Consider the following 85,235-nt stretch of genomic DNA (forward strand, 5'->3'; position numbering starts at 1 on the left):
ACCAGACAAAAGCAACGTTGCCCATCAAGGAAAGCAGATAAGCTGCCGGCAGCAGCACCACTACCTGGCGGATCATGGAGACCCAAAGACTCAGGCCACCTCTTCCAAAGGCTTGGAACACAGAACCGGAAACGATGTTATAGCCTGCAGCAACATAGCAAAGGCTGATGATCCGCAAAGCCGGAATCCCGATTTCCAGCATTTCATCGGATGCGTTGAACAAGTGCAGAAGTGTGCCGGGCATCAGCAAGAAAACGGCAGCACCGATGAACATGATCGCCATCGCATACCATTTCGACAAGGTAATGGTTTGCTCGATCCGCTCTTTTTGATCGGCACCGTAGTTGTAGGCGATGATTGGAACCATCCCGTTATTCAGGCCGAAAACCGGCATGAATATAAAGCTCTGAAGCTTAAAGTAGACACCGAAAACAGCGGTCGCAGTCGGTGTGAAACGGATCAGAATATTATTCAGGCTCAAATTCAGGAAGGAACCTACAGCCTGCATCAAAATCGACGGACCGCCGATTGAATAGATTTTTTTGATTGTTTGCATATTCGGACGGAACCCTTTAAACGATAAAGTGATTTCTTTATTGAACCTAACGTTGAAAAAGAACGCCAGTGAAGCCGCGGTTATCTGTCCGATCACGGTTGCGATCGCAGCGCCTCTTGTCCCCATCGCTGGAACGCCGAACCAGCCGAAGATGAAAATCGGATCCAAGATGATGTTCAGGACCGCGCCTGTCGCTTGGGTCGTCATCGTAAACAGGGTTCTGCCTGTGGATTGCAACAAGCGTTCCATGCTGACCTGCATAAATATTCCGATCGAGAAGACACAGATGACTTGCAGGTAATCGATTCCGTAAGCGATGATTTCTGCATCCTTCGTCTGGAAGGAGAAATAAAGCGGGATGAAGAACAGGCCCAACGCCAAAAACAGCAAAAAATGCATGGCATTCAGAAAAATGCCGTTATCGGCTGTGCTGTTTGCAGCCGCGTAATCCTTTTCTCCGAGTCGTCTGGAAACCAACGCATTGATTCCGACCCCGGTCCCGACCGCCAGAGCGATCATCAAGTTCTGAACCGGAAAGGCCAAGGATACCGCCGTCAGGGCTTTTTCGCTGATTTGAGCCACAAAGATGCTGTCAACGACATTATATAAAGCCTGCACCACCATGGAAATCATCATCGGAACGGACATGGAGATCAGTAATTTGTTGACGGGCATGACACCCATCTTGTTTTCCGCCATTTCTGGCTGTTTGTTTTGTTGCATATTTTTTTCCTTTCAAAAAAGTGGAGCCGTCTATTCGACGGCTCGCTTTTTTTAGCTATAATATTTTTCAATTCTTATGTTTCATCTGCCTCTTGGATAGGCAATTCAATTTTGGTCAAGTATTCCTGCGGCGTGAAGCCTTCGCCGTTGTAGTAAGTTTCATAGGAGATGCCATTCGTTTCGAAATCATGGAATGCCAACCACTGATCCATTTCCTGATAAATTTTGGGAATTTCATTATAAGGGCCGATGTTCAGACAGGATACACGTTTGCCTGCGGGAATGATCGACATGCGGATATCATCTTGCGGCGGCAACATTTTTACGATCGGATAGCCGACTTCAATTTCGACATTTTGCTTTGTGAATGAGTAATAGATCGTGAAACAGGGACCTGCAGGCAGTTCTTCCAACAAATTCAGATAGGCCAGGATTTTTTCGCGGCAGTCCTCTATCTTCGTCTGCATATTTTTCAGCGTCGTTTCCGTTTTGATGGAAATGATGCGTTGCTCCGGTTGATTGGTCAATGTGATGTCTGAAATTCTTCCCATTTTACAGTACCCCCTCTATCAAGGCTTGCGATGCACCGACTTTAAAAACTTCAATATAAGGATAGCACACTTTTCAGAAAAAAACCGTTTTGATGCATCAAGTGTCGAAAAGTCGCCTCTTTTCCAATTGCTTCAGTTCTTCCTGAACAGTTTTGGCCAGGCCCAGATCTGTCAAAACATGCAACACATCCCCCGTCTGCATAATTGTTTTTCCGGTTGCCACAACATTCTGTCGGCCTCTTCGGATCGAGGTCACCAACACATCCTCTGGCCACCTGACATCACGGATTTCTTTGCCGGAAAAATGACTTTCGGCTCTGATCGGTAGATCAAACAGATATTTTTTCCCGTTGCGCTTACTGTCGTGCGAAGCAATGAGCCTTTCCAAAAGGCTTTCATAGATGGGATCCACACCCAACAGATCAGCGGTGACAAAGGCGCTGAATGAACAAATGGCAAGCGGCATCAACTGATTCATCCCACCGACCATCTCCGTAACCAAAATGATGGCAGTCAAAGGTGCTTTTCCGATGGCTGTGAAATAACCCGCCATCGCAAAAATAATGAAATGCGGCAAATATTGCGGATCGAACGAAAGTAGAGCCAAAGCCGCTTTTCCGTAGATGGCGCCCAAGATTGCCCCCAACGACAAGATCGGCAGAAAAATGCCTCCGGGAACATTCGCGCCGTAAGAGATCATCGAAAATACGAAGCGCAAAACCCATAGGCCAATCAACACGCCCAAGGAGAGTTGCCAATTGCTCAAATGCAGGATCAATTCGCTGCCGCCTCCGATGACCTGAGGAAGAAAATAGCCGATCGGGATGACCAGAATGAATGGCAAGATTGCGTTGTACCGAACCGGGATGAATGGCAGCTTGCTGTAGAGGTTCGGCAAAGACAAGACCACTTTGGTGTAGAGCCAGCCGTTTAATCCCAGAAAGACTCCCAAGCCTATAACCAAACCGTAGTAGGCGATTGGGATCGTGTTCATCATGCCGATGTCCAACGCAGGAGTCAACCCGAAGATGTTCAAGGACACGAAATTTGCCACAAGTGCGGAGGAGAAGGTCGTGATGGCAAGCAAAGGGGAAAAATTATGATGGACTTCCTCGAGAACAAACATCAAGCCGGCCAAAGGAGCATTGAAAGCAGCCGCCAAACCGGCGCCGGCACCGCTCGAAAGCAAAATCTTCTCTTCGACATCATCCCCTTTTGTGAGATTGCTGATGCCTTGTCCCACTGCGGATCCCAATTGGATGGAAGGACCCTCTCTTCCTAAGAAGAGACCCGATCCGATCGCCAGCAGGCCTCCGATGAATTTTTTCCAGAGCACGGGCCACCAGGCAAGGCTGATGATTCCTTGGACTTGCCCCTCCACTTGCGGAATGCCGCTGCCCTTGATGTTGGGTTCACTTTTGACAAGTTTTCCGACGATGACCGCGGCTACCACTGAAAAAATCACCCAAGGGATAAGCCAGATTGGCTGTTCTTGCATATAATGATAGCTTTCAACTACTGTTCCCAATATAAATTCAATGCCTAATCTGAAAAGGCTGACAATAAAGCCAGCTGATAAACCTACAAGTATCCCTTTCGCTAGGTACACGATGCGCTCATCAACCATGAGCTTCCTGTAAATATGCAAAGGTTAGCCCTTCTTTCTGTTGTTTTTGTTCAGTGAAAATCAAAAAACCTAAAACTATATGCATAATTTTAGGCGGTTTTGGTTTTTATCGTATCCTACGCAAACGCGTTCTGAAAAGCAGATACCGCTCCCGTTTCGCAAATAACGTAGTGAACAAAAGAGGTTCACTTCGTTATTTGCTCCAACGTCCGGGTATCTACCCGCGAATCATCTCATCCCTTTTAGTCGAACTCTGAATTGCAGGGGATTCCGCCTAAGCTGACATTACGTCACGGCCAAAAAACGGCCGTTCTCGTAATGTCCTCTTAGTGCTCACCCCCTACCGCAATTCATCGTATCCTACATTTTTTCTGGGGATTGGACTCCTAGGAGTCTTAGGCCTTCTTGCAGGACTGTGGCTACGGACTGGACAAGTGCCAGACGGGCGTTGCGTTTGTCGTCTTCTACCAGCACTTTTGTGTTGCCGTAGTATTTATTGAACGCTTGGGACAAGTGGATCGTGTATTTCGCGATCACGGATGGCTCAAATTTTTCGTAGGCTTGCTGAATGATTTCAGGGAAACTGTTCAACAGTTTTACGACTTCCCATGCGTAAGCATCATCCAGGCCAAGGTCGGCTGCTTCGGTAGTGTCCAGTTCGACTGCTGCTTTGCGCAGGATGCTCAATCCGCGTGCGTTTGTGTATTGGACATAAGGGCCTGTTTCGCCTTCGAATTGCACGACTTCCTCCAAATCGAAGTCGAAATTGTTCAGACGATCATTTTTCAGATCATGGAAAACGACGGCGCCGACGCCGACTGCTTTGGCGACTGCTTCTTTGTCTTCCAATGTCGGATTCTTCTCATTGATCTGTTTCAAGGAAAGCTCGGTCGCTTCGTTCAGGACTTCCTCAAGCAGGATGACTTTCCCTTGACGCGTCGACAGTTTCTTGCCGCCTTGTGTGATCAGACCGAATGGGATATGGTGCATGTTTTCTGCCCAGTCGTAGCCAAGCTCTTTCAGAACGGCTTTCAGTTGTTTGAAGTGGTTGCTTTGTTCATTGCCGACTGCATACAGGGACATCGCAAAATCATAGTTGCGTTTGCGGTAGATTGCCGCCGCCAAGTCGCGGGTGATGTACAACGTTGCGCCGTCCGATTTCTTGATCAAGGCCGGATTCAGATTGTATTTTTCCAGATCAACGATGGTTGCGCCGCGGTCCTGGGTCAGGATACCAGCTTTGTCCAGCAGTTCAACGACTTCATCCATCTTATCGTTGTAGAAAGCTTCGCCGTTGAATGAATCGAAAGTGATCCCCAACATATCGTAGATTTTCATGAATTCCTGCAGTGATTCGGAACGGAACCACTCCCAAAGATGCAAAGCCTCTTCATCGCCATCTTCCAATTTCTTGAACCAAGCGCGGGCTTCGTCGTTCATGGTATCGTCTGATTCTGCTTCCGTGTGGAAACGGACATATAAAGTCAACAATTCATTGATCGGTTCAGCTTTGACTTTTTCTTCGTCGCCCCACAATTTGTAGGCCACGATCAGCTTGCCGAATTGCGTGCCCCAGTCGCCCAAGTGGTTGATTTTGATCGGGTTGAAGCCAACTTTCTTCATGATGTTGGCCAAAGAATTTCCGATTACCGTTGAACGCAAGTGTCCCATTGAGATCGGTTTCGCGATGTTCGGTGAGGACATATCGATCGGCACATTGCCGCCTTTTCCGATATTTGCTGTACCGAATGCTTGCTTCTCGGCCGCAATTTCATGCAGGACTGCATTCGTTACCGCTGCTTTTTCAAGGAACAGATTGACGTAAGGACCTACTGCTTCCACTTTTTCGATGTAAGGATGGTTCAGTTGTGCCGCCAAATCTCCGGCGATGGCTTGCGGTGCCTTGCGCAGTGCTTTCGCTAGTGCGAATGCCGGAAATGCGACGTCCCCGTGCTCTGTATATTTAGGCACTTCCAGCAATTGGTACACTTGGTCATAGGTTAAATGCTCCGGCACCAACTTTTGAATCTCTTCAGCAACAATCTTTTTATAATCCATATTTTTCTGCTCCTTTATTATATGCCTCTGCCTATCCACATAATGAATGGATCACTTGTCTTCTCATAGGTGTCGCACATGCGCGATAACGATAAAAAAAGCCCCTATTCTGCCCTGGCAAAATAGAGACGAACATCCGTGGTACCACTCTAATTCGATAAAGCAATACAGATGGGCTCTGATTATTCTATCCTTTTGAACCGGTAACGGGGCTAAACCGAATGGCGCTACTCACAATCGTTCTTTCCGATCTGTCCGACGAACAGGGGGACCGCGCTTGTTTTCAAGTCATTTTCTCTGAAGTGCGTTTCCTTCTTCACTCTGTTGCGGGCTTCCACCTTCCCCGCTCGCTGTAAACATTGCTCGAAGTACTTTCTTCATCAATGAATGTGATTACTATCTGTAATACTATATCAAAGCCAGCCCTGTTTGTCTAATGGATTTTCATTTCCCATCATTCCGATGGATTTGGCAATTGCTTCGGGCGGCTCATCCAAATGCTTTCCGAATAGTCCATGAAAATTTTTCCAATCCATGATTTTGTCCGATGCACTTCGCGGAAGCCGATCCGTTCGTAAACACTTTGAGCCCGTCCGTTGCTGTCAACGACATCCAAGGCGAAAGTTCGGTAAGGTTCCGTTTCGATCAACTTGAGCAGCATCTGACCGGCAATACCTTGGCGCCGATCTGCTTCATTGGTTGCGACGCACTCAAAATAAAGCGTCTCATCATCGATTGGCAAGGGCTCTCCATATTCTTTATGGAAGCTGAAATAACCGATATGCCCCCAGATGAATCCGAAGTTAGCCAAGAAATCCTCTTTGTTCACTTCCATAGCACGGCGATGGTTGGTCGAACAGCCCACCATCGCTACCGGGCGATCCCCGTCCATTGCAACCCGAATCAGGTCTTCCTGCAGCAATCTGCGGAATCCGCCCAGCAAGCGCTCGGTATCCCGGTGTAACGTTTTCATGTCCTTGTAATAGCTGGTGACGAAAATTTTTCTGACTTCCTCTTTTTGGGCTTCCGTTAATTGGCTCATTTTCGCCATCGTTATTTCTGTCATATTTTCTTCCCTTCATGCAAATCTTGCTTATTATTTGATCCGTCGCATTATTGCTGGCGGTTGTTTTCGATAAATGATGTGATTACTTCAACCGTCAGCTGTTGCTGCTGATTGGCAGAGATGGTTGCAGTCCCATCCCCCGCTTGCATTCCGTAATCACCGAACTGGCCATGATTACCGCCATCCAGCACGATTTCCGTATAGTCATCCGGCAGCTTTTCTTGCGCTTTCTCGTAGCTTTCACGGCTCAGAACTTTATCTTCCGAACCATAGATGGAAATTACAGGAAACGGCGCGTCGGTCAAATCTGCTGATGGATAGGATGCCAGGAAAATCAACCCTGCTACATCATCAGATTGGTCGGCAGCAAAACTGGAAGCCATTACCCCGCCCAGGGAATGCCCGGCGAGATACCAATCCTGGACACTTTCTTCCTGTGCCATAATCGCTTCCGCCGCGTCCGCATCAAAGACGGCCAAATGGAAAGGCATCTTGGCGACGACCACCAACAAATCCGCTTCAGCCAAGCTGCGCAGCAAAGGGGCATAGGCTTCGCTCTCCACTTTTCCACCTGGATAAAAGATGACGCCTTCCTCTGGAACTTCCCCATTCGGTGCAAAGGTGATCGCGTCATCCGTTTCGGTGATCGTGACCGATCCATCCGACTGCAGCGCCTCGACAGCATCCGCCGTAGCTTGGTAGTAGTCATTCGCGTACCAAAAGAACGCACCTGCAGCCATCACAATAACTATAGCCAATCCGATGAGTACTATACGGATCCAGCTGGATTTTCTATTTTTTTCCATGGTATCCTCCTTCGAATCATGATTGCACTTTTACAAAAACTGTTCTAAAGTGATTACGACGAGTGACTTATAAGTCGCACCCACCTATGAAAGGCAGGTTAACACCATGTGGTATGATGGCATTTTTGAATCTTTGCTGGCGTTGCGCGATGAAGAACGCGCTCCCCAGATGTCGGCCTATATGCGTAATCAATTCCCGTTCCTGGGAATCGCGACGGGTCCGCGGAAAGCGGCCTATAAAAAATTTCTTGCAACTGCAAAAAAAGAAAAGAGAGTCGACTTCGATTTCGTCGATCAGTGCTTCGAACGGGATGAACGGGAATTCCAGTATGCGGGCGTCGACTATCTTCTGGCGATCCAAAATTGCCTAGGTCCGGAAGACTTACCGAAGTTGAAGCAGTATATCCAGACAAAATCTTGGTGGGATACCGTCGACGGCCTGGATGGAGTTGTCGGATCAATCGTCCAACGTTATCCGGAATGCAAATCTGTCATCTTGAAATGGAGCGTGGCAGATGACATCTGGCTGCGCCGCGTGGCCATCGATCATCAACTCGGTTTCAAAGGCAAGACGGACACCGCACTGCTGGCGGAAATCATCCAGAATAATCTTAATCAAAAGGAATTCTTCATCAATAAAGCCATTGGTTGGAGCCTGCGCGATTTTAGCAAAACCGCTCCCGATTGGGTGCGCGCATTCATTTCCGCGCATAAGGATAACCTGTCCAACCTGAGCATCCGCGAAGGCAGCAAGTATGTCTGAAACGAGTAGACTTTATTTTTGGATAGGCTCGTAGGTGAGTTGCACCAAGCCGGAATCGAACGTGGTTGCTTCAACCAATTTCAAAGGCAGCTCCTGATTGCTTTCTTTGAACAACGGAATGCCTTCGCCGAGCAGAATCGGTATGATGGATACGGTATAACTGTCGATCAGCCCTTTTTCACGGAACATGTCGATCGCTTCGGAGCCGCCATCGATAAAGATGTCTTTGCCGGGCCTGCTCCGGATCTGATCCAACAGATCGTCGGGAAATCCGCTGTAAAAACGGATTTGACCCTCAGAAGGGCGCTCGGTCCGGGAAAGGACATAACAGTCCCGGCCTGCATGCGGGAAATCCCCGCCGAAAGTCAGTACCTTTTCATAGGTCTTACGCCCCATGATGACCGTGTCTATTGTTTCGATAAAGGCGGCATACCCGTAATCTTCTTCAGCTCTGGCGACAATTTCGAGCCAATCGATGTTTCCGTCCGAATGCGCAATATAGCCATCCAAACTGATTGCGATATACACTTTTACTTTTCGTTCTTCCATTTGATCACCTCATTGACTTGTCTACCTCGTACAATCAACTATACGCTTGGTTGACAATCAAGGAAAGAAATTTTCATTCGGAAATTGACAAAACCGCAAAAAAAGACGATTCTGTGCGAATCGTCTTTTTTGCGTGCAGCCTTGTTTTTAGGTTGACAACCGTGTATTGCCAAGTTTGTTGATTTGAATCAACTTCGGAGTGGGTAGGCCAGGATCAAACGAATGGAGGAGTTGACCGCAGCAATTTCCTTGAACAAACCCACCAAGGAGTACCCGTAGTCGCCGAGTTGATTTTTAACGGTTTGCGGATCATTCAAGATAATCATTTTTTCGGAAAAATCGGTCGTCAGACAATCCCACAAAGCATCAAGATTATTGCCGTAATATTCAGGGAAATGCAATTTTCTTTTCAGATAGGCATGTGTCGTTTTCCGGTCAGTCATCTTGCCGCCGTCCAAACGGATGATTTCCATCTTCAATCACTCCCCCTCCCCGTACAGCTGTTCGAATGATTCGTAATGGTCATCCGTGAAAAAAATCAGTCCGTCATTCGAGTACACGATGCGCTCTGCCCCGCGGTAACCGCCGTTGTAATTGATGTCTGCCTCGTAATAGGTCCTGCCCGATTTCTTCGGAAGCAGGCCCTCGCGATTGCCGTAGAAATCACCGCCGATCGACATCCCATCCGTCACTTCCCACAAGTTGCCTTGAGCGTTGTCCCAGCCCAATGCTTCGGCTTCATCCTTCGTCAGATAGTTAGGTGGCAGTGCGTTGAACTGGCGGATATAGGCCGCCACTTCGTCTTTCGTCGAATAGAACTGCCCTTCCGTGACCCCGCTGCTGGTTATTATTTCGGCTGATTCCTGCGTTTCACTCTCAACGATACCGTCATCAATTGCTTGCGAGCTGCTGGCGGCGATGCTGATCGAAGAATCGGGTGTTTGATCCTCAAAAAGTGAATCGACGCCATTGACCCAAACGGCCAAAATGATCGCCAAAAGCGCGAACAAGCCCTTCATTACGCTATTAAAATTTTTCATCCATTAAACCCCTTTTTGCTAATTGCGTTCCCTGATACGATACAAAAGGAACACCGAATTGTCCAGTACTTACTCGGTATCCTGTTGATCCGTTGCGATCCGTACCATGATTTCGTTATGCCGGAACATCGGCGGCACGAATGGGGCGTTGAAAGACGCCAGCATATAGTTTGAACTGGGCTGGTATTTTTTCTCCTGAAGCCACTGAGTTAACTTTTCCAGCATGTCGCGCTCTTTCCGATCATTCGAAATACCGCCGTACTGGATGACCGCAAAAAGACCGTTGTCAAACTTTTTGACGGTCAAAGCAGGGCTGTTGGGCTGCGGGATATCCTCCCATTCCGCCTTTGGGACAACAAACGCCATCTTCGTGCGATTGTCCGACAGTTCCTGGATCACCGGTACGGTCATGCTGATTTTTCGGTTGGCCTGATTGTCTTTTGATATGTAGCGGAACAAGGTGCCGAATCCGCTGTCCACATCAGGATCAGCGGCGTTGTCGTATTCCACAATGTAGAAATCGCGGTATTCCCGCAATTCGAATGGTTCTTCAGACAGTAGTACGGTGTATTCCGGGCGTTCGTATTTGGCCATGATTTTCCTTCCCCCATTCTGTTCTCTATAGCTGAATTTTACCATGATTTTCTTTTTTCCCGAAAAGATAGGCTGATTGACTGGTTTGGGGCTTGTGCTATCCCTTAACAACTGTTATAAATATATTAAAGACAAATGAGAGCGTTATCACTTTTGATGATGGGAGGCGGAAGCCATGCTGAAGAGTTTTTCTCTAGAGGAAAAAAGTTGGATCATGTACGATTGGGCGAATTCCGCCTACTCCATCATTGTCTCTTCGGTCGTCCTACCGCTTTTTTATAAATCGATCACAACCGGGGAAGGCATCGCCCCGAACTTGGCGGATTCCTATTGGGGCTACGCGACCTCGGCGGCGACATTGGTGATTGCGATCAGCGCCCCGCTCCTCGGGACGATCGGTGATTATCCGAAATGGAAAATGAGGCTTTTCAAAAGCTTCTTCCTGCTCGGCGTTTTCGCAACTGCCGCGCTCAGCTTCACGGACGATTGGCGTCTGCTGCTGACCTTCTACATGCTCACGACAATCGGCTTTTCGGGCGCGAACATCTTCTATGATGCCTTTCTGGTGGATGTCGCGACGGAGGAACGGATGGATCGGGTATCCACATACGGATTTGCGATGGGTTACATTGGGGGCAGCACCATCCCGTTTGTGCTTTCGATCCTGCTGATCATGTTCGGGGAGAAGATTGGCATTCCCAGGACGACTGCCATCAAAGCATCCTTTCTGTTCACGGCTTTTTGGTGGATCACCTTTACAATTCCGATGCTGCGCAATGTGAAACAGCGCTATTATGTTCCGGCTAGCGAACACATCATCCATGACAGTTTCGCCCGGCTTAACCAAACGTTGCATCAGATCCGCAGCCACAAGAAGATGTTTCTGTTCCTGATTGCCTATTTCTTTTACATCGACGGGCTGAACACAATCATCCACATGGCAGCAGTCTTCGGCGACAGTATCGGGGTCGTGTCGGATGTGCTGATGATCGCCGTGCTGGTGATTCCGATTCTGTCGTTTCCTTTCACGATCCTCTACGGAATACTGGCCAAGCGCTTCGGCAGCAAAAAGATGATTTTGGTGGGCATCGTCATTTATCTGTTTGCTTGTCTGCTGGCATTCCGGATGACTACCGCTGTCGAATTTTGGATCCTGGCTACACTGGTTGCAACTTCGCAAGGCGGTATCCAGGCACTATCGCGTTCCTATTTCGCCAAGCTTGTGCCCAAGGAGAACGCCAATGAATATTTCGGTTTCTACAATATCCTCGGCAAATTTGCGGCCATCATGGGTCCGTCACTCTATGCGCTCACAAGCCAATTGACCGGCGACTCGCGCAATGGGCTCGCCAGCATTTCCCTCCTCTTCATAATCGGAGGCGTACTGATGCTGCGCACGGAGGACAATTGATTCCGCATTGCATCTGATCCATACCCGAGAAGGCTGACTCCATGCGGAATCAGCCTTTTTGCTTTGCCGTTTAATTATTTCAAAATGATTTTTTCTGGGAAAGGCTGTAGCCTTGAAATATGCCACATCTTATCGATGTAGGCTGTGGTATACGCCTGTTCGACATCGTGATAGAGATAAGCGGCCTTGTCGGTCAGCTCGTAGACACGTCCTGTTTTCTTAAGATAGCCTAACTTGGTCGCCAAGAACAGTTCCAGTCCGAACATCCTGTTCAATGGGGTGCCGATGAGTTCCTCGAATCTGTCGGCGTCGATTCGCATTGCATAGGCACTCCAGAACAGGTAATAGACCGCCCGCTGCCTTTTGGTGAAGTGGAGCGTCAAGGATGTCGGCAAAGCGTCGCCCTCGATCCGCTTGATGTATTCGGGAATCGAAAACGTGTTGATTTTGAAGGTCTCCTTCAGCAGCGTGGTTGCGGAAACACCGAATCCGAGAAAGGCATCCCGCGTGACGGAAGAATATTTTTCGGTTTGCTGCTGCGCGAATGTCCAGACCGATGTCCGCTCGATGTTATTTGTGTGGCAATAATCCGTCAAATGCTCCAACATCTCGCGTTTCACTTCTTCGCTCATAGGCTTGTAGGCATTGTCGGCGAAAGTGAAATCGATGAAAGGATAAGTCGAAACTTGCGTCGCCCCGCTGGCGAAGGCCGTATGGATGTCATTCGCTAGAATCTCGTCGGTCTGACCCGGGATGGCAAATATCAGGTCCACGTCAACTACATCGAAGCCGTAACTTTTCACCAGTCGGATCTTTTCGACAAATGAGTCGCTTCTTCTCCCGATTTTCCGGAGGCACTCGTCCTGGAAAGATTGGATGCCGATGCTCAACATCGTCACCCCCGCCTCCCTCAGCTTCTGAAGATTCCTTTCGTTAATGTCGCTGGGGTGAAGTTCCACACCGATTCCACCGGTAATGATGAAATATTCTTTCAGCTTCGCGATGATGTCCTTCAGATCGTCCAACATCATCGCCGGTGTCCCACCACCGAAATAAAGACTGGTCGCCTGCTTTTTCCCGGACATCCCCTTGCAGACCAGATCGATTTCCTTCAGCAGCGCAATCTTATAGGCATCCGCCTGCGGTTTGTTATGGACCACCTTGCAATAAGGGCAGAAACTACATAACGAACGGCAGAACGGGATGTGCACATACAAACCTAAATCATTCAGTTTTTCAAAATCTAATGTATTCTCATGGGTCCCTTCAAAGACGAAGGGTTTGAATGAGCGGGTAAGATATACCCGCAACAACGATGTCCAACTCATAACTTCACCTCCTAGATGTATTTCAGATAAGTCCTAAGCAGATCCCACATCACCTTCACATTTCCTTTGAAGAAAAGCGAGAATTCGGCGGCGAAAAAGAAGCCGCATTCTGCGCAAAGCCCTTCGATGTCGACGCAGCGTCCACACACCCATTTCTCCCCGTTCTCCACAACAATGCATTGGTAACAAGGCGTCGGAAACGTATTATTCACTATATAAGGCAAGGCGCTCTTCAAATTCAGGATCGGATAGCCCGCATTGATCAGCTGCACAATTTGGTCGGCGCAAGCCTGCTTTTCAGTTTGGCTTAGTTTGAGCCGCTCCGTCCCGGGATAAGGCGTGTGGAAGTTGAAGGAAACAGCCTTGACGTTTTTCGTACGCAAAGCCGTTTCACAGACTTCCCCGATTTCGCCCTTGTTGATTTGATTGATTGCCATATAAAGGCAGACATTCCCCCGGGAAGCATTCTCGATATTGGCGATGATACGGTCATAGCTATCGCCTCTGATTTCGTTGTGTTTTTCTTTGCCGCCGTCAAGGCTCACCATGACCAGATCCGCTTCAGGCAAATCTACCTGCAGCGTTCCGTTGGTGACCACGTTCACGAGCAGAAAACCGATCTGCTTCGCTTCGATGACCAGATCCCGCAGCGTGTGGCCCTGATTGCGCCAAAGGAAAGGTTCCCCTCCGTAAAAAAAGAGGATCCTGACGCCTTCTGCGTACAACCACTGCATCTCAGCTCTTATCTGCGGATAAGGATAAATAATCGAAGTGATGTTGCTGACGGCGCAGTGTTTGCAGGCCAAATTGCATTTGTCGGTCAGAATGATGGAACCCACCAGCGGCCGTTTTCTTTTGAATAAAATCGTCGTGGCGCCAAAGGACGCCAACTGCAGCAACGAGCGCAGTTCCATGTTGCACCCCTTTCAGGCAAAAACTGTACCTTATTGCCTCATTCCAATAAATCGCTTTTTTTCTGTTTGAACTCCTCTGCATTGATTTCGCCGCGCGCATATCTTTCGCGAAGGATCGTCAGCGCCGAGTCGTCCTTTATTTTGGCTGGAATGTCCTTATCGGCGAAATATTTCTTGAAGAGCTTGACCGCAAAAATGATGACGACAGCCCAGAAGACTAGGTACATGGCCATCGACAGCAAACCAATCCACCAATACCCTTCCGCAAAAAACTCGCTTACAGCTCCGTAAAATGGATGCATAGCACTTCCCCCCTTTCAACTTGCTGTTCTTTTGATTCCTCAGCGGCCGGACTATTTCTTTTTGACGAATCCGGACAACGGGCGTTTGACGAGTTCCGTAACGATAAGATAAGCGAAGGCAATCCCCAAAATGATCCCCAAATGCGCCATTGTCGGCGTTTGGAATTCGAAGAAGGCGGCAGTAGCGGGGATCATTGGCAAGGCTACAGCGAGTACTATGGCAATCACCGAAAGAATCACAATCGACGGGGCCGGACAGCCTGCCTTGGTGATCGGCGACAAAGAGCGGATGGAAAGCATCAACAAAATCTCCGTAAGAACGCTGGCGATGAACCAGTTGGTCTGCAGCACTGCCGGGGAAATCCGATAGAACAACCCGAAACAAATGAAGTCGAAGACGGTGCTGACGAGCCCCATCGTAACGAAAATGATGTAGAGCGAATGCAGATCATACCGTTGCGGCCGTTCGACTTCCTGAGCCGATACTCGGTCAAAGGCGATGGCCATCATCGGAAAATCGGACAATAGATTCAAAAGCAGCAGCTGTTTCGGCAGCATCGGCAAAAAGCTGATGAAAAGCGATCCGATTGCGACCGCATAGAAATTTCCAAAGTTCGAGATCAAAGTGGCGCGGATGTATTTCATCGTATTGGCGTGCGTTTCCCGCCCGAAGCGAATGCCATCGACGATCACCTGCAAATCGTTCTGCAACAATACGATATCGGCGGTCTCGCGGGCGACATCCGCCGCCGACTGAACGACCATCGAGACATGCGCCGCCTTCAGGGCCGGTGCGTCATTTATCCCTTCACCCAAGTAACCAACCGTGAATTGTTCCTTCAACATTTGGATAAGTTCCAGTTTCTGATCCGGCGTTGTTCGGGCAAAGACACGGATCGAGGACACGTGTTTCTTCCTTTCGGCCAGCGGCAATGCCAAAAATGCAGCTGCTTCCGTCACTTCAGCGCTCTCCGTCACCAGACCGGCTTCCCTTCCGACTGCCTCTGCCACTTTCAGGGCATCTCCGGTGATGACTGTTATGGCGACATTCATCTGTTTTGCGGCAGCTACGGTCGCAATAGTGGAATCCTTGATGCGGTCCACAAAAGAGACGAATCCACCGAAATGCGCACCGGTGCCATCATCATAGCTCACACCGAGTACCCGATGGCCTTTTTCTTCCTCCGCCTGCAGCCAATCCGCGACAGCATCAAGGGAAATCAGGCCTTCGCCGAAGAAATATTCCGGGCTCCCGCGGCGGATATGCAGTGCTGTTCCGTCTGCCTGTTTCACGACCGCACCGTTGCTGCGCAATGCCGGATCAAAAGCTTCCTCCTGCACGAGAATGTAGCGGTCCACAATCTGCCGTTGCGCAGGTGTGAGTGCCTCATCGCTTGCATGGTCGAAAGGTTCCGGTATCCGGTCATGCAGGTTGATGGCGGCCAAGCGCGCCAAGACCAGCGGATCGTAAGGCGATCCCGCCATCGGGTAGACATTGCTGAAAACAAGATGGTTTTCCGTTATTGTGCCGGTTTTGTCGGTGCACAACAGATTGACTGATCCCAAATCCTGGACCGCAGAAAGCCGTTTGACGATGACATCGCGTTTGGCGAATTCCAAGGCTCCCCGTGAAAGCGAGAACGTCAACACCAAAGGCAAAGCTTCCGGTATGGCCGATACGGCCAGCGCAATCGCAAAAATCACCAGACCCGTGACATCCGCCTGCCGACCTTCGATCAGGATGTTCGCCACCACGACGAATCCGAGCGTCAACAACGTCACTTTCATGGTAAAGTTGCTTATTTTATCCACACTCTTGACCAGTTCGCTCTCCGCCTGGACGGTTGATGCCGTCGAAGCGATATGCGCCAATTGCGTCCCTTGGCCGATTGCCGTGATTTCAGCCAAGGCATTTCCCCTAACGATCACAATCCCTTGCAGCAGGCGATCTTCATCAGCGGCGGTTGTGCTTGAAGCAGACGCATGTTTCGTAACCGGGATAGACTCTCCTGTAAAAGTCGTCTCGTCGACCAGAAGATCACGGGCAACGCGGACAATAGCATCAGCCGGCACGATATCGCCCGACTCGAGCTTCAGGATGTCCCCAGGCACCAAGGTCTCGGTCGGCACTTCCTGTTCAATCCCGTCCCTCATCACCGTGATTGTGCTAAGCAGATAGGCTTTCAATTTATCAGCGGCCTGATTCGATTTGTGCTCCTGATAGACGTTGAGTGCTGTCCCAAGGAACACAAACAACAGGATAAAGGCGCCGTCGATCGGCTCTCCCAGCGAAAAGGTCACACCCGCCGCAAACAGCAGTATCAGATTGAAGATGCCCCGAAATTGCCTCAGAATCAGGCCCAGGAGGCGGTGCTTCGGTACCGGCAATGCGTTCGCTCCGTATCGGACTCTACGTTCAGCAGCTTCCGCCTCCGTCAATCCTTTCCATTCTTTCCATTCATTATTGTTTGTCATAACTCATCATCGCAGCTTTCGCATCAAAGTATGTGAAATCCCCTTCGTCATAGTGCCAGACAGCCTTCAGATCCGTCGGCTGGCGGATGCCGTTGATTTCCTTATAACCGCCACACAGGGCTGACCATCTGACTTTCTCGCTTTTTCCATCCATCGTCGTGGCTTCCCGGTCATCGGTCGTGAAGGCAATCATCTCATCATCTTCATTGAACGTGAAGATCCCTTCCGCAGTGGTGCCGTATGCCGTGATCACCGCTTTGGCGTGGTGTGCATCAATGGCCTCCCAGCTGATATAGTCCTGAAGCGCAGCGTTCGGAACGAAGAGGCACTCGGAGAGAAACGTCACCAAACTGGCCTTATCCATCGCTGCCCCATCGATGTCGAACAGGGTTATTTTTTTTGCGATGGTCCCTTTCATCGAGCCCTTGCCGTCGACATAGGCATCCACCCCTTCAAAAGGTATGCCGTAGAGCGAACTGTCGATGTAGGCAATGCGGTCGGGCCCAGCCACAAAATTATATTGCGTATAGGCAATCTTGATCCTCTTTTTTCCCTTTCCGAGCGAAAAGGCGACTTCCGGAAAAACTATCTTCATGTAGGCCATTTTCGGTTTCCCGAGATGACCGCAACGGCGCAGATGGCGTCGGACAGGGCCAGGCAGCGTCACAATATCAGCTTCCGTGAAGCGTCCCTTTACCGGCTCCGTTTCCTTCAATAAATCTTCCGCCAAATCGGTAAATTCCCTAGCGGCCTTCGAGGGAGTTGTGCGCAGGTAAGCATGAACAACCCCGGCAGTCCCGAGCAGGACCCCACCAACCGCAATGATTTTTTTTATCGCCATCATTTTCTCTTCCATCCTTTCAAAATTCCTCAAAATCGTTTTATTATTTTCTCTGCAGAATCACTTCTTCACAGCACTCATAAAGAGATAGCGCTTTCATCAAAGCGTACTTGCAGTCGCATCAAAAATGAACTTTTAGTGTACTTTCCCCGAAACAGATTGACGACAGCAAGCAATATGGATATAATCACCCTGACATTATTTTCAGATTTGAAATCAAAGGAGAACGGACTACTAATGAAAAATGCATCAAACACACAGAACAACACGATCGTCAGCTTAAAAGAATTCACTGCTAATCCAGCACCGCTTGGCTTATTGGGCTTCGGCATGACAACAGTCCTGTTGAACATCCACAATGCAGGTTACTTCCCGATGAACACGATGATTTTGGCAATGGGTATTTTCTTCGGTGGCATGGCGCAAGTCATTGCCGGCATCATGGAATTCAAGAAAAACAACACTTTCGGCGCAACTGCCTTCACTTCTTACGGCTTCTTCTGGCTTTCCCTTGTCGGAACGATCGTTATGCCCGGTCTTGGCATGGGTGAAGCGGCATCAGCTCAAGCGATGGCTGCTTACCTGTTCATGTGGGGACTGTTCACTTTGGGCATGTTCGTCGGAACATTGCGCATCAGCAAAAACCTGCAGATCGTCTTCGGTTCTTTGACATTGCTTTTCTTCCTGCTTGCTTTGGGAGACTTCACGGGCAATGAAATGATTTCAAGAATCGCTGGTTACGAAGGTATTTTCTGCGGATTCTCAGCAATCTACGGTGCTTTGGCACAAGTTTTGAACGAAGTCTACGGCGAAGAAGTCCTGCCGTTGGGCAATGTGACGGCTGTCAAAAAAACAGCAAAAGTCGAAGTAGCTACAAGCAAATAAAAAAATATGAAAAACGGGCGCTATGCAACATGATTGCATAGCGCCCGTTTTTTGCCTTTTCGGTGGCGTTCCTCAATTTCCATTCGAGGAGTGTCATTCGAAGTCAGCAGCAATCTGTTTTACGGGGCTGGCTTGTGCAACCTGACCTGAGAATGAACCTACTGCTCGGTGATGAATAATGACTGGTTTGATTGATTGCTGGCTGGCTGCCTCTTGGGAGTTTATCTATTGACGATCCGGCAGCAATGGATCCTGGCAGCTTTCTTTTTGCCCTCTTCGATTTCCTGATCGAAGGCTGCCCGCTCTTCCGGCGTCAAGTCGTTGATGGAAAGGAAACTCAGGTTGGAGAGTCTGTATGTTTCCTTCACATCGCTGTCGTTTCCGAAGGCCGTCGCTTCGATGTTGTTCAGCACCTTTTCCGGATTGCCGGCACCCATCGCCTCGAGCTTTTCCTTATCCTGTTCGGAGAAACGCATCGCCAAATCGAGCGTCGTCGTCTTATAGACGATGCTGCCCATGAAGGTTACGCGCGTCAGATATTCATTCGTGATTTCATTGTAAAGGATGTATTCTTTTGCTTTTGTCTGTTCCATAACTAATTGGTTCCCTCCAAAAATACCGGTCCGCCGCTCAGCGGAATCCCGTTTTGTATGCATTCCCATTATAGAACATCCGCCCCGCTTTTCACATACCCGCAGAACTAGGTTGCCGGTTCAGACCGGCTTTTTGCTATTTTTGTAGGCATCATGGAACCCTTCGAAGGAGTCTAGCAGGAAGATGAACAGGAAGACGGCTTTGATCGTATTGAACATAGTCGAAAGCGCCACCTTCCCGTCCGTTGCTTTTGCGATGTTGGAAACAAGCTCAGGATCCAGGATCGCGGAATCTTGAAGGATGATCCACAGCAGTGCGAAGGATAGGGCGTTCAAAATCAGGTTCGCGGTCGCGACCGGATAGGTCCATCGGGTGAACAGGAGTTTGCTGGCGGTAAAGAGCAACTGTAGCGCCAACATGCCGTTAATGTAAGGCAAATAGCCCCGGAATACTTCCCCGTTCAATATCGGCATGAATTGCCTGCCACCCCCGTCCAAGGTAAAGTAGAAACCCAGCAGGTGGCTGTATTGGTTGACCAGCACGATGAGCAGCACCGTGAAAAAAATACCGAAACCAACGCCTATTCTGCTGAACGGTTTCTGCGGGACTTCCTGCTCGGGCAGATCAGCCAGACTCCAGTCTTCCTGGATTTCCGTCAGGATTTTCTGCTTTGCCGTCCTTTCCATGATTGCGAACACGAGCGTCACCCACCCGAAGGCCCCAATTGCCACACCAATTGCTGCTGCGAAACTTTGGGCGAAATAATGCAGCAGGGTTTCGCCGTTGATGATGAAATCGACGGTATTCCCGATCAGCGTGCCTATGACCGCCACAGTCATGACTATTTTAACAATCAACATATAGGTGCCGTACAATTCCGGTCCGATCAGATGAGGCGGTTCCTTCAGTTGCTTTTCAGCCAGAATCCTGGGACTCCCCAATCCTCTCAACACTTCGCGTTCCGTCTCTTCGGAAGAATCGCCGCGTTCCTGCAGCCGCTCCGCGATGATGCGGCGCATGGCTTTTTCCACTTCATCTTTTTCGGTCGGCGGGATATGTTTCAGGCCGGCCGCGATGTACCTTTCCTGCAGTTCCATTTTTGTCCCTCTTTTCTTTTCAGCCTTTTATTACAGCTACGGTCTTGAGGCGGCGGACCGGTTCGACGAGATCCAGTTCCTGTGAGAGCACAAAGTCGATTGCCTTATAAGCAAAACGCGATTCCGTACCGACATCTGTCCGTTTGGCTTTCGCGAGAAAAACGCCTAATGCCCTCAAATCCAAGATGGTGTCCTGGACACTGAACTGTTCCCTGGCATCCAAACGGCTCATGCGCCTGCCCGCCCCATGCGAACAGGAAAGGAAGCTTTCCGGATTGCCTTTGCCTTTCACCAGATAGGAATACGTTCCCATCGCTCCCGGGATGATGCCCATTTCGCCAGTACCGGCGCGGATAGCTCCTTTGCGGTGGACCCAGACTTCTTTGCCATAGTGTTCTTCCAGTGCGGCATAATTGTGGTGGCAGTGGACGGCATCCGACAAATTGACGTGGTTGATGCCGGCATATTTTTTCACCCAGAGTCGGACGATATCGAGCACCTTCTCCATCATCTGGTTACGGTTTTCTTCGGCGAAATCCATCGCCAATTTCATCCAGCGGAGATACAGTTTCCCGAGATCACTTTCGGTGGAAAAATAAGCCAGATCCCACTCGGGAGGGACCGGAGACTGGTCCAGTCTGTTCACTTCCTTGGCCAAATCGTTGAAATAATGGCAGATTTTGAAGCCCAGATTGCGCGACCCAGAATGCAACATGATGCCAAGCTTTCCCTGATCGTCCGTCTGCAGTTCAATAAAATGGTTGCCGCTGCCGAGCGTGCCGACTTGATAGGCAGCGTCATCAAGTTCCTTCATCAATTCCTGCGGCATCGTTTCCTTTTCCTCGGGCGTCATGCCCTCAAGGAAGCGGGCGACCGATTCGCATTGCTGTTTTTTCTTGTGGTGCTCGAAGCCGGTCGGAATATTCCGCAGGATGTCGCCCGCGATTGCCTGGGCCAGTTTCCCGTTCGGTGTCTCGATCTCGATCAGCCGTTCTACGGGGATGTTCGTCTGGACAAAGCTCATCCCACAGCCAATATCCACCCCGACCGCATTCGGAATGATGACCTTTTCGGCAGCGATGACGCCCCCGATTGGCATGCCATATCCGGAATGCGTATCCGGCATCAGCACGACCCATTGATACAGAAACGCCAGATTCGCCAAATTCTTCGCTTGCTGCAGACAATCCTCGCCTATCTGTTCCTCATTCTCCAGCCACACCTTAATTGGCCACTTCTGTTCCTTGGGATTGAAGATGGTTATCATCTCTTGATGCCCCTTTCCGGATAACTTACGCGGCTTACTATTTTATTTTTTTGTCCATCCGCGTTGCCAAATCGCTGAACTGCTGCAGCAAATCTGTGATCTGCCTTTCGCGGTGCGGATTCTTCCAGTTGATGACGCCGCTACCGATGACGTCGGCGCCGTGTTCTGCGCAAAGTGCCGTCATCTGCTTCAAAGCATTTTTGCCGCCCATCCATGGGAAAGGGAAAAACTCAGTCACAAACAGGAGCGTCGGCTTGTTCTCAAATTGGCTAATCCGCGAAAAATAATGCTTCAGGACAGGGGAAGCCGATGCTCCTCTAACTGGTCCGGCAATGATCAGGAGATCGTGCGCTTGCGGATCCGGATAGGACTTCAGTGTGATGTTTCCGCTGTTCGTCTCGTTCGTGTTTTCCTCCCCGGTAGTCTTGAGCTGTTCAATTTCTACGTCATGCCCGTCAGCTATCAGCCTTTCCTGCAGCCGCTCCGCTACCGACAATGTATTACCTGTCAAAGAGTGGATGATGATCCCGATTTCCATAGCCTTTCCCACTTTCTGTTATTTAAATTTTCGCCATTAATGGATGTGTTTCGTCTGTCCGAATGGGAACCTTGCTGCGACCTCGACTTTGATCCGATCGGGGTCTTCGAAAAAGACGGCGTAGTGTTCTTTTCCGCCTGCGAAGGGATGCTTTTCGGGATACAGCAATGGCATGCCGCGACGTTGCAGTTCCGAATAAAATTCGTCCACTTGATGTTTTGTGTCGACCGCGAAAGCGATATGGTTCAATCCCGTCCGGCTGCGGTGATAGGATTCATCCAGAAAGCGGTCGGCTGTCTGCACGAAGACGATGTAAGAATCATCTTCCTTATAGCTGAAGCCTTGATCCCATTCTTGGTATTTGCTGAATCCCAGCTTTTCCAGCAGCCAAGACCAAAATACCTTACTTGCAGCCAGGTCGCTGACATTGATTTCGATATGATGGATGATGCTCACATTCCCACTCCTTTTCTGTTAAGTCAGTCTCTTAAACTTGGCGTAGAGGATCGGCCCAATGAAGACCCCCAGCAACAAGAGGTAGAAGCCATATGATCCGAAAATCGGACCGACATTGTCGTTCCCTACAGCGCTGATCGTGTACAACCCCAATACCACAACCGTCCAGATGATGCTCTTGCGGTAGGCGCTGACGATGGTCGGAACTTTCGTCACCATCGCCGCCATGTAGGTCAGGATTGCGGCCGGAATTGCCGTCAACAGGAATTCCCGATTCAGATAGACGGCAAGATCTCCACTCTCATTGCCAGGCTCCCCGAACGGCAACGTAACCGCAAATTCCAACACCATAATCAGTACAAAAATAAGCAAGCCGGACAGTACATCTTTTATGATTGCTTTCATTTCCGCCCCTTCTTCCGCTATTTTTGCTTACATTTTAAAAGCTGATTCTTTGTCCCAAACGATTGGGTTTGTTATAGTCATCTTATCAGCATTTCGCACAAAGCCTGCACAAATTTATTCAGAATGAAAAATCGGAGGAAATTATGAAACTCAGCATCTTGGACCAAGTCCACATCACAGCAGGAGGTACTGCCGAACAATCCCTGCAGAACGCCAAAGAACTCGCCCGTTTAGGCGACACTCATGGGTACGAACGCATTTGGTTCGCCGAGCATCACGGCAGCAATTTGATGGCAAGCGCCGCACCCGAAATCATCGCCGCCTTCATCGCCGCTGCGACGGAACGGATCCGTGTCGGGACCGGCGGCGTCATGATGATGCATTACTCCCCTTTGAAAATCGCGGAAGTCTTCAAAACATTGGCCGGCTTTGCGCCCGGTCGGATCGATCTGGGCGTGGGTCGTGCCCCTGGAGGCGACCGTCAGTCCATGCACGCATTGGCGCAGGGCAATCCGCCTCAATTGGATAATCACTACGAAAAACTGCAGACGATTTTAGATCTGTTGGAAGACCGGAAACCGCATGACCCGCTTTACCGGGATACTCCCGCAGCTCCGGTCGCTGTGACGATACCACAGACTTGGTTGTTGGGGTCAAGCGGCAATAGTGCCGTACAAGCCGGCAGAATGGGCGTCGGATATTCTTTCGCACAGTTCTTCACCGGGACGCTTGATAAAAGCATTTTCGATCTCTACAAGCAATATTTTGTTCCGTCCGTAGCCATGCCCGAAAAACAGATCAACGTCGCCTTCCATGCCATCGTCGCGGATACGCGCGAAGAAGCGCTCTACGAAGAGTTGCCGTATGCGATCTTCAAGATGCAGCTCTTCCGCGGAATGATGCGCAACCATCTGATGACTCCGGAACAAGCCGCCGCTTACCCGTTAACGGAAATCGAGAAGCAACTCATCAACGACATCCGCAAAACGCACATTCTCGGGACTGCAACAGAGGCAGCCGAAACATTGCTGAATCTGCAGGACCAGTACGGGTTCGACGAAGCGATGATCATCAGCATGCCGCATTCCCAACAGGCGCGGCTCAAAACCTATTCCCTATTGGCGCAGGAGTTGCTGTAGACTGTCTACCGCATCAAGCTCGGCCATCCTCTTCAGGGGGATGGTTTTTTATTATTTTTGCCCGTTCCAATGTTTCGGCGATCCTTTTTTTGCGGGTATCGGGACGTTTTGCTTGGGCAATCCAGAAAAGGTAGTGAGCCTTTTCGCCGGTCGGCCAGCTTTCGAAATGCTCGCGGGCAACCGGATCATCTCTGAAGGCCTGCTCCAATTCCTCGGGCAGATCCGGTACTTCCTTCGAGGAATAGGCCGCTTGCCATTTCCCATTGACCTTCGCCGCCTGGATTGCCGCCAAACCGGCTTCAGTCATCCTCCCAGCCTCAATCAAAGCCTCAGCGCGCCTTCGATTGACCAACGACCACACGCTTCCGGATCTGCGGGGCGTGACGCGGATGATGAAGCTTTCTTCACCCAAACTGTACATCTTGCCGTCGATCCAGCCGAAACAGAGCGCCTCTTCGACCGCTTCCGCCAGCAGGATGCCCTCGCCTGCAGCGTGGGCTTTTTTGATTTTCAACCAGATCTGATCCTCTTGATCATGGTTTTGCACTAACCAGTCATGCCATTCCTGCGGGTTCCTGCAGTTGAGCCAGGCTTCGGGTATTTTCGGTTCGGACATCGACAAACCTCCTTACACGTTGATCTGTTGCATATGCTTTTTCAGAAAAGCCGTAGCCTTTTTGGCTACTTGCTTCCGGGAATTGTGCGTTTGCGCAGAGGCAAAAGCCAAGATTCCGTTTTTGTCATGGGCCAACTCGAAGTATTTGTCGAAACAATCGATTGCGTGCCCACAAAGGATGTTTCTGCATTCCGGGGACGGTTCCCCTTTGTAAAGATAGGTGTTTTGCGGAATCCGCAACATGCGCTTCGTAATATCCTGTTCGTATTCCGGCTTACTGAGGATGATTTTCCAAGCGTTTCCGATAACGTTCGCCGCCGTCACCATTGCGTCCGCCTCTATCAAACTGAAATACTTTTCATAGACTGATGCAAATTTATTTTCTGTATCAACAGCCGCCAGATTCGACAGCGTGGTGATCGCTCCCCATTTGATGAAACTGTTCGGGCTCTCGATCAGCTCCGCCACTTCTACGAAATACGGATAGATGCATTCAGGCTTCCGCTCACTCACAATGCGGATGGCCTTTTCGCAATAAAATTTTGCGCTGCCCGGATCGGCCTTGATGATCGCAAACAACTCGGTTATATATTCCGGTTGCCGCAGCACCTCGCTGACGAATGCTTCCAGATCGGGTTTCCCTTGGATTTTTTCGAGTAGCTGGTTCTTTTCTTTTTGCTCCATCCTAATCATCCCCGATTTCCGTTTGCTGTTTCGTCTTGATGATAGAATGCCAACACCCGCAGGCATCTGAGCGTATTCCAGCGGCTCGCTTTTCCGGCTTGTTCCATCTGGAAATGCACCTCGCCAGGATGATGGGCCTGCGTTTTCCAGCGTCCGTCAGGTAAGCGTTTCGCCTTCAGAACATCCAAAGCATCCTGCAGCCTTTCGTCATACGGATAACCGACACTTTGGAAATAATCGAGCGCGCGCAAAATATCATAGCGCCAACGCGGCGGGTAGACCAATTTCAAAAAGCTTGGATGAATGATTGCGCCGGTATGGTCGGATTTGTAGAGTCTGTGCCGCAGAAGGAATTCCTGTCCTTCGCTTTCCACTTGCTTCAATTCATCCGCCCGGTAGGCATAATCGGCTGTGACGTACTCATGGATGCCCTCCAGGACGCTGAGCGTGGAATGCACCGAACTGTGCCGAGCACCGGAACGGTTCAGCCGACAATTGAAGCCACCATCGGCCAGCTGCTGGCTAAGGATGAAATCGACCACCGACCTCAGCTTTTCCTCTTCCATCCCGAAGTAGCAAGCATAGTTCATAAACATCCCGTTGATGCAGACATCACTCTGCTCGATGTCCTTTGATGGATTGATGCCACCGTCAGGCCCGATCGAAATGGCGAGGATGAGCGCCAACGCCTTCTTGATTTCCGATGTTGCCGGGATGCAGAGGTTGCGCAGATCCACCAAGGTGTAATGGCTGCTCGTCCATTTCGGTTGATAGAACGCACGTCCCCAATGGCCATCCGGCTGTTGCCGTTCCAGAAAAGCACGTCCCCAGCCTTCCTCGGCAATTTTATCCCTCAAGTCGGACAAGCCCGCCGGATCTTCATGCAACAGATCGCGTTTTGTCTGATATTGGATGGCTGCATCGCCCTCCAAGAGCCAAGCGATGATTTCTGTCCGTTCCATTTCCATCGGTCCTTCCTTTTTCGGCTCAATCGTAGTAAATGCTGCCGCCGATGAATTCCCTCAGAATGGAATTGAACGGCACTTTCGAGACGTCCAGCGGTTCGAAGAAACTCAGCAGATTCAGGAGCCGCTCGCGCGTATCGTAATAAGGGCTGTCGGCGGGAATCTTCTGCAGCGCCGTTTCCGCGAATGGGCGCAGCGCATTCATTTCGTAAATCATGCTGGAATTGAACATCACGTCAGCCTCTTCCTGGAACTTGAAGATATTCTGGTACTCGCCGCGGCGAACGCTTTCCCACTGATGGATCGTATTTTCCGGTGTGACACCCCTGTATTTATCATCCCTCACCAAACGGCGGAGCAGACGAATTTCCGAAGTTGGAACCCGGCTCATCAGGTCGATGTTGAGGCCGCCGAGCGCGCTGATGTAGATTTTGTAGATGAGGTTGCGGTTGATGCTGGTGACCAGTTCCGGATTCAGGGCATGGATGCCTTCAATGATCAGTATCTCTGATGGACCGACCTGCATCGGCTTGTATTCGGCCAGACGCTGGCCGGTGATGAAGTCGAATTGAGGAACGGATACGCGCTCTCCGGCGATCAGCTGCGCGATTTGTTGTTTCAGCAATGGCAAATCCAACGCCTCCATGCTATCGAAGTCGTACTTTCCGTCGGCATCCCGAGGCGTATGCTCCCTGTCCACGAAATAATGGTCCAAAGACAGCGCAATCGGCTTCAGCCCGTTCACTTCCAGCTGCGTCGACAATCTTTGGGTGAAGGACGTTTTCCCTGAAGAGGAAGGCCCCGAAACCAACAGCAGGCGCAAGGCGCGCCGATGCTGCAGGATAGCGTCCGCAATGATGGAAATTTCCTTTTCATGTAAAGCTTCGGCGATGCTGACCAATTTCATCGTGCGCCCGGATCGGATATAGTCATTCACGTCTTGGACCTGTTCAATGTTGATATTATCCATCCAGCGTTGATTCTTTTCGAACGCAGCTGATAGCTGCACCGGCGGAATCAGTGGTCTGTCGCTGCCTTTGTCGATGTCCCCGAAATCTACGATGAACCCATAGGAAAACGGCAGAATGGTAAAAGGTTCCACGAGGAAGGTATCCGTAAAAGCCGGATAGACGGCCTTCACGATGATGTCTCCCACTTGGTAATGGTAATAGCCGCCTTCTTTCCGGAGCAACACGATGCTGCTGTCCTTTTCGACCCACTCCCGCAGTTTCCGTTCGATCTGCTTCACTTCCCTTGTCGACAGAATCGATCCGTAAAGGTTGCAGAAGACCCCTTCCAAAATGGAATAGGATGTCTTCAGTGTCTCCTCCGGAAAGAGGTCGTGCACAACCTTGATCAAACCCAATTTGACTGTCTGGCGTCCTTTGTGCAGATGCGTCTCACTCATGATGTTTCCCCCCTTGCGCTCGCTTTGCGGCTGCTTATATCTTTGAAGAAGGCTGCCGTCCGCGCGTTTCCGAGAACCGGTACGCTTCCAGCAGCCAGACATCGAGGACACCCGTCAGATCCGCTTCCTCCGCTATGATGACATGGTGCGTCCATCGGCCGGAATACGGTTCGACGGCTTCGACAATCTGATCATGCACAATCTGGCGCCCGCAGCCGAAGCTCAGTACAAGGCTGTGCAACGGCCTCTTTCTGTCCGTCGGCTGCGGCATCCAAACCCAGGCAAATTGTGTCCGCGTGGCAAAAGAAATCTGGGTCTTTGTCACCGTGATTATGGCGGGTCCGATTGCCCGGATTTTCCTTTCCACAGCCATGAACAAAGCTTTGGTTTCCGGTTTTCCGGCAAAAAATGCTTCCACTTCTTTGTTGATCATTACGTCCGTCATAGGTATCGCCTCATTTTTTGAAATAGGGATCGGCTGATTCTCACTCCACCAAGAATACGATTTTCGTCAACAGTTCGCTTTCAGGCACTTCCTCTGGCGAATTGTAATAGTGTTCATAAACCGGACCAAGCGGCTTGTAACCATTATCCTTGATCCATTTCTGGATTTCCTCATAAGCGGGCGGCATCTCCATATACGGACCTTTGTACATGCAACTGACCTGCTTGCCTGCCGGAATGCTCCCGGCGATGATATCGCCTTTGCCCGGTAGCGCTTTGGATACCGGAAAACCGATTTCCAATTCGAGCCTTTCCATATCCATATTGAAATAGCCGACGAAAGCCGGCCCAACCGGTTGTTCACCCAATCCAATGATGTACGTGACGATGTCCATGAAGGCCTTCCCTAATATTTTCGGAAGCTCGCTTACCGGAGTAATCGTTTTCAAAACCAAAGTCGGTTGTTCCTGCGTTTCTACCATTTCAATCACAAAGCTCATTTTCTCCACGTCTCCTTTTCTGAAGCCCATTGTCTCATGCTTATTTTATCACTTCCGCATCCCCACGACCATCAATACGATGGCAGCTTAAAAGGCGTGACACCGCGAAAAAACAGGTTCCTGCACCGATTCAGTTGAATCGGTGCAGGAACCTCTGTTTCTAATCACTCAAACTACCCCATTGTCGAAATTATAATCATTTCAGGACAGATGGAGCTTGTTTCTTCGCGAAGAGCACGTAACCGATCGCCACGCCCATCAGCACGATGCAGGCGATGACGGTCGTGATGATGCCCTTGTATTGTCCGGCAAATCCGTCCTGCGACATGTGTTTGATCAGGATTCCCGCATAAGCCCAGATGATCACAAGCCCGTAGGCGATATCATGGTTGCGGATCATCGTGACGGCTCCGATTGCCAATCCGATAATGATGATCAGGATTGTCCAAATCGACTCGGAGATTCCGAAACCATTCCAGCCGATGTCGACCAGCAGCGTCGTGATGTTTGCGATCGTCGCCACCGTAATCCAGCCGAAATAGACGCTGAACGGAAGACGGATGAACAGTTTCTCCTTCTGATCGAGTTTTCCCTTCAGGATCAACTGGTTGATGTAGATCAGGCTCAGCAGAATCACCAGCATCAGGATCACCGACAGGCCGATCATGCGGTAATGCCAACTGAAAATCCAAGCGGCGTTGACTACTGAACTGGCCGAAAAGACGATACCGACTTTCCGCAACAATTCCGTCTTCACCTTGCTCTTATCCCCTTGAAAAATACCGAATTGGTAAAGCGTATAACCCAACAACAACAAATAGATGACGCCCCAAATCGAAAACGTCAATCCAGCAGGCGCAAACAAGTTCGGATAAGAATCTGATACCGCACCGGTGTCGATGCCATTGATCGGCAGGATATTCGCCATGGCATTGACGGCTATCATGATCAGATAAGTCACAGCCACCGTGATTTTGATGGGTGTTCCCAGTTGTTTCGTTTCCATCCTATTTCCTCCTCTTCCGTTGTTCCTTATAAGAAAAATAATGGCCGTTGTTTCCTTAAAAAAATGTGGTTTTGCATGCAAAATAGAAATGTTCTTATAAGTCAATAGTACTCAAAACGGAGCATCTATGCAAATATTGAGATAGCTTTTGGGGTGGAAAATTTTGCTGCTGACAAGTCCCCATTTTTTGACATTTTTTCTGGTGAGGCGTACCTTTAAGGTGACAAGGCCTTTGTTTAAGTTTGCCATTCATCATCTGAAAATGTTTGGCCCCTTCCCAAATCCCAATCACTCCTATCGCTTAAACTGAAAGGACGAAAAAAATGAACAGTAAGAAGAAACTCTACGGATCGGCCACATTGTTGAGTCTGTTGTTATTGGCCGGTTGTACCGCAAACGATGATACAGAAACAAATGATTCTTCAGCAGTAGGCTCATCGGAAATGGTCGAAAGCAGGTCAGAAGCAGCCAGCAGTTCCGAACAAGATGAATCCATGATGGAAGACAGCGAAGAAGGCGACAAGGAAGAAGACGATTCTAATGAAGCACCTTATATATACGGTGCAGTCGGAGCCTTGGCGGACAACGATCTGACGATGGAAGAAATGTTCACATATGCCATCCAGGATGAGCAATTGGCCAATGGAGAATATACCTACGTACTGGAAACTTTCGGAGATCAAGCTCCATTCAACAACATCGTATCAGCTGAAGCACAGCATATCTCTGAAATGACCGTTCTGTTCGAAAAATACAACTTGGCGATTCCGGCTGACGAATCGGCAGACCACCTAAAACAGGCAGCGGATATCAAGGAAGGTTTGGAGAACTGCGCCACAGGAGAAGTGGATAATATCGCGATGTACAACAAATTCCTCGAACAGGACATCCCGGATGACGTTCGTGCAACTTTTACGGCTTTGCGCAATGCTTCGGAAGGACATCTGGATGCGTTCAATAAGAGCCTCGAAAAATATTAAGAAGTCACACACATAAAAAGCCTTTCTCCAAAATTGGGAAAGGCTTTTTTGCATCGATCACTGTTGATGGGTAGCTGATGCTATTTGATGAATTCTGTTAGTCTCGAAATGAAATGGCCAAATAAGCTCCATAAGTTCTTTTCTTCACAAGGTGTCTTGACACCTGTAAAGTTACGTGATATAGTCGTTTTCATTAAACTATCATAAAAAAGGGGTCGCAACCATGGATGAACTTACGGAAAGAATATTGCAGCTGAAAGCAGAAAAAGATGCCGTCATTCTCGCACACTACTACGTTCCTGGAGCCGTTCAAGATATCGCAGATTTTATCGGGGATTCGTACTATTTGAGCAAAATTGCAGCACAAGTCACGGAAAAAGTGATCGTTTTCTGCGGCGTCGCCTTCATGGGCGAAAGCGCGAAGATGCTGAATCCGGAGAAAATCGTCCTGATGCCTGACCTGCAAGCGGATTGTCCGATGGCCCATATGGTCAAAATCCGCGACATCCAGAAAATCCGCGAAACTTACGAAGATGTGGCCGTCGTCTGCTACATCAATTCCACCGCTGAAATCAAAGGCTATGCCGATGTCATCGTCACGTCATCGAACGCGAAAAATGTCATCGCCGCACTTCCCAACCGCTACATTTACTTCATTCCCGACGAGCACTTGGGCAGATACATTTCCCGTCAGCTTCCCGAGAAAACCTTCCTCTTCAATGACGGCTATTGCCCGGTCCATACCAGCATCCGCGTTGTCGATGTCCTGAAGATGAAACGCGACCTTCAGCAAGCCGAAATTCTGGCCCACCCTGAATGCAAAGAGGCAATCCTTGATCTGGCTGATTTTGTCGGTAGTACATCGGACCTCGTCGCCTATACCGAAAAGAGCCCATCCCAGGATTTCATCATCTGCACGGAGATCGGCGTCATCCATGAAATGGAAAAACGGTCGCCGGGCAAAAGGTTCCATGCCCCTTCCGTCGGTCAGGTCTGTCCCGACATGAAACTTAATACCGTGGAGAAGATCATCTATGCTCTGGATACTTTCGAACCTGTTGTGGAAATGGATGAAGCATTGCGCATAAAAGGACTGCAACCGTTGGAACGGATGCTGGAATTGGCCGAGGTGAAGACTCATGCGCAACTATGATGTCCTCATCATCGGAACTGGAGTAGCCGGTCTTTTCGCAGCCCTCAACCTCGGCTGCGACAAAAAAATCCTGATCGTCACCAAGGGGACTTTGGAAGAGAATGATTCCTTCCTTGCCCAAGGCGGCATCTGCGTCCAGCGCGACGAAACGGATTTCGAGTCCTTCCTAGAGGATACGCTGCGTGCTGGCCACTACGAAAATAACGAAGCGGCAGTTGCAATCATGATCAATCATTCACAAGAAATCATCGATGATCTAATCGATTTGGGCGTCGCTTTCGACAAAAAGGGCGCCTTCTTTTCCTATACAAAAGAAGGCGCCCACTCCAGAGCCCGAATTTTGCATTGCAAAGATATGACAGGCAAAGAAATCAACAGCAAACTGATTGCCGGGGTCAAAGAACTGAAGAATGTGACTATCCTGGAGAACAGCACGCTTGTCGATCTGTTGGTTGCCGACGATCGTTGCCACGGTGCAGTGCTCCGCGACAAATTTGGTAAGCTTTACAATGTCTATGCCCAAAACACGCTGCTTGCCACCGGCGGAATCGGCGGCCTATTCAGCAAATCGACCAACTTCGCGCATCTGACAGGCGACGCCATCGCCGTTGCGCTGAAGCACGGCATCCGCGTCAAAGATATGGATTACGTCCAGATTCACCCGACTTCGCTGTATACCGGCAGACCAGGCAGAGCATTCCTGATGTCGGAATCGCTGCGCGGGGAAGGCGCCATCCTTGTCGGAAAAGATGGCCAACGCTTCGCTGATGAACTTCTGCCGCGCGACCTGCTGACAAAAGAAATCTACGCTCAGATGGAGAAAGATCGCTTGCCCTATGTCCGGATGCTCTTGAAAGGACATATCGACGGACCGATTTCCGAAAGGTTCCCGGGCATCCACGCCCATTGCCTGCAGGAAGGTTATGATCTGACCGAGGACTACATCCCGGTCGTGCCCGCCCAGCATTACTTCATGGGCGGCATCGAAGTCGATCTGCAGAGCAAAACTTCATTGGCGAACCTATACGCAGCCGGAGAGACGAGCTGCAACGGCGTCCACGGGAAGAACCGCCTGGCGAGCAACTCGCTGTTGGAAAGCTTAGTATTCAGTAAAAGTGCTGCCCAAGCCATCGATGCGGAATCCCAGCGCGCGCTTCCTTATCCGTTTCCCGAACCGGATGCCCGTTCCATCGCGGACGGTTTGAATGAAGCTACAAGAAATCTATTAGAATTAATCGGAATCGAGGAGGAAGCCCATGCAAAATAATATGGATCGCCTGATTTTGGCGGCGCTCGACGAGGATATCCCAACCGAGGATCTCTCGACCAATGCCATCATCACAGGTTATGTAAAAGGCAAAGCGCAACTGTTGTGCAAACAGGACGGCATCATTGCGGGGCTGTCCGTCTTTGCCAGGGCTTTCACCCTCCAAGACGACACGATCGAAGTGATTTTCCATTGCCAGGAGGGAGATGCTGTCCAATCGGGAGAACTTTTGGCTGAAGTGATCGGCGACATCCGGATCATCCTGACCGGCGAACGCACAGCCCTGAATTATCTCCAGCACATGAGCGGTATCGCCACGCATACCCGCAAAATCGTCGACTTGCTTGAAGGCAGTGGCATCACGCTGCTCGACACCCGCAAGACGACACCAAACAACCGGATTTTCGAAAAATATGCTGTGAAGGTCGGCGGCGGTCACAATCACCGCTTCAGCCTATCCGACGGCATTATGCTGAAGGACAACCATATCGCTGCGGCAGGTGGCATCAAGCAGGCTGTCGCTGCTGCGCGGGAATATGCTTCCTTTGTGCATAAAATCGAGGTTGAAGTGGAAAACTTGGAGATGGTAAACGAAGCGCTCGAGGCGAAAACCGACATCATCATGTTGGATAACATGACTCCGGCCGAGATGAAGGAAGCCGTCCGTTTGATTGACGGGCGCGCCTTGGTGGAGTGCTCCGGCAACCTCACCGCTGAAAACATCGCCGCCTTGCGCGACACCGGTGTGGATTACCTTTCATCAGGCGCTCTGACCCACTCTTCGGCAATCCTCGATCTGTCGCTGAAGAATCTGGAACGGATCTGACGGAAATCTATTGCTGTTAAACGTGAATAAGCTGTGGATAAACCATTTGAATGGTCTGTCCACAGCTTATTCTTTTTCGTTATCCACAAACGAATCCACATGTTTCTCTAAAAAATACCTCAGAAACTGATGATCGGTTTCTTGAACATGCCATCAATCACAGCCTGGAGCAGAGTCAGCGGCAGATAGACGATGATGCTCAACATCATCGTTAATTCATACAGCAGACTACTTTTTTTGACTGGTTTGCCTTTTAAGCGGCTAGCGAAGGCACTGAACGCGATGCCATGGGCGTTGCCGACCATGATGGCGCGAACGGCACCCAAAATCCCTTTCGCCTTGTCTTCCCCATAGAGCGAAACGATCCGGTCCCAGGATTCTTCGGTCGGATAGCCTCTCCTGTCGGCATAATGTTGGGCGAAAAGGTACGCCGGCATTTCGTCGACAGGTATTTCTTCAGCGGATCCGGACAACAATTGCTTGATTTCTTCCGCAGCCATTCCTTGTTCGAGAGCCATTTTCGTGTGGGCATAGGAGCAAACTTCACAGCCATTGACTTCCGTCACTCCCAGCATGATCCTTTCGATAAATTCCGGACTCAATTCTTTTTTCTTTTTGGCCTTGATCATGTATTTCATTGTGCGGATTCCCTCGTACAATATCGTATAAAATTCCCTTACTGAGTATATTTTCTTATAGAATTCCTGCGCCATTATTGTCTCCTTCACCCTGTAAGTCTTCGACAGATTTGTTAAAAATCATTATACCCCTGCAGGTATAATTAGTAAAGAGGACGGTTTGGCTGCCTATCCATTTTTCCAGTTCCACCACTTCAGCTTTTCAGGATCCGGACATGGTTCGGTCGCATAATAGACGGCGCAGCGAAAAGTATACAGTACACATGGATCTTGCCGAAAACCGGATATCCGGTTCAAACGCTCATAAAGTTCCTGCGGATCCTTATCGCGCAGGTCCTCGATGGTATTTATCCCCAATGAAACCAGGGTAGCCGCCATCTTCGGCCCGATGCCTGGGATTTGCTGCAGTTCTTTCATCTTGACTTCCCCCTCAATTCTATTTCCTTATTACCAATAAAACAGTTTAAGGACCGCAAAGCCTATGCCACCACAGACAACCCCGCCGATTGCAGAATAGACACATCCAATCAAAAAGCCCCGGAAATGAAAGTAGTAATCCTTATAGGCTGGATGTCCCTCACTGCCCGGCAGAATCATAAATTTAGGCTGAATCGTACAAAAAATCAACCAATCCATGACAAGGAGATCAACACTGTTCCAAACGATGCACATGACAAAAATATGCAGCATCGGCACCCAGAACGCAACTTCAGCTGCGCCGTATGTTGTGATGACGCTGAAAAACAGATAACCGACCAAAATGATGAGTGCCGGAACGATGATCCATTTGTATATCTTCTTGTTTACGGGAGGCAGTACCACAACTGCTTGGATTTCCTTGGGGTAGTCATGCACTAGCTGCTGAGGCATCTTCCAAAGTGTCAAAGCAATGACAGCCGCCCAAAGCAACGACCAAATAAATCCATCCCTGAAGGCTTGAGACATATCCATTGTTCTTCCCCTTCCTTTCGGACATTTTTTAGATGCCAACTGCATTCTGTTCTTTAAAACCATTGTAGACCTTGTCCCCCGCGAATGCCAATAATGGCATTCCGGGTAAAAACCGAAAAAATCGGCCAGGTTGGGCATCCATCAGAAGCTTTCTGGTGGACGCCCAACCTGGCCGGCTGAAGCATGATCATTCGAGTGCAAGCAACACAGAAAATAGTCGCCTTTCCTCTACACATTCAATATACACTTCTTTTGTAAACTGTATTGAAAAATACTGTCATTTTTTTGTAAAGTCTATCGCCTATAGATAAGCTTCATCACGGCTGCATCGCTCCGAAAAGCACAAGCCAAGCCAGGATCGATTTCGCAACCAGACTGAGCACGATATAGACCCGCTCCCCGTAGAGGTAGTCCGCCCATTTTCCGACTTTCTTGTACTGCAGAATCATGTTGATCGGGAAAGTGTTGAAAGCAACGAAATAAGTGCCGACGATTGCCCAGACAAACCAAGGCACCTCACCGAAATTGCCGGTCCCGAACATGTAGAGCAAGATGGCGATCCATGGTGCAATTCCGGCAATCGAGCCCCAAATGAACGGCCCCCATTGGATGTTATCTTTTGAATGGCCCGCATTCAGCTGCTCCATCACGAGCCCGAAGAGATTCATGGTAGCGTTGACAATGAAGATCAGAATGAGCGAAGCGATATCGTAGATACCGAACAAAGTGGAGATCAAAACAATCATGATTGACGAACTGAGTGCATACTCGAACCAGCGGAATTTGTTGATACCCTTTGCCAAATCAGCATTATAGATCGCATTCAGATTTTTGGGAATTGAAATCAAGGCATGCGCAATGGCGGAAATAAACAAGAACGAAGCGACGAGGATACCGAACGGCAATTCGAAAAGGACACGCGAAGCCGTTTCCAGCGAACGCGTTTCGGGATTGAAGGCCAAATAGAATTGGCTGATTTCAGGACTGAACTCACCGATTTTCTGGATGACGTTCGTTGCCAAAAACAGCATCGCAATCCCTTGGACCAGATGGAGTCCACCCATGGTCAGATTGAAGCGACGTAATTTTTCTGTGGTTATCTCTTTCATGATGATGTTCCTTCTTTCTGTAATGACTGTAAAATAATGACAATTAACCGTTCCATTTACTGCATAAAACTATTCATCAACCAGAATTCCATTTACCACCTCATTTCTTTTCCATTTGTTTATCATGAAAAGGTCCAAACACAAACACCGCCAGAGTCGCACCGATCAATGCCCATATCATATCCCAAAGGCTGTCAAAGGCGTCACCCTGAGTCCCCATCACAGTATCGGCGGGCACATCCATGATTTTGACGATTGCGAATTCGCTCAGCTCATAGGCTGCACTGAAACCGAGGCAGGACAGAATGACGATGAGAGTCAGCATTTTGCCCTTCTTGACGTAACCGCCCCGCAGCAGAAACTCCTTGGCCAAAAAAGCTGGCACGAATCCTTGGGCGAAATGCCCCACCCGGTCAAAGTAATTGCGCTCCCAACCGAACTGTTCTTTCCATTGATTGAACAAAGGATTCTGGGAATAGGTAAAGTGCGCGCCGTACACCAACAACAAAGCATGCAAAAAAGCCATCACATAGACGAAGGTGCTGAAACGGAACTTCCGGTAAGTCACAATCAGCAAGAAAACGAGCAGGAGGGCAGGCGTCATCTGACCCATCCAAGCCAGCCGATCCAATGGACGGATGGCCGAAAAAATATACGCTATGATGAAAAGTACCAAAAGGATTATGTGCAAGGGTTCAGCCTTTTTACCATTGCCGGCCATCCATTCCGCCTCCTTCTATTTCCGTGACCGTTCCGCAACCTGATCCATATACAGCTGCATGTCGAACTTGCGCTTCAGACCTTTATCGTTCATGAAACGGACATTCCCGAAGATGGCCCGTTCCCCCCATGGCCGGTCGTGTTTGCCGAAGCACCAGCTCACCCCGGCGAAACCGTTCGGATCGCGGCCGTCCAACAGATACTTGTTGTTCAGATAAATGGCTTTGTGATAGGCTTCCTCCGGCGTGCTGCTCCACTCCAGAATTTTTTTGGCCCAATACATCCGCATGTACCCGTGCATTTTTCCGGTCAGATTCATCTCCAGCTGCGCGGCGTTCCAATAGTCGTCGTGGGTCTTGGCCTCTTCCAATTCCTCTAAAGAATACAAATATTCGCGCTCATCCGCCAAGTGCTTGGCCAACGTCTTTTTGGCCCAATCCGGAACAGCTGCGAAGGAATCGTACTGTTCATTGTAGTAAACAAAATTGACGGCCAATTCCCTTCTGACGACAAGCTCCTCGAGGAAACTTTGCTGGCTTTCGCTATCCATTCCCATCAGCCTGCGGTAAACATAGAGTGGCGAAATCTGGCCGAAATGGAGATAAGGACTCAGATTGGAGGTGAAGGACTCGCCAGGGCGGTTCTTCCGTTCGCTGTATCCGGCCAATTTATTTTCGATGAAATCCTCCAGCCAGCGTTTGGCTTCGCTAGTTCCGCCTATATAGTCGGAAACGCGCGGGACACTGCGGTCGATAGCCAACCCAGCCAAGGCCATTTCGGTATCCGAAACCTCATACGCCTCGAACAGAAGTTCCGCTGCGACGGATGGATGGTTGCAGACTGTCTCTTCCAGTGGTGCCAAACACTGTGGTAGGATTTTTTTCAGTTTGGAGCGCAAGGTCGCGGCGGAATACTCTTCTTTTGGGGAAGCCAGTTCGACCGGAACGACGACGTTGCTTTCGACCTGGACGACGGCACATTCCGCCCCCTCGGCTAAAGAAGCCCGCCATTGCCGCTCGATCCGGAGATAACCGCGGTCAACCACCAACAAGGCAGCCAGTTCAGAAAGCTCCAACGCCCCTTTTTCCGGCGATATTTTCCGGATCAGCAGTTGAATGCCGCGCTGCTCCAGTGCGGCTTTCGTTTCCTTCAGTCCTTCGAGCATGAACGCATAGTGGCGTTCATTGGCTTCCGGAAAGCCGTCCGTGATCCCGAAATAGACGACAAGCTGCTTCTCAAGCCGATTAGCCCGACGGATCGCATATTCCAGGGCATGGTTGTACTCCGCCCGCTGTGAACTCTGCATCCAGTAGACGACGTATGGTCGCTCCACCACTATGTTCTTATCGTTCAATTGCTTGATTCTTTCTTCCAGTATCATCCGTTTCCCCCACATTTCTTCGCGTTTATTGTCATACTTATTATAGAACATCGCATCCAATCCACCTATTTTGAAGATTCGGGTGTGAAAAGAAGAAGCACCTTGTTTAGTACCCCTCACTAAATAGATGCGCAAAAAAGCCGATTCCGTTTTTCGGAATCAGCTTTTTTTATTTAGGAATCATCACGCTCTCTTACATGTTTGTGCGGATTTGTTCAGCCAATGCTTCGTACGCATCGTCCGTCAGGGTAACGCGGCCTGGGTTCATGTCGAAAGTCGAACCCCATTCGAATGCGTCATCTTTGTATTTTGGCACCAAATGGAAGTGCAGGTGTTTGCCGGTATCGCCGTAAGCACCGTAGTTGACCTTTTCAGGGCTGAAGGCTTTGTGCAGCGCATTCGCAACTTTGGCGATGTCCGCGAAGTAGCCGTTGCGCTCTTCATCCGTGATGTTCACCAATTCGCTCACGTGGTCTTTGTAGGCAACGATCACACGGCCTTTATGGCTTTGTTCTTTAAAAACGTAGACTTTGCTGTAAGGCAATTCACAGCAAGGGTAACCGAATGCCAATACCATTTCGCCTTCCATGCAATAGGCGCAATTTTCATCTTTCATAAACACAGACCTCCTAGAAATATACTTCCGATCCATTATATCATGATTAAGCGCCTACATTTTGTCCATAATCCAACAGTCTTGCGGACAAAATGTGAACACACTGAATCCGTACTCAATTCAAGCGGTACTCATTGTCATGCTATTCCGCTTCCGGGGAGGCAATCAAATAGAACGTATTGCTGCCTGACATGACCATTTTATCGGAATACCGCCTCTTCAAAAGTATCTTCTCGTTTTCTTCTGATAATCTGTATATTCTTTTCCAAATGCTTTGGATAGGAACTTCTCCTCTTCCAATATTTGAAGATGAAGGAGGAATAACAGCATGCAGGAAAAGATGATATTGAACAGATTGGAAAACAACAACGCCATTCCGATAAAGAACAAATCAAATCCGACAAAGCCTGGATTTCTGCTGTACTTATATACACCCGTCATTATCAATCCAGTCTTCTGATTGTAATCAATGCCGCCTCTCCAACTGTCGCCCAACGTTGCCATGGCTACAATCAATGTTATGATCCCCGCAACGGAAAGAGCAACCCCAAAGTATCTGACAGAATCATGCTGTATGATGACAGGCAGTTTTTCGTTGAATAAAATAGTCAGGAATTGGGCCAATGCTGTCAGCACTAGCGTGATTACCAGGCCAACTTCAATGAAAATTGTTTTTTGAGGTTTATCGCCACTTCCGATTTGGATAGTCTTTATGCCGTGTCTGCTTTGCACAAACATTTTGATGTAGAAGCTAATATAAAAGGAAAAATACAGTATCAACCCAATAATTTTCACAGTCAGCACCTCAATATTTTCCGAGTTGCATCTAGAATACGATCAGTCTTGAATGAAAAGACTGTGTGTCAGCAAAAATAAGATGACCACAACGCCAAAGATCAATGCACAGTAAACCAAGATTGTTCGTTCCTTTCGGAGTGCCTTTATGCTGAGGACTATAGCAGCCAACTCCAGGAGAATGGTAACTAATAATATGAAACCCATCGTTTCGAAAAGAAAAAATATCACCAGCGACACAATACTAGCCGACGTCAATCCTACCGCCCATTTCCCCGCGCTACTTTCTGGAACTACCTTCATCATAATTCTCCTCCCAACTTATGGTAACTTTTGGCATAGTTCTCTGCTTTTCTCATTCCTCTTTCTTTGCCGTAATCCCAGTGAAGAACGCTCTTAGATTATCCGGCAGCATATACTCCTTTTTGGATTTTGGAGATTCTGAATGCCCTCCATAGACTTCTTTCAGAATTGCATTCACGATCATTGCTTTTGGTGGTTCGGGATGTTCCACACCTTCATAAACCCAGGACCTGCAATCTACAGAATCCCCGCAAATATCCCCGCAATCCTTACATAAGGTTTCCGTAACATCCAAAGCAATATCGTTACCGTTGATCCTTATTGTTGGCGAGCTGAGAAATTCATATTCGATTGCCACCTCGGGCGATGAAATATTTACTTTATTTACACTCACATCATGGCCAGCGGATTTCAAAACCGCCGAAACTTCATTTATTGCCTGCTCCAAATTACTTTCAGCCCCCTGACACCTTTTGCATGTATTTAAATCCAGATACAAGAAATCGATGTCAATTTTCTTTTTTGCTTGCTTTTGTGGGCAGCACTCACCACTGCAAGAACAGCCATCTTTGTTATTACTCATAATTCCCTTCACCTTTCTTGAGGACAGCGCGTTGAGTTTATTTTTCCTATACTCAGAAATGACCCGAATCGTGAAGACGGTCTTCATTCATCTGCATAGCCAAAATACGCCAGAATTTTCTCCAGCACTTGGTATTCGGGGACATAGCCATAACCGGCTGATTGATCTTCGCTGATGCTGAACGGCGCCGATCCGATCATTGTTTCCTCATGGATAATGGTGCCGGCTGCCCTGTCCAGGATGGTAATTTGGACATAGCGCGTGTAGGCAATCCCTTCATTTGAGTAGGTTCCCGTCTCCATATAATAGCTTCGCAACTTCACCAGCACGTTCATCTCGGCATCCGAGTTGGCCTGCAGTTCCTCCGGCAAATCGAGATAGTGCGGAGAATACACGTATTTTTCTCCTGTGCCTTCCTCAACGGATTCATCGTTTTCGATGATGAACACTTTGGCTGAAGTAGGCACCAGCCCTTCCGCAAAAATGCCTTGGATAGCCGCATAGGCATCCACATTCCCGATCAGATCGCTGCTTTCCAGTTCGCTGATTTGGCTCTCCCTGATCGCTTCCGGATCAGAAGATGAGGCTGCTTCGTCGCTCGATGAACCGCAACCCGAAAAGATAAACAGCAACAGGGTCACGATGAAGAAAAACGTGCATCGGCGTTGGGTATTTTTGATCATCTGAAGTCCCTCCTCGGACTGAAAAAACTTATGACAAAGGAAGACAATCGACTATATAGCGCATTTGTAACCGCTCTTTTTCGCCCTCATTATAACATATCACCAGCCCCGGAATCGCGTGCGGCTCTACTTGATACAACGCAAAAAAGACCATACAGATCACTCGCCCGACTAAAGCGTGATCCGTATGGTCTTCTATAATTTAACTATTTTGTAAATAATTGAGCATTAATTCATCATTTGAATAGCTTTATCGTTCCAGTATCATTTAGATGCTTCAGCAAGGATAATGTAATAGGGAATCCGAACAATCCAATAACGCCTATTAAGTTAACTCCTACAAACATACTCATTAGTGTCACAACAGGGTGCAGCCCCAATTGTCCGCCAACAATTTTCGGTTCCAGAACATTCCTTACAATCGTCACTATTATATAAACAACCATTATTCCGATTGACACTTGATAATTTCCTTGGATAAAAGTGATGAGTGTCCATGGAATCATTATGCCACCCGTACCCAATACGGGCAATATATCGAATATCGCAATTATGAAGGCAATCAATATTGCATTTGGGATCCCAATGACAGAAAATCCTATGGAAAGTTCGATAAAAGTAATACCCATAATTAACAGGTATGAACGGACCACCACAAAAAGCGTGTGGAATAGGTATTGTTTAATCTTATGAATAACTTCATTATTTCTGTTTGAGAACTGCCTTGATATGAATTTTTCTAAAGCGTCGTAATCCATTGCAATGAAGAAAGTCGAAATAATCATCAACACTATTTTCAGCAAAAATTCTGGTAATGATGACGCTATGCTTGATAAAGAACCCACAAGTGACAAAGAGATATTTTTGACATCCTCGCCTAGTGAATTGACAAATTGGTCAAATCCTTCGTTCAGAACATCTACAAGGGCCGGGTCCAAGCGATAAATAGCTTGTTCTATACCGTCAAAAGTGTTTATGAGATATGGCTCCAGTTGCGTGTCATATATCATCGGAAGCCCTGAAATGAGTGCTGTAACGACAGCTATTAATTTTACGCCAATCAACGAAAAGAGCAGTCCGATTGTACTGAAAAAAAGTAAGACGAGAACAACCGACACTATTTTCGGAGATATTTTTAACATTACCGCTAGTGATTTGGTTGGCCTTTTAAGCAAGTATGCAATCAAAAATGCAAAGATAAAAGGACTTATCAAATTAATTGCATAGTTGAAAAAGACATACGCAATGAGGGCAATCAGAAAAAAATAAATGGTATTTATGATAAAGCGTTTCTTTTTATTGTACTGAGATTCCATGTTGTCTCCAATCTATCAGATTATATTCAAGTACGTTTTTGCTTAAAGTATTAGGTTCTTGACGACTAGTCCAGTATTTCCAGAAAAAAAAACAGACTACAAAAACAGCATAAATAGGCTGTATCATGGTCTACAATAGTTAAATGACGTATTAAATTTTATTTGATTACGTTTAGGCATTACAAATAAACTTGCAACATATTTGATACTCGGCGTTTCCCCAGGTTCATCTTCCATTTTTGTCAATCCCTTTCGATATTTATACTTATATTCATAACCTACATTAAACCACTTACCTTGTCAATATCCTCATTTCCAGTTTCTATAGCAAGTAGGTGTGGATAATACTTAAGTTTCCACTAAATATATACAGGAGCCAATTTATTCATAACAAAATAAAAAGACCGTACAGACTCACCTTTTCAGGTAGTGCATACGGTCCCTTATGCTGATTATAATCATCCGTAAGTATAAACAAGACTGCCGATTAACATTCTTACGTTTATTTCCCCAAACGATCCGGCATCATGAATTCCATGAAGCCCCACACTCCGTTCGCCAGGAACAGTTCTTCGCGGTCATATTTGGATATTGCTTGGCGAATCAGCTCATCCTTTTGATCGAGGGCTTTCGCGCCCCAATGCGGATCGATCAGCAACGCACGGCCAACGGCAACAAGCTCCGAATGTTCCAATACATGCTCTGCATCTTCGCTTGTGCGGACGTCGCCGACGCCGACCAACGGCACGCGTCCGTTGATTTGCTCATGGATGTACGCCATCATACTTTTCTCTTTATGATCCTCAGAAACGGAAACCAGCTGGCTATCTCTCAAGGAAATATGCAGATAATCCAAGCCTTTATCGGCCAATTGGTCCACAAGGAACAATGTATCTGTAAAGCGGATGCCAGGATTTTCGTATTCCTCAGGGGAAAAGCGGTAACCGACGATAAAGTTTTCGGCGCCTGATTCATCCACGGTTGCTGTCACTTCATCCACCAATTTGTCGATGAAACTGAACCGTTTTTCCAGCGTGCCACCCCATTCGTCGTCTCTGCGGTTGGAGTGCGGCGAGAAGAATTGTTGCAACAGATAAGTATTGGCACCGTGGAGTTCCACACCATCAAAACCGGCTTCGATTGCGCGACGGGTCGCAGCTTTGAAGTTTTCGATCAAGTCCAGTACTTCGTCACCGGCCAATGCTCTCGGCGTTTCGGCATTCGGTCTTTCAGCGGCAACCGCACTCGGAGCCACTGGCTGAACGCCCCGCAAGACGCTTGAATCCGTCATGCGGCCACCATGGAAAATCTGCAGGATGGCTTTTGTGCCGTTTTTCTTGATGGCTGCAGCCAATTTGCTCAAACCCGGTATGAACACATCGGAAGCGACGCTCAATTCGCCTTCCCAGCCTTTGCCATCGTTCTGCACATTCGCTGCGCCTGTGATAATCGCGCCGATTTCGCCGGAACGAAGCGCATAATAATTGATTTCGTCGGATGTCACGACACCGTCATAGAAACTCATCTTCGTCGTCATCGGCGCCATCATGATGCGGTTCTTCAGCTCAAGGCCGCGTTTGAAAGTCAGCTTACTGTTCATTGTTGACATATTTTTCTCTCCTCTTGGGTCGTTTTTATCATTTTACCGAGCCTGCCGGAAATATCCAAACATAACGCTCGGATCACTCACAATGCATGCACATGCATATATTTTATTACAAGTTACTTCCTTTTGCAAGGGGTGACACTTTGAAGTATTTTCGAAAAAAACGTCCCACTGCAGTTTTGTATGCAGCAGGGCATTTTTTAAATTTATCAATTCTTTGGACATGTCAGCCTTTTCGGCCACCAAAGGCTCTTTATTAGTAGTAGGCGTATGCATTATCAAAACCAGTTTTGACACCTTATTCATTTTTCACGAAAAGGCGTTACCGACCCAGTAACAACTTTTGCGGGATAGCAGGTTTCTAATAAAGCCAAACACACAAAGTTGTTTACGCTTAGCTAATACTATTTTTTCCTATTGCGCCAATTCATCCCACGATTGAATCACTGATATTCCCGATGCATCCAGCGAAACTATTCACGAGTCAAGTCGCGAGCTTCCTCATAGCATCTTAAAATTCTGATTTTAACTGATCAATCGCCGAATTTACGGATAAACCAGGTTTTAACCAGTTGGGTGAGAAATACATAGCCCACCATCATGACGGTAAGTAGCAGCCAGTAAAACGAAGGCAGAGCGACAAAACCAAGCGTTTCCGCGAAAGGCGATATGGTAAGCCAGGCGGCTACAGCAACAATGGCGACTGAGGAAATAATCAGCGGCCAGCTTGCGCGGCTTTGGATAAAAGGAATTTTGTTCGTCCGGATAACATGGATGATCAGCGTCTGTGTGAAAATGGATTCCACAAACCAACCGGTATGGAACAAAGCGGGATTATTCCAAGCGTTGAACACATTGAGCATAATGAAAAATGTCAGATAATCGAATATCGAACTTATCGGGCCTATGACCAAGATAAACTTCTCGATTCCACTGATTTTCCATTGACGCGGCTTCTTCACCCAGTCTGAATCGACCTCATCGGTAGGGATGGTTGTTTGCGAAAAGTCGTACAATAAATTATTGGTCAAAACCTGTATCGGCAACATGGGAAGGAATGGCAGAAAAGCACTTGCGCCCACAACGCTGAACATATTCCCAAAGTTAGAACTGGCTGCCATCTTGATATACTTTATGATATTTCCGAATACGCGACGTCCTTCCATTACCCCCTGAGACAAAACCAGTAGATTGTTTTGCAACAGAATGATATCCGAGGATTCTTTGGCAATATCCACAGCACTGTCTACGGAGATGCCTACGTCAGCAGCTCTCAAAGCAGGCGCATCGTTGATGCCGTCACCCATAAACCCGACTACATGGCCATTGCTTTGAAGAGCGCGGATAATATGTTCTTTTTGATTTGGAGATAGCTTGGCAAATATGTTTATCGTATTAACAGCTTTCGCCAGTTCCTCCTCGCTCATAGCCTCGATTTGCGAACCAAGAAGAACATTATCAACCGCAAGCCCAACTTCCTTGCAGATATAGGTGGTTATAGCCTCACCATCACCTGTCAGAATCTTCACGTCTACACTCAGATCTGCTAATTGCTTCAATGCCCCCGTAGCAGACTCTTTAGGCGGATCAAGAAAAGATAAATACCCCAGCAGGATAAGCTCCGACTCGTCTTTAACCGCGTAAACCGGCTCATCCGATGCTCCCGGCATTTCCTTGTATGACAGGGCTATGACTCGGAAGCCTTGGGCGTTGAGATCATCCACGATTTTCTTTGTGCTGTCCGTATATTCAGGCAGCATGGGCAAAACTTTCCCCTCAATTTCCACACTGCTGCAACACGCCATGATTTCTTCTACAGCACCCTTGCAAATCATTGTATTCATACCGGTTTCATCCTCTACAATGACCGACATGCGTTTGCGGGTGAAATCAAAAGGGATTTCATCAATTTTATGGTACTTCACGTTTGCCTGCAGGGTTCCTTCCAAATCGCCATGTTTCAGGATCGCTTCATCGGTGATGTTCTTCAATCCTGTATGGTGGTAGCTGTTCAGGTATCCGTAATGCAGCACTTTTTCGCTTTCTTCTCCGCGTACATCGAGATGCTTTTCCAAACCGATTTTCCCCTCTGTGAGGGTGCCGGTCTTATCTGTGCACAACACGTCCATGGCCCCAAAATTTTGAATGGCGTTCAGACGCTTTACGATGACCTTCTTGCGGGACATCATCAGCGCGCCCTTGGAAAGGTTGACCGATACGATCATAGGCAGCATTTCCGGAGTCAAGCCTACTGCGACAGCCATTGCAAAAAGAAAAGCCTCCAGCCAATTGTGTTTACTGATCCCATTTACAATGAATACCACGGGCACCATAATTCCTATAAAGCGGATCATCATCCAGGTGATCCCGTTGATCCCTTTATCAAAACTTGTTAATTCGCGCTGCTCCACAAGGCTGGTTGAAAGTGCCCCAAAATAGGTCTTTTCTCCTGTATGGACAGCTACCGCCATCCCTGTTCCGCTGACTACATTCGACCCTAAAAAGCAGAGATTTGCAATTTCAAGCGGATTATCCATATCTTTTGAGGCTGCAATAGATTTTTTCTCAATAGGCATGGCTTCTCCTGTAAGTGCCGCCTGATCGAGAAATAGATCTTTTGCAGAGATTATGCGCACATCCGCCGGGATCATGTCCCCCGCAGCGATGGTTATGATATCTCCTGGCACCAGCAACTTGAGCGATATCTCTTGTTCTTTCCCATCGCGAACAACCGTTGCCTTGTTGACGACCATCGCTTTAAGTGCTGCCGCTGCATTATCAGCGCGCATTTCCTGGAAGAAACGCAATACAATTCCCAGCACTATCATTACTGAAATGACCACTGTTGCCCGCAGATCTCCCGTAAGGTATGAGAGCACAGCAAGTGAAACCAGTAATATCACCAAGGGATTCTTTAGATTATTGATTAAATGCATGAGAACCGATTGAGGCTTTTCTTTTGCCAACTCGTTTAAACCATACTGCTGCAGCCGCAATGCAGCATCAGCTTCACTCAAACCAGTTAGTTGCGTTTCAAGCCGCTTCAAAACGGAATTCGTCTCCAATTCTGCTAACTCCAATAGTTCTTCTGAAAAAGTTTTTGCTGGTGCGCTATCCTGATTATGAGGCTGTTTTGAACTAGTGATTTTTTCTGACATGAAATATCACTCCTCTTAGACATAAAATATGGTTCATGAACGTTGAAGTGATTGAATGTTGTACTGACAGTGGACTTGAGTCAAAAGCACTGTCACAAAAGAGGGACGATTGCGTCATATAGAACTAGACATTTTTTACTTTTCCAGCATCTGGTATTCAGGGACATAGCCATAGTCTGATGATTCCTTCCAGCTGATAGTAAATGGAGCCGAACTGATCAGTGTTTCCTGATAGATGATGGTGTCTGTGCTTTAACCAGGACGGAAATGTCGACGTAGCGCGTATAGGCGTTCCCGCTAGACCGGAAAGATTACTCCGCGTTATCGCGAAAACGATTTTCTTCAAATTCATTATACCACTCCGTAAGAAAATACCTTTTTTCGTGCACACTTTTGCTCGCACGAAAACAAAAAAAGACTGTGAATGAGGCGTCACCCACTTCATCCACAATCCTTCATCGTTTTGTCCAGTTATATCGTTTATATTTTACGCAACCATCGCAACCAATCAGTAGTCAGTCTGTTTACTGATGGCGCTCCAGTCCTCGATTTCCTGCAATCTTTCTTTCATCTCGGCGGACACGATTTTCACTGCATCAGAACCAAGCAACAACCGTTTCGGAAGGTTTTCTTTTTTCATAGTTTCGTAGATGACTTCGCCCGCCTTGTCCGGATCACCGGGCTGGTCTTGGTTGTCTACAATGTTCTCTTTTCGGGTTTTCCAAGCGGTATCGGCATAATCTTCGATCTGCTTCTGCGTACCTTTCAGGGAAGTGTCGTAGAATTTGGTCCGGAAGGCGCCTGGTTCCACGGTCATCACTTTGATTCCCAACGGTGCGACTTCCTTCATCAAGCCGTCCGTCATCAATTCCAAAGCGGCCTTGGATGCGGCATAATAACCGGATCCGACGCCTGACCGGGTAGCTGCGATCGAGGAAACATTGATGATGGCGCCGTTTTTCTGTGCACGCATGTAAGGCAAGACTTGCTTGATCAATACAATTGGGCCGAAGAAATTGGTGTCGAACAGCAGATTTACGCTGCCTTCTTCGCCTTCTTCAACGGAAGAACGATAGCCGTAGCCTGCGTTGTTCACGAGGATGTCCACCCCGCCAAAATTATCCGCTGCCGCTTTCACGGCACCCGCGATACTTTCTTTATTTGTGATATCCAAAGGCACTGCAATAGCAGTGTCGGGATAATTTCCGATGATATCCGTCAGCGTGGCGACGTTTCTCGCAGTGATGACCGCGTTATCCCCGTTTTTTAAAACTGCTTTTGCGATTCCTCTGCCGATGCCGCTGGAACATCCTGTAATCAACCATGTTGTCATATTGTTTCCTTCCTTTCCGAAGCTGTTTATTTTGATCATTGCGCCTTTTAGCGAATCAAAATGGCGCCACTCGCATCACAAACAGAAGTATACACCTTGGAGTGCACTTCAAGGGAAGCGTTTTATTTTTGAAAATTACATTTCCACATTTTCTATTTTTATTTCCTGATCGGATGGCGGACGACCGTCTTCATCTTTTCCGGAGCTACTTTGCGTGGATCGTTCAGGTAAATTTCATGATGCCTGCGGATTGTACCGTCCGGACTTACTTCCGAAATGGCATTGACGTATCCATTGGCCGCAGCAAAATCGTCGATAGCCTTGACTGTCACTGCTTCCGTATCGTAGGGACCCAGATGCATCATCTGAACGCAAAGCCCTTCTGTGAACTCCGCCAACCTTGCCTTGGTGAGATCAAGCTCCGGTTTCTTTTTCTTCAATCCCTCAACGGCCCATCGGAATACTTCATCAGTGACAAATTCCGGCTGCCGAATCATCGCTGTCCAGATCAATTTGTCCTTTTGGCTCGTGTCAAAGGAGCGATCAAGCTCCGTCCACCAGAGGCCCTCCAATGGCGGAACGACATATTCGAAGAAATCCGCCGGGGCATTGCCGCTTTTGCTGCTCATTTTGATGGTGTAGGACAGCCCGTAAAGCATTTCGATTGCTTTTGCATATTCCCCCGATTCATCATTGGGGTTCCCCTTGCCGTCAACCATGATGAATTTCATTTTCGGCACATCGACGATCACAGGGACAGTCTTGGGCTGATAAAGATTCTTATATTCCTTTTTGAAATCTAATGGACTTGGCATTTCATTATTCCTCCCTTATCTGAATCGGCTAAACGAAACTGAACAGAAATTACACCGTTCTGCTCCTATCCTTACAGCCGCTTATAATACTCCTTGAGGTTCATCCAGTATAGAAATAATATCCTTTATAAATTCCATCGTCTTCTTTTCAATCTGCTTCTTGAGTTCCTCAGGATGGTCAAAATCCGGCTTTTCAACCAGAATTGATTCTATAATGGAATCAACTCCCGGAATAACCTGTGATAATTTATATTTACCAATATTTTCACTGCTCATCAACGCGATATACTCAGCCTGAATTTTTCTGTTATTCCCAGCCAACCAAACTTCGAACACGCCTTTTTCATGCAAATAAACTACGGCAATTTTCAGCTTCTTATTTTTCAAATCCACAGGTGTGAAAGCAAAGTACGTCATATCCATGTAGCCAAAATACAAACTACCTGCAATATAATCTGGATACCTGCTTCCCATATAGGAGCGAAGTTCTGACATAAATGTCAGGATTCCTTTATAAGCTTTCTGAATCTGTCCTTTTCTTAGCTGCGCAGCATATTCCTTTATGTATTCATTTATTGATTCCATAAACTACTCCTCATTCCCCGATTCAGCAGACTGTACATAGTTCGAAGCGCGTATCCTATTTTTGTAACCGCTGTTTTCGCCCTCATTATAACATACCTCCCGCTAGCGAATACCGTATAAATCCCCCTCACAAGGCACTACAAATGGCAAATAAAAAAGACGTCCTGACCACAGACGTCTTTACTCGATAGGATTTTTGGATAACCATGCTTCAGTGTGGAAAAGCAATTTCTGCGAGTGTCCATAAAATGATCACAAGTCCAACCGGAATGGACAACAACGTCAGCAAGGCTCTGTCCTTATGTTTGATGATTGCTATCAGCCCCAGAATGAACCCGACCACTCCCAGCACTGCAAGAACAGGTGTCGGCAATGGTAATCTGATGGTTGCTCCCAAGGCCGTCATTTTGATGGCCATCAGCACGATGAATGTCAAAGTCAAACCCGCTGCCCATTGTCCGGCTTTTATTTTGGACCAAAACTGCATTTTCATGATAGTTTCCTCCTTATTCTTCTGAAAGATAGAATGCTGCATCTGGCAGTTTTTCTTCGGTTGCATCAGCTTCCGCTATTGATCCGTAGGCTTTCCTTTTTGTTATTGATTTCTGGTTTTTATAAACCGAACCCATTCCTCATATACCAAGAGCAGTTCCGCATCGAAATAGCTCAATGCTCGTTCTTTGATCTGTTCAGGAATGCCATAATAGGCTTCCGCGATCGCACCAGCGATGGCGGCCAAAGTATCGCTGTCCCCGCCAATCGAAACCGCATTGCGGATGGCATCCTCGAACGAAGTGGATTCCAGGAAGGCCACTATCGCTTGAGGAACCGTCGCTTGGCAATCCGTTGTGAAGCGGTAGGAGTCCCTGATTCCATCCAATGTGAAGTCCAGATGATAGTAGTTTTCCCCAATCCTTTTTCTGATCTCGTCTTTGGGTGAACCTGAACGCGCCATGTAGATGGCTATTACCGTTGCTTCCGCACCCTTCAGGCCTTCTTCATGGTTGTGCGATACACCCGTTACCGTTTCGGACAGGCGCTGTATCTCCTTTTCCGTTCTGCCGATATACGCAACCGGACTGATCCGCATGGCCGCACCGTTGCCGAAGCTGTTGTATGGCTGAGGATCATCGCTGACTATCCATTGGAAGAACGCACGGCTGAAACCGCAATCTGGGTAGCGGCGCCCGAACGCTTGCATATACTGGATGCTCAGCTTCTCCAGCAAGACATAATAGTCTGCGCCTCGTTCCCGCCCCTCACCCGCGAATGCCAGTGCCTTCTCCGTTTCCATCAGCGCCTTGGCGACAGCTAGCGTCATGATGCTGTCATCCGTCATCCGGCAATCTTCCGTGAACAGTTCAAAATGCTTCTCCTTGTAATTATGCCACTCGAAACGGGAGCCGACGATGTCCCCGATGATTGCGCCCAACATAGGAAGTCCTCCCTTAATGAAATCCCTCAGTTCTGAATAATGTTCAAGTCCTTGAAGAAGCCTTCCGTGCCTTCTTCAACCCAAAGTCCGATGGCACCTTCCGTAGCCGGACCGTGTTTCAGGTCATTGACCACCAACACAGGATATTTCGAATTGTTCACGTAAAGTTCGGCATGTTCGCCATCCACTTTGACTTTCAGATCGATCCATTCGTCCAGCCCCATGTCGGCGTATGATTCATACTCGCCTGGGCTTTCGGCTCTGAAACGGTCGAATTTATAATCCGGGTATGAGAAATATTGTGTGGATCGGTTCCTTCTCAATTGGCTTTCATTCCTGCCGTTCGTCGGGCGAATATACAGCGATTCGAAACGCTCGTTGTTTTCATCGATGCGGAAGGCAACACCAAGGAAGCCTCTGGCGAATTCAGGCGAGTCAGGCAAAAGCCGGCTCAATACTTTCACTTCGATCGTGCCGTTCTTGAAGTTGCTGCCAATCACTTTGGCATACGTTGGCTCATCAAAAGCTTCGATTTTCGAATTTTTCGTGACCCGAAGTACTTCCGTTCCGTCAAAATCAATGTTATTGATGAAGGAATTCACTGCGATAAAGTTTTCTGCTTTCATAGCTATGTTCATACTTTTTTCCCCTTTACATGAATGATTTGTGCTGTTCTTATCCTCAGTCTAGCACGAATTTTGAGGTTGTAAATTACGCACAAAAAGGTAAGTATGGAATAAGGACTCAAGGACAGTCAGAATTTCAGATTGTCATTGCGTCCTTTTTTGTTGCACTTGGATTCAGTTGTTCACTCAAACAATGCGGCTGCTGAACCATCCAGCTTGATGATTGAAACTATCATTTATTTTCTTGGTTTTCCATCTTTTTCGGTGCTGTACAACATGCGCTCAATTCGCCTATCAGGGATCAACCAGAGCAATGCCAAAATCACGTACAGTGCCTGGGCTATCCAAGGTTGAATGATTGCTAACCCGGAAGCGATCAGGTAGGCCAGCATGGATATTTTCCCCTTTGTGTCATTACCGATGGCTTGCTTGAGCGTCGAATTGCCCTGTTCAGTATTGATGATCAGTTTTTGTAGCACATTATAGGCAATCGAAGCCATCAGCAGCACCACACCATAAAGTGCTGCTGGCACTGTTGCAGCAGGATTTGCGCCCATCCAACCAGATGCGAAAGGAACCAGCGACAACCAAAAAAGCAGATGATGGTTAGCCCAGAGAACAGGACCCGTCACCTTTTGAAGTGTATGCAACAGATGATGGTGATTGTTCCAATATATCCCAACGTAGATAAAGCTAAGTATGTAGCTCAAAAAAGTTGGAAGTATCAACAAAAGTGACTCTATCCCTGGCTCTTCCGGAATCTTCAATTCCAGGACCATAATGGTGATGATAATTGCCAACACACCATCGCTGAAAGCTTCTAGCCGATTTTTCCCCATAGCAATTCCCCTTTTGTATAAACTACTTGAATGATTATTTCGTCGCTGACTATAATCTTCATTTTAGCTGTGGATTCTTATATATTCATTTTACCACTTCTGTAATCAAATGCTTAAGCCCTTGCATTTGATGTCATTGATTGAACTTTCCAAGCAATCCTACTACGATAGCTTCCAAATCAACCAGTGCTGCTCAATCAATTCATCAGCATACAAGTAAAAAAAGCACCTTCACGAAGAAGATACTTTCCCTTATATTCAGACATCCCTATCCCGTTAAGCTACTAGTTCACTGTTGCCTTTCGCATCCTTAATCTGATGCAGCTTGAATAAAACCGTTCTGGCAATCGGTTGGGCAACCAGGGCTTCTATCGCAAACGAAATGACAAAGTTGCGCGGCCATTTGTAGAAAAATGTCCGGATCGGTTCGATGCTGACATTTCTGCTGCCGATCCATGTGCCGACTACCGTCATGAATATCGACATCAAGAAAACTGTGCACAGGATATTCACAATGATATGCGCATTGAAGCTATCGCCTTCTTTGACCAGCTTGCCGGTCATCAACTCAGCCGGTTTGTATGTGATCAAGACAAGTGCGATGACGCTGCACCAAATCAGCGGAATCACTTTCAAGACATCCATCCACACTTCCATCCGGAAGCCCATTTCAAAAAAAGTGATCAACGGCGCAATAGTATTTACGGAAATGATTGATATGATTGCTAAAAACAGCGCAAACTCCTTCTTGTTTCTTGGTAACTTCATGTAAAAATCCATCTTTTGTTTCCCCATTTCTTTTATTTCGAAATTTCAGGCAAAAAAAATGCGTGAGATCACAAAAGTGATCTCACGCTGAACCATTATACGCGTTGAAATTTCTATAATTAATATTATGATGATTTTCCAGGCATTTTGCAAGCATATTTTCAAATAAATAAGCATTTTTAAAAATCTAGATAGTCTGATTATTTCTTCTTTCTTCCAAATCTTTCATAATTGTCGGATAGATCTTATCCAGATTCGACATCGCAAGAACGATAAGTCCTACAGCAATCATCGCCAGCGGAATATAGGTGTATAATGCTTTTATGACTTCTAGAGCGCTTTCACTTTGTACCGCAACAGCTGCATCATATTTCCCGAAGGCCAATCCCCAGCCAACAATGGCACTGCCGATACCGGTACCGACCTTCATACCAAAGCTTGTTGCGCTGTAGGTTAGGCCATCTATTCGGACACCGTATTTCCATTCGCCATAATCGACAACATCTGCTACGAGTGCAAACATACCTGCTGTATGAGGAACAGCTCCGATCCCTTTGATTACGAGACCGATAATAACAACGGTAATGTTTGTCGGCATAAGAAAAATCATAAGATATCCGATTGCCTGCAGGAGATAGCCAACAACAAAGCATTTCCATTTTCCAAATCTGCTTGCGAATTTAGGAAAGAGAAAGAGTCCTAAGATCATAGGAAACAGTCCCGCCATGGTCAGGGTACCGAAAATCCCAATATTCCCCAGTACATCTTTTGCATAATAAATTGCAATTCCCATAGCAGCACCGCTTGATGCATAATTAAGGACAAAGAGTACTGCTGTATAGATAAAATATTTATTTTTAAATAAATATTTTAATGACTCCCGTACGCTCAGGTTATTCTGGATTTCTGTTTCTACAGCGGCAAAACGTTCTTTTGTTCCCGAAAAAGTAATAAGGAGAAAAAGCATGCTGATTATGCCATAAAGAACCGACATTCCGCCCCAGCCGATTTTTTCTACTAAGGGCATTGTGCCTACGGAAATAATCAGAACAGTTACCATTGTAAATATAAATCTTATGGAACTCATGGATGTTCGCTCTTCCTGTTTTGGCGTAATCAAGGAAAGCAGGGTTGAATAGGATAGGTTGCAGGCCGTATAAATAACGACCGCCAGGAGCACATAAGTAACGCTTATATATGCGATCTTCCCTGTTTCTGAGAAATTGGCCGGAACATTGAACAGCAGTATCAGCCCGATCGCCATGAAAGGAGCCGAAAGAAGTATCCAGGGCCTTGCCTTTCCCCACCGGGTATTCGTTCTGTCTATGATTATTCCCATTGCGATATCGGAAAGACCATCCAGCAGCCTTGTCAACAGCATAATTGTTCCTATCACGGCGGCACTGACGCCAACGTTATCGGTGTAATATAATGTCAGAAATGAGGCTACAACAGTCCATACGAAATTGCATCCTGCATCGCCAAGACCATAGGCCAGTTTTTCTTTTAAGGACACCTCTCCGCGTCCTGTCTTACCCAAATCGTATGACAAATTTTCTTTAAACGATTCCTCACGGTCCATATGAAATTGCCTCCTCGATTCTCATGTCTATGCTTCCGCACAGCAAATCTCTATTGTCAGAACTTGTGCCGATATAAATCGGATACACCATATTTTCGAACTCAAACATCTCAGTTTCAGGATTATACCACTTCAATTCTTCCAAAGGACAGCCTATCTCTACCTTTTTGGACTCCCCTGCCCGCAGTGAGACTCTTGTGAAACCACGCAGCAACTTCACGGGTCTATCGATGGAAGAATTTTCAAACCCGACATACATCTGCACGACTTCGTCCCCTTCGCGATCACCTATATTTGTTATCCGGCAGGAAGCTTTCAAATAGTTTTCGTCAGCGCTGAATACGGCATCCCTCAGTTCAAACTGAGTATAGGAAAGACCGAATCCGTAAGGAACTGAAGGTTTTACATTTTCTTTTTCTAATTTTGCATATCCGTGATAATAGTCATAGTGCTGAGAAGTGGTATCCCAATCAACCTGTGGAAGATCCGACTCTTTATAGGGGATGACATAAGGTAGTTTTCCGCTGGGATTGATATTGCCAAATAAAATTTCGGCGATGGCTGTTCCACCTTCCATACCTGGATAATATGCCATAAGAACGGCCTTGACGGAATTTTTCCATTTCTCCATCATAATCATGTTTCCTCCGATTAAAACGGCAGCAGAATTTTTGTTTACAGGGCCGACTTCTTGTAACAGCTGTATTTCATCCTCGTGCAGATCGAGGGAGTATTTTCTGTCTCCGCCCATGGAGCCGGTATAATTTTCTGACTGTTCCTCAGAAACAAATTCACCTTCATCGTCATGGTTATATCCCACAACAAACACAACTGCATCGGCCTCGGCAGCCAGCTCCTTGGAATGCTCCAGATTTTCGCCGCTGTAGTAGATAACCTCCACATTCGGTGCGATGTCTACAATTCCCTTTAATGGAGTTACCACATATGCAGGGAAAACCTGGCTGGATCCGTGGTCTCCGATGTTTTCCTTATTTCCCAGTTTTCCAAGCACAACCAGTTTCTTAAGTGCATTCTTATCGAAAGGAAGTGTCTTATCCTGGTTCTGAATCAGGGTAATCCCCTCCCTGGCCGATTGCAGCGCAAGTGCTACATGCTCCTTGCTGCCCAGAATGCTTGTATCGCATTGTTTGTCATCAGTCTCAGTGAAAGCCAACAAGGTGCGGATGATCCGGAGCGCTGAATCATCTATTTTACTTTCCGGTACCATGCCTTTCCGTACTGCCTCTACAAGCTTATCGCCGAAATATTCGGTTCCGCACATTTCCATGTTCTGGCCGCCATTTGCCGCCTCCACAGTATCTCTGATGCCCCATCCGAAGTCGCTCATGATAAAGCCGTCAAATCCCCATTCGTCTTTCAAGACCTGATTTAAAAGATAATCATGATGGCCGCAATAAGTACCTTGATAAAGATTATAAGAGCTCATGATGCTTCCGGCACCTGCATCGACACATTTTTTGAAATGCGGTAAAAATACTTCCCGTTCTGTCCTCTTATCGCAGTCAACACTGACTTTAAAGCGGGAGATCTCCATCTGGTTAAAGGCATAATGTTTCACGCAGGCAATCACATTTTCCTCCTGAACGCCTGTTAACAGCGCTTTTCCCATTTCTCCAAGATGGAAGGACTCTTCTCCGTACACTTCCTGGCTCCTTCCCCATCCCGGATTGTACGGGAGATTAATGCACACACCGGCAAACAGATTTCCGCCATAAGCTTTTACTTCTTTTCCTATAGCCTGACCAATTTTTTGTTCCAGTTCTGCGTCAAATGATGCGCCCCTAAGCATAGAAACCGGAAAGCATGTGCTTTTCCCAGTTCCACAGACCACACCGCGGGGACCATCACAAAACAGCATTGGCGGGACACTATATTCCTTCAATCCGCCTGCACCATAAGGAATATGGTTGTAGTGACCCTCGGGATTTGTCTCCATTTCTTTCAACATATTCTCCAACGTCATGGTTCCTCCCATTAGAGATATTTTTTCCTCTAATGATAAGGCATCAACTATTTTTTGTGCCTTTTCCGTATAAGAAAGGCGATAATTTCTATCACACATCATAATCATTCTTCTCCTTCACAATTTTTTTTAATAAACAAACTGCTTCACCCATTTTAAACTGCAGATATCCCTTGATTTCTGAATCTGATTTTTCTGAAACGTCCTTCTGCCGATATTCATTAGGCGTAACGCCGACTTCCTTTTTGAAAACCCTGTAGAAGGTGTTCTCGGCTTTAAAACCACATTCTCCAGCGATGAAGGGAATCGTTTTATTGGAAAAGTGCAGCATTTCTTTTGCTGCCTGAATGCGATTTTCCATCAGAAGTGCTTTGGGGGACAGACCAATATATTTTTTCAAAAAACGATATAGCGTTTTTTCACCCATGCCAAAGGATCTGTACAGCGTATCCAAAACATCTTCTTCTTTAAATCTGTCCTGAATATAATTTATTACCTGCATCAGCAGTTCGATATCCTCCAACGGATTCATAACGGATGACGTCTGGCGTATATCATAGATAAGGTAGTCAAAAAAATCGGCCAATAATGTATAAATATAAGAATTTACACGATACATGTTGGGCGTTTCTTTCTGATATTCCAAGCCAATTCTTGATGCAAGGGCCTTATAATGCTCGAAACCATTCTTTGGTTCCTTGCCTTTTTGTGCACTGTTCAAATAAAAAAAATAGGATCCGCTTACATTTTTTATATCTACAAAGAGATTCTGATTCAATTGAATAAACAGACAGATATTAGGTTGCTCCATGCGCTGCAGCTCATGAACCATTTTTGAATTCAGAAGAAAAATATCCCCTTCACGCAAAAGCGTCTGTCCAGGACTTGTATTGATCAGGACTTCACCTTTTAACACAAGAATCAGTTCATAATCATAGTGCCAGTGAAATTTGGAATGATCGATGGATGTTACAAAAACTTTTAAAGGACGGTTGTTTCCATGTTCGATTGCCTCATAAATATAAGAACACATAGATATCTCCTTTTAAAAATATTACTTCCGGATTTCATATTTTATGTTTTGATTATATCAATCTAAAAATAGGTGATGTTATCGTTTTTGTACATTTAACTCTCATATATGGACTTATTTGTATTGGAATTGCAATGCCGGCGGGCAGGCTAGGCGGCGCCTTACGGTCTGGATGAAACGGCAAAAGATGCCTGTCGATGAGTGCTTTGAAACTCATCGGCAGGCATCTTTAAGACGAATCAGAAATTCTGTGCACATGCGAATTGTCATTGTATAGTGATTGCCTAAACTTTTCCGCTTTCACAAATTCTTCTTTTCTGCATAATTATTTCAAATTATAAGCAGTTTCAAAACCCGATTGAACTGCTTGTGCAATTCTTCCTAATTTATCAGCATCACCAATTGTATACACATTAGAAAGATTTTCTAGTTCTTCTTTCAGACTATTTACCGGCTTGATACCTAGCGATAAAATCACAGAATCACACGGGTGCTCAACAATTACGCCTGCTCTGTCTTCAAGCAATACACCGTCATCTTTAATCTCAATCAATTTATGCCCCGGGATCATTCGGACTCCGGCATTGGCCAAAGACCCTGTAACATCCATTAAAACAAGCGGGAATGCATCCAATCCGATTTTATCCATCATTTCAAAGACTGTAACCGTATTGCCGGCTTCTGCAAGATATTCTGCTGTTTCCAATCCTGTTAAGCCTGAACCTATCACACTTATATTGCGGTTTATCATTTCCACTTTTCCAGATAAAATATCATCTGGTGTAAATACATTATCTTTACTGATTCCTTTGATGCTTCCAGGTTTCACTGGTGCAGAACCTGTAGCAATGATTACCGCATACGGATTCACTTCTTTTATCATATCCACTGTTGCTTCCGTATTAAAAATAATGTTCACCTGATAATCTTCCAACTGTTTTTTACAATAATCGATAAAATATCCCATTTTTTCTTTATTTGGCGGCACGGAAGATAAATACATCTGTCCTCCCAGTCGGTCTGATTTTTCAATCATCGTCACCTTGAAATCTCTTTCCGCAAGTACTCTTGCAGCTTCCAATCCACCTGGGCCTGCTCCAACTACCACAACTTTTCTGCCATCCCCATCCTTCACCGGTTCTGGATATGCTAGTTCTTTCCCTAAGCGTGGGTTTATGGCACAAGTTGTACCTTCTCCGCCAGAAATCAACTGTGTCCCCGCTATTTCAAAACAGTACATGCAGCTGGTGCATTTTCTGATGTCTCTACAGTCACCATTGATAGCCTTCTCACCCCACTGGGAATCTGCCAACCACGGTCTCCCCATTCCAACGAAATCAATATATCCGTCGCTTAGCATTTGTTCAGCAAATTCCGGTTCACGAATAACACTTGTTGCAACCACCGGAACAGAAACATTTTCTTTTACTAGTTTTGCTAATTCCATTCTCCAACCTTGTGCAAATGAAGTTGGTTCCACAGTAACATTACCAGTCTCATATGTTCCAGCCGAAACATTGATAAGATCGGCTCCAGCTTTTTCTGCAGCAACAGCTATCCTAACTCCTTCTTCTGGGACGATGCCATCTTTCACACCTATCACTTCGTAAAATTCATTCACACTGATACGAACGGAAATTGGGTAATCCATCCCACAAGTCTCTTTGATACCTTTTATTATTTCAATTAAAAATCTCGTTCTGTTCTCAAAAGAACCGCCATACTTATCTGTACGTTTATTCGTATGTGAGCTTAAAAATTGTGCTATTAAATAGCCGTGCGCCGCATGAAGTTCAATGCCATCAGCCCCTGATTTCTTTGCTCTGACTGCTGCATCAATAAAATCTCCAACTAAACCCTCAACCTCTTCTGTTTCTAGCGCTCTTGTTTCCTGTTGACATACACCACAAGGAATAGCCGATGCCGAAACAACTGGTTTGTTTCCAATAAGCGCCGAATATGTTTCTCTACCCGGGTGATGTAATTGAATAAATAATTTGCTATCATATTTATGTATTTCATTAGCCAGTTTTTGAAAACTTGGGATCGTCTTATCACTTGCAAGTGATAACTGGTCATATTCACCTACTCCATTATCTTCGTTTACACGAGTGATTTCAGTGAAAACAAGACCCGCTCCACCTTTTGCTCTTTCCGCGTAAAACTGAATAATTTCATCAGTCGCATTCCCTTCATGATCCGCATAGCCAATCCCCATAGCTGTCATTACCAATCTGTTCTTTATTTCCAAATTTCCTATGTAACCTTTTTTTTCAATCAGTTTATCAGACATTTTATCCCTCCTATATCAATGCAGATTTGTCAAAACGAGTTGTCATTAAATACGGCATAACCGATTTCGCATCAGGGGTCGCCACTATTTTTAATTCCTTCATCTCTAAATCATTATTGCTAAATCCACCGCCAAGCATTTCAAGAACAGGTAACTGCCCCCACGGATCATTAACGCTTGACTGCAAACGTGCCGAAACCGTACCTGGTGTCCATGAAGAATACGTATACTGGACATAATTAGACAATAAATTGACATTGCAAAACTCAGCATTTCCATTTACATCTGGCTGCATATAGGTTGAATAATAAAAGCTATATCCATCCGTCTTTTTCCCTGGTGCCGGGCTAAAATATAATTCATCAGCCATTGGGTTATTATATTCGCCCAATTTCATTGATACATCCATCAAAGTAACACCCTTACGTTCCACTTTTCCCCTTACAACATTTCCTTCTTGGATCAATTGAATACAGCTTTCACTCTCACACATTTTCTTAGGAAGTCCAGTTTTATCTCTGCCAAGATAGGTTGCCATTTCAGCACCTTTCCCTGATAATAAGAAAGAAATTGGATACATCCCTACTGTGTCACCAAATTTCACCAATACACCAAGCATAGCTTCGTTATATTCTTCTGAAAACGACGGTTTCCCAATGTGAGCAATATATCCAGAAACAATTGGTGCAATCGGTACTAATGGTGGCGGAACCATTTTTGCGATAGTTGCAAAATCTGACATATACGAAAAATATAAAGCTGTTTGATCGCCCATAATGGCATATGGGTTTAATGCTGCCTTTTCTTCAGACAATCGAAATGACGCCAAATTATTTTTTTGCATAAATATGCCTCCCGTGAATTGATAAATAAATATTGATATGCTTTGATTGTGATTATTTTAACATTCTGATCACTTTGTTCGAAGATACCAATTTTTCATATCGCCACAACTAAAATTTGTACCCATCTGTAGGTTTCGCGTGACATTGGTGATAGAATATGAGATATGAGAAGGGATGCGAGGTTTGTGGAAATAAAACATATAATCTTTTTTGATACAGTCTGCAAATACAAAAGTTTTTCAAAAGCTGCAAACGAATTGTTTATTACCCAACAAGCTGTAAGCAAAAAGATAAAAGAGTTAGAAGAGGAATTAAATACGCAGTTATTTATCAGAAGCTCTTTTGGTGTCGAATTAACCGAGGAAGGCGATTATTTTTTGGAACAAAGCTCGATGATTTTAAAAAAACGCGATGAAATTATGCAATACTACACAAACATTTCAAACAGCAAAAGAAATTCACTTAAAATCGGAATATCATACGGAATTAAAGTCTTACTTCGAAAAGCAATATTTCAAGAGTTTGAGAAGAACAATCCAGAAATTGATTTAGAAATAGGTGAAATGTTAAATCAAGATGTAGAAAATGGCATCGTTGATAAAAGCCTTGATATAGGGATTACGATAAATCCAGATAGTATTCCAAACATCAGAAGTCTAAGCCTTTTTCATGAGCCTATATGTTGTATTGTAAATAAGCATCATCATTTTGCGTCCAGGCTTTCATTGACTTTTGACGAAATATTAAACGAAACCATTGTGATGGCAGATCAGAATTGTAAAAGCTATTACAGTTTTATGGAACAATGTGCACGACACGGAAAAAAACCAAATATCATAACCGTTCCGGACGTTATGTCGATTTATGAGAATTGTTTCCATGATAATGTACTTGGTTTTAGTCTAGAAAGACTAAGTAAGTTAATGCAGTTCGATGAACTAATCGCTATTCCATTATCAGATCAATATGCCTATTGGGATGTTTGTTTAATCTGGAACGAAGGAAACAAAAATATGAATCATATACAAGGATTATCCAATTTTCTTCTTGCAAATACAAATCAGTAGAGATCTATCTTTTAATATAAAAAAACGCGAGACCCATTTTATGGTCTCACGCTTAACGATTTTGCACGCCGAAATTTCAACAAGGACCTCTGCACACCATCCCTTAAATTTTACTCAATTCATCCACAAAAGCCGGCCTTCTTTTGTGCAAGAGCAGCAGTTCGTTCACCAATTCTGCGGCATTGTCTTTGCCGGCGATTTTTTTGTAATGTCTGATAAGACTACAGACATCTTGATAGCCACTCCTTTTTGAGGAGGAATCGGCAGTAAATTTTATATGATTCTCATACAGCGCCACAACTTCATCCGCATAATCTTCTTTCAAAAGATCTGCATACCTCACTATGTAATGAGGGTTCTCCCTTACGTATGCCATAATTTCATCCGTGTCTTCTTCCTGTTCAATGAGATTTATATACGTGTTCTTCGCTTGCCAACGGGTATCCTTTTTCAATTTCGCCTTCAACTCATCATAGAATTCTGTTTCGTCCCCAGTGTTCAGATCCTTGAGTTCCTGATAATATTCAAACTGGCCGTCAAAGAGCAGTTCTTTGGCTAACCGCACCTGTTCAGCCTTTAAGGATAATTTTTTGTAGGCTTCATAGCGGATTTCTTTCCATTTAGGCTTTCTTCCCGCATAATAATCATCTTGTTTTTCCCCATCTATTGCCAATGCGATGACTTTTTCGAAGTTGTTTTCCTTTTTGGCTCTCTCGATCAACATTTCCCGGAAGGATGCGTGTGTGCTGTTCTCCTCCTCGAATTGTAACGCCTCAGCATCCGTTCCATAGACAACAATCAACCTGTGCAGGATTTGCAGCAAGGGCGCTGCATAATAGGTGCTGAAGCCATCAGTGTCAGATTTGTCCAGATAGGCCATTACCCTCGCCCTCAGCAGTACTCGCAACGCTTCTGTATCCGCGACTTCCGCGCACAATCGGAGAATATCGATTGTGTATTCTTGCCAATCATCATAGGCGTGGTCATTGCTGTCTTCCAACAGTCTATTGAACAACTTTTGCTTTAAGGAACTGTCGGAAAATTTTTCCCCGAGGACAAGATCTTCCATCAACTCAATACAGTCCGAAGCCAAACCACCGATTTCTCCATCGGAATCATCAGTGTATTGGAAAGCTTCCATTGCCTCATGCAGGACCAGGATAATGATTTCCAAGCCCAATAAGCTGTCTTCTGTGTTTCTAGCCTTTCCTAGGATACCGACCATCTCTTCCACATAATCGCTGATTTCTCCGTAGGCTATAAACCCACCTCTGCCGGTATACTTATTCACGATACGTCGGATAAGCTTGGCAACCTGTTTAATCTCCTGTTCGTTGTTCCCATCAGAGTATCTTAGAATCAGGCTCTCTTCCAAAGTGTCGTTTTTAGGGACGATTTCCATTATGATCCTGATCAGTTCCTCTTTAGGCAGTTTATTCAGAACCTCTTTGATTCCCGGTTGCTCAGTCTGCGCTTCCTTAATGTCCCATTTGACGTCCCCGTCGTTGATGATTTCGGCGAGCTGAAAAAACACCGCTGCTTCGTGTTTGCAGATTGGACCGAGGTCATAGGGACAATCACATTTGGCATGGATGATTTCTCCCGATTCATCAAGTTCCACTGAAACTTCGTACACTTCGCTTCCTTCCACCAGAAAAATATAGGTATTTCCTTTGCGGACATACTCCTCATCTACACGGCCGTCCATGTAGTAATCATACCCTCTGCCCAAAATGGTTTGGTTGATGTATTTTTGGAAATTATTGATATTCACCGTAGCCACCCTCTCTTAAAAAGGAAAGTCCTGATTGGATGCAGTCATTTCCTCGAAGTCCAAAAGTCCGTCTTCCTCAGCTTGTTCCCACGTGATGCAGTAAGGAGCTCCGCCGGAAGTGTAGCCGACTATAAAGAAAAAATTTTCGTCACTGTCATAGTCAAATACAGCTTTTATTGTCATTGTAACATTTCACACTCTCTCAATTGATTAAAAAATGATTCAATCCCTACTATCATTTTGATATTCCGTATTACAGATATAGGCTGTATTTTTACCCGCACCTATCTTAATGATGTAGCCCTCTTTCAACAGAGTAGCCAACGTTATTTCTACTGTAGCCTTGCTGATGTCTGGGCATTTTTCTAAAATCATGCGTTTTGAAAGCTTCTCAAGTGTATTATCAAACAACGAACGGATGCGTTCCGGTTTGGAAAGGCTGCGATTTTGCATCAACTCCACACGAGCCGAAAATTCTTTAGAGGCACTTAAAATAACCTCGAGGTAATACTTAACAAATGGTAAATAATTGTTCTTTTCTTCATACCAATGCGTTGAGCTGTCTTGTAAAACCTCATAGTACGTTTCCTTTGTCTTTTCGATTATCATTTCAATACTGATATACTTCCCTACAATATATCCCGATCTGTATAAGAGCAACAATGTCAATAGGCGGCTCATTCGTCCGTTGCCATCGCTGAATGGGTGAATGCAAAGAAAATCCAAGATGAACATTGGAATCAGCAGCAAGGGATCATATTTTTCAGTGTTGATCGCTTCGATGAACGTATCAGTGAGTCGGTCTATTCCATCTGGAGTTTCAAATGCTGACATGGGCTGAAAGCGAACCTTTTTTTGTCCGCTAGCATCTGTTTCAGTAATGACATTATCCGACCCTTTGAAATTACCACCGTGAGATAGTGGACTGAAATGGTAAAGGTCTCTATGCAGCTGTAGGATAACATTAGCACGTGGAACTATGTAATCGTAGCTTTCATGAATCAGACCCAGTACTTCACGATAACCAGCAATTTCTCTCTCTGATCGGTTACGCGGCTCCGCTTTTTCCTTTACCAACGCATCCAAACGTTCCTCGGATGTATAGATACCCTCAATCCTATTGGATGCTCCAGTGCTTTGGATTTTTGCTATTTCAAGCATTGACTCTAAAACATCCGACTTTGCCTCGATAAATAGCTCTTGTTTTCCTTTATACTCGTGAATCGCAGAAATCAGATTCATAATTTCATGATTCATCAATTCATCCGGGATTATTGAATAATCAAATTTTCGCATGAGTGGTTCCCTTTCTGCCTAAAAATTTATGCTTCTACATAATTATACGTATAAATTATGTAGAAGTGAAGTGAAACAGGCAGAATACAAAGTTGCCTTTGTAGTGAAGGCAAAGAGCTTCTGCACATTATGTAGCCATAAATGTGCAGAAGCTCTTTAATTTCAGTAATTTTTCAGAAAGTAACAACCTTATCCGCCCACTCGACCATCTGGACACAATCGATCATGGTGCTGATCGGGCAAACGTTCGAACCTTCCATGTTGCGTGATTTCAGACAAGTGCCGCATGCCAGTATTTCGCCGTTCAGCTCGTCAAAAGCTTGTATCTGCGTTGCTACATCATATTTTTCATGGGTCATGTTTTCGATTTCAACGGCCTCGCCCATCAGGAAGACCTTCACCTCATGTCCGGTCTTCTTCGCGGTCACGGCGAACCTCATGGCGTTCCAGGATTTCTCGTATTCCTTTGTTTCAATGATGATTCCTAATTTCATTTTGATTCCTCCAACTTTTATTTTTCCTTATTTTTTGACTTAGCGAATTTCCTAGCGTTCTTGATGCCGCCGAAGTCGGAAAACATGGTGCTGATCTTCTCTTTTTCGATCTGTTTGGAATTCATGCCCTCATACTTGGCTTCCTTCTTGAGCTTCAGGTAGCTCTGCAGCCGTTCTTCGGTCAGCGTGCCCTCCTCTATCGCCCTCCTGACCATGCAGCCCGGTTCGTTTTCGTGCTTGCAATCCTTGAATCTGCATTTTTCCGCCAACTCATCGATGTCGACGAACGTCCTCGCCAGGTTCGCGCTCTCCAATCCGAGCTCGCGCATGCCCGGCGTGTCGATGATGCAGCCGCCCGTCGGAATGAGGAACAGTTCCCGGTTTGTGGTTGCGTGCCGGCCTTTGTCATCTCTTCTGATTTCCCGCGTTTCAATCAGTTCTTCCCCAAGGATCCGGTTGATCAAGGTTGACTTGCCGACACCGGATGAGCCGATGAAAACGACGGTCTGGCCCAGTGTGATATATTTCAGGACGGCCGTATATCCGTCCTCGCTCAGGCTCGACGTGACCAGCACATCGACCCCGAAAGCAATCGTCTCGATTTCACGCATCTTTTCCGGGATATCCGCGCACAGATCCGCTTTCGTCAGCACAATCACCGGAGTCGCCCCGCTGTCCCACGCGATCGCAAGATAGCGTTCGAGCCTCCGCAGATTGAAGTCATTGTTGAGTGACATGCAGATGAAGACAATGTCGATGTTCGCCGCCACAACCTGGACGTCATGCGCCTTGCCGGCTGCTTTCCGGATAAAGACGCTTTTCCTTTTCAGTGTGTGGTGGATGATGGCATGGCCCTGGCTTCCCTCTTTCCGGTCGATCATCACAAAGTCGCCGACCGCCGGATAGTCCGACATTTCGACTGCAGCATGGCGCATTTTCCCTGATATTTCCGCCAGAATTTCCGATTCAGCGGTCGCAACACGGTACAATTCCTTATACTGCGCGATGACTCTTGCCGGATGCAGATCCGGATAAAGAGTCGCCTCCTGCGCGAACCTGTCCTTGAATCCCAGATTTGTTAATTTATCAGGCATTTTATTCCCTTCCTTTCGAACAAAACCGCTCTGTCATTCGAGAACCATTAACCACAACTTTTCCGACTCCATCATGAGTTCTGCTACCAATTTTATGAAGGAACCGTAATCCATAGTCGGATGCGCAGAATCGCTCACCTCAAATCCATTTTAATCTTACAAATCATGGAAAGCAACGTCCTTCCGATATTGGAGAGATAGTCAACGATTAATCAACGGAAGTCCAGTTAAATGAGCGCATCATTTTTTTTATTTCATTTCAAACTGTTTACGTTTCGTTATGGAAACAAAAATGTCCTGAGCCATGGTTTAGGACGACAAAGAGGCCATCTCATTTTATTTTGAGATAGCCCCTGATCGTGTTTAATTAGAATGAATCATGAATAACGCGTTCCAGCAAGTCTGAAATTTGATCTTTCGTTGCTTTTGCTAATTCCAACGCATAACCGGATACACGAATGGTAGCTTGCGGATAATTCTCTGGATTTCTCAACATTTCTTCCAGACCTTCTTTAGAAAATACGTTTACGTTTAAGTGATGTCCACCATCTTTTCCAAAGTATCCGTCCAATAGCATCGATAAGTTCTCTATTTGAACGTCACGTTCTTTTCCTAATGCTTTAGGATGAACTGCCCATGTATAGGAAGAACCATCTTTAACGTCTTCGAAATCAATCGTACTAACTGATTTCAATGCTGCTAGAGCACCTTTGTGAGGACTGCTATAACTTGGGTTAGCTCCTGGAGACAATGGAGTGAACGCCTCTCTATAACCTTTGTACTTCGCATCTTGTCCACTAAATAGAGCACCTGTCGCTTTTCCGTAAACGATATTTGAAGTAATTGTCAAAATAGAGGTTGTAATTTCAGAATTACGGTAAGTAGGTTGAGCTTTCAACTTGCCAACAAATTTCTTGATCAGCATGTCAGCAATTTCATCTGCTGCTTTTTCGTTATTACCGAATGTTGGGAACTGATCCCCTTCAACGACATAGTCGATTGGGAAGCCCTCTTCGTCACGAACCACACGGACCTTAGAATATTTAACAGCACTCATTGAGTCAGTTGCCAATCCGATACCAGCAATACCTGTAGCCATCATTCTGTGAAGTTTTGTATCCAGCAAACCAAATTGAACAGCTTCGTATGCATATTTATCGTGCATGTAGTGGATGATGTTCAATGATCTAACATAAGTTGTTGCTACCCAATCCATAACAACATCTATTTTTTCCATTAGAGTGTCATAGTCCAGGTATTCATCTGTGATTGGTTCTAGGCCATCGATAACTTTACTTCTATTTTTCTCATCGTAACCACCTGTAACGGCATAAGTTAAGATCTTAGGAAGGGAAGCTCTTGCACCGAAATATTGGATAGAACTACCAGTATCTCCTGCTGTCGGGCTTACGCAGCAAGCGATTGAAACGTCATTACTTCCATAATAGTGACGCATAACATCGTCATTCTCATATTGGATTGCACTTGTATCAATACTTACTTTTGCACAGAAATCCTTGAATCCTTTAGGAAGTTTTTCATTCCACATTAAAGTCATGTTAGGTTCTGGTGCGTTACCCATATTATAGAGTGTTTGCAAGAATCTGAATGTATTTTTTGTTACCAATGAATTGTTATCATCAAGCATACCTGCAAATGTTAATGTTGCCCATGTTGGGTCTCCTGCAAACAAAGCTTCGTATTCTGGTGTTCTTAGTTGACGAACGATACGAACTTTCATTACCAAGTGGTCGATCAATTCTTGTGCTTCTTTTTCAGTCAAAGCACCTTCTTGGATATCACGCTCGATATAAATATCCAGGAATTCTGCAATACGTCCTAAGCCTTGTGCAGCACCATTGTCTTCTTTAACCATAGCCAAGAATCCTAAGTAAACCCATTGTACTGCTTCTTGTGCATTTTCTGCTGGTCTGCTGATATCAAAGCCATAAATTTTACCTAATTCAATCAATTTTCCTAATGCACGATATTGCGTTGAAACTTCCTCACGTAACCGGATGTCTTCTTCAGTATAAGTTTTTGCTTGCAATGCGTTCCAATCGTTTAGTTTTTGTTTCTTCAAATAATTAACACCATACAGTGCGATACGTCTGAAGTCTGGAATGATTCGTCCGCGACCGTAAGCATCGGGTAATCCAGTAACGATCTTATTGCGTCTAGCCATTCGAATGTCATCATCGTAAGCATCAAAGACACCTTGGTTATGAGTTTTACGGTGTTCTGTATAAAATTCATCTAATTCAGGATCAAGTTCATAACCATAAGATTTTAATGCTGTTTCTGCCATACGGATACCACCATAAACGTTCAAGCCACGTTTCAATGGTTTTTCTGTTTGTAAACCAACAATTTTTTCTAAATCTTTGTTGATATAACCAGCCGGATGAGAAGTTAACGTACTGACAACAGAAGTATCTGCATCCAAAACCCCACCATTAGCGATTTCTTGCTTTTTAAGTTCTACGATCGCTTGCCACAATTCATTTGTCGCTTCCGTAGGTCCTTCAAGGAAACTGTCATCCCCAACATACTCTGTGTAGTTATTTTTGATGAATTCTTGGACGTCAATACCGTCTTGCCATTGAGAACCTTTAAAACCACGCCACGCATTATTCATAAACTAATTCCTCCGCATCTTAGTAGTTTGTTTTTATATTCACATTATACACCATCATGAATAATTTTATAACAGATATGCTCTCATATCATAAAAAAAGGCATAAAAGCTGTCTTATAGGGATATTCCTGTTATAGTTACACAACCAAATCTGTATCAATTGTTATATAACTGGCGGCGTTTTCATGTGATTCACGCTTATTTTGTTAGTATTCCCATGATACATACGAGAACAAATGCACATTTCCGGTAAAAACTAAGGTACTCTATCCACTTGCAATTCATCGACCAAACCTTTTCTTAAACAAAGGGGTGTGGTCAGTGCGCTGCCAATGATGTTCACATCTTTTTCTGTCGCTTTGGTTTGGCGGATTGCATCACAGACGCCGGTTGTGACAAAAGTTATGGACATCTTTCAGGATGTTCCGCAAATCCATCCAAAGAAATGTCCAGGTCCAAAATAACTTTTCCCACGTTCATTCTCCTGTCTGGATGCGTTTTGTCTGCTTTTGATACGACTCTTTGTCTCTAACAATTATTCCTCCATAAAATAATCAACTAGCTTTTTGTATTCGTCCTGCGCGGAATAGCACGTATCCACCAGATACACTTTCGCAGTTTCAAATTCCTTCAGGCCGCGATAATAAAACAATTTGTGGCGTTCATCAATGACGAACGGTACAATTCCCCAGCGCAAACATTCCTTGAACAGAATAATTCGCCCAACTCTGCCATTACCGTCCTGAAACGGATGGATCGATTCGAACTGATGATGGAACGCAATGATGTCCTCGAATTGTACGACCTCCAGAGAGGCATAATCTGCCAGCAACTTAGCCATTTCACCCTTCACTTTTGCTGGGGAAACGGTTCGGTTTTCGCCGACCATATTCGGTTTTGCTTTGTAATCCCCAACCTTGAACCATTCTTTTCTGCTGTCGGAAGTATTCGACTTGATCAAACGATGAAAGACTTTGATCATTTCCTCCGTCAATTCCTGATCCGCCACATCAATCATATAATCAAAACATTGGAAATGATTGATTGTCTCGATGATATCATCGATAGGTGTAGCTTCTTCCTTCGGCATTGCAATCGTATTCGTTTCGTAAATATAGCGCGTCTGCTCTTCCGACAGGATGCTTCCTTCTATCCGATTGGAATTATAGGCAAGTTTGATCTGGGTCTGGTGATACAATCCGCCCTTCAACTTCATTTCTTTCTCTTCCTTCAAAAGCTTTAGCAATGGCCGTTCCGACTGCTGTTCCTGTTCCATCTCCATGATATCTCCAGGCTGACAGTGCAGAAACCCGCAGATATCCTCGATGACTTTTAAGGAAACCGACTCATTCTTTGTTAATTTTGCCATCGTGGCAGAAGATATCCCAATCCCTTTTTTTAATTCTGTTTTAAGGATAGCTCTCTCCCCAAGGAGTTTAAATAATTTATTATACTGGATTGCCATACAATCACCTCACCCTGATTATATCACGAAAAGTTTAGTTTCATAAACATCAAGAGGTCGACCTTCACATTTGCGAAGGTTGACCTCTTTCGGTAATATCATCCATCGCCTGAAGTGCCAGTTTCAAAGATTTGATCCTTCTTTCCAGTAGGGTTTTCTGCGGACTGCCCGGCTTCGACTTGGCGTAGATGCCTTCGATTGAGGGAAGCAAACCCGCAAGCAGGATGCGGGCTTCTTTCAAGTCTTCGTGGGTGTATGGATGGGGCTTTTCATCCCAAACTTGTTCCAGTACAGCCAAGCCGATGCGGAGAGCCTGGAGCCGTTTCGACACCAATGTCGTGTTGGCGCCTTTCTCGGTCATACTGCTCAATGCATTTTCGGATTTGCGGATGGTCGATTGGAAAGATTTCAGTGATTCCGCTTTGATCGTTTCAGTCAGGATTTCCATAAGCTATGGCCCCCTTCTCCGTCGCAGTTGCTAAATAGAGTGCAAATCCGGCGACAATCAGCTCGGAAAGCACAAAGGCCGACCAGATGCCCGTCATCCCCCAGATATTGCTGAATACTATCGCCATGGGAACAATGACTGCCAATCCCCTCAAAATGGAGATGATGAAGGCGGCGCGTGCTTTTTCAGTGGCGCTCAGGAACATGGCCGTCACGATGTTTATCCCGACAAAGAAAAAGCCCAGGAAATAGATTTTCATCCCTCTATCCGCCAGTTGCGCGATTGCAAGATCGTTTTCATTGTTGAACAGGCTGATCAGCATGTCCGAATACGCAAACGTACCCACGTAGATAAGTGTGGCTATCAAGGCAGCCGTCAGCAAGGCATACTGTCTCACTTTTTTGACCAATTCCCACTTCTTCATTCCGTAGTATTTGCTGATGAGCGGCTGTACGCCTTGTCCTAAACCGGTGAAGATCGCGACCGCCACAAAAGCAAGGTTTGCGACAATGCCGTATGCAGCAACACCCCTGTTCCCCTCGAGCCCCAAAATCAGCAAATTGAACGTCGTCAAAACGACCGCGGAGGACACTTCCATGATAAACGTTGAAGAGCCCAGATTGAGGATATCCACAACCGCCGGACGGGTCATTTTGTGTTTAAGGAATTCCGGCTTGCGCTTCCTCGCTGCGAAGTGCGTGGAGAGAATACCCAAACTGATGATCGGTGAAAGGCTAGTCGCAAAAGCGGCACCGAACATGCCCATCCCGAACGGAAAGAGGAAAATATAATCCAGGATCACATTCGAAAAGCTGCCGACCAGCATCGCCGTCATGGCCAGTTTGGGATTGTTGTCGTTGCGGACGAAAGCGAGCACGGTATTGTTCAGGATGAAAAACGGCGCAAAGGCTAAAATCGTAGCCATGTATGCTTGGGTCAAAGGCAAAGTGACCGCATCCGCCCCCAAAGCCGATGATAGTGCTCTCGATCCGAATAAGCCGAGCAAAACGAACAACAGGCCTGCGATAATGCCGAGTTTGAGTGCCCCCGCAAAGACCCCTTCGGCTTCTTCCTCTTTGTTTCGGGATTTCAATATTCCGAAACGGGCGGCTCCGCCGATGCCGATCATCAATCCGACACCGTGAATAAGGCTGTATACCGGCACAGCAAAATTCAACGCAGCAATCCCGTTTACCCCCAACGCTTTCGCTATGTAGAACGTGTCGGCCAAAATGTAAAACGATACGCCGATCATCCCCAAGATATTCAGGCTTACGTACTTCGAGAAGTCCCTCAGTAATGTTTTTTCCATGTTGCATTCTCCTTCCAAAATAAAAAAGGTGTCCCGAAAACATTCCTTCAAAGACCTACGGAATGTTTCTGAACACCTTGAACTCTCTGCCCGGTGGCAAAAAGAGGGTTATCTATTTTGTTGATATCATTTGATTATAATTTTTAGGGGACTTAATGTCAATGCCGCCATCGCATTCACAACGGTTGATACTCCGCTGCTAGACCTCTTTGAACGCCTGGTCGTTCTGCAATACGGTGAGACCATTCCAAGAGATGCGGGTATTCATCCAGATTCAAAAATTCATAAGATCCTTTATACAGTTTTCCCAAGGCTAATCGACCGTACCAAGACCATATGGCAATATCTGCGATGGTGTAGGTGTCGCCAGCCATATATGGACGCTGCGCTAATGTTTTATCGAGTAAATCCAGCTGACGTTTCGTCTCCATCGTGAAGCGATCTATCGGGTATTGCATAGGCTCTGGAGCATATGCGAAAAAGTGACCAAATCCTCCACCAACATAAGGCCCTGCGCCTATTTGCCAGAATAGCCAATTAAGAGTTTCGGTCCGACCATAGATATCCGTTGGAATCAGTTGGCCAAATTTCTCGGCTAAATAAAGCAAAATGGAGCCTGATTCAAAAATTTCCACACGAGGACTTTGACTTTGGTCAACAAGGGCTGGAATTTTAGAGTTAGGATTAATCTCGACGAAATCCGAACCAAATTGGTCGCCTTCTCCAATATTGATAGTGTACACGTCGTAATCTGCGCCCTCAACACCTAATTCTTTCAGCTCTTCGAACATAATTGTTACTTTAATGCCATTCGGTGTTCCTAATGAATAGAGTTGGAACGGAGCCTCTCCGACTGGTAATTTTTGTTCGAAACGACTGCCGGCTGTCGGACGATTGCCAACTTTATTTGAATTCGCTTCTTCCCATTGCCACACTTTTGGTAATTCATATGCCGTCATCATACCACTCCTCATAAATTTTATTAGTCCCTTCATCATACTACTCATCTCCCGATTTGCCCAAATATTAGCTTATCCATCTATCTCAATTAGAGGGTTTACGCGTTAAACCTGAACGGTAAATCGAAAAGGAAGAAGCTCGGACTTTTGTCCTGGCTTCTTCCTTTTGTGCTTTTATTCTTTGTGTATCAAATTTCGCGAGAATTCCCGCGTGGAGGGAGCGGATTTAATTCAATAAGAATGTCATCAACAGTTAAATGATTTTTTGATACCCTATTTCTTAGCATCCATAATAAATATAGATGCATCTTGGTTCATGAATAGTTTGGTTCCACTGTAGATGGTTTTGCTTCGGATATCCTTGTAGCCTATTTTCAGCATCGATTCTTTGAGCTGCTCTTGATCGAATCCGTTATGGACTAAATCTGAAACGACCTTATCAGTCTTATTGAAATCGACAATCAGCAAGTGGCCTTCATCATTCAAAACAGCGTGGAGCTTGGCCAGAAGTGCTTCATAATCCTGAATGTGCAGCAGCACCTGAGCCATGAAAATATAGTCCGCGCGGAGATCAGATTGGCTTGATGATTCAAAATCAAAACACAATGTACTTGCATTCCCCGAATCTACTTCAGAAATTTTTGTTTCTACGATATGCAGCATGTTCTCTGATGCATCCAAAAAAATCATCGATTCAAATTCGCTCAACAAATTCATTCCGACCAGACCGGTTCCGCATCCAAAGTCAATCGCACTTTTACTTTTGGCGTCACCCAAATACTCTTTGATGGCGTCTGAAGCAACCTTTGCGATGTGGTGTCGTTCTGGATTATCATAATTGCTTGCTATGCTGTCAAACTTATCAGTGTTCCCCATAAACGTGCCTCCTTTATTATTGAGAGGGTTTTCCCCCCTGTTATTAGTTATTTGCAAGGTTAGTAGTATACCACATTAACAGGAAGGGTCCTCGGCTATCTGTTTCCATCACGCTTAAACTTAGGCAAATATCTTCCCGTATATTCCATGTATTTTTTATATTCATCGCCGAAATATCCAATCAACATTGTTTCTTCCTTCGAAATTCTTAGCGGCGTCCACAGGATAACAAGTGCTGTAAAGCCCACAAAAAACGTATTAGCCGTATACAGTGCCAGGCCCGTTGACCATAATATCATGGCGGTATATATCGGATGCCGCATCACGCTGTAAGGTCCAGAGGTGACCAGTGTATGCTCTTCCTGTATCTTTAGATTCACGGACCAGTTCTTGTCCAAAACTACCTGCGAATAGCTCCAAAAAATCAAGCTGGTTGAAGAAATGATAACGCCAATCCATCTTAATACGCTCGGCAAATAAAACTGAAACCTGATATTATATATTGGAAAAAATGTATAAATAACAATCGCAATGGCCAACAGGATCCCGGCAATGACTCTGAATGCAAACAGTAACTTCCCTTCATTCTCAATCGCTTCATGATCCGGTGATAGTTTGGTTCCGGATTTTTTTGCCCGAAGTGCCGGAAGTATGCGATTAAAAATCATTATAAAGGTAAGATGGATCCAGAAAATTAACCTGAACGTAAACTCTTCATTCATCTTGTCACCCTTTTTCGCTTATATAGCTTTCTCGGGAAAGTCTATACATCATTTACTTTTAATCTCTTTTTTCTTATTTTTATTATATAGAAGAATTATCATTGAAATGTTTTGCTCAAATTTTATTATGGAACCATTCCTTGAACTTCTTCGCAGCAAATTCAGCGGTCCCCCCAAGCCATTTCCACAAAGACTTGATTGTGGTTGCTTTTTCCATAGGTACAGCTTAACAATCATCGGTAAAGAATAGCTTAAGTCAGGATAGTTCCCTATATCAGTCTGTCTTTGCGGAAGCCAGCAGTCATAAAACGCCATGCCGCTTTTCGGTTTGTCAGCCAAGCGATTTGAGCGTCATTCTTGGTGTTGCTAAGTATTCTTGGTATCAAAAATTTTGCGACCGTTTCCGGTTTGTCGGCCAATATATTGAATGTCCTTCTGAACTGCTCATTTGCAATGACCTCAGACGGCTGACCGTCAGGCGTTTTTGTGATAAAATCAGTCAGCACCATACCAGGCGACAACCGCCCCGCTATTACATTGGTACCCTCCAGTTCCTTCGCAAGACCTTTCATAAAGTACGTTAATGCGTGCTTGGTGGTACCGTACAATATTGTTTTTATCTGGATCATGTTGTTTGAGCCAAGACCCTCCATGCTGTATATCGCCCCATGCCCCTGTTTTAGCATTCCCATTGCCGCAATCTGCGAACCGTATATCATACCGATTAGATTGGTCTTAATGATGTTTTCCGTGCAGGTTCCGTCCGTTTCCCACGAAAATATGTGTGGCGTATTTTGCCCCGCGTTATTGATCCATATATCTATCCCGCCCCACCGTACCAAAGAAGCGTCCCATAGTTTCTGCAGGCTTTCTTTTTCCTGGACGTTGCATGGGAAATAGATGTATTTCTCCTCAAAGGGCGACAGTTCCCTTTGAGCTGATGTCACAAGTACTTCACCTCTGCCGGACAGCGTAACATTGCATCCAGCTCGCAGAAACTCGGTTGCCATAGAAAAACCAAGCCCACGTGTACTGCCTGTTATCACAATGTTTTTCATAAAATCCCTCCGTTATTTTGCATTCAGCCATTCCAGAGTAAGTAGGAAATTTCCCCTTTTACCGCGTTATCAACAATAATACAGGATCAGCGTGCGCGATTTGCATTAGTAGATACCCTGGTTTGAGGCTGCTTACGATAGCCCTTCACGGGATTGCAGTTTGCGCATCCTCATAATTATGTAACCGTTCATTTCCGAACCAATTGTACCATACCACCTTCAGTGAACTCTATTCAGGTAAACCTGTCAACGCATAAGAAAAGGAAGCCAAAAAGCTTCCTCTTGAATAATTATTCATTTTATTTTAACAGCAATTGCTCTAACTTAAGCGGTTCTATATACTGTCCGTCCCTATACGCTCGCATGTTCCCACCAGAAATTTCATCGATCAGAGCTATATGTTTGTCTTCCTCTACTCTTCCAAATTCAAATTTGATGTCCTTACGGCTTTTTCTAATTATCTTGCCTTAAACGGTCATTTCATCAGCTTAAGAAATACTCATAATATGCACCTTGAAAGAGTAAAATTATGTCGCCTAAAACCCCTATACCAAGAAACATAAAATAGTAAGTTGCTTTTGTTATTTCTTTATCAAACAGCTCTTTAAAAGCTTGGATTACCAGTCGTTCGAATTTAAACCAACTTAACATCCAGCCAATAAGGAGAAAAGTAATGATTGCCATATTTATACCACCTTATGTTTTCCTTTTGTTTTCACACTTTAATATTGTGCAGAAAATTCTTGTAAAACACACGGAATTCCTATTCCATTTTTTCCGCCAGCGTTTTGATACGCTCCAGCGCTCTGGGCAAGCTGATGTTGAACGTTTCTTCTAGTTCTTCCGGAACCTCGGTATTGACAGTCAATGTCGTAATTCTATTTTTTTCGGTGAGGGAATAACTCTCTGTCCCGCCAGTCCACTCTTTTTCGCGTTCCTGCTGTCCACTTTCCTTGGTGTCCGCACTGTGCCTGAACAAGACGAACGCATTCAGATCGAGTTTCTCTATCAGACTTGTCACGCCGTAACCATTTAAAGAAGACAGGAACTGGATTTCATTGCCTTCTTTCATTTCGCCCTTCATATAGGTACCTTCATCAATAAGATTTGCCCAGACGCGGAAGGACGCATCTTCCCAAAGCGTTGCCCAGACGCTTTCTTTAGAGGCATTGATTTCGATTGAGAATTGAAGTTTTTTCATATTGACCCTCCTTAAAAACCAGCAATTAGTTTCCCTCTCCTTAATGCTCCTTTAATCTATGGCATTAAGCGGGCTTTTAAGCTTATCGAAGTGCTTGATGAGCCAGTCAAAATATTGCTGATGCTGCTCAGCATTGTGACTATCTTTTTATTCTGAAAAAATAAGTCTACTAGCCAACCACTTTATTCCTTCCGGTCTTTTTAGCTTCATATAAATTTTTGTCTGAACAGTGAATCAGAGTCTCATAGTCTATCATTTCTTCACTTGTTACAGTATAAAGTCCAAAACTTGAGGTTAGCTTGATCTTTTCTCCATTATAGCTGAAAACTGTATTTTCAATGGCTTTTCTCATTTCATCAGCGATAGCCCATGCGGTTTCTTTATTTGTATTTGTTAAGCAGACCATAAACTCTTCACCGCCGAATCTAGCAATCCAATCCATATCTTGTCTTGTGTTTTTCTCAAGGATTCCCGCAACTTCTTTTAATATGTAATCCCCTGCCACATGACCATAGGTGTCGTTGACTTTTTTGAAATGGTCAATATCTGCCATCAGGAGTGAGATTGGTTGATTTTCCAGATGAGATTTGAGCATATCTACAGGTAATCTTTCAATGATATATCTCTTGTTATAGATTTGTGTCAGCTCATCTGTTACCGCTGCTACATTGGCTTGGTCCAGCAGTCTTTTAATTTCCAAACTTTCAGTTAACTCTCTGTCGCCTATAATCATACTTTTTGTAACGTTTTTTAAAAGTTCAACTACAACCATTCTATCTTCTATTTTTACAGGTATTGCTGTAACCATAATGATTTTATCAGGAGAAGTTTCTATTTTGATAAAGGTGTCATTTTCATTGTAGGCTCTCATGGAAATACAATTCTTGCATACCGTACCTTTCCCCCATATGCCAAAACAGGCTTCCAGAACCGGCATGAGTTCTTCTTGATTTTTATTTTTAACAAATAAGACTTCTTTTTTAATAGGGTCAACAATCCTTACCTGTTCATACATTTTTTCAAATGTTGTCAATTGACTTATGAGTGTCTGAAACCCCTTCAAATTTGTTTCTACCTTAATCACCTCTTGTTTAGATTTATCGTTACAGCAAAACTCACTCTATTTTCTCATTTTTTCATTTCAATTATACCATAGGAAATTTCTACCGAAAATCACAAATGGAATATAAACAGGATTCTCCCTGATGAACAAATGGGTAGGAATGGACTTCCACATCCCGTATTACACCATTAGCCAATCTATGTCGAAAGTTAAATCACTTTAACCGCGCTCAAAAAAAATAACCCCTGAAAATAACGTAAATACGCCATTCTCAAGGGCTTATACATTTATTTGTTGCGTGTCAAAGCCACAACTGACTCAACATGTAGTGTTTGCGGGAACAGATCCACTGGTTGGATGCTGCCTACGCTGTAGCCGCCTTCGTGGAATAATTGTAGGTCGCGTGCCATTGTAGCTGGGTTGCAGCTGACGTAGACGATGCGCTCAGGAGCGATTTCCAAAGCTGCTTCGATGAAGGCCGGTTCCAAGCCTTTGCGTGGAGGATCGACAACCAAGACATCGGCTTTGACGCCTTCGGCAGCCCATTTCGGCATTACTTCTTCGGCAGCACCGATTTCGAAAGTAATGTTTTCGATGTTGTTTGCTGCTGCATTCATTTCAGCCATTTTCACGGCATCCGGAACAACTTCCATCGCATAAACGTGTTTCGCTTGTTCAGCCAATGACAGGGAGATCGTTCCGATTCCGCAATACGCATCGATGACGGTTTCTTCGCCGGTCAATTGTGCAGCTTCAATCGCCAATTTATAAAGTTTTTCCGTTTGGATCGGGTTCACTTGATAGAATGAACGCGAAGAGATAGCGAATGTATGGCCCATCAGTTTGTCGTGATAAACGTCTTCACCGTGCAGGACGATGGTTTCGTCACCCAGGATGACATTGTTTTGTTTCGGGTTCACGTTTTGGACGATGCTGACCACTTCCGGTAAAGCTTCCAAGATAGCTGGAATGATTTTACTTTGCGGGAACAGTTTCGCCGTACGCGTCACCAAGACAACCATCATTTCGCCTGTGTAATAACCACGGCGGATCATGATGTGACGGATATTTCCGGTATGTTTCTTCTCGTCGTATGCTTTCACGTTGAATTCTTGCAGAATGTCACGGACTTTTACGATGGCTTCATCGATTTTTGGATCCTGGATCTGGAAGTTTTCCATCGGGATCAATTCATGTGTGTTGGTGCGGAAGAATCCGGTAACCAATTTGCCATCTTTTTGACGTACTGGGATCTGCGCTTTATTGCGGTATCCCCATGGATTTTCCATTCCGATTGTCGGTTTAACTTCGACTTCCGGCATTTTGGCAATGCGTTTCATCACTTGTTCGACGTTGTTCTTTTTGAATGCCAATTGGGCAGAGTAACGCAGATTCTGCAATGGCATCGTACCAACGCGTGTTCCTTTAACATCGCGTGTCGGGATACGGTCAGGAGAACTGCTCAGTCTTTCCTCAATGCGGGCGAATCCAAACGATTTGCCGACTTTCGTCACTTTGATGGTGGCCCGTTCGCCCGGTAGTCCATCCGCTACAAATAATGGATAACCCTCAACTTTTGCGACACCCATACCTTCTGACGTTAAGTCCTCAAATGTTACAGTCATCTTCTCATTTTTTATTACCGGTGCTACCGTATATTGTTTTTTCATGTGTACTCCTCAGTTCATAATTTTTCATTCAGATTCATTATACCAAAAAAGAAGGCTACCCGATACAGCAAGCCCGTTTGTTTGGAAAAAATAAGTACTTTCTCATAATATCTCCTGATGCGGCGCGTCTTATCGATAGGAAGTTTCGCTCGCGTTCAGTATAATAGAAGTATATAGACCAGTTACTGACGAGTACAGGAAGAAAGCGAGGATGACAAAATGAGCGGACAACGGATTATTCCCTTTTTGACGTTACCGGGGACTGCAGAAGCAGCGATGCACTTTTATGTTTCCATTTTCCCGAATTCCAGCGTGACCTCCCTCACCAAAATCGATGAGGATGAACACGGGGAGGGCGGTCGCGTAATCAATGAGCAGTTTGTTTTGAATGGACAGGAATTCATGGCGATGGACATGGAAGAGGATTTTTTGCCTGATATGACTTGGGCCGTTTCCCTCTACGTGGACTGCGAAGATGAATCCAGCTTCGACAACTACTTTGATTCCTTATCCGCGGATGGCGTTGTGATGATGGGGCCTGAAGCAGTCGGCGAACTGCGTGCGGTAGCATGGGTCACCGATCAATTCGGCGTCACTTGGCAGTTAGTGTGGAAATAATACGAATGGGCTGCTCCAGTTGGGGGCAGCCCATTCTTTGCGGTTATGGGACAAGCTCCGGCGGACATCCTCGCCTGCTATTCTGCCGCCAGTAAGGCCGGCAAGTCAGCAACGGTGTCCAGATTGACGGACCCGACTGCTTTGCCATCCTCCAGCTTGATCAAGAGCGGAACAAACTCGACGCCGTAGGTTTCCAGCACCTCATCATAGTTGGTATCATTGACACGCTTTTTCGTATTGTAATAATAAGCGGTCTGCCCCGCTTCGGTCAATTTTTCTTCCAGTATCGGACGGAATTTCTTGCAGTAAGGGCAATCATCGAAGCCGAAATAGAGGTAGGCCACATCCTGCGCAACCACTTCTTCATATTCCGTTTCATTTGCGATGGCCACGATTGGGGAATTCCCCTTGTTCCCGCAGGCCACAAGCAGCATCAGCAGCCCACTCAAAAATAAGATGGACAAAAATTTCTTCTGTTTTTTCGGCATACGGCAGGTCCCCTTTTGCAGGAATGTTTCTTTTTTCCAGTATAACAAAAAATGCCCGAGACCTCTCATCAGAAGACCGAGAGGCAGGGCATTTTTCAGATTCTCATTTTTAATTCTTGCCGTCGTAAGGCAAACGTTTGTCGTTGACTTCATCCGGATGCAAGGTTTCAACTTCCTTCATGAAGCCAGTGCCGGCGCCTTCAAGAATGTCTTCATCGGCTTCTTCGATCGGATCAGCATAATCGGAAGTATTCCCGATGATTTTGATGTGCTGTTGGTGATTCGTGAACGTGGTAGGTGCATCACCGCCGTACTCCCCATCCAAGTTGATCATCAACCTTGAACCATCCATGGATTCCGCTCTCACGAAGCTGGTATGTGTGTAAAGGACGTTCGAATTTTCCAGATGTCTGCCCCCGTTCAATACTTGGGCCAACAGTTGCAGAATTTCGAAGATGTTCGCTGTCTTCACGACAAACAGCGTGAACTTGCCATCCCCCAAAACGATGTTCGGATCAATAGTCTCAAAGCCGCCGACCGAGTTTGTCAAGGCCACAAAGAACATGGAAGCCATGCCGTCGTAGACGCCGTCTTCATACTCGATGCGCATGTGCATAGGTTTGAGCTGCGGGATTTTTTCGGCGCCTTTCACCAGATAGGCAAGGTAGCCGAAAATGGTCTTCAGTTTTGCAGGCACGTCGTAAGTCAGGTCCGTCAGATAGCCGCCTGCTGCGATATTTATGAAATAAGTGCCATTCGATTGACCGATATCCATCGGGATGACATTTCCGTCAGCTATGATGCGGGCTGCATCCAATAGGTTTGAGCGCGGAATCTTCAAAGCACGGGCATAGTCATTTGTGGTCCCTGCAGGTATGATGCCGACTGTCGGTCTGTGGTCCAATCCGGCGATGCCGTTGACGACTTCGTTTACGGTACCGTCTCCGCCTGCTGCAACAATCAGGTCGAATCCGGCCAAAGCGGCACGTTCCGCTTCTTTCGTTGCGGATAGGGGTTCTGGTGTCGTGGCATAAGCACTGGCCTCATAGCCTGCTTCTTCCAATATTTGAAGGATGTCAATCATGCTTTTTTTAAGCATTTCTCTTCCGGAAGTAGGATTGTAAATTACTCTTGCTCTCATTCTTTTCCTCATCTTTCTAGGCTCATCTGTTATATAGGTCACAAATCATCTTTCCTTTGTCAAACCACTCAATTAATGATTATATCACCAAAATCATAAGAATACTAATTGCTGAACTGAAAAAAGATAGATTTGTTGCGATTTTTTTGAGAATTTATTTATTCAGAAAAAAAGCCAACCTCCCGAAGGAAGTGGGCTGGAATGTGTGCAACGCAGACGCGTTCTGAAAAGCAGATACCGCTCCCGTTTCGCAAATAACGAAGTGAACAAAAGAGGTTCACTTCGTTATTTGCTCCAACGTCCGGGTATCTAAACGCTTTTCATCTCGCTCTATCTTAGTTGAGTTCTGATTCGCAGAGTTCTCCGCCTAAGTTGACAATCACACGCGAACAAAAAACGTCCGCTTTGTGTTTGTCCTCTTAGTGCTCGAACTCTACCCGCGAATCATCACATCCTATCTTTTTTCTAACTCCTGTGCTAGTAGTTGGTTGACCATGCCTGGGTTGGCTTGGCCTTTGGTTTTTTTCATGATTTGGCCTACTAGGAAGCCTTTGGCGCGGTCTTTTCCGGCTTTGAAGTCGTCAACGGATTGTTGGCTGTTGTCCAAAACGGCGTTGATGATCGGCAACAGTTGCGACGGATCGCTCATTTGGATCAGGCCTTCTGATTCAACGACTGCTTTTGCGTCGCCGCCTTTTGTTGCCAACAGGCGGAAGACTTTTTTGGCGATCTTCGTGCTGATGGTGCCATCTTCGATCAATGTGATCATGCCGGCAAGGTTTGCTGGCGTCAGTTTCGTGTCGGCCAACTCCACTTTTTCGCTGTTCAGGTAGGCTGATACTTCGCCCATCAACCAGTTGGAAGCCAATTTGGCATCCGCTCCTGCAGCAAGGGTACCTTCGAAGAAGTCGGACATTTCTTTCGAAAGTGTCAATACCATTGCATCGTACTCAGGCAGGTCGTATTCAGAAATGTATCTTTCGCGGCGTTTTGCTGGCATTTCCGGAATGCTGGCTTTTACGCGGTCGATCCATTCTTGGGAAACGGTCAAGCCCGGCAGATCTGGTTCCGGGAAGTAACGGTAATCACTTTCGCCTTCTTTGACGCGCATCAGGATTGTTTCGCCATTTGTTTCATCGAAACGGCGTGTTTCTTGTTGGATGACCCCGCCAGCGTTCAATACTTGTGCTTGGCGTTTTTCTTCATGAGCCAAACCTCTGCGGACGAAGTTGAAGGAGTTCAGGTTCTTCAATTCTGTCTTCGTGCCGAATTTTTCTTGGCCGAATGGGCGGATGGAAATGTTGGCATCGCAACGCATGGAGCCTTCTTCCATCTTCACATCGGATACATCTGTGTACATGATGATTTGGCGTACGGCATCCAGATAAGCATAAGCCTCTTCAGGAGAGCGCATATCCGCTTCCGATACGATTTCGATCAACGGCGTTCCTTGACGGTTCAAATCGACATAGGAATAGCCGTCCGATCCGTGCATGTTTTTTCCGGCATCTTCTTCAAGATGGACGCGTTCGATGCGGATCTTTTTCTTGACGCCTTCCACTTCGATTTCGACCCAGCCGTCATGGCCGATTGGGTTATCCAATTGCGAAATTTGGTAAGCTTTCGGATTGTCCGGGTAGAAGTAGTTTTTGCGGTCGAAGTGCGTTTCCGTCGAGATTTCGCAGTTCAAAGCCAAAGCAGCCTTCATGCAGAATTCGATAGCTCTTTTGTTGATGACAGGCAAGACGCCCGGGTAGCCCCAGTCGATGACATTTGTGTTTGTGTTCGGTTCTGCCCCAAAGTGTGCTGGAGATGGGGAGAACATTTTTGATTCAGTTTTCAATTCCACATGGACTTCCAGTCCGATGACTGTTTCATAATTCATAATGTTTTCCGTTGCCATAAATCTAACTAAATCTAGTTTATGTTTGCTTCCCTGTTCTTCGTGCCCGATTTGGTCCTGACGGACTACTTTCGTTTGATGCAGCACTCCGAGGGCGTAAATTCCGATGCAACGAAT

The 85,235-nt window shown here is 46.1% G+C and carries 87 protein-coding genes and 1 other annotated feature (1 of these 88 cut by a window edge); of the genes, 10 read left to right on the forward strand and 77 right to left on the reverse strand.

Going from position 1 to position 85,235, the window contains the following annotated elements; genetic code table 11:
* The 6 genes from WBM30_RS08400 to WBM30_RS08425 form a co-directional block, all read right to left on the reverse strand.
* Positions 1–1,279, reverse strand: the 5' portion of a protein-coding gene (locus WBM30_RS08400) for an MATE family efflux transporter (RefSeq protein ID WP_424900292.1). The gene continues 122 nt to the left of window position 1, outside the view; the window shows 1,279 of its 1,401 coding nt (coding positions 1–1,279); the start codon lies at positions 1,277–1,279; its stop codon lies beyond the left edge, outside the window.
* Between the two features lie 74 nt (positions 1,280–1,353).
* On the reverse strand, positions 1,354–1,830 hold the full coding sequence (locus WBM30_RS08405) for a GyrI-like domain-containing protein (RefSeq protein WP_424900293.1): 477 nt from the start codon (positions 1,828–1,830) through the stop codon (positions 1,354–1,356).
* Between the two features lie 97 nt (positions 1,831–1,927).
* Positions 1,928–3,457: a ClC family H(+)/Cl(-) exchange transporter gene (locus WBM30_RS08410; protein WP_424900371.1), complete on the reverse strand. Its 1,530-nt coding sequence runs from the start codon at positions 3,455–3,457 to the stop codon at positions 1,928–1,930.
* 360 nt (positions 3,458–3,817) lie between these two features.
* Positions 3,818–5,515, reverse strand: a complete 1,698-nt coding sequence (gene argS / locus WBM30_RS08415; RefSeq protein WP_424900294.1) for an arginine--tRNA ligase — start codon at positions 5,513–5,515, stop codon at positions 3,818–3,820.
* Positions 5,516–5,636: 121 nt separating this feature from the next.
* Positions 5,637–5,908, reverse strand: a binding site (T-box leader).
* A 61-nt stretch (positions 5,909–5,969) separates the two neighbouring features.
* The gene (locus tag WBM30_RS08420) at positions 5,970–6,581 is read right to left on the reverse strand and encodes a GNAT family N-acetyltransferase (RefSeq protein WP_424900295.1); all 612 of its coding nucleotides are present in this window, start codon (positions 6,579–6,581) and stop codon (positions 5,970–5,972) included.
* Between the two features lie 47 nt (positions 6,582–6,628).
* A complete protein-coding gene (locus WBM30_RS08425) occupies positions 6,629–7,387 on the reverse strand; it encodes an alpha/beta hydrolase (RefSeq protein ID WP_424900296.1) in 759 nt (252 codons plus the stop codon).
* A gap of 106 nt (positions 7,388–7,493) precedes the next feature.
* Here WBM30_RS08425 and WBM30_RS08430 point away from each other — a divergent pair, with 106 nt between their 5' ends.
* Complete coding sequence (locus tag WBM30_RS08430) at positions 7,494–8,150, forward strand: DNA alkylation repair protein (protein WP_424900297.1); 657 nt, start codon at positions 7,494–7,496, stop codon at positions 8,148–8,150.
* A gap of 12 nt (positions 8,151–8,162) precedes the next feature.
* Here the strand turns inward: WBM30_RS08430 and WBM30_RS08435 are convergent, their stop codons facing one another.
* The 4 genes from WBM30_RS08435 to WBM30_RS08450 all read right to left on the reverse strand — a co-directional run bounded on the left by WBM30_RS08435 (position 8,163) and on the right by WBM30_RS08450 (position 10,333).
* Positions 8,163–8,699: a dihydrofolate reductase family protein gene (locus WBM30_RS08435; protein ID WP_424900298.1), complete on the reverse strand. Its 537-nt coding sequence runs from the start codon at positions 8,697–8,699 to the stop codon at positions 8,163–8,165.
* Positions 8,700–8,887: 188 nt separating this feature from the next.
* The gene (locus WBM30_RS08440; protein WP_424900372.1) at positions 8,888–9,172 is read right to left on the reverse strand and encodes a barstar family protein; all 285 of its coding nucleotides are present in this window, start codon (positions 9,170–9,172) and stop codon (positions 8,888–8,890) included.
* 6 nt (positions 9,173–9,178) lie between these two features.
* Complete coding sequence (locus WBM30_RS08445; protein ID WP_424900299.1) at positions 9,179–9,739, reverse strand: ribonuclease domain-containing protein; 561 nt, start codon at positions 9,737–9,739, stop codon at positions 9,179–9,181.
* A gap of 69 nt (positions 9,740–9,808) precedes the next feature.
* Entirely contained in the window at positions 9,809–10,333 is a 525-nt protein-coding gene (locus WBM30_RS08450; protein ID WP_424900300.1) for an SOUL family heme-binding protein, read from the reverse strand.
* Positions 10,334–10,508: 175 nt separating this feature from the next.
* On the opposite strand from WBM30_RS08450, the gene WBM30_RS08455 reads away from it, so the two are divergent.
* Positions 10,509–11,744: an MFS transporter gene (locus tag WBM30_RS08455; RefSeq protein WP_424900301.1), complete on the forward strand. Its 1,236-nt coding sequence runs from the start codon at positions 10,509–10,511 to the stop codon at positions 11,742–11,744.
* A gap of 74 nt (positions 11,745–11,818) precedes the next feature.
* On the opposite strand, the gene WBM30_RS08460 is transcribed toward WBM30_RS08455, so the two are convergent.
* From WBM30_RS08460 to WBM30_RS08480, 5 genes are read right to left on the reverse strand one after another with little or no spacing between them, the layout of a single operon-like run.
* Complete coding sequence (locus tag WBM30_RS08460) at positions 11,819–13,072, reverse strand: coproporphyrinogen-III oxidase family protein (protein ID WP_424900302.1); 1,254 nt, start codon at positions 13,070–13,072, stop codon at positions 11,819–11,821.
* Between the two features lie 11 nt (positions 13,073–13,083).
* Positions 13,084–13,986, reverse strand: a complete 903-nt coding sequence (locus WBM30_RS08465; protein ID WP_424900303.1) for a radical SAM protein — start codon at positions 13,984–13,986, stop codon at positions 13,084–13,086.
* Positions 13,987–14,024: 38 nt separating this feature from the next.
* Positions 14,025–14,288, reverse strand: coding sequence for an SHOCT domain-containing protein (locus tag WBM30_RS08470; protein WP_424900304.1), 264 nt, complete (start codon positions 14,286–14,288; stop codon positions 14,025–14,027).
* A gap of 51 nt (positions 14,289–14,339) precedes the next feature.
* Positions 14,340–16,763, reverse strand: coding sequence for a cation-translocating P-type ATPase (locus WBM30_RS08475; protein WP_424900305.1), 2,424 nt, complete (start codon positions 16,761–16,763; stop codon positions 14,340–14,342).
* Positions 16,750–17,619, reverse strand: a complete 870-nt coding sequence (locus WBM30_RS08480) for a DUF6544 family protein (protein ID WP_424900306.1) — start codon at positions 17,617–17,619, stop codon at positions 16,750–16,752. The genes WBM30_RS08475 and WBM30_RS08480 overlap by 14 nt, the downstream gene beginning before the upstream one ends.
* Before the next feature lie 222 nt (positions 17,620–17,841).
* Here WBM30_RS08480 and WBM30_RS08485 point away from each other — a divergent pair, with 222 nt between their 5' ends.
* Positions 17,842–18,489: an acetate uptake transporter gene (locus tag WBM30_RS08485; RefSeq protein ID WP_086985661.1), complete on the forward strand. Its 648-nt coding sequence runs from the start codon at positions 17,842–17,844 to the stop codon at positions 18,487–18,489.
* 221 nt (positions 18,490–18,710) lie between these two features.
* Here WBM30_RS08485 and WBM30_RS08490 read toward each other — a convergent pair whose 3' ends face one another.
* The 6 genes from WBM30_RS08490 to WBM30_RS08515 are packed head-to-tail and all read right to left on the reverse strand — an operon-like array spanning position 18,711 to position 22,846.
* The gene (locus WBM30_RS08490; protein ID WP_424900307.1) at positions 18,711–19,151 is read right to left on the reverse strand and encodes a hypothetical protein; all 441 of its coding nucleotides are present in this window, start codon (positions 19,149–19,151) and stop codon (positions 18,711–18,713) included.
* 51 nt (positions 19,152–19,202) lie between these two features.
* Positions 19,203–20,180 (reverse strand): hypothetical protein, encoded by a 978-nt coding sequence (locus tag WBM30_RS08495; protein WP_424900308.1) that lies wholly within the window; start codon positions 20,178–20,180, stop codon positions 19,203–19,205.
* Between the two features lie 19 nt (positions 20,181–20,199).
* Positions 20,200–21,447 carry an RtcB family protein gene (locus WBM30_RS08500; protein ID WP_424900309.1) on the reverse strand — a complete coding sequence of 416 codons (1,248 nt, stop codon included), beginning with the start codon at positions 21,445–21,447 and terminating at the stop codon, positions 20,200–20,202.
* A gap of 37 nt (positions 21,448–21,484) precedes the next feature.
* Complete coding sequence (locus tag WBM30_RS08505) at positions 21,485–21,985, reverse strand: flavodoxin family protein (RefSeq protein ID WP_424900310.1); 501 nt, start codon at positions 21,983–21,985, stop codon at positions 21,485–21,487.
* Between the two features lie 36 nt (positions 21,986–22,021).
* Positions 22,022–22,435, reverse strand: a complete 414-nt coding sequence (locus WBM30_RS08510; protein WP_424900373.1) for a VOC family protein — start codon at positions 22,433–22,435, stop codon at positions 22,022–22,024.
* A gap of 24 nt (positions 22,436–22,459) precedes the next feature.
* Positions 22,460–22,846 carry a hypothetical protein gene (locus WBM30_RS08515; RefSeq protein ID WP_424900311.1) on the reverse strand — a complete coding sequence of 129 codons (387 nt, stop codon included), beginning with the start codon at positions 22,844–22,846 and terminating at the stop codon, positions 22,460–22,462.
* A gap of 143 nt (positions 22,847–22,989) precedes the next feature.
* Between WBM30_RS08515 and WBM30_RS08520 the strand changes: the two genes are divergently transcribed.
* A complete protein-coding gene (locus WBM30_RS08520) occupies positions 22,990–23,985 on the forward strand; it encodes an MsnO8 family LLM class oxidoreductase (RefSeq protein ID WP_424900312.1) in 996 nt (331 codons plus the stop codon).
* A 13-nt stretch (positions 23,986–23,998) separates the two neighbouring features.
* On the opposite strand, the gene WBM30_RS08525 is transcribed toward WBM30_RS08520, so the two are convergent.
* The 7 genes from WBM30_RS08525 to WBM30_RS08555 form a co-directional block, all read right to left on the reverse strand.
* Positions 23,999–24,601, reverse strand: coding sequence for a YdeI/OmpD-associated family protein (locus tag WBM30_RS08525; protein ID WP_424900313.1), 603 nt, complete (start codon positions 24,599–24,601; stop codon positions 23,999–24,001).
* A 12-nt stretch (positions 24,602–24,613) separates the two neighbouring features.
* Positions 24,614–25,285 (reverse strand): hypothetical protein, encoded by a 672-nt coding sequence (locus tag WBM30_RS08530; RefSeq protein WP_424900314.1) that lies wholly within the window; start codon positions 25,283–25,285, stop codon positions 24,614–24,616.
* 5 nt (positions 25,286–25,290) lie between these two features.
* A complete protein-coding gene (locus WBM30_RS08535) occupies positions 25,291–26,247 on the reverse strand; it encodes a hypothetical protein (RefSeq protein ID WP_424900315.1) in 957 nt (318 codons plus the stop codon).
* Positions 26,248–26,272: 25 nt separating this feature from the next.
* On the reverse strand, positions 26,273–27,658 hold the full coding sequence (locus WBM30_RS08540) for a uridine kinase family protein (RefSeq protein ID WP_424900316.1): 1,386 nt from the start codon (positions 27,656–27,658) through the stop codon (positions 26,273–26,275).
* A gap of 34 nt (positions 27,659–27,692) precedes the next feature.
* A complete protein-coding gene (locus tag WBM30_RS08545) occupies positions 27,693–28,103 on the reverse strand; it encodes a DUF5655 domain-containing protein (protein ID WP_424900317.1) in 411 nt (136 codons plus the stop codon).
* A 40-nt stretch (positions 28,104–28,143) separates the two neighbouring features.
* A complete protein-coding gene (locus WBM30_RS08550) occupies positions 28,144–28,602 on the reverse strand; it encodes a GyrI-like domain-containing protein (protein ID WP_424900318.1) in 459 nt (152 codons plus the stop codon).
* A gap of 196 nt (positions 28,603–28,798) precedes the next feature.
* On the reverse strand, positions 28,799–29,608 hold the full coding sequence (locus WBM30_RS08555; protein WP_424900319.1) for a tryptophan-rich sensory protein: 810 nt from the start codon (positions 29,606–29,608) through the stop codon (positions 28,799–28,801).
* A 323-nt stretch (positions 29,609–29,931) separates the two neighbouring features.
* Here WBM30_RS08555 and WBM30_RS08560 point away from each other — a divergent pair, with 323 nt between their 5' ends.
* The 4 genes from WBM30_RS08560 (at position 29,932) to nadC (ending at position 33,834) form a co-directional block, all read left to right on the forward strand.
* A complete protein-coding gene (locus WBM30_RS08560) occupies positions 29,932–30,588 on the forward strand; it encodes a DUF2202 domain-containing protein (RefSeq protein WP_424900320.1) in 657 nt (218 codons plus the stop codon).
* 223 nt (positions 30,589–30,811) lie between these two features.
* Entirely contained in the window at positions 30,812–31,741 is a 930-nt protein-coding gene (gene nadA, locus WBM30_RS08565) for a quinolinate synthase NadA (protein WP_424900321.1), read from the forward strand.
* Positions 31,728–33,008 carry an L-aspartate oxidase gene (locus WBM30_RS08570; protein ID WP_424900322.1) on the forward strand — a complete coding sequence of 427 codons (1,281 nt, stop codon included), beginning with the start codon at positions 31,728–31,730 and terminating at the stop codon, positions 33,006–33,008. The genes nadA and WBM30_RS08570 overlap by 14 nt, the downstream gene beginning before the upstream one ends.
* On the forward strand, positions 32,998–33,834 hold the full coding sequence (nadC, locus tag WBM30_RS08575; protein WP_424900323.1) for a carboxylating nicotinate-nucleotide diphosphorylase: 837 nt from the start codon (positions 32,998–33,000) through the stop codon (positions 33,832–33,834). Before WBM30_RS08570 ends, nadC begins: the two co-directional genes overlap by 11 nt.
* Before the next feature lie 119 nt (positions 33,835–33,953).
* Here nadC and WBM30_RS08580 read toward each other — a convergent pair whose 3' ends face one another.
* The 27 genes from WBM30_RS08580 to WBM30_RS08710 form a co-directional block, all read right to left on the reverse strand.
* On the reverse strand, positions 33,954–34,472 hold the full coding sequence (locus WBM30_RS08580; protein WP_424900324.1) for a carboxymuconolactone decarboxylase family protein: 519 nt from the start codon (positions 34,470–34,472) through the stop codon (positions 33,954–33,956).
* A gap of 168 nt (positions 34,473–34,640) precedes the next feature.
* A complete protein-coding gene (locus WBM30_RS08585) occupies positions 34,641–34,889 on the reverse strand; it encodes a helix-hairpin-helix domain-containing protein (protein ID WP_424900325.1) in 249 nt (82 codons plus the stop codon).
* A 30-nt stretch (positions 34,890–34,919) separates the two neighbouring features.
* Entirely contained in the window at positions 34,920–35,423 is a 504-nt protein-coding gene (locus tag WBM30_RS08590) for a hypothetical protein (protein WP_424900326.1), read from the reverse strand.
* A gap of 317 nt (positions 35,424–35,740) precedes the next feature.
* On the reverse strand, positions 35,741–36,532 hold the full coding sequence (gene heR / locus WBM30_RS08595) for a heliorhodopsin HeR (RefSeq protein ID WP_424900327.1): 792 nt from the start codon (positions 36,530–36,532) through the stop codon (positions 35,741–35,743).
* Positions 36,533–36,632: 100 nt separating this feature from the next.
* Positions 36,633–37,253 (reverse strand): DUF2238 domain-containing protein, encoded by a 621-nt coding sequence (locus tag WBM30_RS08600; RefSeq protein ID WP_424900328.1) that lies wholly within the window; start codon positions 37,251–37,253, stop codon positions 36,633–36,635.
* 15 nt (positions 37,254–37,268) lie between these two features.
* Complete coding sequence (locus WBM30_RS08605; RefSeq protein ID WP_424900329.1) at positions 37,269–38,684, reverse strand: deoxyribodipyrimidine photo-lyase; 1,416 nt, start codon at positions 38,682–38,684, stop codon at positions 37,269–37,271.
* Positions 38,685–38,826: 142 nt separating this feature from the next.
* Positions 38,827–39,249 (reverse strand): HIT family protein, encoded by a 423-nt coding sequence (locus tag WBM30_RS08610; RefSeq protein WP_424900330.1) that lies wholly within the window; start codon positions 39,247–39,249, stop codon positions 38,827–38,829.
* A 219-nt stretch (positions 39,250–39,468) separates the two neighbouring features.
* Positions 39,469–40,044 carry a methyltransferase family protein gene (locus WBM30_RS08615; protein WP_424900331.1) on the reverse strand — a complete coding sequence of 192 codons (576 nt, stop codon included), beginning with the start codon at positions 40,042–40,044 and terminating at the stop codon, positions 39,469–39,471.
* 42 nt (positions 40,045–40,086) lie between these two features.
* The gene (locus WBM30_RS08620) at positions 40,087–40,350 is read right to left on the reverse strand and encodes a hypothetical protein (protein WP_424900332.1); all 264 of its coding nucleotides are present in this window, start codon (positions 40,348–40,350) and stop codon (positions 40,087–40,089) included.
* Positions 40,351–40,399: 49 nt separating this feature from the next.
* The gene (locus tag WBM30_RS08625) at positions 40,400–40,930 is read right to left on the reverse strand and encodes a DUF2703 domain-containing protein (RefSeq protein WP_424900333.1); all 531 of its coding nucleotides are present in this window, start codon (positions 40,928–40,930) and stop codon (positions 40,400–40,402) included.
* Between the two features lie 83 nt (positions 40,931–41,013).
* Positions 41,014–41,613, reverse strand: coding sequence for a hypothetical protein (locus WBM30_RS08630; protein ID WP_424900334.1), 600 nt, complete (start codon positions 41,611–41,613; stop codon positions 41,014–41,016).
* A 236-nt stretch (positions 41,614–41,849) separates the two neighbouring features.
* Positions 41,850–42,929, reverse strand: coding sequence for a sporulation integral membrane protein YtvI (ytvI, locus tag WBM30_RS08635; RefSeq protein WP_424900335.1), 1,080 nt, complete (start codon positions 42,927–42,929; stop codon positions 41,850–41,852).
* A 502-nt stretch (positions 42,930–43,431) separates the two neighbouring features.
* Positions 43,432–44,538 (reverse strand): NADH-dependent flavin oxidoreductase, encoded by a 1,107-nt coding sequence (locus WBM30_RS08640; RefSeq protein WP_424900336.1) that lies wholly within the window; start codon positions 44,536–44,538, stop codon positions 43,432–43,434.
* Between the two features lie 530 nt (positions 44,539–45,068).
* The gene (gene mgtA / locus WBM30_RS08645; protein ID WP_424900337.1) at positions 45,069–47,693 is read right to left on the reverse strand and encodes a magnesium-translocating P-type ATPase; all 2,625 of its coding nucleotides are present in this window, start codon (positions 47,691–47,693) and stop codon (positions 45,069–45,071) included.
* Between the two features lie 508 nt (positions 47,694–48,201).
* Positions 48,202–49,026: an oxidoreductase gene (locus WBM30_RS08650; protein WP_424900338.1), complete on the reverse strand. Its 825-nt coding sequence runs from the start codon at positions 49,024–49,026 to the stop codon at positions 48,202–48,204.
* Between the two features lie 158 nt (positions 49,027–49,184).
* Positions 49,185–49,841 carry a GyrI-like domain-containing protein gene (locus WBM30_RS08655; protein ID WP_424900339.1) on the reverse strand — a complete coding sequence of 219 codons (657 nt, stop codon included), beginning with the start codon at positions 49,839–49,841 and terminating at the stop codon, positions 49,185–49,187.
* Between the two features lie 81 nt (positions 49,842–49,922).
* A complete protein-coding gene (locus WBM30_RS08660; protein ID WP_424900340.1) occupies positions 49,923–50,426 on the reverse strand; it encodes a DUF7000 family protein in 504 nt (167 codons plus the stop codon).
* Positions 50,427–50,637: 211 nt separating this feature from the next.
* Positions 50,638–50,919, reverse strand: a complete 282-nt coding sequence (locus WBM30_RS08665; RefSeq protein ID WP_424900341.1) for a hypothetical protein — start codon at positions 50,917–50,919, stop codon at positions 50,638–50,640.
* Between the two features lie 102 nt (positions 50,920–51,021).
* A complete protein-coding gene (locus WBM30_RS08670; RefSeq protein ID WP_424900342.1) occupies positions 51,022–51,861 on the reverse strand; it encodes an ADP-ribosylglycohydrolase family protein in 840 nt (279 codons plus the stop codon).
* A gap of 26 nt (positions 51,862–51,887) precedes the next feature.
* On the reverse strand, positions 51,888–52,499 hold the full coding sequence (locus WBM30_RS08675; RefSeq protein ID WP_424900343.1) for a hypothetical protein: 612 nt from the start codon (positions 52,497–52,499) through the stop codon (positions 51,888–51,890).
* Between the two features lie 224 nt (positions 52,500–52,723).
* The gene (locus WBM30_RS08680; protein WP_424900344.1) at positions 52,724–53,326 is read right to left on the reverse strand and encodes a TMEM175 family protein; all 603 of its coding nucleotides are present in this window, start codon (positions 53,324–53,326) and stop codon (positions 52,724–52,726) included.
* Between the two features lie 276 nt (positions 53,327–53,602).
* Positions 53,603–54,094, reverse strand: a complete 492-nt coding sequence (locus WBM30_RS08685) for a hypothetical protein (protein WP_424900345.1) — start codon at positions 54,092–54,094, stop codon at positions 53,603–53,605.
* A 187-nt stretch (positions 54,095–54,281) separates the two neighbouring features.
* Complete coding sequence (locus WBM30_RS08690; RefSeq protein WP_424900346.1) at positions 54,282–55,676, reverse strand: MFS transporter; 1,395 nt, start codon at positions 55,674–55,676, stop codon at positions 54,282–54,284.
* Positions 55,666–57,762, reverse strand: a complete 2,097-nt coding sequence (locus WBM30_RS08695; protein ID WP_424900347.1) for a beta-glucosidase family protein — start codon at positions 57,760–57,762, stop codon at positions 55,666–55,668. The genes WBM30_RS08690 and WBM30_RS08695 overlap by 11 nt, the downstream gene beginning before the upstream one ends.
* Complete coding sequence (locus WBM30_RS08700) at positions 57,752–58,693, reverse strand: AraC family transcriptional regulator (RefSeq protein ID WP_424900348.1); 942 nt, start codon at positions 58,691–58,693, stop codon at positions 57,752–57,754. The genes WBM30_RS08695 and WBM30_RS08700 overlap by 11 nt, the downstream gene beginning before the upstream one ends.
* A 325-nt stretch (positions 58,694–59,018) precedes the next feature.
* Positions 59,019–60,986 (reverse strand): FAD-dependent oxidoreductase, encoded by a 1,968-nt coding sequence (locus tag WBM30_RS08705; RefSeq protein WP_424900349.1) that lies wholly within the window; start codon positions 60,984–60,986, stop codon positions 59,019–59,021.
* A gap of 10 nt (positions 60,987–60,996) precedes the next feature.
* Complete coding sequence (locus WBM30_RS08710; RefSeq protein WP_424900350.1) at positions 60,997–61,830, reverse strand: acetoacetate decarboxylase family protein; 834 nt, start codon at positions 61,828–61,830, stop codon at positions 60,997–60,999.
* Positions 61,831–62,016: 186 nt separating this feature from the next.
* On the opposite strand from WBM30_RS08710, the gene WBM30_RS08715 reads away from it, so the two are divergent.
* Positions 62,017–62,898, forward strand: coding sequence for a LysR family transcriptional regulator (locus tag WBM30_RS08715; protein ID WP_424900351.1), 882 nt, complete (start codon positions 62,017–62,019; stop codon positions 62,896–62,898).
* Between the two features lie 103 nt (positions 62,899–63,001).
* On the opposite strand, the gene WBM30_RS08720 is transcribed toward WBM30_RS08715, so the two are convergent.
* The 19 genes from WBM30_RS08720 to rlmD all read right to left on the reverse strand — a co-directional run bounded on the left by WBM30_RS08720 (position 63,002) and on the right by rlmD (position 80,968).
* On the reverse strand, positions 63,002–64,672 hold the full coding sequence (locus tag WBM30_RS08720) for an SWIM zinc finger family protein (RefSeq protein WP_424900352.1): 1,671 nt from the start codon (positions 64,670–64,672) through the stop codon (positions 63,002–63,004).
* A 15-nt stretch (positions 64,673–64,687) separates the two neighbouring features.
* Complete coding sequence (locus tag WBM30_RS08725; protein WP_424900353.1) at positions 64,688–64,855, reverse strand: hypothetical protein; 168 nt, start codon at positions 64,853–64,855, stop codon at positions 64,688–64,690.
* 39 nt (positions 64,856–64,894) lie between these two features.
* Positions 64,895–65,968, reverse strand: a complete 1,074-nt coding sequence (locus tag WBM30_RS08730) for a Fic family protein (RefSeq protein ID WP_424900354.1) — start codon at positions 65,966–65,968, stop codon at positions 64,895–64,897.
* 173 nt (positions 65,969–66,141) lie between these two features.
* Positions 66,142–66,462, reverse strand: coding sequence for a DsrE/DsrF/TusD sulfur relay family protein (locus WBM30_RS08735; RefSeq protein WP_424900355.1), 321 nt, complete (start codon positions 66,460–66,462; stop codon positions 66,142–66,144).
* 17 nt (positions 66,463–66,479) lie between these two features.
* Complete coding sequence (gene rsgA / locus WBM30_RS08740; RefSeq protein ID WP_424900356.1) at positions 66,480–67,556, reverse strand: ribosome small subunit-dependent GTPase A; 1,077 nt, start codon at positions 67,554–67,556, stop codon at positions 66,480–66,482.
* A 367-nt stretch (positions 67,557–67,923) separates the two neighbouring features.
* The gene (pflB, locus tag WBM30_RS08745; RefSeq protein WP_424900357.1) at positions 67,924–70,194 is read right to left on the reverse strand and encodes a formate C-acetyltransferase; all 2,271 of its coding nucleotides are present in this window, start codon (positions 70,192–70,194) and stop codon (positions 67,924–67,926) included.
* Positions 70,195–70,450: 256 nt separating this feature from the next.
* Positions 70,451–70,606 carry a hypothetical protein gene (locus tag WBM30_RS08750; RefSeq protein ID WP_424900358.1) on the reverse strand — a complete coding sequence of 52 codons (156 nt, stop codon included), beginning with the start codon at positions 70,604–70,606 and terminating at the stop codon, positions 70,451–70,453.
* A gap of 123 nt (positions 70,607–70,729) precedes the next feature.
* Complete coding sequence (locus tag WBM30_RS08755; RefSeq protein ID WP_424900359.1) at positions 70,730–71,659, reverse strand: Fic family protein; 930 nt, start codon at positions 71,657–71,659, stop codon at positions 70,730–70,732.
* Between the two features lie 64 nt (positions 71,660–71,723).
* Positions 71,724–72,107 carry a hypothetical protein gene (locus tag WBM30_RS08760; protein ID WP_407433368.1) on the reverse strand — a complete coding sequence of 128 codons (384 nt, stop codon included), beginning with the start codon at positions 72,105–72,107 and terminating at the stop codon, positions 71,724–71,726.
* Positions 72,091–73,419 (reverse strand): MATE family efflux transporter, encoded by a 1,329-nt coding sequence (locus WBM30_RS08765; RefSeq protein ID WP_424900360.1) that lies wholly within the window; start codon positions 73,417–73,419, stop codon positions 72,091–72,093. The genes WBM30_RS08760 and WBM30_RS08765 overlap by 17 nt, the downstream gene beginning before the upstream one ends.
* Before the next feature lie 176 nt (positions 73,420–73,595).
* Entirely contained in the window at positions 73,596–74,378 is a 783-nt protein-coding gene (gene yghU / locus WBM30_RS08770; protein WP_424900361.1) for a glutathione-dependent disulfide-bond oxidoreductase, read from the reverse strand.
* A 273-nt stretch (positions 74,379–74,651) separates the two neighbouring features.
* Positions 74,652–75,254, reverse strand: a complete 603-nt coding sequence (locus tag WBM30_RS08775) for a class I SAM-dependent methyltransferase (RefSeq protein ID WP_407433371.1) — start codon at positions 75,252–75,254, stop codon at positions 74,652–74,654.
* Between the two features lie 95 nt (positions 75,255–75,349).
* Positions 75,350–75,976, reverse strand: a complete 627-nt coding sequence (locus WBM30_RS08780) for an isoprenylcysteine carboxylmethyltransferase family protein (protein ID WP_424900362.1) — start codon at positions 75,974–75,976, stop codon at positions 75,350–75,352.
* 269 nt (positions 75,977–76,245) lie between these two features.
* A complete protein-coding gene (locus tag WBM30_RS08785; protein WP_407433373.1) occupies positions 76,246–77,034 on the reverse strand; it encodes an SDR family NAD(P)-dependent oxidoreductase in 789 nt (262 codons plus the stop codon).
* A gap of 299 nt (positions 77,035–77,333) precedes the next feature.
* Positions 77,334–77,495, reverse strand: a complete 162-nt coding sequence (locus WBM30_RS08790; RefSeq protein ID WP_407433385.1) for a phosphoribosylaminoimidazolesuccinocarboxamide synthase — start codon at positions 77,493–77,495, stop codon at positions 77,334–77,336.
* A 22-nt stretch (positions 77,496–77,517) separates the two neighbouring features.
* Positions 77,518–77,718, reverse strand: coding sequence for a hypothetical protein (locus tag WBM30_RS08795; protein ID WP_407433374.1), 201 nt, complete (start codon positions 77,716–77,718; stop codon positions 77,518–77,520).
* Positions 77,719–77,797: 79 nt separating this feature from the next.
* The gene (locus WBM30_RS08800; protein WP_407433375.1) at positions 77,798–78,235 is read right to left on the reverse strand and encodes a hypothetical protein; all 438 of its coding nucleotides are present in this window, start codon (positions 78,233–78,235) and stop codon (positions 77,798–77,800) included.
* Between the two features lie 169 nt (positions 78,236–78,404).
* A complete protein-coding gene (locus tag WBM30_RS08805) occupies positions 78,405–79,298 on the reverse strand; it encodes a GGDEF domain-containing protein (RefSeq protein WP_424900363.1) in 894 nt (297 codons plus the stop codon).
* Positions 79,299–79,585: 287 nt separating this feature from the next.
* Complete coding sequence (gene rlmD / locus WBM30_RS08810; protein ID WP_424900364.1) at positions 79,586–80,968, reverse strand: 23S rRNA (uracil(1939)-C(5))-methyltransferase RlmD; 1,383 nt, start codon at positions 80,966–80,968, stop codon at positions 79,586–79,588.
* Between the two features lie 219 nt (positions 80,969–81,187).
* Between rlmD and WBM30_RS08815 the strand changes: the two genes are divergently transcribed.
* Complete coding sequence (locus tag WBM30_RS08815) at positions 81,188–81,586, forward strand: VOC family protein (RefSeq protein WP_107995551.1); 399 nt, start codon at positions 81,188–81,190, stop codon at positions 81,584–81,586.
* A gap of 77 nt (positions 81,587–81,663) precedes the next feature.
* Here the strand turns inward: WBM30_RS08815 and WBM30_RS08820 are convergent, their stop codons facing one another.
* The 3 genes from WBM30_RS08820 to gatB all read right to left on the reverse strand — a co-directional run bounded on the left by WBM30_RS08820 (position 81,664) and on the right by gatB (position 85,100).
* Positions 81,664–82,074, reverse strand: a complete 411-nt coding sequence (locus WBM30_RS08820; RefSeq protein ID WP_424900365.1) for a thioredoxin family protein — start codon at positions 82,072–82,074, stop codon at positions 81,664–81,666.
* A 109-nt stretch (positions 82,075–82,183) separates the two neighbouring features.
* Positions 82,184–83,215, reverse strand: coding sequence for a diacylglycerol kinase (locus tag WBM30_RS08825; protein WP_424900366.1), 1,032 nt, complete (start codon positions 83,213–83,215; stop codon positions 82,184–82,186).
* A 454-nt stretch (positions 83,216–83,669) separates the two neighbouring features.
* Positions 83,670–85,100 carry an Asp-tRNA(Asn)/Glu-tRNA(Gln) amidotransferase subunit GatB gene (gene gatB / locus WBM30_RS08830; RefSeq protein ID WP_424900374.1) on the reverse strand — a complete coding sequence of 477 codons (1,431 nt, stop codon included), beginning with the start codon at positions 85,098–85,100 and terminating at the stop codon, positions 83,670–83,672.
* Positions 85,101–85,235 lie beyond the last annotated feature (135 nt).

Source organism: Trichococcus sp., from assembly GCF_049684335.1.
In the GTDB taxonomy this organism is placed as follows: domain Bacteria; phylum Bacillota; class Bacilli; order Lactobacillales; family Aerococcaceae; genus Trichococcus.

What these genes read in the sequence shown, in the direction of transcription:
- WBM30_RS08680 (WP_424900344.1), bottom strand. Translation starts at nt 53,326, where the DNA reads ATGGGGAAAAATCGGCTAGAAGCTTTCAGCGATGGTGTGTTGGCAATT.
- WBM30_RS08585 (WP_424900325.1), bottom strand. Translation starts at nt 34,889, where the DNA reads ATGAAAGAACTGCAGCAAATCCCAGGCATCGGGCCGAAGATGGCGGCT.
- pflB (WP_424900357.1), bottom strand. Translation starts at nt 70,194, where the DNA reads ATGAATAATGCGTGGCGTGGTTTTAAAGGTTCTCAATGGCAAGACGGT.
- WBM30_RS08455 (WP_424900301.1), top strand. Translation starts at nt 10,509, where the DNA reads ATGCTGAAGAGTTTTTCTCTAGAGGAAAAAAGTTGGATCATGTACGAT.
- mgtA (WP_424900337.1), bottom strand. Translation starts at nt 47,693, where the DNA reads ATGTCAGAAAAAATCACTAGTTCAAAACAGCCTCATAATCAGGATAGC.
- WBM30_RS08590 (WP_424900326.1), bottom strand. Translation starts at nt 35,423, where the DNA reads ATGGATATGTCTCAAGCCTTCAGGGATGGATTTATTTGGTCGTTGCTT.
- WBM30_RS08610 (WP_424900330.1), bottom strand. Translation starts at nt 39,249, where the DNA reads ATGAAAGATGAAAATTGCGCCTATTGCATGGAAGGCGAAATGGTATTG.
- WBM30_RS08760 (WP_407433368.1), bottom strand. Translation starts at nt 72,107, where the DNA reads ATGGAAATCCTGACTGAAACGATCAAAGCGGAATCACTGAAATCTTTC.
- ytvI (WP_424900335.1), bottom strand. Translation starts at nt 42,929, where the DNA reads ATGGAATCTCAGTACAATAAAAAGAAACGCTTTATCATAAATACCATT.
- WBM30_RS08445 (WP_424900299.1), bottom strand. Translation starts at nt 9,739, where the DNA reads ATGAAAAATTTTAATAGCGTAATGAAGGGCTTGTTCGCGCTTTTGGCG.
- WBM30_RS08625 (WP_424900333.1), bottom strand. Translation starts at nt 40,930, where the DNA reads ATGAGTAATAACAAAGATGGCTGTTCTTGCAGTGGTGAGTGCTGCCCA.
- WBM30_RS08460 (WP_424900302.1), bottom strand. Translation starts at nt 13,072, where the DNA reads ATGAGTTGGACATCGTTGTTGCGGGTATATCTTACCCGCTCATTCAAA.
- WBM30_RS08465 (WP_424900303.1), bottom strand. Translation starts at nt 13,986, where the DNA reads ATGGAACTGCGCTCGTTGCTGCAGTTGGCGTCCTTTGGCGCCACGACG.
- WBM30_RS08735 (WP_424900355.1), bottom strand. Translation starts at nt 66,462, where the DNA reads ATGAAATTAGGAATCATCATTGAAACAAAGGAATACGAGAAATCCTGG.
- WBM30_RS08505 (WP_424900310.1), bottom strand. Translation starts at nt 21,985, where the DNA reads ATGGAAATCGGGATCATCATCCACTCTTTGACAGGTAATACATTGTCG.
- WBM30_RS08440 (WP_424900372.1), bottom strand. Translation starts at nt 9,172, where the DNA reads ATGGAAATCATCCGTTTGGACGGCGGCAAGATGACTGACCGGAAAACG.
- WBM30_RS08480 (WP_424900306.1), bottom strand. Translation starts at nt 17,619, where the DNA reads ATGGAAGAGAAAATGATGGCGATAAAAAAAATCATTGCGGTTGGTGGG.
- rlmD (WP_424900364.1), bottom strand. Translation starts at nt 80,968, where the DNA reads ATGAAAAAACAATATACGGTAGCACCGGTAATAAAAAATGAGAAGATG.
- WBM30_RS08675 (WP_424900343.1), bottom strand. Translation starts at nt 52,499, where the DNA reads ATGAACATAGCTATGAAAGCAGAAAACTTTATCGCAGTGAATTCCTTC.
- WBM30_RS08545 (WP_424900317.1), bottom strand. Translation starts at nt 28,103, where the DNA reads ATGACGGACGTAATGATCAACAAAGAAGTGGAAGCATTTTTTGCCGGA.
- WBM30_RS08405 (WP_424900293.1), bottom strand. Translation starts at nt 1,830, where the DNA reads ATGGGAAGAATTTCAGACATCACATTGACCAATCAACCGGAGCAACGC.
- WBM30_RS08690 (WP_424900346.1), bottom strand. Translation starts at nt 55,676, where the DNA reads ATGGACCGTGAGGAATCGTTTAAAGAAAATTTGTCATACGATTTGGGT.
- WBM30_RS08820 (WP_424900365.1), bottom strand. Translation starts at nt 82,074, where the DNA reads ATGCCGAAAAAACAGAAGAAATTTTTGTCCATCTTATTTTTGAGTGGG.
- WBM30_RS08560 (WP_424900320.1), top strand. Translation starts at nt 29,932, where the DNA reads ATGAACAGTAAGAAGAAACTCTACGGATCGGCCACATTGTTGAGTCTG.
- WBM30_RS08470 (WP_424900304.1), bottom strand. Translation starts at nt 14,288, where the DNA reads ATGCATCCATTTTACGGAGCTGTAAGCGAGTTTTTTGCGGAAGGGTAT.
- WBM30_RS08605 (WP_424900329.1), bottom strand. Translation starts at nt 38,684, where the DNA reads ATGTTCTATAATAAGTATGACAATAAACGCGAAGAAATGTGGGGGAAA.
- gatB (WP_424900374.1), bottom strand. Translation starts at nt 85,100, where the DNA reads ATGAATTATGAAACAGTCATCGGACTGGAAGTCCATGTGGAATTGAAA.
- WBM30_RS08620 (WP_424900332.1), bottom strand. Translation starts at nt 40,350, where the DNA reads ATGATGAAGGTAGTTCCAGAAAGTAGCGCGGGGAAATGGGCGGTAGGA.
- WBM30_RS08795 (WP_407433374.1), bottom strand. Translation starts at nt 77,718, where the DNA reads ATGGCAATCATTACTTTTCTCCTTATTGGCTGGATGTTAAGTTGGTTT.
- WBM30_RS08785 (WP_407433373.1), bottom strand. Translation starts at nt 77,034, where the DNA reads ATGAAAAACATTGTGATAACAGGCAGTACACGTGGGCTTGGTTTTTCT.
- WBM30_RS08570 (WP_424900322.1), top strand. Translation starts at nt 31,728, where the DNA reads ATGCGCAACTATGATGTCCTCATCATCGGAACTGGAGTAGCCGGTCTT.
- WBM30_RS08815 (WP_107995551.1), top strand. Translation starts at nt 81,188, where the DNA reads ATGAGCGGACAACGGATTATTCCCTTTTTGACGTTACCGGGGACTGCA.
- WBM30_RS08500 (WP_424900309.1), bottom strand. Translation starts at nt 21,447, where the DNA reads ATGATAACCATCTTCAATCCCAAGGAACAGAAGTGGCCAATTAAGGTG.
- WBM30_RS08550 (WP_424900318.1), bottom strand. Translation starts at nt 28,602, where the DNA reads ATGAGCTTTGTGATTGAAATGGTAGAAACGCAGGAACAACCGACTTTG.
- WBM30_RS08775 (WP_407433371.1), bottom strand. Translation starts at nt 75,254, where the DNA reads ATGGGGAACACTGATAAGTTTGACAGCATAGCAAGCAATTATGATAAT.
- WBM30_RS08765 (WP_424900360.1), bottom strand. Translation starts at nt 73,419, where the DNA reads ATGGAAAAAACATTACTGAGGGACTTCTCGAAGTACGTAAGCCTGAAT.
- WBM30_RS08525 (WP_424900313.1), bottom strand. Translation starts at nt 24,601, where the DNA reads ATGTCCGAACCGAAAATACCCGAAGCCTGGCTCAACTGCAGGAACCCG.
- WBM30_RS08410 (WP_424900371.1), bottom strand. Translation starts at nt 3,457, where the DNA reads ATGGTTGATGAGCGCATCGTGTACCTAGCGAAAGGGATACTTGTAGGT.
- WBM30_RS08705 (WP_424900349.1), bottom strand. Translation starts at nt 60,986, where the DNA reads ATGTCTGATAAACTGATTGAAAAAAAAGGTTACATAGGAAATTTGGAA.
- heR (WP_424900327.1), bottom strand. Translation starts at nt 36,532, where the DNA reads ATGAAAGAGATAACCACAGAAAAATTACGTCGCTTCAATCTGACCATG.
- argS (WP_424900294.1), bottom strand. Translation starts at nt 5,515, where the DNA reads ATGGATTATAAAAAGATTGTTGCTGAAGAGATTCAAAAGTTGGTGCCG.
- WBM30_RS08430 (WP_424900297.1), top strand. Translation starts at nt 7,494, where the DNA reads ATGTGGTATGATGGCATTTTTGAATCTTTGCTGGCGTTGCGCGATGAA.
- WBM30_RS08670 (WP_424900342.1), bottom strand. Translation starts at nt 51,861, where the DNA reads ATGTTGGGCGCAATCATCGGGGACATCGTCGGCTCCCGTTTCGAGTGG.
- nadA (WP_424900321.1), top strand. Translation starts at nt 30,812, where the DNA reads ATGGATGAACTTACGGAAAGAATATTGCAGCTGAAAGCAGAAAAAGAT.
- WBM30_RS08660 (WP_424900340.1), bottom strand. Translation starts at nt 50,426, where the DNA reads ATGGAATCAATAAATGAATACATAAAGGAATATGCTGCGCAGCTAAGA.
- yghU (WP_424900361.1), bottom strand. Translation starts at nt 74,378, where the DNA reads ATGACGGCATATGAATTACCAAAAGTGTGGCAATGGGAAGAAGCGAAT.
- WBM30_RS08530 (WP_424900314.1), bottom strand. Translation starts at nt 25,285, where the DNA reads ATGGAGCAAAAAGAAAAGAACCAGCTACTCGAAAAAATCCAAGGGAAA.
- WBM30_RS08730 (WP_424900354.1), bottom strand. Translation starts at nt 65,968, where the DNA reads ATGCGAAAATTTGATTATTCAATAATCCCGGATGAATTGATGAATCAT.
- WBM30_RS08535 (WP_424900315.1), bottom strand. Translation starts at nt 26,247, where the DNA reads ATGGAACGGACAGAAATCATCGCTTGGCTCTTGGAGGGCGATGCAGCC.
- WBM30_RS08640 (WP_424900336.1), bottom strand. Translation starts at nt 44,538, where the DNA reads ATGTCAACAATGAACAGTAAGCTGACTTTCAAACGCGGCCTTGAGCTG.
- WBM30_RS08825 (WP_424900366.1), bottom strand. Translation starts at nt 83,215, where the DNA reads ATGAGAGCAAGAGTAATTTACAATCCTACTTCCGGAAGAGAAATGCTT.
- WBM30_RS08540 (WP_424900316.1), bottom strand. Translation starts at nt 27,658, where the DNA reads ATGAGTGAGACGCATCTGCACAAAGGACGCCAGACAGTCAAATTGGGT.
- WBM30_RS08515 (WP_424900311.1), bottom strand. Translation starts at nt 22,846, where the DNA reads ATGAAAGCAATCATAAAAGATGTACTGTCCGGCTTGCTTATTTTTGTA.
- rsgA (WP_424900356.1), bottom strand. Translation starts at nt 67,556, where the DNA reads ATGCCTGATAAATTAACAAATCTGGGATTCAAGGACAGGTTCGCGCAG.
- WBM30_RS08710 (WP_424900350.1), bottom strand. Translation starts at nt 61,830, where the DNA reads ATGCAAAAAAATAATTTGGCGTCATTTCGATTGTCTGAAGAAAAGGCA.
- WBM30_RS08665 (WP_424900341.1), bottom strand. Translation starts at nt 50,919, where the DNA reads ATGAAAATGCAGTTTTGGTCCAAAATAAAAGCCGGACAATGGGCAGCG.
- WBM30_RS08700 (WP_424900348.1), bottom strand. Translation starts at nt 58,693, where the DNA reads ATGTGTTCTTATATTTATGAGGCAATCGAACATGGAAACAACCGTCCT.
- nadC (WP_424900323.1), top strand. Translation starts at nt 32,998, where the DNA reads ATGCAAAATAATATGGATCGCCTGATTTTGGCGGCGCTCGACGAGGAT.
- WBM30_RS08495 (WP_424900308.1), bottom strand. Translation starts at nt 20,180, where the DNA reads ATGGAACTGCAGGAAAGGTACATCGCGGCCGGCCTGAAACATATCCCG.
- WBM30_RS08450 (WP_424900300.1), bottom strand. Translation starts at nt 10,333, where the DNA reads ATGGCCAAATACGAACGCCCGGAATACACCGTACTACTGTCTGAAGAA.
- WBM30_RS08695 (WP_424900347.1), bottom strand. Translation starts at nt 57,762, where the DNA reads ATGATGTGTGATAGAAATTATCGCCTTTCTTATACGGAAAAGGCACAA.
- WBM30_RS08630 (WP_424900334.1), bottom strand. Translation starts at nt 41,613, where the DNA reads ATGATCAAAAATACCCAACGCCGATGCACGTTTTTCTTCATCGTGACC.
- WBM30_RS08755 (WP_424900359.1), bottom strand. Translation starts at nt 71,659, where the DNA reads ATGGCAATCCAGTATAATAAATTATTTAAACTCCTTGGGGAGAGAGCT.
- WBM30_RS08555 (WP_424900319.1), bottom strand. Translation starts at nt 29,608, where the DNA reads ATGGAAACGAAACAACTGGGAACACCCATCAAAATCACGGTGGCTGTG.
- WBM30_RS08780 (WP_424900362.1), bottom strand. Translation starts at nt 75,976, where the DNA reads ATGAATGAAGAGTTTACGTTCAGGTTAATTTTCTGGATCCATCTTACC.
- WBM30_RS08420 (WP_424900295.1), bottom strand. Translation starts at nt 6,581, where the DNA reads ATGACAGAAATAACGATGGCGAAAATGAGCCAATTAACGGAAGCCCAA.
- WBM30_RS08750 (WP_424900358.1), bottom strand. Translation starts at nt 70,606, where the DNA reads ATGTCCATAACTTTTGTCACAACCGGCGTCTGTGATGCAATCCGCCAA.
- WBM30_RS08520 (WP_424900312.1), top strand. Translation starts at nt 22,990, where the DNA reads ATGAAACTCAGCATCTTGGACCAAGTCCACATCACAGCAGGAGGTACT.
- WBM30_RS08655 (WP_424900339.1), bottom strand. Translation starts at nt 49,841, where the DNA reads ATGCCAAGTCCATTAGATTTCAAAAAGGAATATAAGAATCTTTATCAG.
- WBM30_RS08725 (WP_424900353.1), bottom strand. Translation starts at nt 64,855, where the DNA reads ATGACAATAAAAGCTGTATTTGACTATGACAGTGACGAAAATTTTTTC.
- WBM30_RS08650 (WP_424900338.1), bottom strand. Translation starts at nt 49,026, where the DNA reads ATGACAACATGGTTGATTACAGGATGTTCCAGCGGCATCGGCAGAGGA.
- WBM30_RS08600 (WP_424900328.1), bottom strand. Translation starts at nt 37,253, where the DNA reads ATGGCCGGCAATGGTAAAAAGGCTGAACCCTTGCACATAATCCTTTTG.
- WBM30_RS08425 (WP_424900296.1), bottom strand. Translation starts at nt 7,387, where the DNA reads ATGGAAAAAAATAGAAAATCCAGCTGGATCCGTATAGTACTCATCGGA.
- WBM30_RS08475 (WP_424900305.1), bottom strand. Translation starts at nt 16,763, where the DNA reads ATGACAAACAATAATGAATGGAAAGAATGGAAAGGATTGACGGAGGCG.
- WBM30_RS08490 (WP_424900307.1), bottom strand. Translation starts at nt 19,151, where the DNA reads ATGGGAATGCATACAAAACGGGATTCCGCTGAGCGGCGGACCGGTATT.
- WBM30_RS08580 (WP_424900324.1), bottom strand. Translation starts at nt 34,472, where the DNA reads ATGAAATACATGATCAAGGCCAAAAAGAAAAAAGAATTGAGTCCGGAA.
- WBM30_RS08685 (WP_424900345.1), bottom strand. Translation starts at nt 54,094, where the DNA reads ATGAAGTTACCAAGAAACAAGAAGGAGTTTGCGCTGTTTTTAGCAATC.
- WBM30_RS08800 (WP_407433375.1), bottom strand. Translation starts at nt 78,235, where the DNA reads ATGAAAAAACTTCAATTCTCAATCGAAATCAATGCCTCTAAAGAAAGC.
- WBM30_RS08485 (WP_086985661.1), top strand. Translation starts at nt 17,842, where the DNA reads ATGAAAAATGCATCAAACACACAGAACAACACGATCGTCAGCTTAAAA.
- WBM30_RS08435 (WP_424900298.1), bottom strand. Translation starts at nt 8,699, where the DNA reads ATGGAAGAACGAAAAGTAAAAGTGTATATCGCAATCAGTTTGGATGGC.